Source organism: Streptomyces sp. NPDC001270 (assembly GCF_042896695.1).
Lineage (GTDB): Bacteria > Actinomycetota > Actinomycetes > Streptomycetales > Streptomycetaceae > Streptomyces.
Genome location: NZ_JBIAXM010000004.1, coordinates 1 through 104982 on the forward strand (window position 1 = coordinate 1; position 104982 = coordinate 104982).

Annotated in this window: 81 protein-coding genes, 1 tRNA gene and 2 pseudogenes; 39 read left to right on the forward strand and 45 right to left on the reverse strand. The window is 71.2% G+C overall.

Going from position 1 to position 104982, the window contains the following annotated elements; translation table 11 throughout:
* Positions 1 to 2266: 2266 nt before the first annotated feature.
* From ACFY2B_RS08315 to ACFY2B_RS08330, 4 genes are all read right to left on the reverse strand, one after another.
* Positions 2267 to 2339 (reverse strand) — tRNA-His (locus ACFY2B_RS08315).
* Between the two features lie 184 nt (positions 2340 to 2523).
* The gene (gene orn, locus ACFY2B_RS08320) at positions 2524 to 3129 is read right to left on the reverse strand and encodes an oligoribonuclease (protein ID WP_390762352.1); all 606 of its coding nucleotides are present in this window, start codon (positions 3127 to 3129) and stop codon (positions 2524 to 2526) included.
* A 139-nt stretch (positions 3130 to 3268) separates the two neighbouring features.
* A complete protein-coding gene (locus ACFY2B_RS08325; protein ID WP_390762353.1) occupies positions 3269 to 4471 on the reverse strand; it encodes a helix-turn-helix domain-containing protein in 1203 nt (400 codons plus the stop codon).
* Positions 4472 to 4850: 379 nt separating this feature from the next.
* Positions 4851 to 5036, reverse strand: a complete 186-nt coding sequence (locus ACFY2B_RS08330; RefSeq protein ID WP_390762354.1) for a hypothetical protein — start codon at positions 5034 to 5036, stop codon at positions 4851 to 4853.
* A gap of 539 nt (positions 5037 to 5575) precedes the next feature.
* Here ACFY2B_RS08330 and ACFY2B_RS08335 point away from each other — a divergent pair.
* Together ACFY2B_RS08335 and ACFY2B_RS08340 are read left to right on the forward strand one after the other, a co-directional pair.
* Positions 5576 to 6103 carry a universal stress protein gene (locus ACFY2B_RS08335; protein WP_390762355.1) on the forward strand — a complete coding sequence of 176 codons (528 nt, stop codon included), beginning with the start codon at positions 5576 to 5578 and terminating at the stop codon, positions 6101 to 6103.
* Positions 6104 to 6325: 222 nt separating this feature from the next.
* On the forward strand, positions 6326 to 6892 hold the full coding sequence (locus ACFY2B_RS08340) for a GPR1/FUN34/YaaH family transporter (RefSeq protein ID WP_390762356.1): 567 nt from the start codon (positions 6326 to 6328) through the stop codon (positions 6890 to 6892).
* A 96-nt stretch (positions 6893 to 6988) separates the two neighbouring features.
* Here ACFY2B_RS08340 and glmS read toward each other — a convergent pair whose 3' ends face one another.
* Both glmS and ACFY2B_RS08350 read right to left on the reverse strand, forming a co-directional pair.
* On the reverse strand, positions 6989 to 8806 hold the full coding sequence (gene glmS / locus ACFY2B_RS08345) for a glutamine--fructose-6-phosphate transaminase (isomerizing) (RefSeq protein ID WP_390762357.1): 1818 nt from the start codon (positions 8804 to 8806) through the stop codon (positions 6989 to 6991).
* 74 nt (positions 8807 to 8880) lie between these two features.
* Positions 8881 to 9138, reverse strand: a complete 258-nt coding sequence (locus ACFY2B_RS08350) for a hypothetical protein (protein ID WP_390762358.1) — start codon at positions 9136 to 9138, stop codon at positions 8881 to 8883.
* 176 nt (positions 9139 to 9314) lie between these two features.
* Here ACFY2B_RS08350 and ACFY2B_RS08355 point away from each other — a divergent pair, with 176 nt between their 5' ends.
* The gene (locus ACFY2B_RS08355) at positions 9315 to 10880 is read left to right on the forward strand and encodes a purple acid phosphatase family protein (RefSeq protein ID WP_390762359.1); all 1566 of its coding nucleotides are present in this window, start codon (positions 9315 to 9317) and stop codon (positions 10878 to 10880) included.
* 52 nt (positions 10881 to 10932) lie between these two features.
* Here the strand turns inward: ACFY2B_RS08355 and ACFY2B_RS08360 are convergent, their stop codons facing one another.
* The 10 genes from ACFY2B_RS08360 to ACFY2B_RS08405 form a co-directional block, all read right to left on the reverse strand.
* Positions 10933 to 11817 (reverse strand): DUF4429 domain-containing protein, encoded by an 885-nt coding sequence (locus tag ACFY2B_RS08360; protein ID WP_390762360.1) that lies wholly within the window; start codon positions 11815 to 11817, stop codon positions 10933 to 10935.
* Between the two features lie 40 nt (positions 11818 to 11857).
* A complete protein-coding gene (locus ACFY2B_RS08365) occupies positions 11858 to 13636 on the reverse strand; it encodes an IucA/IucC family protein (RefSeq protein WP_390762361.1) in 1779 nt (592 codons plus the stop codon).
* Positions 13633 to 14157 carry a GNAT family N-acetyltransferase gene (locus ACFY2B_RS08370; protein ID WP_390762362.1) on the reverse strand — a complete coding sequence of 175 codons (525 nt, stop codon included), beginning with the start codon at positions 14155 to 14157 and terminating at the stop codon, positions 13633 to 13635. The genes ACFY2B_RS08365 and ACFY2B_RS08370 overlap by 4 nt, the downstream gene beginning before the upstream one ends.
* Positions 14154 to 15431 (reverse strand): lysine N(6)-hydroxylase/L-ornithine N(5)-oxygenase family protein, encoded by a 1278-nt coding sequence (locus tag ACFY2B_RS08375; protein WP_390762363.1) that lies wholly within the window; start codon positions 15429 to 15431, stop codon positions 14154 to 14156. Before ACFY2B_RS08375 ends, ACFY2B_RS08370 begins: the two co-directional genes overlap by 4 nt.
* Positions 15415 to 16857 (reverse strand): lysine decarboxylase DesA, encoded by a 1443-nt coding sequence (gene desA, locus ACFY2B_RS08380; protein WP_390762364.1) that lies wholly within the window; start codon positions 16855 to 16857, stop codon positions 15415 to 15417. Before desA ends, ACFY2B_RS08375 begins: the two co-directional genes overlap by 17 nt.
* A 128-nt stretch (positions 16858 to 16985) precedes the next feature.
* Positions 16986 to 17879 (reverse strand): siderophore-interacting protein, encoded by an 894-nt coding sequence (locus tag ACFY2B_RS08385; protein ID WP_390762365.1) that lies wholly within the window; start codon positions 17877 to 17879, stop codon positions 16986 to 16988.
* A gap of 121 nt (positions 17880 to 18000) precedes the next feature.
* Positions 18001 to 19041 carry an ABC transporter substrate-binding protein gene (locus tag ACFY2B_RS08390; RefSeq protein ID WP_390762366.1) on the reverse strand — a complete coding sequence of 347 codons (1041 nt, stop codon included), beginning with the start codon at positions 19039 to 19041 and terminating at the stop codon, positions 18001 to 18003.
* 235 nt (positions 19042 to 19276) lie between these two features.
* The gene (locus ACFY2B_RS08395) at positions 19277 to 19540 is read right to left on the reverse strand and encodes a hypothetical protein (RefSeq protein WP_390762367.1); all 264 of its coding nucleotides are present in this window, start codon (positions 19538 to 19540) and stop codon (positions 19277 to 19279) included.
* Complete coding sequence (locus ACFY2B_RS08400; RefSeq protein WP_390762368.1) at positions 19537 to 19731, reverse strand: hypothetical protein; 195 nt, start codon at positions 19729 to 19731, stop codon at positions 19537 to 19539. The genes ACFY2B_RS08395 and ACFY2B_RS08400 overlap by 4 nt, the downstream gene beginning before the upstream one ends.
* Positions 19732 to 19919: 188 nt before the next feature.
* On the reverse strand, positions 19920 to 21170 hold the full coding sequence (locus ACFY2B_RS08405; RefSeq protein ID WP_390762369.1) for a helix-turn-helix domain-containing protein: 1251 nt from the start codon (positions 21168 to 21170) through the stop codon (positions 19920 to 19922).
* Positions 21171 to 21314: 144 nt separating this feature from the next.
* On the opposite strand from ACFY2B_RS08405, the gene ACFY2B_RS08410 reads away from it, so the two are divergent.
* A complete protein-coding gene (locus ACFY2B_RS08410; protein ID WP_390762370.1) occupies positions 21315 to 21860 on the forward strand; it encodes a flavoprotein in 546 nt (181 codons plus the stop codon).
* Between the two features lie 94 nt (positions 21861 to 21954).
* On the opposite strand, the gene ACFY2B_RS08415 is transcribed toward ACFY2B_RS08410, so the two are convergent.
* Genes ACFY2B_RS08415 through ACFY2B_RS08430 form a run of 4 tightly spaced genes read right to left on the reverse strand, consistent with a single transcriptional unit; the run spans position 21955 to position 27813 of the window.
* A complete protein-coding gene (locus ACFY2B_RS08415; RefSeq protein WP_390762371.1) occupies positions 21955 to 23115 on the reverse strand; it encodes an acyl-CoA dehydrogenase family protein in 1161 nt (386 codons plus the stop codon).
* 32 nt (positions 23116 to 23147) lie between these two features.
* Entirely contained in the window at positions 23148 to 24092 is a 945-nt protein-coding gene (locus ACFY2B_RS08420) for a hydroxymethylglutaryl-CoA lyase (protein ID WP_390762372.1), read from the reverse strand.
* On the reverse strand, positions 24089 to 26170 hold the full coding sequence (locus ACFY2B_RS08425) for a biotin carboxylase N-terminal domain-containing protein (RefSeq protein WP_390762647.1): 2082 nt from the start codon (positions 26168 to 26170) through the stop codon (positions 24089 to 24091). Before ACFY2B_RS08425 ends, ACFY2B_RS08420 begins: the two co-directional genes overlap by 4 nt.
* Before the next feature lie 26 nt (positions 26171 to 26196).
* Entirely contained in the window at positions 26197 to 27813 is a 1617-nt protein-coding gene (locus ACFY2B_RS08430; protein WP_390762373.1) for a carboxyl transferase domain-containing protein, read from the reverse strand.
* Between the two features lie 86 nt (positions 27814 to 27899).
* Between ACFY2B_RS08430 and ACFY2B_RS08435 the strand changes: the two genes are divergently transcribed.
* Complete coding sequence (locus ACFY2B_RS08435; RefSeq protein WP_390762374.1) at positions 27900 to 28496, forward strand: TetR/AcrR family transcriptional regulator; 597 nt, start codon at positions 27900 to 27902, stop codon at positions 28494 to 28496.
* A 259-nt stretch (positions 28497 to 28755) separates the two neighbouring features.
* Positions 28756 to 29913, forward strand: a complete 1158-nt coding sequence (locus ACFY2B_RS08440; protein ID WP_390762375.1) for an acyl-CoA dehydrogenase family protein — start codon at positions 28756 to 28758, stop codon at positions 29911 to 29913.
* A 209-nt stretch (positions 29914 to 30122) separates the two neighbouring features.
* On the opposite strand, the gene ACFY2B_RS08445 is transcribed toward ACFY2B_RS08440, so the two are convergent.
* Positions 30123 to 30920: a phosphatase gene (locus ACFY2B_RS08445; RefSeq protein ID WP_390762376.1), complete on the reverse strand. Its 798-nt coding sequence runs from the start codon at positions 30918 to 30920 to the stop codon at positions 30123 to 30125.
* Between the two features lie 67 nt (positions 30921 to 30987).
* On the reverse strand, positions 30988 to 32973 hold the full coding sequence (locus ACFY2B_RS08450; protein ID WP_390762377.1) for a helix-turn-helix domain-containing protein: 1986 nt from the start codon (positions 32971 to 32973) through the stop codon (positions 30988 to 30990).
* 238 nt (positions 32974 to 33211) lie between these two features.
* On the opposite strand from ACFY2B_RS08450, the gene ACFY2B_RS08455 reads away from it, so the two are divergent.
* From ACFY2B_RS08455 to ACFY2B_RS08465, 3 genes are read left to right on the forward strand one after another with little or no spacing between them, the layout of a single operon-like run.
* Complete coding sequence (locus ACFY2B_RS08455; RefSeq protein WP_390762378.1) at positions 33212 to 34807, forward strand: sodium:solute symporter; 1596 nt, start codon at positions 33212 to 33214, stop codon at positions 34805 to 34807.
* Between the two features lie 55 nt (positions 34808 to 34862).
* Entirely contained in the window at positions 34863 to 35831 is a 969-nt protein-coding gene (gene speB / locus ACFY2B_RS08460) for an agmatinase (protein ID WP_390762379.1), read from the forward strand.
* 49 nt (positions 35832 to 35880) lie between these two features.
* Entirely contained in the window at positions 35881 to 37566 is a 1686-nt protein-coding gene (locus tag ACFY2B_RS08465; protein ID WP_390762380.1) for a thiamine pyrophosphate-binding protein, read from the forward strand.
* Between the two features lie 77 nt (positions 37567 to 37643).
* On the opposite strand, the gene ACFY2B_RS08470 is transcribed toward ACFY2B_RS08465, so the two are convergent.
* Together ACFY2B_RS08470 and ACFY2B_RS08475 are read right to left on the reverse strand one after the other, a co-directional pair.
* Positions 37644 to 37997: a peptidase inhibitor family I36 protein gene (locus ACFY2B_RS08470; RefSeq protein WP_390762381.1), complete on the reverse strand. Its 354-nt coding sequence runs from the start codon at positions 37995 to 37997 to the stop codon at positions 37644 to 37646.
* Between the two features lie 174 nt (positions 37998 to 38171).
* Entirely contained in the window at positions 38172 to 40487 is a 2316-nt protein-coding gene (locus ACFY2B_RS08475) for an ArnT family glycosyltransferase (RefSeq protein WP_390762382.1), read from the reverse strand.
* A gap of 167 nt (positions 40488 to 40654) precedes the next feature.
* On the opposite strand from ACFY2B_RS08475, the gene ACFY2B_RS08480 reads away from it, so the two are divergent.
* The 5 genes from ACFY2B_RS08480 to ACFY2B_RS08500 all read left to right on the forward strand — a co-directional run bounded on the left by ACFY2B_RS08480 (position 40655) and on the right by ACFY2B_RS08500 (position 48986).
* Entirely contained in the window at positions 40655 to 41515 is an 861-nt protein-coding gene (locus ACFY2B_RS08480; protein WP_390762383.1) for a serine hydrolase, read from the forward strand.
* 52 nt (positions 41516 to 41567) lie between these two features.
* Complete coding sequence (locus tag ACFY2B_RS08485; protein ID WP_390762384.1) at positions 41568 to 42596, forward strand: esterase-like activity of phytase family protein; 1029 nt, start codon at positions 41568 to 41570, stop codon at positions 42594 to 42596.
* 411 nt (positions 42597 to 43007) lie between these two features.
* Positions 43008 to 46793 carry an ABC transporter ATP-binding protein gene (locus tag ACFY2B_RS08490; protein WP_390762385.1) on the forward strand — a complete coding sequence of 1262 codons (3786 nt, stop codon included), beginning with the start codon at positions 43008 to 43010 and terminating at the stop codon, positions 46791 to 46793.
* Positions 46794 to 46987: 194 nt separating this feature from the next.
* Positions 46988 to 47377 carry a hypothetical protein gene (locus ACFY2B_RS08495; RefSeq protein ID WP_390762386.1) on the forward strand — a complete coding sequence of 130 codons (390 nt, stop codon included), beginning with the start codon at positions 46988 to 46990 and terminating at the stop codon, positions 47375 to 47377.
* Positions 47378 to 47546: 169 nt separating this feature from the next.
* Positions 47547 to 48986 carry a S28 family serine protease gene (locus ACFY2B_RS08500; protein ID WP_390762387.1) on the forward strand — a complete coding sequence of 480 codons (1440 nt, stop codon included), beginning with the start codon at positions 47547 to 47549 and terminating at the stop codon, positions 48984 to 48986.
* A 94-nt stretch (positions 48987 to 49080) separates the two neighbouring features.
* On the opposite strand, the gene ACFY2B_RS08505 is transcribed toward ACFY2B_RS08500, so the two are convergent.
* The 3 genes from ACFY2B_RS08505 to ACFY2B_RS08515 form a co-directional block, all read right to left on the reverse strand.
* Entirely contained in the window at positions 49081 to 50907 is a 1827-nt protein-coding gene (locus ACFY2B_RS08505; RefSeq protein WP_390762388.1) for a glycoside hydrolase family 3 protein, read from the reverse strand.
* Positions 50908 to 51147: 240 nt separating this feature from the next.
* Positions 51148 to 51945, reverse strand: a complete 798-nt coding sequence (locus tag ACFY2B_RS08510; protein ID WP_390762389.1) for a sugar phosphate isomerase/epimerase family protein — start codon at positions 51943 to 51945, stop codon at positions 51148 to 51150.
* A gap of 18 nt (positions 51946 to 51963) precedes the next feature.
* Positions 51964 to 52950: a GNAT family N-acetyltransferase gene (locus tag ACFY2B_RS08515; RefSeq protein ID WP_390762390.1), complete on the reverse strand. Its 987-nt coding sequence runs from the start codon at positions 52948 to 52950 to the stop codon at positions 51964 to 51966.
* 305 nt (positions 52951 to 53255) lie between these two features.
* On the opposite strand from ACFY2B_RS08515, the gene ACFY2B_RS08520 reads away from it, so the two are divergent.
* Positions 53256 to 54683 carry an alkaline phosphatase family protein gene (locus ACFY2B_RS08520; RefSeq protein ID WP_390762391.1) on the forward strand — a complete coding sequence of 476 codons (1428 nt, stop codon included), beginning with the start codon at positions 53256 to 53258 and terminating at the stop codon, positions 54681 to 54683.
* A gap of 156 nt (positions 54684 to 54839) precedes the next feature.
* On the opposite strand, the gene ACFY2B_RS08525 is transcribed toward ACFY2B_RS08520, so the two are convergent.
* Together ACFY2B_RS08525 and ACFY2B_RS08530 are read right to left on the reverse strand one after the other, a co-directional pair.
* Positions 54840 to 55748 carry a helix-turn-helix transcriptional regulator gene (locus ACFY2B_RS08525; RefSeq protein ID WP_390762392.1) on the reverse strand — a complete coding sequence of 303 codons (909 nt, stop codon included), beginning with the start codon at positions 55746 to 55748 and terminating at the stop codon, positions 54840 to 54842.
* 102 nt (positions 55749 to 55850) lie between these two features.
* On the reverse strand, positions 55851 to 56897 hold the full coding sequence (locus ACFY2B_RS08530; protein ID WP_390762393.1) for a LacI family DNA-binding transcriptional regulator: 1047 nt from the start codon (positions 56895 to 56897) through the stop codon (positions 55851 to 55853).
* A gap of 378 nt (positions 56898 to 57275) precedes the next feature.
* Here ACFY2B_RS08530 and ACFY2B_RS08535 point away from each other — a divergent pair, with 378 nt between their 5' ends.
* Genes ACFY2B_RS08535 through ACFY2B_RS08545 form a run of 3 tightly spaced genes read left to right on the forward strand, consistent with a single transcriptional unit; the run spans position 57276 to position 60435 of the window.
* The gene (locus tag ACFY2B_RS08535) at positions 57276 to 58436 is read left to right on the forward strand and encodes a Gfo/Idh/MocA family protein (RefSeq protein ID WP_390762394.1); all 1161 of its coding nucleotides are present in this window, start codon (positions 57276 to 57278) and stop codon (positions 58434 to 58436) included.
* Positions 58433 to 59602, forward strand: a complete 1170-nt coding sequence (locus ACFY2B_RS08540; protein ID WP_390762395.1) for a dihydrodipicolinate synthase family protein — start codon at positions 58433 to 58435, stop codon at positions 59600 to 59602. Before ACFY2B_RS08535 ends, ACFY2B_RS08540 begins: the two co-directional genes overlap by 4 nt.
* A gap of 32 nt (positions 59603 to 59634) precedes the next feature.
* Positions 59635 to 60435 carry a sugar phosphate isomerase/epimerase family protein gene (locus ACFY2B_RS08545; protein WP_390762648.1) on the forward strand — a complete coding sequence of 267 codons (801 nt, stop codon included), beginning with the start codon at positions 59635 to 59637 and terminating at the stop codon, positions 60433 to 60435.
* Between the two features lie 175 nt (positions 60436 to 60610).
* On the opposite strand, the gene rbsD is transcribed toward ACFY2B_RS08545, so the two are convergent.
* The 5 genes from rbsD to ACFY2B_RS08570 form a co-directional block, all read right to left on the reverse strand.
* A complete protein-coding gene (gene rbsD / locus ACFY2B_RS08550; RefSeq protein ID WP_390762396.1) occupies positions 60611 to 61000 on the reverse strand; it encodes a D-ribose pyranase in 390 nt (129 codons plus the stop codon).
* Entirely contained in the window at positions 60997 to 61908 is a 912-nt protein-coding gene (locus tag ACFY2B_RS08555; RefSeq protein WP_390762397.1) for a ribokinase, read from the reverse strand. The genes rbsD and ACFY2B_RS08555 overlap by 4 nt, the downstream gene beginning before the upstream one ends.
* Before the next feature lie 72 nt (positions 61909 to 61980).
* Positions 61981 to 63939 (reverse strand): substrate-binding domain-containing protein, encoded by a 1959-nt coding sequence (locus tag ACFY2B_RS08560; RefSeq protein WP_390762398.1) that lies wholly within the window; start codon positions 63937 to 63939, stop codon positions 61981 to 61983.
* Positions 63929 to 65482, reverse strand: coding sequence for a sugar ABC transporter ATP-binding protein (locus tag ACFY2B_RS08565; protein ID WP_390762399.1), 1554 nt, complete (start codon positions 65480 to 65482; stop codon positions 63929 to 63931). The genes ACFY2B_RS08560 and ACFY2B_RS08565 overlap by 11 nt, the downstream gene beginning before the upstream one ends.
* On the reverse strand, positions 65479 to 66666 hold the full coding sequence (locus ACFY2B_RS08570; protein WP_390762400.1) for a substrate-binding domain-containing protein: 1188 nt from the start codon (positions 66664 to 66666) through the stop codon (positions 65479 to 65481). Before ACFY2B_RS08570 ends, ACFY2B_RS08565 begins: the two co-directional genes overlap by 4 nt.
* A 518-nt stretch (positions 66667 to 67184) precedes the next feature.
* On the opposite strand from ACFY2B_RS08570, the gene ACFY2B_RS08575 reads away from it, so the two are divergent.
* Complete coding sequence (locus ACFY2B_RS08575; protein ID WP_390762401.1) at positions 67185 to 68252, forward strand: hypothetical protein; 1068 nt, start codon at positions 67185 to 67187, stop codon at positions 68250 to 68252.
* A 217-nt stretch (positions 68253 to 68469) separates the two neighbouring features.
* Here the strand turns inward: ACFY2B_RS08575 and ACFY2B_RS08580 are convergent.
* Positions 68470 to 69138, reverse strand: a pseudogene (locus tag ACFY2B_RS08580) (hypothetical protein); the annotation flags it as partial.
* A gap of 204 nt (positions 69139 to 69342) precedes the next feature.
* Here ACFY2B_RS08580 and ACFY2B_RS08585 point away from each other — a divergent pair.
* Positions 69343 to 70317, forward strand: coding sequence for a hypothetical protein (locus ACFY2B_RS08585; RefSeq protein ID WP_390762402.1), 975 nt, complete (start codon positions 69343 to 69345; stop codon positions 70315 to 70317).
* Positions 70318 to 70415: 98 nt separating this feature from the next.
* Here ACFY2B_RS08585 and ACFY2B_RS08590 read toward each other — a convergent pair whose 3' ends face one another.
* Positions 70416 to 71312, reverse strand: coding sequence for a hypothetical protein (locus ACFY2B_RS08590; RefSeq protein WP_390762403.1), 897 nt, complete (start codon positions 71310 to 71312; stop codon positions 70416 to 70418).
* Positions 71313 to 71454: 142 nt separating this feature from the next.
* On the reverse strand, positions 71455 to 71868 hold the full coding sequence (locus tag ACFY2B_RS08595) for an ATP-binding protein (RefSeq protein ID WP_390762404.1): 414 nt from the start codon (positions 71866 to 71868) through the stop codon (positions 71455 to 71457).
* A 237-nt stretch (positions 71869 to 72105) separates the two neighbouring features.
* Between ACFY2B_RS08595 and ACFY2B_RS08600 the strand changes: the two genes are divergently transcribed.
* The 3 genes and pseudogenes from ACFY2B_RS08600 to ACFY2B_RS08610 all read left to right on the forward strand — a co-directional run bounded on the left by ACFY2B_RS08600 (position 72106) and on the right by ACFY2B_RS08610 (position 73304).
* Positions 72106 to 72942 carry a helix-turn-helix domain-containing protein gene (locus tag ACFY2B_RS08600; RefSeq protein ID WP_390762405.1) on the forward strand — a complete coding sequence of 279 codons (837 nt, stop codon included), beginning with the start codon at positions 72106 to 72108 and terminating at the stop codon, positions 72940 to 72942.
* Between the two features lie 8 nt (positions 72943 to 72950).
* Positions 72951 to 73106: pseudogene (locus ACFY2B_RS08605) on the forward strand (DUF397 domain-containing protein); the annotation flags it as partial.
* A gap of 12 nt (positions 73107 to 73118) precedes the next feature.
* Positions 73119 to 73304 carry a DUF397 domain-containing protein gene (locus tag ACFY2B_RS08610; RefSeq protein ID WP_390762649.1) on the forward strand — a complete coding sequence of 62 codons (186 nt, stop codon included), beginning with the start codon at positions 73119 to 73121 and terminating at the stop codon, positions 73302 to 73304.
* Positions 73305 to 73343: 39 nt separating this feature from the next.
* On the opposite strand, the gene ACFY2B_RS08615 is transcribed toward ACFY2B_RS08610, so the two are convergent.
* Positions 73344 to 73721, reverse strand: a complete 378-nt coding sequence (locus ACFY2B_RS08615) for a VOC family protein (protein WP_390762406.1) — start codon at positions 73719 to 73721, stop codon at positions 73344 to 73346.
* Positions 73722 to 73816: 95 nt separating this feature from the next.
* Between ACFY2B_RS08615 and ACFY2B_RS08620 the strand changes: the two genes are divergently transcribed.
* From ACFY2B_RS08620 to ACFY2B_RS08630, 3 genes are all read left to right on the forward strand, one after another.
* Positions 73817 to 74203 (forward strand): winged helix-turn-helix transcriptional regulator, encoded by a 387-nt coding sequence (locus tag ACFY2B_RS08620; protein WP_390762407.1) that lies wholly within the window; start codon positions 73817 to 73819, stop codon positions 74201 to 74203.
* Positions 74204 to 74500: 297 nt separating this feature from the next.
* The gene (locus ACFY2B_RS08625; RefSeq protein ID WP_390762408.1) at positions 74501 to 76756 is read left to right on the forward strand and encodes an ATP-dependent RecD-like DNA helicase; all 2256 of its coding nucleotides are present in this window, start codon (positions 74501 to 74503) and stop codon (positions 76754 to 76756) included.
* 206 nt (positions 76757 to 76962) lie between these two features.
* On the forward strand, positions 76963 to 78252 hold the full coding sequence (locus ACFY2B_RS08630; RefSeq protein ID WP_376524072.1) for a citrate synthase: 1290 nt from the start codon (positions 76963 to 76965) through the stop codon (positions 78250 to 78252).
* A 976-nt stretch (positions 78253 to 79228) separates the two neighbouring features.
* Here the strand turns inward: ACFY2B_RS08630 and ACFY2B_RS08635 are convergent.
* Entirely contained in the window at positions 79229 to 79468 is a 240-nt protein-coding gene (locus ACFY2B_RS08635; protein ID WP_390762409.1) for a heavy-metal-associated domain-containing protein, read from the reverse strand.
* A 116-nt stretch (positions 79469 to 79584) separates the two neighbouring features.
* The gene (locus ACFY2B_RS08640; RefSeq protein ID WP_390762410.1) at positions 79585 to 79848 is read right to left on the reverse strand and encodes a hypothetical protein; all 264 of its coding nucleotides are present in this window, start codon (positions 79846 to 79848) and stop codon (positions 79585 to 79587) included.
* Between the two features lie 224 nt (positions 79849 to 80072).
* Between ACFY2B_RS08640 and ACFY2B_RS08645 the strand changes: the two genes are divergently transcribed.
* Complete coding sequence (locus ACFY2B_RS08645) at positions 80073 to 81179, forward strand: zinc-dependent alcohol dehydrogenase family protein (RefSeq protein ID WP_390762411.1); 1107 nt, start codon at positions 80073 to 80075, stop codon at positions 81177 to 81179.
* Positions 81180 to 81209: 30 nt separating this feature from the next.
* On the opposite strand, the gene ACFY2B_RS08650 is transcribed toward ACFY2B_RS08645, so the two are convergent.
* Together ACFY2B_RS08650 and ACFY2B_RS08655 are read right to left on the reverse strand one after the other, a co-directional pair.
* Complete coding sequence (locus tag ACFY2B_RS08650) at positions 81210 to 81410, reverse strand: helix-turn-helix transcriptional regulator (RefSeq protein WP_390762412.1); 201 nt, start codon at positions 81408 to 81410, stop codon at positions 81210 to 81212.
* Positions 81411 to 81640: 230 nt separating this feature from the next.
* Positions 81641 to 82567, reverse strand: a complete 927-nt coding sequence (locus ACFY2B_RS08655; protein ID WP_390762413.1) for a sugar phosphate isomerase/epimerase family protein — start codon at positions 82565 to 82567, stop codon at positions 81641 to 81643.
* 130 nt (positions 82568 to 82697) lie between these two features.
* Between ACFY2B_RS08655 and iolC the strand changes: the two genes are divergently transcribed.
* The 8 genes from iolC to ACFY2B_RS08695 all read left to right on the forward strand — a co-directional run bounded on the left by iolC (position 82698) and on the right by ACFY2B_RS08695 (position 94423).
* Positions 82698 to 83648 (forward strand): 5-dehydro-2-deoxygluconokinase, encoded by a 951-nt coding sequence (gene iolC, locus ACFY2B_RS08660; protein ID WP_390762414.1) that lies wholly within the window; start codon positions 82698 to 82700, stop codon positions 83646 to 83648.
* An 83-nt stretch (positions 83649 to 83731) separates the two neighbouring features.
* Entirely contained in the window at positions 83732 to 84616 is an 885-nt protein-coding gene (locus ACFY2B_RS08665) for a deoxyribose-phosphate aldolase (protein WP_390762650.1), read from the forward strand.
* 7 nt (positions 84617 to 84623) lie between these two features.
* Entirely contained in the window at positions 84624 to 85448 is an 825-nt protein-coding gene (gene iolB / locus ACFY2B_RS08670) for a 5-deoxy-glucuronate isomerase (RefSeq protein WP_390762415.1), read from the forward strand.
* Positions 85445 to 87355, forward strand: coding sequence for a 3D-(3,5/4)-trihydroxycyclohexane-1,2-dione acylhydrolase (decyclizing) (gene iolD / locus ACFY2B_RS08675; RefSeq protein ID WP_390762416.1), 1911 nt, complete (start codon positions 85445 to 85447; stop codon positions 87353 to 87355). The genes iolB and iolD overlap by 4 nt, the downstream gene beginning before the upstream one ends.
* A gap of 15 nt (positions 87356 to 87370) precedes the next feature.
* The gene (mmsA, locus tag ACFY2B_RS08680) at positions 87371 to 88873 is read left to right on the forward strand and encodes a CoA-acylating methylmalonate-semialdehyde dehydrogenase (RefSeq protein ID WP_390762417.1); all 1503 of its coding nucleotides are present in this window, start codon (positions 87371 to 87373) and stop codon (positions 88871 to 88873) included.
* Between the two features lie 160 nt (positions 88874 to 89033).
* Positions 89034 to 91880 (forward strand): CocE/NonD family hydrolase, encoded by a 2847-nt coding sequence (locus tag ACFY2B_RS08685; RefSeq protein WP_390762418.1) that lies wholly within the window; start codon positions 89034 to 89036, stop codon positions 91878 to 91880.
* Positions 91877 to 92740: an ABC transporter permease gene (locus ACFY2B_RS08690; RefSeq protein WP_390762419.1), complete on the forward strand. Its 864-nt coding sequence runs from the start codon at positions 91877 to 91879 to the stop codon at positions 92738 to 92740. The genes ACFY2B_RS08685 and ACFY2B_RS08690 overlap by 4 nt, the downstream gene beginning before the upstream one ends.
* A gap of 147 nt (positions 92741 to 92887) precedes the next feature.
* Positions 92888 to 94423 carry a VWA domain-containing protein gene (locus ACFY2B_RS08695; protein WP_390762420.1) on the forward strand — a complete coding sequence of 512 codons (1536 nt, stop codon included), beginning with the start codon at positions 92888 to 92890 and terminating at the stop codon, positions 94421 to 94423.
* 1883 nt (positions 94424 to 96306) lie between these two features.
* Here the strand turns inward: ACFY2B_RS08695 and ACFY2B_RS08700 are convergent.
* Entirely contained in the window at positions 96307 to 99483 is a 3177-nt protein-coding gene (locus ACFY2B_RS08700) for a glycoside hydrolase family 2 TIM barrel-domain containing protein (RefSeq protein ID WP_390762421.1), read from the reverse strand.
* Positions 99484 to 99731: 248 nt separating this feature from the next.
* On the opposite strand from ACFY2B_RS08700, the gene ACFY2B_RS08705 reads away from it, so the two are divergent.
* The gene (locus ACFY2B_RS08705) at positions 99732 to 101651 is read left to right on the forward strand and encodes an AMP-dependent synthetase/ligase (protein WP_390762422.1); all 1920 of its coding nucleotides are present in this window, start codon (positions 99732 to 99734) and stop codon (positions 101649 to 101651) included.
* A gap of 56 nt (positions 101652 to 101707) precedes the next feature.
* On the opposite strand, the gene ACFY2B_RS08710 is transcribed toward ACFY2B_RS08705, so the two are convergent.
* Both ACFY2B_RS08710 and ACFY2B_RS08715 read right to left on the reverse strand, forming a co-directional pair.
* The gene (locus ACFY2B_RS08710; protein ID WP_390762423.1) at positions 101708 to 102118 is read right to left on the reverse strand and encodes a rodlin; all 411 of its coding nucleotides are present in this window, start codon (positions 102116 to 102118) and stop codon (positions 101708 to 101710) included.
* Between the two features lie 411 nt (positions 102119 to 102529).
* The gene (locus ACFY2B_RS08715; protein ID WP_390762424.1) at positions 102530 to 102940 is read right to left on the reverse strand and encodes a rodlin; all 411 of its coding nucleotides are present in this window, start codon (positions 102938 to 102940) and stop codon (positions 102530 to 102532) included.
* Between the two features lie 261 nt (positions 102941 to 103201).
* Here ACFY2B_RS08715 and ACFY2B_RS08720 point away from each other — a divergent pair, with 261 nt between their 5' ends.
* The 3 genes from ACFY2B_RS08720 to ACFY2B_RS08730 all read left to right on the forward strand — a co-directional run.
* Positions 103202 to 103612, forward strand: a complete 411-nt coding sequence (locus tag ACFY2B_RS08720; protein ID WP_390762425.1) for a rodlin — start codon at positions 103202 to 103204, stop codon at positions 103610 to 103612.
* Between the two features lie 266 nt (positions 103613 to 103878).
* Entirely contained in the window at positions 103879 to 104130 is a 252-nt protein-coding gene (locus ACFY2B_RS08725; RefSeq protein WP_390762426.1) for a chaplin, read from the forward strand.
* A 150-nt stretch (positions 104131 to 104280) separates the two neighbouring features.
* Positions 104281 to 104982 (forward strand): chaplin (locus tag ACFY2B_RS08730; protein ID WP_390762427.1); only part of this gene is annotated, 702 nt, incomplete at its 3' end.

The window sequence follows — 104982 nt, forward strand, 5'->3', positions numbered from 1 at the left end:
GCCTAACCCGGGAGGGGGTGTGGTGCCCCCCCGGCGGGGGCCCCGGCCCCGCCCCCCCCCCCCCCCCCCCCCCCCACCCCCCCCCCCCCCCCCCCCCCCCCCCCCCCCCCGCGCGCGCCCCCCCCCCCCCCCCCCCCCCCCCCCCCCCCCCCCCCCCCCCGCGATTCGTGCTCTCGTCTGTCGCGGGCGGCATAGTGGCAGCGTTGCGCGCCGGCCTCTGGTGGGTGCGGCGCGCAACGCGACTGGACGGTCACGATCGCCGGTGGCGGGCGCCTTCGTGATCCCGCTGGTTGATCTTGCTGGGCCTTGCCTCGGCAGCCTTCGCCGACTCACGAATCGAGCGGAATCCGCGCGTTCGTGAAAACGTCTCTGGCGATCTTGCACAGGAGATTCACCGATCCGGCTCGGGCGCGTACGGCGGCAGCCGGACGATCCCCGGCCGGCGCTCCTGTCTCATGGCCCACTCGCGTACTTCTGTGCTGGTATGCCCGGCGTAGTTGTCCCAGGCGAGCGTGCCGGGGCCGCCGAGGCGGGCGTGAAGATCAACTATCAGCTGCTTGTGCCCCCATGCTCCAACCCGGCCCGTCGCGGCGGTGCATGGAGACCAAATTGTTAACGACAGGGCACTGGTGTGTGAAATCTCTGTAACGTATGTTCGCTCCGGGAGCGTCCAGAGCCTTTCTGTGGACTCTCGTCCCAGACGACGAAGTCTGAGCACCGTCCCGTCGACGTCGGGGATGTAGGGGATCACCGCAAGGCTTCGTGGACCCCGGGCGGTTGCCCTGGGTGTGCGAACTACCCGCAGTGCGGCAAGTGGAACCCTCATATATCCGAGGTCGGAGCGAAAGGCGCTCACATGGCTGAGTCGGTGGTTGGTCCAGATGCTCACCCCGCAGCGGGGGTGAGCATTCCTTTGAGGAGATCGGAGGAGGGAGGGCCTCCGCCACCAGCCTCCGGCGGCGAGACGCAGCGCCATGCGAGCGGACGCAAAGACCTCTGGTGGGACATGGCGAAAGGTTTCGTCTCGGGGGCCGGCTGGAGTGCGTTGGCCGTTGGTAATGGAATGAGTGACCCCATTAAGCAGGCGGTCGGCCAGGCGGTCGGCTTGGGTTTTCTCGCCGGCCAAAATGCGGTAAAAGTCGCGCAGAATTATTCCACGGACAGTCAGACGGCCGCGATAAACGCAGCCGCTTTCGCCGGTCACATTCTGTGGGGGGCCGGGGTAGGGGCAGGCAATACTGTCGGGAAAGTCATGGGGCCCGCCACGAATGCCGTCGCCAGCCTGACCTCTGCGGGACTCCGATATTACCAGGGAAAAGAGGGCTGGGTCAGAGATCTGGTTGGTGCGTCCGAGGGTGTGGCGTTCATGACCTCAAGTCTCCCGGGAGTAGATCCCACGGGAGTTCGGGTGGCCCGCACAGTGGCTTTTGTGAATTTGGCATCGGGATTGTTCTTGGACGCCAAGCATGACAAGGCGTTCGTGAAGCACAGCAAGGCGTTGGTAGCGGGCGGAATCGGTGCAGCTGGTGCCATCACGTGGGGCCTGGGGGCCGCGTTGGAAAAGGGCACGCCGGCAAGCAACGCGTTGCAATCCGCTGGGGCGGGAATAATCACGGTGGCACAGGCGGTGCGGCTCGGGCTGTTGCTCCGTGAACACCTCACACAGAGATCTTCACCCGCAGTGGATCTGGAACAACCCGATTACCAGCCGGCTCCTGCGTCCGAATCGACCTCTCCTGTTCCCCTCAACCCGATTGTGGCAGCCCAGATAGCCGCACCGGCAACATCTGGCGTGCCTTTGTCGGAGCTGCCCAGGCCGCTTCTGGAGGTGCCCAGTCCGCTTCTGCCGGCGGTGACCAGTCAGACTCCGCCTGCAACGCCCGGCCCACTTCTGCCGGAGCCGTCCAGTCCGTTCCTGTCGGCCGTGACCGGCCAGACTCCGCCAGTAACGCCCGACCCGTTTTCGTCGACGCCCCAGCCGGTCCCGCCAGTAGCAGCCCACCTGTATGCGCCGCCCCTGCCCGCTCCCACGCCGGATTCGGAGGCTGATGGCGACAGGAGCGCCCGCTCCCGGCCCGGTTCCGCTCCGGTCCAGACGCCTGCTTCTCCCAGGGCTGCTTCTCCCCGTGCTCCTGAGAGAGCTGCCCGTCGTGCCAGCAGATGATCTTCGGGCCCTGTCGGACAACTGTGCTCCCACCTGGCCCCCGTGAGCCGGGCAAACATCGAGGCCCCTGACCTTTCCCAGGTCAGGGGCCTCGATCAGCAGGGTGAGTGACGGGACTCGAACCCGCGACATCCTGGACCACAACCAGGTGCTCTACCAGCTGAGCTACACCCACCATGACCAGCGGCTACTGAGTGATTCTCCGACCGGCCGAGAAAAAGTGTACAGGGTCCGAAGGGGTGCTCGCGCACGGCTTTCCCGGTGTCCACCGCCGTGCCTCTGAACGTCCCTGCCGGCGGTCCCGTCCGCCCTCGCCGGCCGCGGCTTCCGGCCGTACCGCCGCGGCCGGCGCGGAGTGCTCAGTGCGCCGCGGGCAGGACGTGCTTGGCCGCGATCGTCCTGGCGGTGTCCGAGTCGGGGCCCGGCTGGGGGACGAAGATGGCCTCGCGGTAGTAGCGCAGCTCGGCGATGGACTCGCGGATGTCGGCGAGGGCCCGGTGGTTGCCGTTCTTCTCCGGGCTGTTGAAGTAGGCGCGCGGGTACCAGCGGCGGGCGAGTTCCTTGACGCTGGAGACGTCCACGATCCGGTAGTGGAGGTAGTCCTCCAGCGTGGGCATGTCGCGCAGCAGGAAGCCGCGGTCGGTGCCGACGGAGTTGCCGCACAGCGGGGCCTTGCCCGGCTCCTTCACGTGCTCCCGTACATAGGCCAGGACCCGCTCCTCCGCGTCGGCCAGCGTGGTCCCGCCGGGCAGCTCGTCGAGCAGCCCGGACGCGGTGTGCATCTCGCGCACCACCTCGGGCATCGTCTTCAGCGCCGCGTCCGGCGGACGGATGACGATGTCCACACCCTCGCCGAGCACGTTCAGCTCGGAGTCGGTGACGAGGGCGGCAACCTCGATGAGCGCGTCGTCGGACAGCGAGAGGCCGGTCATCTCGCAGTCGATCCACACCATGCGATCGTTCATATGTCTAACCTTACGGCCCGTAGCCGTTTACGGAGCCGGCCGTGCGCGGGGTCACGGCGCGGCGTACGGCGCCGCCGCCGGTCCGGAAACGGAACAGGGGCCCGGTGTACCGCACCCGGACCCCTGCCCCCTCATCGCGTCATGCGCCGGTCCGCGGCCCCGGCAGGCTCATCGCGGCCGCGCGCCGCGCCTGCATCGGCACCCCGCTCTCCGGGTGCAGCAGGGCGGGCACCGCTCCGACCGGGCCGGTCAGCCCCGCGGCCCCCGGCCCACCGGGCCCGGCCTGGGACAGCGCGGTCTCGCCGTCCAGCGACCGCTCGCCCTGCGGCCTGCGGGCCCGGTAGGCGGCGCGGTAGGCGGCGGGGGAGGAGCCCAGCTGGCGGCGGAAGTGTCCGCGCAGCGCCACCGGGGAGCGGAAGCCGCAGCGGCCGGCGACCTCGTCCACCGAGTAGTCCGACGTCTCCAGCAGCCGCTGGGCCTGGAGCACGCGCTGGGTGATCAGCCACTGCAACGGCGCGCTCCCGGTGAGCGAGCGGAAGCGGCGGTCGAACGTACGGCGGCTCATGTACGCGCGCGCGGCCAGCGTCTCCACGTCGAACTGCTCGTGGAGGTGCTCCAGCGCCCAGGCGACGACCTCGGCCAGCGGGTCGGCGCCGATCTCCTCCGGTAAAGACCGGTCGAGGTAGCGCTCCTGACCGCCGCTGCGGCGCGGCGGGACCACCAGGCGCCGGGCGAGCGCGCCGGCCGCCTCGTTGCCGTGGTCCGTGCGCACGATGTGCAGGCACAGGTCGATCCCGGCGGCCGTGCCCGCCGACGTCAGGACGTCGCCGTCGTCGACGAACAGCTCTCTGGGATCGACGTGCACCGACGGGTAGCGCTTGGCCAGCGTCGGTGCGTACATCCAGTGGGTGGTGGCCGGGCGGCCGTCCAGCAGGCCCGCGGCCGCCAGGACGAACGCGCCGGTGCACAGCCCCACGATGCGGGCGCCCTCCTCGTGTGCGCGGCGCAGCGCGTCGAGTGCGTCCTCGGGCGGCGGCGCGGTGATCGACCGCCAGGCCGGCACGACGACCGTACCCGCGCGGGAGATCGCTTCCAGGCCGTGTGGCGCGGTGAGTTCCAGGCCCCCTGTGGTCCGCAGCGGGCTTTCCTCACCGGCGGCCACCAACAGGCGGTAGCGCGGTACTCCGGCGTCCTGGCGGTCGATGCCGAACACCGACAGCGGTATGGAACTTTCGAAGATGGGGCCGCCGCTGAACAGCAGCACCGCGACGATCTCCTTGCGGCGGCGCCCGGAAAGTTTCCGGGCCGCGGCTTCCGGCGCGGCAGTGGAGTCGTGGCTCATCCCTGCTAAGCCCCCCTCGGTGGTCGCGGCTCCTCGGTTGTGTCGCTCCTGCACGTTTCCCCTCGGTCCTGCACGAGTCCCCCGCCATACGACAATCAAGATCGAATCTACTGTGTCCCGATGTGCCACGGTGACCAGTTCGACAAGTGGCACATTGTCGACATGACAACTTGGCGTGAAGCATTCGATCACGAAGCGTTGCACTCGTGTGCCGCGTAGGGAAGTGCGCCTCGTCGTAGTGGCCAAACCGCGTAGGGTGCGGATGCCCTCCGGGACCCTTTCCGTGCAGGTGGAACGGGGGTTTGGGGGTGCTCGACCCACGGCCGGGAGGGGGTTCAGAAGTTGGCTGAAAACCAGCGGACGCGTGCATAAAAACCGGTCAGCCGACCGGTGTACCGCCCCGGGTGTGACGTCCGCCTCTTTGCTGTGCGCAACGTTCGGAGCGACGCAGCAGGACGCGGCAGGCGGCGGTGACGGCGGCGAGGCCGAAGGCGGTGCCGGCGGTACCGGCGAGCGAGGCGCCGTACCAGAGGAGGACCACGGGGACCAGGAAGCAGCTGAACACGCCCCAGCGGACGACGTCGGTCGCCGCGTCCGGGGCGGACCCGGCCGGAGCGGAGGGGGCTGAGGGGGCGGACGGGGGTGATGAGGGCGCTGGGGACGGTGATGCGGAAGGTGGGGGCGGGGGTGACGGCTCGGGCCGGGCGGACCGGCCGGACCCGGTGTCGTCCGGGGCGGACCCGGCGGGCCGGGTGGCGTGGCGTCCCCCGGAACGGGTGGCGGGTCCGGACATCTGTGCTCCCTGTGGCGTGGCTCACGCTGATCAACGCGTGGTCGGGCGGTCGGTCACTCACGGCCGCGACCGCCGGGTGCCGCTCACGTAAGGGAACCCTGTGCAAACCGCCTGTACAGCGCACCAAGCATTGCGTTCCGCGCGTCCCCTCGTGCATGCTCCCTGGAACCCCGCGGTGCCCGCGCGGGATCTGGGCTTAAGGAGGCGTGCCGCCGTACCCTTGGGGGTATGGGGTTGGGAACATGCTTCCCGGACACAGCTCCGCCGCACCCTGTCGTCCCACCCACGAGGATCACAACGCCGAGACATCCATGGCCGGTCACGAATTCTTCGAACCCGCGGACCGCAAGCGGCCGGTCGCCGACCCCACGGCGGCCGATCCCCTGGCGGCTGAAGAGTCACGTTCTACCTGCGATCCAGCCTTCAAGCACGGAGTCGTCGTCGGTTTTGACGGCTCCACGTCCAGTGAGCGCGCCCTCGCCTACGCGATCGGCATGGCCCACCGCTCCCAGTCGGGTCTGATCATCGTCCACGTCGCCAACCGGCTGCCCACCACGGTGTGGGCGGGCTGCGAGCCACCGGTCTTCGTCGACGTGCCCGACCACCGCACCGAGGTCCTGGGCCTGGAACTCGCCTGTGCGGACTATCTGGCCGAGGTGCCCTGGATCCTCGTCGAGCGCGGCGGCGACATCTGCCACGAACTCGAAGAGGTGGGGCGGGAGTACGAGGCGGACGCGATCGTCGTCGGCTCCACGCACGGCATCGTGGGCCGGATCTTCGGCTCGGTGGCCGGCCGCCTCGCCAAACGGGCTCAGCGGCCCGTGGTGGTCATCCCCTAGCCGTCCTCGACCGACCCTGGCCGTCCCAAGTCGTTCCCAGCCGTCCCGCACACCCTCAACTCCTCTCCCTCACCTGCCGTTTCGCACGTTGCCACCTCGATGTGCGCGGTCGTGCGCAGGGTCCGCGATGCCCGAACCCACCGACACGTAGAGGTATTTGTGCCCTTGTGAAGGGCATATACGGGTCACCGCACTCCTGCACCTGCATGAAGGGAGCCCGCCATGGACAAAGACGTCTCAGCGGGAAGCACCACCACGGTCGTCGGCCGACTCGCCCTCGGCATCACCCTGTTGGCCTTCGGGCTCGGCCACACCGCCGTGATCGACGGTGTGGCGGCCTCCGACGCCGTGTCACTGGCCCGCTACGTGGGTGGTGTCACGCTGTTCGTCGCCGGCCTGTTGGCGTTCCGCGACCGCGACTCCGTCACCGGCACGGCCTACTCGGTACTCGGCGCACTCTGGTTCACCTGGGCCGTCTCGGCGGGCACCCAGGTGTCGCACGACGCCGCCGGACTCTTCCTGCTCCTGTTCGCCCTCGTGACGCTCACGCTGACCCTCGCCGGCCGCGATCCGCTCACGCAGGGCACCTACGGTCTGTTCCTCGTCTCCCTGGTGCTGCTCGCCATCGCGCAGTTCGCGACCAGCGGCTCGCTCGCGAAGGCCGGCGGCTGGTTCGCCGTCGCCGCGGGCGCGGTGGCCTGGTACGCGGCTACGGCGGCCCTCGCCCACTGGCCGACGGTCCTGCCGCGCCGCGCTGCCCCCGGCCGGGGGGTGACGGCCGCCGGCTGACGGGCAGCCTGTGCCGGGGCAGGGTGTCCCCCCGGTGAAAGCGAGCGGACCCCCGTGGCCGGCAGCACCCACGGGGGTCCGTTCCGTTCGCGGCGGCTACTCGACCGTGACCGACTTCGCGAGGTTGCGCGGCTTGTCGATGTCGCGGCCCAGGGCCTTCGCCGTGTGGTAGGCGAGCAACTGGAGCGGGATGCCCATGAGGATCGGGTCCAGCTCGTCCTCGTTCTTCGGTACGACGATCGTCTGGTCCGCCTTGTGCTGCTCCTGGTGGGCCACCGCGAGGATCTTGCCGCTGCGGGCCTTGATCTCCTCCAGGGCGGCGCGGTTCTTCTCCAGCAGGTCGTCGTCCGGCACGATCGCGACCGTCGGCAGGGCGGGCTCGATCAGCGCGAGCGGGCCGTGCTTGAGCTCCGAGGCCGGGTACGCCTCCGCGTGGATGTAGGAGACCTCCTTGAGCTTCAGGGAGGCTTCGCGGGCCACCGGGTAGCCGCGGACGCGGCCGATGAAGAGCATCGAGCGGGCCGCGGCGTACTGCTCGGACAGCTCCTTGATCTGCTCCTCCTGCTTCAGGATCTCGGTGATCTGCTCGGGCAGCCGGCGCAGGCCCTCGATGATCCGCTTGCCGTCGCGGACGGAGAGGTCGCGGGTGCGGCCCAGGTGCAGGGCGAGGAGGGCGAAGGCGACGGTGGTGTTGGTGAAGCACTTGGTGGACACCACGCACACCTCAGGGCCGGCGTGGACGTACATGCCGCCGTCCGCCTCGCGGGCGATCGCCGAGCCCACGACGTTGACGATGCCCAGCACCCGGGCGCCCTTGCGCTTCAGCTCCTGCACGGCCGCCAGCACGTCGTACGTCTCACCGGACTGGGAGACCGCGACGTACAGCGTGTCGGGGTCGACGACGGCGTTGCGGTAGCGGAACTCCGAGGCGGGCTCGGCGTCGGCGGGGATGCGGGCCAGCTCCTCGATCATCTGGGCGCCGATCATGCCCGCGTGGTAGGAGGTGCCGCAGCCGAGGATCTTCACCCGGCGGATCCGCCGGGCCTCGCGGGCGTCCAGGTTGAGCCCGCCGAGGTGCACGGTGGAGAAGCGGTCGTCGATACGGCCGCGCAGCACCCGGTCGACCGCTTCGGCCTGCTCGTGGATCTCCTTGTGCATGTAGGTGTCGTGGCCGCCCATGTCGTACGACTCGGCCTCCCACTCCACCGTGGTCGGCTCGGCGGTGGTGCGGGTGCCCTCCGTGGTGTAGGTACGGAAGTCGTCGGCCTTGAGGGTGGCCATCTCGCCGTCGTCGAGGGTCACTATCTGGCGGGTGTGGGCGACCAGGGCGGCCACGTCGGAGGCGACGAACATCTCCTTCTCGCCGATGCCGAGGACGACCGGGGAGCCGTTGCGGGCCACCACGATGCGGTCGGGGTGGTCGGCGTGCAGCACCGCGATGCCGTAGGTGCCCTCGACCACCCGCAGCGTCTCGCGGACCTTGTCCTCCAGCTTCTCGGCCGGGGAGCGGGCGATCAGATGGGTGAGGACCTCGGTGTCGGTCTCGGAGAGGAACTCCACGCCGTCCGCCGTCAGCTTGCGGCGCAGGTCGGCGGCGTTGTCGATGATGCCGTTGTGCACGACGGCGACCTTGCCGTCGGCCGACAGGTGCGGATGGGCGTTCAGGTCGGAGGGGGCGCCGTGGGTGGCCCAGCGGGTGTGGGCGATGCCGGTGGTGCCCTTGAAGCGCGCGGGGACGCGGGCCTCCAGGTCGCGCACCCGGCCCTTGGCCTTGACCGTCTTCAGGGCCGACGCCTTCGGGGCGGTGATGGCGATGCCCGCGGAGTCGTAGCCGCGGTACTCCAGACGCTGCAAGCCCTCCAGGAGCAGCGGCGCGACATCACGCTTCCCGATGTATCCGACAATTCCGCACATATACAGGTATTCCTCTGTCCGTGGTCGACCGGTCATCGGTCGACCGGTCGTCGGTCGTCAGCCCTGGACTGTTTTCAGCCGTACACGATGCGCCGCAGCTGTCTGAGCGTCAGCTCGGGCGGCGCCACCGCCCGGTACTTCAGGTCCGTCTCGATCCGTTCGAAGATCGCCGCGTTCACCAGGCCCTGGGCCTGGAGTTCGCGGTGGCGGCGGCGGACGTAGTCCTCGGTCGTCTCGTCGAAGAAGGCGAGCACGTCCTGGATCACCCGCAGCGCCTCGCCCGGGCCGAGCGCCGTGGATCGTGTCAGGTGATCGACCAGTTCATCGTGCACCCGTAGATCCTGGGGTACCGGCAGCGGTTTCGCAAGGATCCTGCCCGATATCGGGCAGGCGTGTGGGCTTGAAACTGTTGGAATTTTCATGGGGTGCTGTTTGCAAACTGTCCATTCGGCGTCTTGTGCCCGGTCGTTTGTGAAGACAAGTTTCAGACACCATGGACATCCCACGCATGGGCGTACCCGAGAAGTTGGCCGAGCGCATGAGCATGGCCGAGCAGCATGAATACCTCCGCGCCAGGTTCTCGCGGCGCTCGATGATCAGGGGCGGCGCGGTCACGCTCGGCGCGGTCGCCGGTGGCGCGTTCGTACCGGGGGCCGTCGCCCAGGCGGCCGTCCCGACCCAGCAGACCGCTCCCGCCACCGAGACCGTCGACGGTGCCTACGTCGCCCCCTTCGGCCGGCACCTCGCCTACGGCAACGACCCGCGCACCGAGATCACGGTGTCCTGGCAGGTCCCGGTCGCCGTCAAGAAGCCCTTCATCCGGATCGGCGCCCACCCCTGGGACCTCTCCCGCAAGATCGACGCCGAGGTCCGCACCCTGTACACGCCGGCCGGCGTCGGCGCGAGCGGCGACCACACGCAGTACTACGTCCACGCCAAGCTGACCCACCTGCGGCCGGGCAGCACCTACTACTACGGCGTCGGCCACCAGGGCTTCGACCCGGCCCAGCCGCACCTCGCGGGCACCGTGGGCACCTTCACCACCGCCCCCGCCGGCAAGAAGGCGTTCACCTTCACCGCCTTCGGCGACGAGGGCGTCGGCTACCACGGCCTCGCCAACAACGCCCTGATCCTGGGCCAGAACCCGGCCTTCCACCTGCACGCCGGTGACATCGCCTACGGCGACCCGGCCGGCCAGGGCAAGACCGCCGACACCGGCTTCGACTCCCGCGTCTGGGACCAGTTCCTCGCCCAGACCGAGTCGGTCGCCAAGTCCGTGCCGTGGATGCCCGCCTACGGCAACCACGACATGGAAGCCTGGTACTCGCCCAACGGCTACGGCGGCGAGGACGCCCGCTGGACCCTGCCGGACAACGGCCCCGACAAGGAGCACCTGCCGGGCGTCTACTCCTTCGTCTACGGCAACACCGCGGTCATCTCCCTCGACGCCAACGACGTCTCCTTCGAGATCCCCGCCAACCTCGGCATCTCCGGCGGCACCCAGACCAAGTGGCTGGAGACCCAGCTGAAGAAGTACCGGGCCGCCAAGGACATCGACTTCGTCGTCGTCTTCTTCCACCACTGCGCCTACTGCACCTCCACCGCGCACGCCTCCGAGGGCGGGGTGCGCAACGAGTGGGTGCCGCTGTTCGAGAAGTACACCGTGGACCTGGTCATCAACGGCCACAACCACCAGTACGAGCGCACCGACGTCCTCAAGGCGGGCGCCGTCACCAAGAAGCTCCCGATCGGCGGCACCGCCTACCCCGAGACCGAGGGCGTCGTCTACGTGACGGCGGGCGCGGCCGGCCGCAGCCTGTACGCGTTCAGCGCCCCGCTGTCCTACGAGGGCCACGAGAACGAGGTCGACTCCGTGGCCTCCTTCATCAACACCAAGGACGGCAAGCAGAACGAGACGGTCACCTGGTCGCGCGTGCGCTACCTCGACTACTCGTTCCTGCGGGTGGACGTCACCCCGGCGGCCAAGGGCCGCTACGCCACCCTGACGGTGCGCGGCATTGCCGAGACCGGTGACCAGGTCGACCACTTCACCGTGGCGCGCAAGGCCAAGTGACGGCGGGTGCGTCCGGAAGGCGGGACGCACCCGACCCGAGTGCGGGCGGTCCTCACATGCGTTTGAGGACCGCCCGCTTCGCCATGCCGAACTCCTCGTCCGTGAGCACCCCGTCCCGGTGCAGCTCGCCGAGTTCGCGCAGCCGCCGCAGCAGCGCGTCATGGTCGTCGGCGGGTCCGGGCCCCGGTGCCCCGGACGACCGCGGCCCGGCGTCCGGCTCCCAGGCGTCCTGGGGCGCCGACGGGTGCGGCAGCCGGACCTGCACGGCGGCGGCGACCAGCGCCATCAGCGGGTCCCGCTTGAAACCCCACAGCTCGACGGCGTTGGGGTCGTACTTGGCGGGCGCCTGGCCGGCCGTGCCCCGCACGGTGAAGCGCAGCTGCCCGTTCTCCAGCCCGGCGGCCGGCTGCCACTCCACGCCGGTGATGTCACCGACGGCGAGGGTCCGGGTCCCGGCGGCGGACTTGGCCTCCTCGGTCTTCCAGTTCCACTCCAGGCGGACCTGCTCACCGTCGAAGACCGCCGTGCCGTCCCCGGCGGAGGCCGACAGCGGGACGGGCGGGCCCGGCAGCAGGTAGGCGGTCACCGGGTCGGCCGGCACCCGGTTCAGCAGCAGCGCGGCCCGGACCGCGTCCGTGAAGTACTCGGCGACGCCGTAGCGGTCCGGCTCGACGACGAGCCGGTACGGGTCGTGCGGCTCGGCGAGCCGGCCGCCGGTGGCGTGCAGCAGCGGGTCCGCGCCGTCGCGCAGCCGCAGCCGCAGCCGGCCCGACCTGCGGCCCTGCTCGAACGAGATCCCCGCCAGCGCTTCCAGCGGGACGAGCAGTTCCCCGAGGGTCCCGCGGAGCAGGCCGACGCTCTTGTCCCGCCCCGGGGTGAGCCGGAGGGTGTCGCCGTCGAACACCCAGGAGCCGTCCTTCTGGAGGATTTCCGCCATACGGCGATTGTTCCACCAGGCGCCGTGCCCCGCGGGCGCGTCACAGGTCCGCGAGGGGGTTCCGCAGGCTGCCGACGAGCTGGAGCGCGCCCGAGGGGTCCGCCAGGTCCAGCATCTGCCGGTTGTCGCGCAACTGGAGCCGGTTGAGGCAGGACAGGGCGAACTCGGGCGCGAACAGGTCGTACTGCCGGAACCTGTCGGCGAGCGAGGGCACCGAGTCCTGGTACTCCCGGGCCACCTCGGCGACCGTCCGCCAGAAGTCCTCCTCCGTAAGGACGCCCTCGGCGGCGAGGCCGGCCGCGACGAAGCGGAAGAAGCAGTCGAAGACGTCCGTGAAGATCGACAGGAGTTTCGTGTCCTCGGGGACGTCGACGCGGATGCGCGCGACCTCCGGGGGGAGCACCGCGTCCGGGTCCATGACCACGATCTCCTCGGCGATGTCCTTGAAGACGGCGCGCTGGACGATGCCGTCCTTCAGCACCAGGATCACGTTCTCGCCGTGCGGCATGTAGGCCAGGTCGTAGGCGTAGAAGCTGTGCAGCAGCGGCACGAGGTAGGCCCGCAGATAGCGGCGCAGCCACTGGGTGGGCACCAGCCCCGACCGCTCGATCAGCGCCCCGGCGAAGGACGCGCCCTCGTGGTCGACATGGGCGAGGGAGGCCATCGTGGCGAGCGTCTCGCCCTCCTGAAGGGCGGGGACCGGGCTCTCCCGCCACAGGGCGGCGAGCATCTTGCGGTACGGCGAGTGGCGGTCCGTGGCCTGTTCGTACTCCAGGTGCCGGTAGCCGACCGCCGCCCGCTCGCGGATGACGGTGAGGCCGGTGGCCTTGAGCACCGGGTCGTCGTCGATCAGCCGGACCAGCCAGTCGTTGATGGCCGGGGTGGCCGCCATGTAGGCGGCGGACAGGCCGCGCATGAAGCCCATGTTGAGGACGGACAGCGCCGTCTTCACATAGTGCTTGTGCGGGTGGCTGGTGTTGAAGAAGGTCCGGATGGACTGCTGGGCGAGGTAGGCGTCGTCGCCCTCGCCCAGGCAGACCAGGTGCTCGCGGGCGACCTCGGCGGCGAAGGTGACGGTGAGCTTGTTCCACCACTGCCACGGGTGGACGGGGATGAAGACGTAGTCGGCGGGGTCCAGGCCCCGGTCGGTCAGCCGCCGCTCGAACCGCTCGACGGTCCGCTCGCCCAGCTCCTGCCGCAGGAAGGACGCGTACTCGATGCCGGCGCCGGCCGTGAAGACCGCCCGGGAGCGGTGCGCGGCGACCCAGACGAGGCGGACCGGGCTCGCGGTCTCGGGGGCGTACGACAGGTACTCGTGGAGGCCGAAGCCGAGCCGCCCGTTGTTGGCGACGAAGCAGGGGTGGCCCTCGGTCATGCCGGTCTCGATCTCCTGGAAACCGGCTCGGGCCAGTTGCGCGGAGGTCAGCGGGGGCTTGGCGAGTTTGTAGCAGGTGCCGGCGAGGGTGGCGGAGATCTCCTCCAGGTACACCGGCAGGACCTCGTCGCTCAGGCCGAGCGCGTGCCGCAGTTCGATGCAGAAGTCCAGTGCGGCGAGCGGGAGTTCGGCCTCGTCGCGGTGCCGGGTGATCGAGTGGGCGTCGATCTCCCAGTGGTCGAGGGCGCGGCGGGTCGCGGTGAAGCGGTAGCGGGTCAGTCCGTCGTCGCTGCGCACGACGTATCCGTCGGCTCCGGCACCGTCCCGTTCGGGGGTGATCAGGCGTTCGTGCGCGAACTCGGCGAGTGCCTTGCGGACCAGCAGCCGGTTGGCCTGCTCCCAGCGCTGGGGGGAGAGGTGGGCCACGGCGTCGGCGAGGGTCATGCCGCCACCGCCCGCTCGAACCGCGCACGGGTGCAGAAGCTCAGCAGCGCCGCCTTCTCCGGCTTGCGGATCTCCCGTTCGGGCCGGAACCCGACTGCCTCGTTCAACGCGTGCACCGCCTTGTTGCGTATGTCCGGTTCGACCACGATCCGGTGGGTCGCCGGGTCGTCGAAGAGGTGCGCGAGAACGGCGGTGATGACGGCCCGGGTGAAGCCGTGCACCGGGGTGTCCGTGGCCGGGACCAGGAAGTGCATGCCGACGTCACCCGCCTCCGGCTCGTACAGGCCGACCAGTTCCCGGTGGGCCGGGTCGTAGCGCTCCATCAGGAAGGCGGGCTCGCCGTCCAGCAGGCCCAGCAGGGCGTGGTGGTGCTCGTCGGCCGCGATCTCCATGTAGGCGCGCTCGACGTCCTCCAGTCTGGCGTCCTGCATCATCCAGAACGCGGCCTTGGGGTGGGTGACCCAGGAGTGCAGCAACTCGGCGTCCGTGAGCGGGTCGAGGGGACGGAAGGTGAAGTTCATACCGAAAACTCCTGGAACGCGATCGTCTTCTCGACCGGGTAGTACTCGGTGCCGAGCAGCTCCCGGATGATGTAGCTGTTGCGGTACGCGCCCATGCCCAGGTCGGGGCTGGTGATGCTGTGTGCGTGCACGCCCGCGTTCTGCAGGAAGACGCCCCGGCCGGTCACGTCGATGGTGTAGTTGCGGGCCACGTCGAAGTTGCCCTGCGTGTCGTAGCGCAGCCGGTCGCGGACGGGCTTCAGGAAGGCGGGCTCGGTGTACCGGTAGCCGGTGGCGAGGACGAGGCCCTCCGAGCGCAGCTCGAAGTCCTTGCCCTGCTCCTGCTGGCGGAAGGTCAGGGTGTAGTGGCCGTCCTGGTAACTCGCCTGCTCCAGTGAGGAGTTGGTGATCAGGCGGGTGGGGACGGGCCCGCCGAGGTTCTTCTGGTAGAGCAGGTCGAAGATGTCGTCGACCAGATCCCCGTCGATGCCCTTGAACAGGCCCTTCTGCTGGGCGGTGAGGCGGTAGCGGGTGGCCTCCGGCAGCGCGTGGTAGTAGTCGACGTACTCCGGGGAGGTCATCTCCAGGGTGAGTTTCGTGTACTCCAGCGGGAAGAAGCGCGGGGAGCGGGTGACCCAGTTCAGCCGGTAGCCGTGCACGTCGATCCCGCCGAGCAGGTCGTGGTAGATCTCGGCGGCCGACTGGCCGCTGCCGACCAGCGTGATCGACTCCTTGGCCAGCAGCCGCTCCTTGTGCTCCAGGTAGCGGGAGTTGTGCAGGAGGTCGCCGCCGAGGCCCCGGCACGCCTCGGGGAGGTAGGGCGGGGTGCCGGTGCCGAGGACCAGGTGGCGGGCGCGGAACGTCTCGCCGGCCCGGGTGTGCGCCGTGTACAGCCCGTCGTCGTACGTCACCTCGGTGACCGTCGTGCCGAACCGGACGCCGCTCAGCTTCGAGGCCGCCCAGCGGCAGTAGTCGTCGTACTCGACCCGCAGCGGGTAGAAGTTCTCGCGGATGTAGAAGGAGTAGAGGCGGCCCTTCTCCTTCAGGTAGTTGAGGAAGGAGAACTCCGAGGTCGGGTCGGCCAGGGTGACCAGGTCCGACATGAACGGGGTCTGGAGGTGGGCGCCGTCGAGGAACATCCCGGCGTGCCAGGAGAAGTCCGGCTTGGCCTCCAGGAAGACGCCGTCGAGTTCGGCGATCGGCTCGGTCAGGCAGGCGAGGCCGAGGTTGAAGGGGCCCAGGCCGATCCCCACGAAATCGTAGGTCTTGCTTCGGGTGTCAGGACGCGCGGTCAAGGGATGCTCCCAGGTACTGCTCGGCGTGGCCGGCGATCAGGTCAAGGACGGCGGCGATGTCGGCGGTCGTGGTCTCGGGATTGAGCAGGGTGAACTTCAGGTAGTGGCGGCCGTCGACCCGGGTGGCGGCGACCACCGCGTCACCGGAGGCGAACAGCGCCTTGCGGGCGTGCAGGTTGGCGCGGTCGATCTCGGCCGGGTCGGTGACGCCCGCCGGGACGCAGCGGAAGACCAGGGTGGAGAGCGCGGGCTCGACGACCACGTCGAAGCGCGGGTCGGCGGCCAGCAGCCGCCAGCCGTCCCGGGCCAGGTCGCAGACCTCGTCGAAGAGTTCGCCTATGCCGTCGGCGCCCATGGTGCGCAGGGTCAGCCACAGCTTGAGGGCGTCGAAGCGGCGGGTGGTCTGGAGGGACTTGTCGACCTGGTTGGGGACGCGCTCCGGTGCGGTGCGGCGGGGGTTGAGGTAGTCCGCGTGGTAGGTGGCGTGCCGCAGGGTGGCGCCGTCCCGGACCAGCACGGCGGACGAACTCACCGGCTGGAAGAAGGACTTGTGGTAGTCGACGGTGACCGAGTCGGCGCGCTCGATGCCCGCGAGGCGGTCCCGGTACTTGACGGAGGCGAGCAGTCCGCAGCCGTAGGCGGCGTCCACGTGCAGCCACACCCCGTACCGGGCGCACAGTGCGGCGATCTCGGGCAGCGGGTCGATGGATCCGAAGTCGGTGGTCCCGGCGGTGGCGACGACGGCCATCGCGACGAGGCCGTCCCGCGTGCAGCGCTCCAGTTCGCGGGCGAGGGCGACGGTCCGCATCCGCCTGTCCCGGTCGACGGGGACCGGGATGACGGCGTCCTGACCGAGGCCCAGCAGTTTCGCCGCCTTCTGCACGCTGAAGTGGCTCGCCTCGGAGGCGAGGATGCGCAGTCTGCCGAGCGAGCCGGTCTTGGCCTCCTCGCGGGCGAGCAGCAGCGCCTGGAGGTTGGACTGGGTGCCGCCGGAGGTGAAGACTCCGTCGGCGGCCGGGCCGAGGCCGATGCGGGCGGCCGTCCAGTCGATGAGCCGGCGTTCGATGAGGGTGCCGCCGGCCGACTGGTCCCAGGTGTCCAGGGAGGAGTTCACGGCGGACAGGACGGCCTCGCCGACGACGGCCGGGATGACCACCGGGCAGTTGAGGTGGGCGAGGTAGCGGGGGTGGTGGAAGTAGACCGCGTCGCGGAGGTAGATCTCCTCCAGCTCGTCGAGCACCGCGGCCGTGTCGTGCAGGGGGCGGTCGAGGTCGATCCGCTCGACGCGCGGGGCGAGGGTGTCGACCGTGACGCCGGTGAACGGTCGCTCCGTGGTGGCGAGTTTGGCCGCCACCCGCTCTACTCCTTCGGTCACGGAGCGGCGGTAGTGCTCCGCGGTGAGGTCATTGAGCAGGTGCGAGCGCATGCGGGGTCCTCCGAGGGGACGGTCCGGGCGGGACGGGGAGAGGGGCGGTTTCCCACTTAGGTAAGGCTAACCTAAGTTGTAATTCCGGAAACCCGCCCCTCCCGTGACTGCCGTCACTTCAGCGGGAGTTACTCCGCCTCGCGGAACTGCTCCTCGCTCAGCCCCCGGCGCCAGTAGCCGACGAAGGTGACGCGCCGGCGGTCGATCCCGCGCTCGCCGACGAAGTGCCGGCGCAACTCCTTCACCTGGCCCGACTCGCCCGCGATCCAGACGTAGGGGTGCTCCGCCGACGGCAGCCGGGCGGCCCGCAGCGCATCGACGGCGGCGGGCGAGCCCTCGTCGCGGACGAGCCAGGTGATCTCCGCGTCCGCCTCGGTCGGCACGTCCTGCACGTCACCGGCGTGCGGCACCTCGAACCAGGCGCGGACGCGCAGACCGGCCGGCAGGGACTCCAGCACGGACGTGGCGGCCGGTACGGCGGTCTCGTCGCCCCACAGCACGACCAGATCCGTGTCCTCGGGCGGGCGGAAGCGGATCGCCCGGTTGTCGGCGACCACCGGGCCGAGCACCAGCACCCGGTCTCCGGGCCGCGCGGCGGCGGCCCAGCGGGAGGCGGGGCCCGCGGGGGACGACGGCCGTTCACCCGCCTGAGCGCCGCCGGGAGCGGCGGAGCCGTCGGACGTGACGCCGTGCAGGGCGAAGTCGATGTCGATCTCGGTGGTACGGCCCAGCGCGTCGCGGCGCAGCGCGCGCAGCGTGTAGGAGCGCATCACCGCCCGGACGTCGTCCGGCAGCGCGCGCCAGGCCGGCCACCAGTCGTCGCCGAGGTCCAGCGGGACGACCGGGTCGCGCCGGCCCGGCCGCGGCAGGAACAGCGACAGGGACTGGTCCCGTCCGTCGGACCTGAAGTCCGCCAGGCCGGGTCCGGCGAAGCCGACCCGGACGAGCGACGGCCCGAGCCGCCTCGTCCGTACGACCTGGAGGGGGAAGAAGCGGTACGGGGCGGCTACGGCCGTTGTCATCAGGGCTCCTGGGGCGTCGCGCGGGAGGGCGGCCGGCCTGCGGGGCGCCCGGAACCGTGCGGTCCGCCGCGCGCTTCCGAGGACGCTTCCGCGGACTCCGTGGCCCTCCCGACGGCGGGCATCAGCTGACCTTCTTCGCCTTCTCGATGGCCTCCGCGAGGTCGTCGAGCAGCGGGACGCACTTGTCGTAGGACAGGATCGGCTCAGGGTTGCGGGCGATGACCTGGCCCGCCTTGACCGCCGGGAGCTGCTTCCAGGTGGCCTCGGTGATGTCGGCGGGCTGGATGGCGGAGGAGCGGTTGTCCATCATGATGACGTCCGCGGCGTACTTGTCGACGTTCTCCCAGCTGAGCGACTCGAACCAGCCGCCGGGCTTCGCCTTCTCCGGGGGCTCGACGAAGTTCACGCCGAGGGCCTTGAAGTACTCCAGGTCGATCGAGAGGTTGGTGCCGGAGACGTAGAACAGGTCCTGGCTCGCGGAGGCGGCCATCACCTTGATGCCGGGCTTGGCCTTGGCGGCGGCGCGCAGCCGGGCGGCCGCGTCCTCGAAACGCTTCTTGGCCTCGGTGACCTTGCTCGACGAGGTGTCCGCGCCCAGCGACCCGGCCAGCGCGAGCATGCGCTGCAACGGCTCGGTGAGCTGGCGGTCGTAGACGGAGATGCCCACGGTGGGGGCGCCGACGGCCTCGATCTTGTCCTTCGACTCCTCCGGGACGTACCAGAGCGTGCCCTTGTCGTCGAACAGGGTGGAGATGAGCACGTCGGGGCCGAGCGAGGCGTACTTCTCGATGTTGAACTGGCCCCACGCGTTGCCGAGGACGGTCACCTTCCCGACGTCCAGGTCGCCGGCCTGGACGTCGGCCTTGCCGTCCTTGGCCGTGGTCGGGCCGAAGACGCCCTTGCACTGGACGCCGTAGTCGTAGAGCGCGGCGGCGACCCCGACGAACGCGACGATGTTCGACGGGACCTTGTCGGCCCTGACGGTCTCTCCGCGGTCGTCCTTGAAGGTCCAGGGACCGGCCGCGGCCGCCGCCCCGCCGCCCGACCCGCCGCTCTTTTTGTCGCCGTCGCCGCAGGCCGCGAGCGCGGCACCGAGTCCGAGGGCGCCGCCGGTGGCGAGCAGTCCACGGCGGGAGAGGCGGGCGGGTCTGGCGTTGGACATGGGTGTGCTCTGCTTTCGGGCTGGGGGTCACGGGACCGAGGTCGAGATTAGGTTAGCCTAACCTCAGACTCTGCCCAAGGGGGCAGGCATGGGAACGGCCCCCTCCGTGGTGCCCGCGAAAGGGGCCGCTTGTCCTGCACAGCCCTGACCCGATTCGGCTGCCATGGGTTCGCACGTCAGGCGGTGCGGGCGCCTCGCCGGGGCGCTGGTCGGGGTGCCGACCGGGGGCAGTCCCTCACTCGCCTGTTCCGCCGGTAAGCCGCTCGTACAGCTCGGCTTGACCGGCCACCTGCGCGTGCAACTCGGACCACGTTGCCGCAGCGACCGTGCGGCACAGCGGCAGAGCGGTCCTGCCGTACTCCGCCTTGAGGGCATCCACGGGATACGGAGAAGTCGCATACCAATGCGCCGCGTCGGTGCCGTCCGGCTGTGAGGAGAACGAAGTCCATCCCTCCGGCAAGAGCGGGCGCCCGTTCTTGAGCTGCCGCGTCCGGGTCACCGCGCCGCCTCCTTCGGGACACAGCCCGAGTGCCAGTAAGCCGCGATGGGAGAGGTGTCCCGGCGGGCGAGCATTCCCCGGCGGCAGACCTCAAGGCTCCTGATCGGCTTCAGGCACGAGGGGCATGTCTCGCCCTTGGGTGCGTACGTCATGTACTCCCACTGCCCGGCGTCGGTGTCCGCTCTGGTCATCGGCTGAACCCCGATCGCCTGCGGCGACGGAGGATTCTGGTTGTATGGGTCACGTCATCAACCCCTTACTGGTTGGTGGCCATGCCCCCGGGCCGGTCGCACGGTCGCGGGGGACTGCTGACGGTCAGTCGATGAGTGACCGTATGGCCCCTGGGAAGGGGGTAGGGGCACACTTTGTGCCCCCTGCATCAGGACGCCAACACGCCGATCTTCACCGCCAGTTCACTCGCCCGCCGACGCTGAGCTGGATTCTTCGAACCGGTCTCCTCCAAAACGATGCGCCGGGCATAGCCGTTGTAACGGATGGTTTCCGGCGCGGCTTCATACGCCTTATCGAGGGTGGCAAGGGCAGCTTCGGTTTGTCCGTCGAGCTGATATCCGCGTGCCTCTTCGATGCGATGCCGGGCACGCCGGGGACGGGAGGGGATTGCGGTGGTGTCCGCAGCAGCGGCCTGCCGAACGCTTTCGGCCCCCGCATGTAGTTCGACTGCGATCGTGACTGCGTGCGCGCCTATGACAGCTTTCGAGAACGAGGTCATGGGGTGGTAATAATCGGCAGGCAAGCGATCGGCCATGGCCCGTGCGGTGTCCCAGTATCGCCAGGCAGTCCCCGCGTCGCCCCGACGAGCGGCCGTGTAACCAGCTTCGAACTGGAGAGCTCCGGCAATAGCGAGTACGTCATCATCCGCGTCGGCCAAGAGGGGTTCCAGGTACCGGAGCGTTTCGAGATTTACCGCGTCAGCCGCTTCGAAATGACCTGGCCCGCTGTCTCGGTGAGCTTGTGCAGCCAGCCATGCCGCAACACCGAGAGCATGCGGGTCTTCAGATTCCTGCGCGGAGATCATCCCCCGCTCTACGACACGCCACAACAGCGATGCGTCCGGCTGGTAGGCGATAAAGAACTGGCTCAGGCTGTAGACCTGGGACAGGATCGTCTGCGCCGTTCGCCTCTCGGCGGCTGAATCGGATTGCAGTACTGCGAGTTGTGCATCGCGAATAAGGTCAGGCAAGAGAGCCCCGATGACATCCCGGTGATTCGGTGCGGAATGGCGGGCGCTCCAAGCGCGGGCAAGACGTTGCCGCAGATGTGTCTGAGGTGGCACCTCTCGCTGCGTTGTCAGAGGAAAGCTGTTGATTGCTGCGCGCACCTGGGGAAGACGGGCATGACCGGGACCGGTGAACAACTGGACGGCCATTGACTGATCACCGGTGAGGTCGGAAAGGTCTCGGACCCTCAAAGCTTCTGCGATGCGCAAAACCACCGGAAGCTTTGGCATGTGGAGGCGCCCGCCCTCGACCTGCTTGACCCAACTCGGCGACTTCCCGAGCAGGCCGGCAAGGACACCACGGCTCATGCCGCGACGAGTTCGCAGGATCTGCATGCGCTGGCCAAAGGCAACCGGCTCAGTGAACGGGTCCGAGGTAGCATCTGGCGACACGGCGTTGCCCCTCTCTGTACAGCTCGTCACTGTCAGGGTACGCGGGCACTACTGGATTCTGTCGTGCTCGGCATCGAACGGCATGCGGCCTCGTTGTCGGGGAGTCACGATCAGTCCCAAGTTCCTGGACGGGGGGATGCTCTCGTGAGTGATCAGCAGGACAAGCCGTTCCTCCAGATCGTGGTCTGCGCGGCCGGGGTCGCAGCCGACGTCGGTCGGCTGATCACCGCGGCACAGGAGCGGCACTGGGACGTCGGCGTCGTCGCCACTCCGCAAGGGCTCGGTTTCCTTGACACGGAGGTGGTCGAGGCCCAGATCGGCCGTCCCATCCGTTCGGCCTGGCGGTCGCCGGGTGAACCGCGCCCGACTCGGCCTGCGGATGCGATCGCGGTCGCCCCTGCGAGCTTCAACACGGTCAACAAATGGGCCGCCGGGATCTCCGACAATCTCGCGCTGGGTGTCCTGTGCGAAGCGCCCGCCATGGGGATTCCGGTTGCTGTGCTGCCGTATCTGAACTCCGCCCAGGCCGCCCATCCCGCCTACCGCCAGAGTCTGGAGCGGCTGCGCGAGATGGGCGTCCTGATCGGCTCGTACGAGCCGCACCGGCCGAAGGCCGGCGGCAGGGCCGACCGCTACCGCTGGGAGGAAGTGCTGGAGTTGCTGGCCCCCAAGCTGTCCGCGCGGTCGTGATCAGCGCCGCCCTGGTCGTCGGGTCGGCCGCCGTGGTCGCGCGGTCCGGGGTACCGGAACGGCGTCTTCCGTCGCCCGATCCCTGGCGGTGGAGTCAGCCCGCCAGCCCCAGCTCCCGCGCGATCAGCATCCGCTGCACCTCGCTGGTGCCCTCGCCGATCTCCAGGATCTTGGAGTCGCGCCACATCCGGGCCACCGGGTACTCGTTCATGAAGCCGTAGCCGCCGTGGATCTGGGTGGCGTCCCGGGCGTTGTCCACGGCGATCGTCGACGAGTACAGCTTGGCCAGCGCCGCCTCCTTCTTGAACGGCTCGCCCGCCACCAGCCGGGAAGCCGCGTCCCGCCAGGCGAGCCGGGCGGTGTGGGCCTTCATCTCCATGTCGGCGATCTTGAACTGGACGGCCTGGTTGGCGCCGATCGGCCGCCCGAACGCGTGCCGCTCCTTGGCGTACTTCACCGACTCGTCCACACAGCCCTGGGCGAGGCCGGTGGCCAGCGCCGCGATGGCGATCCGGCCCTCGTCGAGGATCCGCAGGAACTGCGCGTAGCCGCGGCCCTGCTCGCCGAGCAGGTTGGCCGCCGGGACCCGGACGTCCGCGAAGGACAGCTCACGGGTGTCCGAGGCGTTCCAGCCGACCTTCGAGTACGGCGGCGCGACCGTGAAGCCCGGGGTGCCGGACGGCACGACGATCGCGGAGATCAGCGGCTTGCCGTCCGGCTTGCGGCCGGTCACCGCGGTCACCGTCACCAGACCCGTGATGTCCGTACCGGAGTTGGTGATGAAGCACTTCGTGCCGTTGATCACCCATTCCCCGGTGTCCGCGTCCAGCCGGGCCGTCGTCCGGGTCGCGCCCGCGTCCGAGCCGCCGTCCGGCTCGGTGAGCCCGAACGCGCCCAGGATCTCGCCCGAACACAGCCGCGGCAGCCACGCGCGCTTCTGCTCCTCGGTCCCGAACAGGTGGACCGGCATCGCGCCCAGCGAGACCCCGGCCTCCAGCGTGATGGCCACGGACGAGTCCACCCGGGCCAGTTCCTCCAGGGCCAGGCCGAGCGCCAGGTAGTCGCCGCCCATGCCGCCGTACTCCTCGGGGAACGGCAGCCCGAACAGGCCCATGCGGCCCATCTCGCGGACGATCTCGTACGGGAACTCGTGCCGCTCGTAGTAGTCGCCGATCTTCGGTGCCACGACGTCGTGCGCGAACTCCTCCACCGTGCGGCGGAGTTCCTCCAGCTCGGGGGTGAGACGGTGGTCCATGCTGATCACTGCTCCTTGTGGGAGAGGGCTGCTCACTGCTCCTTGTGGGAGAGGGCGCGGACGGTGCGGGACGGGCTCGGCCGCCCCAGGTGTTCGGCCATCCACACGCTGGTGGCGGTGAGCCGGCCGAGGTCGACCCCGGTCTCGATGCCGAGGCCCTGGAGCATCCACACCAGGTCCTCGGTGGCGAGGTTGCCGGTGGCGGACCTGGCGTACGGGCAGCCGCCGAGGCCGCCGGCGGAGGCGTCGACGGTCGTCACGCCGTGTTCCAGCGCCGCATAGGTGTTGGCGAGCGCCTGGCCGTAGGTGTCGTGGAAGTGCACGCCGATGGCGTTCGTCGGCACGCCCTCCTCGTTGAGCGCGGCGAGGAGTTCCAGGACGTGGCCCGGGGTCGCGACGCCGATCGTGTCGCCCAGGCTCAGCTCGTCGCAGCCCATGTCCCGCAGCGCCCGGCACACCCGGACGACCTGGTGGAGGGGGACCGCGCCCTCCCACGGGTCGCCGAAGCACATCGAGACGTAGCCGCGCACGTGCACGCCCTCGTCCTTCGCGTGCCGCACCACCGGGTCGAACACCGCGAGGGAGTCGTCCAGCGTGCGGTTGAGGTTGGCCTTCGCGAAGGACTCGGTGGCGCTGGCGAACACCGCGATCCGGCGGGCGCCGAGCGCCAGCGCGCGGTCCAGGCCGCGCCGGTTGGGCACCAGCACCGGGAGCGCGACCTCGGTCAGGTCGCGGAGCAGCGGGAACAGCTGCTCCGCGTCGGCCAGTTGGGGCACCCACTCGGGGCGCACGAAGCTCGTCGCCTCGACAGTGGTCAGGCCGGCGTCGGCGAGCCGGTGGACGAACTCGGCCTTGACCGCGGTCGGCACGGCCGACTTCTCGTTCTGCAGCCCGTCGCGCGGGCCGACCTCGTGGATCCGCACCCGCTGGGGCAGATCCTGCGCGGGTACCACCATCGGGAGTCCCGGTGCGGTCATTGCTCCGCCTCCTCGTGCGGTGCGACGACGGCCAGCACCTGGTCCATGGCGACCGTGCTGCCGGGCCGTACGTCCAGTTCGGTGACGGTGCCCGGGTGCGGGGCGGAGATGACGTGCTCCATCTTCATCGCCTCCACCACCAGCAGGCTCTGGCCCGCGGTCACCTCGTCGCCGACGGCGACCTTCACCACGGTGACCGTGCCCGGCATGGGCGCGGTGAGCGAGTCGGCGCCGGTGTGCGCGCCCCGGGTCAGCGACGCGGCCACCGGATCGTGGTCGCGCACCTCCCAGGCGTCGCCGTCCCGGCCCAGCCGGCTGCCGTCCGGCAGCGCGGCGAAGGTGTGCACCACACCGTCGAGCCGCACGGTGAACCGGTCCTCGCCCCGCTCCGCCCGCGGCGGCGGGCCCGCCTCCGCCCGCAGCGGCGTCGCGGCCCCCTCCGGCAGCACCTCCGTCCCGCCGTCCGGGGTGCGGCGCACGCGCACGGCGACCGGTTCGTGCCCCGGCACCCGCAGATGGTGCACCGCCCAGGCCCGTTCGCCGCCCAGCCGCCAGCCGTCCGCGGCGGCGAACGGGTCCGCCCAGCCGCCCGGCCCGGTCCCGGGGGCGCCGGAACCACCCGGGGCCGGCGCGGCCTGGCGCAGCAGCGCCGCCGCCGCGTAGACCTCCGCCGGCACCTCGTCCGGCGCCAGGTCGCCCACCACCCGCTCGACCAGCCCCGTGTCCAGCTCGCCCGCCACGACCGCCGGATGGGCCAGCAGCCGGCGCAGGAACCCGGCGTTGACCGGCACGCCCAGCACGACCGTCTCCGCCAGGGCCGCCCGCAGCCTGCGCAGCGCGGTGGCCCGGTCCGGGCCGTACGCGATCACCTTGGACAGCATCGGGTCGTAGCGGCTGCCGACCTCGGTGCCCTCGCTGAGCCCCGAGTCGGTGCGCACACCGGACAGTCCGCCGGCCCGCGGCGCCAGCGGGGACTCCCACGCGCCCCCCGGTTCCCGCAGCCGCAGCACGGTGCCGCCCGACGGCAGGAACCCGCGTGCCGGGTCCTCCGCGCAGATCCGGGCCTCGATCGCGTGCCCGGTCAGCCGGACCTCCTCCTGCGCGAGCGGCAGCCGCTCGCCCGCCGCGACCCGCAGCTGCCACTCCACCAGGTCGAGCCCGGTGACCAGCTCGGTGACCGGGTGCTCCACCTGGAGCCGGGTGTTCATCTCCATGAAGTAGTACGACGCGGGGTCGCCGCCCGGCACGATGAACTCCACCGTGCCCGCGCCCCGGTAGCCGCAGGAGCGGGCCGCCTGCACGGCCGCCGCGCCCATCGCGGCCCGGGTCCCCTCGTCGAGGAGCACGCTCGGCGCCTCCTCGACGACCTTCTGGTGCCGGCGTTGCAGCGAGCACTCGCGCTCGCCGAGATGGATCACGTTGCCGTGCTCGTCGGCCAGGACCTGGATCTCGATGTGCCGGGGCCGCTCGATCCAGCGTTCCACCAGCAGCGTGTCGTCGCCGAAGGAGGCGCGGGCCGCACGCCGGGCGGCGGCGATCTCCTCCGCGAGCGCGTCCGCCTCGCGCACCAGGCGCATGCCCTTGCCGCCGCCGCCCGCCGAGGGCTTCAGCAGCACCGGCAGCCCGATCCGGCGGGCGGCCTCGGCCAGTTCGGCGTCGCCGAGCCCGCTTCCGGTGGAGCCGGGGACGACCGGCACCCCGGCCGCCCGCACCGTCTCCTTGGCGCGGATCTTGTCCCCCATGAGGGCGATGGCGTCCGCGGGCGGCCCGATGAACACCAGTCCCGCCTCCGCGCAGGCGCGCGCGAAGCCCGCGTTCTCCGCGAGGAAGCCGTACCCGGGGTGGACGGCCTGCGCGCCGGTGCGGGCGGCGGCGTCGAGGAGCCGCTGAACCGACAGGTAGCTGTCCGCCGCGGGCGCCGGACCGAGCCGCACCGCCGTGTCGGCCTCCCGCACGTGCCGCGCGTCGGCGTCCGCGTCGGAGAACACCGCCACCGAGCGCACGCCCAGCGCGCGCAGCGTGCGGATGACCCGTACGGCGATCTCGCCGCGGTTGGCCACCAGGACCGTGTCGAACATCGTCTGAGGCATCTTCTTGTTCCCCCTCACATCCGGAAGACGCCGAACCGCGGTTCGCCCAGCGGGGCGTTCGCGCAGGCGGTCAGGGCCAGACCCAGCACCTGCCGGGTCTCCAGCGGGTCGATCACACCGTCGTCCCAGAGCCGGGCGGTGGCGTAGTAGGCGTTGCCCTGCCGCTCGTACTGCTGCCGGATCGGGGCCTTGAAGGCTTCCTCCTCCTCGGCGGGCCAGGACTCGCCCCGGGCCTCCAGCTGGTCCCGCTTGACGGTGGCGAGGACGGAGGCGGCCTGCTCCCCGCCCATGACGGAGATCTTGGCGCCCGGCCACATCCACAGGAAGCGGGGGGAGTAGGCCCGGCCGCACATGGAGTAGTTCCCGGCGCCGTACGAACCGCCCACCACCACGGTCAGCTTGGGCACGCGCGTGCAGGCGACGGCGGTGACCATCTTGGCGCCGTGCTTGGCGATGCCACCCGCCTCGTAGTCCCTGCCGACCATGAAGCCGGAGATGTTCTGGAGGAACACCAGCGGGATCCCGCGCTGGTCGCACAGCTCGATGAAGTGGGCGCCCTTCTGGGCCGACTCGGAGAACAGGATGCCGTTGTTGGCGACGATCCCCACCGGGTGGCCGTGGATCCGGGCGAAGCCGGTGACCAGGGTCTGCCCGAACTCCGCCTTGAACTCGGCGAACCGCGAACCGTCGACCACGCGCGCGATGATCTCGCGGACGTCGTAGGGGGTGCGGGGGTCGACCGGCACCGCGCCGTACAGCCCGTACGGGTCCACCTTCGGCTCCACGGCCGGCCGCACGTCCCAGGGCAGCGGACCGCGCGCGGGGAGCGTGGCGGCGATGGTGCGGACGATCCGCAGGGCGTGCGCGTCGTCCTCGGCGAGGTGGTCGGTGACGCCGGAGATCCTGGAGTGCACCTCTCCGCCGCCCAGCTCCTCCGCCGTGACCACCTCCCCGGTGGCGGCCTTCACCAGCGGGGGACCGCCGAGGAAGATCGTCCCCTGGCCCCGGACGATCACGGCCTCGTCGCTCATCGCCGGGACGTAGGCGCCGCCCGCGGTGCACGACCCGAGGACGGCGGCGATCTGCGGGATTCCCGCCGCCGACATCCGCGCCTGGTTGTAGAAGATCCGGCCGAAGTGCTCGCGGTCGGGGAACACCTCGTCCTGCATCGGCAGGAAGGCGCCGCCGGAGTCGACGAGGTAGACGCAGGGCAGCCGGTTCTCCAGCGCGACCTCCTGCGCCCGCAGGTGCTTCTTCACCGTCATCGGGTAGTACGTGCCGCCCTTGACGGTGGCGTCGTTCGCGACGATCACGCACTCCCGCCCGCTGACCCGGCCGATCCCGGCGATGACACCGGCGGCCGGTGCCTGCCCGTCGTACATCCCGTCGGCGGCGAGGGGGGCCAGTTCCAGGAAGGGCGAGCCGGGGTCGAGAAGCGTGTCGACCCGGTCCCGCGGCAGCAGCTTGCCGCGCGCGGTGTGCCGGGCGCGGGCCCGCTCGCCGCCGCCGAGCCGGGCCGCGGCCAGCTTGCCGCGCAACTCCTCGACGAGCGCGCGGTGCGCCTCCTCGTTGGCCTGCCAGGCCGCCGACGCGGGGTCCTCCGCGCTCGTCAGCTCCGGTGCCTGATCCATCCTGCGATCCCCTCATCCTGTTAATGAGCGTTAACGCACTCCCTTCAGGTTAACGACCGCTAACCGCCCTGTCTACAATTGCCGGCATGGTCACCAGAACCGGCGCCGCCACCCGCCGCGAGCAGATCCTCAAGGAGGCCGCCCGGCTGTTCGCCGAGCGCGGCTTCCACGGCGTCGGGGTGGACGAGATAGGTGCCGCGGTCGGCATCAGCGGACCGGGGCTGTACCGGCACTTCAGCGGCAAGGACGCGATGCTCGCGGAGCTGCTGGTCGGGATCAGCGGGCAGCTGCTGACCGGCGGGCGGCGGCGGGTGTCCGAGGCGTCCGGGAACGCGGACGCGCTGCTGGACTCCCTGATCGAGGGCCACATCGACTTCGCCCTGGACGACCGCCCCCTGATCACCCTCCACGACCGCGAACTCGACCGTCTGCGCGAGTCCGACCGCAAGCTCGTCCGCCAGTTCCAGCGGCAGTACGTCGAGCTGTGGGTGGAGGTCGTGCGCGAGGTCTACCCGGGGCTGTCCGAGCCGTCGGCCCGCTCGGCCGTCCACTCGGTCTTCGGCCTCCTGAACTCCACACCGCATCTCGGCCGCGCGGGCACCCTCCCAGGCCGCGGCGCCACGGCGCAGCTGCTGCACCGGATGGCCCGGGGGGCGTTCGCCGCGGCGGGGACGGCGGACTGACGGACTGGGCGGGCGGGGGAAGGGCTCGCTATGCGGGGCCGGCATGCGGCGCGCGACGCCCGGCGGTCCCCGCTGTCGCGCGTGACGAGGGTTACGGGTGTTCGCCTCTGGACGGCCTCCCTACCGGCCGGTACGGTGGTGAGCAAGCGCTTAGCCGTGTGGGGTGCGCGCGGGCCGTACCCGTCGGTCGGAGAACCCCGGCGGCGAGCAGTCACATCCGCGAGTGCGGCGCCGGTTTTGGCGCGGAGAGGGGCCGACGGTGCGCCGTACGGTGTTCAACGAGGATCACGAGGCGTTCCGGGAGACCCTTCGCGCCTTCATCGAGGCCGAGGTCGTGCCGGTGTACGACGAGTGGTTCGCCGCCGGCCAGGCCCCGCGCGAGTTCTACCTCAAGCTCGCCGAACTGGGCCTGTTCGGCATCAACGTCCCGGAGGAGTTCGGCGGCGCGGGCTTCGAGACCCACAAGTTCGAGGCGATCCAGTACGAGGAGACCGCCCGCGCCGGCGTGGCCTTCGGCGGCTCCGGCGTGCACACGCTGCTCGGCCTGCCGTACATCAAGATGCTCGCGGGCGACGAGCAGAAGAAGCGCTACCTGCCGAAGTTCGTCACCGGCGAGGAGATGTGGGCCATCGCGATGACCGAGCCGGGCACCGGCTCCGATCTCGCGGGCATGAAGACCACCGCCAAGCTCTCCGCGGACGGCACGCACTACGTCCTCAACGGCGCCAAGACCTTCATCACCGGCGGCGTCCACGCCGACCGCGTCATCGTCTGCGCCCGCACCGCCGCGCCCACCGCCGACGACCGCCGCTTCGGCATCTCCCTGTTCGCCGTGGACACCAAGGCCAAGGGCTACTCCGTCGGGCGCAAGCTGGACAAGCTCGGCCTGCGCACCTCCGACACCGCCGAGCTGGCCTTCGTCGACGTCCAGGTCCCCGCCGAGGACCTGCTCGGCGAGGAGAACAAGGGCTTCTCCTACCTGGGCGCCAACCTGCCCTCCGAGCGCTGGGGCATCGCCTTCGGTGCGTACGCGCAGGCCAAGGCCGCCGTCCGGTTCGCCAAGCAGTACGTCCAGGAGCGGACCGTCTTCGGCAAGCCGGTCGCCCACTTCCAGAACACCAAGTTCGAGCTGGCCGCCTGCCAGGCCGAGGTGGACGCCGCCGAGGCGGTCGCCGACCGCGCCCTGGAGGCGCTGGACGCGGGCGAGCTGACCCCGGCCGAGGCCGCGAGCGCCAAGCTGTTCTGCACCGAGGTCGCGCACCGCGTCATCGACCGCTGCCTCCAGCTGCACGGCGGCTACGGCTACATGAACGAGTACCCGATCGCCCGCCTGTACGCGGACAACAGGGTCAACCGCATCTACGGTGGCACCAGCGAGATCATGAAGTCGATCATCGCTAAGGACATGGGTCTCTGAGGGCCGGAGCCAGCGCCGTACGGCGGGTGCGGCGGGTGCGGTGCGCAGGCCGGCAGGGCCGACCCCCGGCCGTGACCCCGGTACCGGCGCCCGCCGACGGCCGCCGCCCGAGGTGCGACGGTGGCGGACGCCGACCCGATACGGACAACGGCGCGATGTGCGGCTCCCCGGCGGGGCCGCACACCGCGGTGTGACCGGACGCCGGTCCGTCAGTCACCCTCGCCCAGGCCCGCCGCGGCCAGCAGATAGGCCGTCATCGGGTCGTAATGGCGCGGGCTGACGACGTGGTCGTCGAGCGGCACCGCCACCTGGAGCGTGCCCTCCGACTCGGCGAGGAACAGGGCCGGATCGTTGCAGTCGGCGTACCCGACGGAGTCGATGCCGTGCTGTGCCGCGTACCCGGCCCAGCCGTGGTCGGCGACGACCAGGTCGGGCAGCGGGCGCTCCGCGTGCTCAAGTCCCGTCAGGATCGCCCGCATCGGCTCACCGGAGTGGGTGTGCCAGAGCGTGGCCCCGTGCTCCAGGACGGCCACGTCCGCGAACTGCATGACGTACCCCTCGTCCGTCCGCAGCCCGTCCGGAATCACCACGATCTCGCAGCCGGCGGCGCGCAGCGCGGCGGCCGTGGCCCGGTGCACGTCGAGCAGGCCGCCCGGGTGGCCCGTCGCGAACAGCACCCGCTGCCCGCCGTCCGCCGCCTTGCGCAGCCGCAGGGCCAGCCGGTCCAGGGCGTCGACCGTCAGCTCGGGGTCGATGGTGTCCTGTCCGTACCGGTACTCGGCGTCGTCGTTGACGCCGACCCGCTCCGCCATCACCGCGAGCACGTCCTGCTCGTCCTGCCAGCGGTCGCCCAGCTCCAGTCCGAGCCAGAAGTTGCGGTCGCCGTTCGACAGCTTGCGGTAGTGGGAGAGGTTGTTCTCGCGGGGAGTGGCGACGTCACCCGCGATACGGGTGCGCACGAGGTGGTCGACTAGCTCGGCACGGCTGGGTGTCCCGGGTATCGGCATGCCCCCCATTGTGGGGCAGCGGGCGGTGCGGTTCCCCCTGCGTACCGCACGCTGGGACGCGGGTCACTCACAGGTGCTCCGGGTGCTTCAGCGCGAACCAGAGTTCCATGCGGACGTCGGGGTCGTCGAGGTCGGTGCCGAGAAGGGAGGCGCACCGGCCGATCCGCTGCCGCACCGTGTTGCGGTGCACGGCCAGCGCGACCGCGGTGCGGTCCCAACTGCCGTGCAGGGACAGCCAGGTGCGCAGGGTCTCGGCGAGCGCGGGCCGGCCGGTGAGCGGCGCCAGCAGCGCGCGGGCGAACCCCTCCGCCGCGTCCGGCGCGACCAGCCCGTCCAGTCCGGGGCGGCCGGCGTGGTCGGCGTGGCGGACCAGCGCGCCGCGGGTGGCGCGGGCCCGGGCCAGGGCGCGGGCCGCCTGGGCGTCGGCGGACGGCCACTCCGACGGGGTGGCGGGGGCGCTGACCCCGAGGGTCCAGCCGGGTTGCGGGGCGGGTTCGCGGCCGACCGGCACGAGCACCCGTACGACGTCACCGGCGAGGTCGACCAGCGTCGAGCCCAGCGCCGCGCCCAGCGCGGCCGCGGCGGCCGCGTCCGGGACCCGGGCCTGCGGACGGGCGTGTGCCCGGGCGGCGTGCACGACCGTCCACCGTCCCGCACCCAGCAGCGGTGCCACGTCGTCCGGTGCGGCGCCGAGCAGCAGCCGGACGAGCGCCGAGGAACGCGCCGCCCCGGCGCCGCCGCGGTGCTCCGCGGTGAGCAGGGACAGCAGGACGGCGGCCACGGAGGCGATGGTGTGGTCCCCGGCCTCCCGCCGCGGGGCGGCGACCGCGAGCACGAAGCCCTGCCCGTTCCCGAGGGCGTAGGCGGCGAGATGGGTGCCGCCCAGGGTGTCGGCGGCGGTGGCGGGACCGGGACGGGCGGGCCCTGGGCGGACCGGGTGTGCTCCGGTGTTCGTGTGCGCTCCGGCTTCCGCGTGGGTTTCGGTGCCCGTGGGTGCTTCGGTGCCCGCGTGTGTTCCGGTGTGCGCGGGTGCTTCGGCGGCCACGTGCGTTCCGGTGCCCGTGGGTGCTTCGGTCTCCGCGTGTGTTCCGGTGTGCGCGGGTGCTTCGGCGGCCACGTGCGTTCCGGTGCCCGTGGGCGCTTCGGTCTCCGTGGGTGCTCCGGTGTCCGCGGGTTCGGTGGCGTCGTCGCGTCCGGCGGCGGTGTCGCGGGTCCGGTCGGCGGGCTCAGGGTCCGCGGCGGCCGGGGCGGCGGGCGCGGGCGAGTGGCCCGGCCCGGGGACCCGGGCGCTCGGCCCCGGACCGGGCCGTGCGGGGTCCGAGGCCGGGCGGGCGGCGGTGGCGAGCGGCCGTACGACCTGGGTCAGCCGGTCCAGGGCCGGGCGCACGCCGTCCTCGGCGGCCCGGCCCGCGGCGGCCACCTCCGTGCCGTCGGGGCCGTACAGGACCGCACGGCCGCCCAGGTGCCGGGCCAGCCTGCGCAGCACCGCGGGGACGGGGTCGGGGCGGGCGGCGGCGGACGCGAGGCTCCGCTGGGCCTCCGTGACCCGGCGGAGTTCGGCCAGCCTGGCCTGGGCCATCAGTTGCCAGACCGCCCGCGCCACGGCCGAGAAGGTCGTCCGCGGCGGGACCTCGACGAGCGGCAGGCCGGCGGTCTCGCAGGCCGCGACCAGGGCCCGCGGGACCGTGTCGTGGACCGGGGCGACACCGAAGCCCAGGGCCGCGCCGCCCGCCGCCACGATCCGGGCGACGTAGTCGGCGAAGTAGCCGGCGAGGCGGTCCGCCGCAGCCGACTGCCCCCGGCCGGCGGCACCGCGGTCCGGGTCCGCCGCCGCGGGGACGTGCACGCCCGCGGTCAGCAGCAGCTCGCCGCCGAGCAGGTACGGGTACGGGTCGGACATCTCCGAGGTGTGCGCCCAGTGGACGACGACCCCGGGACCCGACGGGCCGGCGATCTGCCGCAGGGCCAGGTCCTCCCGGGCCAGCAGCGCCGTCAGCGGTACCGGTGGGGTGGGCGGGACGGGTGGTGCGGCTGGTGCCGGCGTGTCCGGCATGGTGTGCGTTCCTTCCATCCGGCCTCGCGCGAATGGATGAAACGTACACTTCGCAGTTGCTTTCCGGCCACCTAATGTCGGTCCGGACCGGCAGCCGCGGGTACGGGCGGATGTCCCCGCGATCCGCTGCCGGCGTCCCCGTTCCCCGGCAGCCCCACGTCCGGGAGGACCGGACCGTCTCTGCCCGACGCGTCCCTGCACGACACGCCCCCGACCGTGCGCGAAGGAGAGCCCCCACATGGCCGTCGACTACACCGTGATCGTCGTCTATCTCGTCGGCATGCTGGCCATGGGCTGGTGGGGCATGCGCCGCGCCAGGTCGAAGAGCGAGTTCCTGGTGGCCGGCCGCCGCCTCGGGCCCGCGATGTACTCCGGCACCATGGCGGCCATCGTCCTCGGCGGCGCCTCCACCATCGGCGGCGTGGGCCTCGGCTACAAGTACGGCCTGTCCGGCGCCTGGATGGTCTTCACCATCGGGCTCGGCCTGCTCGCGCTGAGCGTGTTCTTCTCCGCCCGCATCGCCCGCCTGAAGGTCTACACCGTCTCCGAGATGCTCGACCTGCGCTACGGCGGCCGGGCCGGCGTCGTCACGGGCGTGGTCATGTGGGCGTACACGCTGATGCTCGCGGTGACGTCGACCATCGCGTACGCCACCATCTTCGACGTCCTCTTCGACCTGAACCGCACCGTCGCGATCGTCATCGGCGGCACGATCGTGGTCGCCTACTCCACCCTCGGCGGCATGTGGTCCATCACGCTCACCGACATGGTGCAGTTCGTGGTGAAGACGGTCGGTGTGCTGCTGCTCCTGCTGCCCGTCGCGGTCGTGAAGGCGGGCGGCTTCGCCGAGATGAAGGCCCAGTTGCCCACCGCCTACTTCGACCCGCTGGGCATCGGCGGCGAGACGATCTTCACCTACGTCCTGATCTACACCTTCGGCATGCTCATCGGGCAGGACATCTGGCAGCGCGTCTTCACCGCCCGCAGCGACCGGACCGCCAGGTGGGGCGGCACGGTGGCGGGCACCTACTGCCTCGTCTACGCCCTCGCGGGAGCCGTCATCGGCACCGCGGCCAAGGTGCTCTACCCCAGGCTGGGCAGCCCGGACGACGCCTTCGCCACCATCGTCAAGGACGAACTCCCGATCGGCGTGCGCGGGCTGGTGCTGGCCGCCGCGCTGGCCGCCGTGATGTCCACCTCCTCCGGCGCGCTGATCGCCTGCGCCACCGTCGCCAACAACGACATCTGGTCCCGGCTGCGGGGCGTGCTGCGCCCCCAGGAGGTACGCCGCCACACGGACCCGCGGGACCCGCGGGACCCGCGGGACCCGCGGGACGCGCGGGACGCCCGGGATACGGACGTACCGGGCGGGGAGACACCGCTCGGGGACGCGCCGGGCGGGGAGGCGTCGGGCGGGGACGCGCGCGACGAGGTCACCGGCAACCGCGCGTTCATCCTGATCATGGGCGTCGGCGTGATCGCCACGGCCATCGCGCTCAACGACGTCGTCGAGGCCCTGACCGTCGCCTACAACCTGCTCGTCGGCGGGCTGCTCGTCCCCGTCCTCGGCGGACTGCTGTGGAAGCGCGGCACCGTACAGGGCGCCCTCGCCTCGGTGCTGGTCGGCGGCCTCGCGGTCATCGGCCTGATGGCCTCCTTCGGCATCCTCGCCAACGAACCCGTCTCCTACGGCCTGCTGTCCTCCCTCGCCGTCTACGTCGTCGTCTCGCTGCTGACGAAGCCGACCGACGCCGCCGTCCTGGCCGCCTGGCGCGAACGCCTCGCCGGACGGACCCCCGAACTCCCCTCCGAACCCGCACCCGCCCACCACTAGAGTCGTCCGGAAGCAGTACATGCGCGAACAAGCGCAAGAAAGAAGGCATTTCACCATGAGCGGCACCGAGACGCCCCGCGGCCCCGTCGACTCCTCCCGCATCCCGCGCTACGCCGGCCCCGCGACCTTCGCCCGGCTGCCCCGCCTGGACGAGGTCCCCGCCGCCGACGTCGCCGTCGTGGGCGTGCCGTTCGACTCCGGTGTCTCGTACCGGCCGGGCGCCCGGTTCGGCGGCAACGCCATCCGTGAGGCGTCCCGGCTGCTGCGCCCCTACAACCCGGCCCAGGACGCCTCGCCCTTCGCGCTCGCCCAGGTCGCGGACGCCGGCGACATCGCCGTGAACCCGTTCCACATCGGCGAGGCGGTGGCGACCGTCGAGGCGGCGGCCGACGAACTGCTCGGCACCGGCGCCCGGCTCGTCACCCTCGGCGGCGACCACACCATCGCGCTGCCGCTGCTGCGCTCGGTCGCCAGGCGGCACGGCCCGGTCGCGCTGCTCCACTTCGACGCCCACCTGGACACCTGGGACACCTACTTCGGCGCCGAGTACACCCACGGCACCCCGTTCCGGCGGGCCGTCGAGGAGGGCATCCTCGACACGTCGGCCCTCTCCCACGTCGGCATCCGCGGCCCGCTCTACGGCAAGCAGGACCTCAGCGACGACCAGAAGATGGGCTTCGGCATCGTCACCTCCGCGGACGTCTACCGGCGCGGCGCCGACGAGGTCGCCGACCAGCTGCGGCAGCGCATCGGCGACCGGCCGCTGTACGTCTCCATCGACATCGACTGCCTCGACCCGGCCCACGCGCCCGGCACCGGCACCCCCGAGGCGGGCGGCCTGACCTCCCGCGAACTGCTGGAGATCCTGCGCGGCCTGGCGTCCTGCAACCTGGTGTCGGCGGACGTCGTCGAGGTGGCGCCCGCCTACGACCACGCCGAGATCACCGCCGTCGCCGCCGCCCACACGGCGTACGAGCTGACCACCCTGATGACCCGCAGGATCGCGGCGGACCGCACCGCGTGACCCCGGCCCTCCCGTACCCCCCGCACCCCTCCGAGGAGACCGAGCCCCAGTGACGCACGACGACGACCTGGTACTCCGCCCGACCCCCGCGCAGACGGCGGCGGCCCTCGCCCCTCCTCCCGGCCGCAACGGCGGAGACCTGGTCGTGGAGACCCTGGCCGGGCTCGGCGCGACCACCGTGTTCGGCCTGCCCGGCCAGCACGCCCTCGGTGTCTTCGACGCGCTGCGCCGCTCCGGCCTGCGCTACATCGGCCTGCGGGTGGAGAACAACGCCGGCTTCGCGGCGGACGCGTACGGCCGGATCACCGGCGAGGCCGCGCCGCTGCTGCTGTCGACGGGGCCGGGCGCGCTGACCTCGCTGGCCGCGCTCCAGGAGGCGGCGGCGGCCTCGGCCCCCGTCCTCGCCGTCAGCAGCCAGATCCCGACGACCGGGCTGGGCGGCGGGCGCCACGGCTATCTGCACGAACTGCCGGACCAGGCGGCCTCGTTCCGCGGTGTGGTGAAGTCGGTCCACACCGTCCGCGCCCAGTCCCAGATCCCGTCCGCCCTCGCCGCCGCCTGGAAGTCGGCGCTGACCGTCCCGCACGGTCCGGTGTGGGTGGAGATCCCCGAGGACGTGCTCCTGGCGGAGACGGCCCTGCCGGTCGTGACGGCGATGGACGCGACCCCGGACGAACTGCCGCCGCGCCCCGAACTGACCGCCCTGGCCGCCGACCTGCTCTCACGCGCCGCCCGGCCGGCGATCATCGCGGGCGGGGGAGTGGTCCGGGCGGACGCGTCCGGCAAACTGCTGCGGCTGGCCGAACGGCTGGCCGCACCGGTCGTGACGACCTACGGCGGCAAGGGCGCGTTCCCGTGGGAGCATCCGCTGTCCCTCCGGTCCTGGCTGGAGGACCGGCACACCACGGAGTTCCTGGCGGACGCGGACGTCCTGCTGGTGGTCGGCTCGGGGCTCGGCGAACTGTCGTCCAACTACCACACGTTCGCGCCGCGCGGCCGGGTGATCCAGATCGAGGCCGACCTCGGCAAGCTGGAGTCCAACCACCCCGCCCTGGGCATCCACGCGGACGCCCGGCTCGCCCTCCAGGCACTGCTGGAGACGGTGGACGAGCGCACGGACGAGACGGCACCGGAACGGGCACGCACCCTGCTCGCCAAGGTCGCCGACCGCATCGCCGCCCAGGAACTCACCCTGGAACAGGAGGTGCTGGCGTCGGTCCGGCGGGCCCTGCCGCCCGGTGCGCCGTCCTTCTGGGACATGACGATCCTGGCCTACTGGGCCTGGTCGGCCTTCGACGCCCAGGCCCCGAACGCCATGCACTCGGCGCAGGGCTCCGGCGGGCTCGGCTACGGCTTCCCGGCGGCGCTCGGCGCGGCCGTCGCCGACCCGACCCGCCCGGTGCTGGCGGTGTCGGGCGACGGCGGCGCGCTGTACTCGATCGCCGAGCTGGCGACGGCCCGCCAGTACGACCTGAACGTCACCTGGCTGATCGTCGACGACGGTGGTTACGGGATTCTGCGCGAGTACATGACGGACGCGTTCGGCCGGGCCACGGCGACGGAGCTGACCCGCCCCGACTACGTGGCGCTGGCCGCGTCCTTCGGGGTCCCGGGGGTGCGGACCACTCCCGGGGACCTGGCGGACGCGCTGGCGGACGCGCTGGCGTCACCGGGCCCGTCGGTGGTCGTGCTGCCCGCGGTACTGCGGATGTTCGCGCCGACGCACCTCGGCTGACGACGTCGACGCGCCTCGGCTGACGCCGACGGGCCGGTGGCCGACGACGCCGGTGGGCCGGTGGCCGGCGTCGTGGGTCAGCAGGCGCCCGGGCCCACGCCGTCGATACGGCCGCCGAAGTCACCTAGGTACTTCGAGCGCCAGTCACCGTTGTACACGTTCCGCTTCTCGACCGGCGACCAGTTGACGAAGCAGGCGCGGGCGCTCGCGACGAAGGAGCCGACGTGGTCGTGCAGGCTGGGCGGCATGTCGCGGTAGCCACTGCGGGACGTCCACTCCCAGTAGGAACCGCCGAAGCCCTCGCTGCTCCAGAAACACACCGATCCGTCGGGACAGGACGGGGCGGCGGCCTGGGCGGAGGCGGCCTGGGCGGGCGTGACCAGGGCCGTCAGCGCGAGGGCGGCGGCGACGGACCACGAACGAAGCTTCATGTAGCTCTCCGTAAAGGCGAGTTGGGGCGCCTCGGCGAAGGGGCCTAGGCGCCTCCATGCTCCGGTCCGGGCACCGGGACACGCCCGGGTGCAAGATCGGCGTCACTGGTGTGAGCGAATTAGTCGTTCAAGCACAACAGGAGGGGAGTCGGGGGCCGTTCGTCGCGGGCGGGGTCAGGTCACGTCCGAGGGGTCCAGCCGGTAGACCGTCGACGTGCCCGACGACTTCGACGCGCCCGACGGGTCGGACGCGGCCGACGACGAGCCGGATGCCGAAGACGAGCCGGACGTGTCAGACGTGCCGGACGACTTCGACGAGCCGTACGCGCTCTCCGGTACCGCCGTGCCGTGCTGCTGCACCCACTGGGTGACCTCGGTGCTCAGGCTGCTGCCCCCGCTCAGGCCGCCGCCCATGCCACCGCCGCCGAGCTGGACGTAGTGCAGTTCGCCCTTCGTCACCAGCTCCTTGAGCCTGTCGAGCGTCATCGCCTTGTCGGTGCCGGTCCAGCCCCACATGGAGATGACCGGCCGGCCGCTGCTCACGATGAGCTGGGACGCGGTCTGTGAACTGGCCACCGCGAGCAGCCAGGTGGCGCCGTCCTGGTGTTTCTCCAGGTACGAGATCAGCCCGGGGTCGGTGCCGCCCCGGCCGCCCATGCCGCCGAAACCGCCCGCACCCCCGCCGGCCGCGCCGTTCGGCGGCTCGCCGCCCGCCTGCGCGCCGCCTCCGCCGGGGAAACCGCCGCCCGGCAGCTCGCCGCCGCCCGTGCCAGCGCCGCCGGCCGCGCCGCCCTCGCCGCGGCCCGGGAAGTCCCCGCCAGGGAAACCCCCGCCCGGGGAGCCGGTGCCCGCCTCGGCGTTCGCTCCGCCCTGCCGGGGCAGCTCCGCGTTCCCCGGATCCCCGCTGCCGCCGCCTCCGTTGCCGCCGGGTCCGCCCCGGCCGCCGCCACCGGGTCCGCCGCCCTGTCCGCCGCCGAAACGACCGCCCGTGGCGGGTCCCGCCGTCGGGTTCGTACCGCCCATGCCGCCGCCCGAGCCGGTGGGCACCGACCAGGCGTACGCGGCCGGGCCCGCCACCGCCGCGACCACCGCCGCGGCTACGGAGGCCGCCAGCAGCCGTACCCGCCTGCCGTCGCGGAAGACGAACAGGCCCACGATCCCCGCCGCCATGAGCACGCCGACCGTCGGCCACAGCCAGGTCTGCCAGCCGGTCGCCCGGCGCAGCAGCACGATCGCCCAGATCCCGGTCAGCGCGAGGGACGCGGGCAGCACCCAGGCCCAGCGCCGGTCGGCGCGGAACGCCCGCAGCAGCATCGTTCCGCCGCCCGCGCACAGTGCCGCGATGCCGGGCGCGAGGGCGGTCGTGTAGTACGGGTGCATGGTGCCCTCGGCCATGCTGAAGGTCACGAAGTGCAGCACGGTCCAGCCGCCCCACAGCACCAGCGCGGCGCGGGTCAGGTCGGTGCGCGGGGCGCGTCCGCACAGCAGCAGACCGGCGCAGAGGGCGACCGCGGAGAACGGCAACAGCCAGGAGATCTGGCCGCCGAGGATGTCGTTGAACATCCGGCCGAGCCCCGCGGCGCCGGAGAAGCCGCCCCCGCCACCGCCACCGCCGCCCATGTTGTCGTCGCCGCCGAAGACCCGGCCGAGGCCGTTGTAGCCCATGATCAGGTTCCAGGCGGTGCCGTCCGTGGAGCCGCCGATGTACGGCCGTTCGGACGCGGGGACCAGGGAGACCGCCACCGCCCACCAGAGACTGGAGACGGCCAGCACCACGGCCGCCAGCGCCAGGTTGGCCAGCCGCTTCACCAACGCGGGCCGGGCCGCGTGGAGGTAGACCGCGAAGACGGCGGGCAGGGCGATGCAACCCTGGAGCATCTTCGTGTTGAACGCGAGGCCGAAGCAGACCGCCGAGCCCAGCAGCGGCAGCAGCCTGCCGCCCGCGACCGCGCGCAGCGCCAGCGCCGCGCCGCCGACCATCAGCAGGAGCAGCAGGGTGTCGGGGTTGTTGTCGCGGTTGATGGCGACGGTGATCGGGGTCAGCGCCAGGACCAGCGCGGCCACGGTGGCCGCCGCGTGGCCCCACACCCGCCGCACGCAGGAGTGCAGGATCCAGATCGTCGCCAGCGCGGCCACGATCATCGGCGCCATCATCTGCCAGGTGCCGTAGCCGAGGACGCGGCAGGACAGGCCCATGACCATGAGCGCGAGGGGCGGTTTGTCGACGGTGAGGAAGTTGCCCGCGTCCAGCGAGCCGAAGAACCAGGACTTCCAGCTCTCCGTGCCGCTCAGCACGGCCGCGCTGTAGAAGCTGTTGAGGCCGGACGCGGAGAGGTTCCAGGAGTAGAGCACCGCCGCCAGGATCATGATCGCGATCAGTGCGGGGAGCGACCAGCGGGGCCGCGCCGCCCGGGGCACCGCGTGCCGGTGGGCCGGGGGCCGGTCAGAGGTGACGGTCGGGTGGGGGAGTGGATCGGTGGCTGAGGTCACCGGCGCATCGTGCACAGCGGGGGTGGGCGGACGCTGTGCCCCGCCTTGCCTCTTCCTGTGAAAGGTCACAGGACGCCGAAGGGGCGACGCGTGAAGGCTTTCGCTCTTTTGTCACCGGTGGGCCCACCCGTGCAACCTTTCGGGTGAATCCGTGAGTCAACAGGTACATGACTTACTGGATACCCAGCCGCGCCACGGTGCGGGCCGCCGGCGTCGGTGCCGCGCTGCTCCTCCCGGGCATCGTCGCCGCCGCGCCGGCCGCCGCCGCGGCCACGCCCACGGTCAGCTGTACGTCGGCCAAGGCGGGCCTCGCCGCCAAGTTGAAGAAGGACATCACGGCGGCCGTCGCCGGCCGCAACGGCACCATCGCCGTCGGTCTCTACGACCGCACCTCCAAGACGACCTGCACCCTGCGGTCCACCACCGCCTACGACTCGGCCAGCGTGGTCAAGGTCACCGTCCTCGCCACGCTGCTGTGGGACGCGAAGAAGCACAACCGCTACCTGACCGACCGTGAGACCACCCTCACCAAGGCCATGATCACCAAGTCGGACAACGACGCGACCAGCAAGCTGTGGAAACAGCTCGGCCTGACGAAGATCAAGGGCTTCCTGTCCGCCGCGAAGATGACGCGGACCACGCCGGGCGCGAACGGCTACTGGGGCCTGACCCAGATCAACGTGACCGACGAGCAGAAGCTGCTGTCGTTGATCACCGCCAAGAACAGCGTGCTCAGCGACAACTCCCGGGCCTACATCACCAAGCTGATGGGCCAGGTCGTCTCCTCCCAGCGCTGGGGCACCCCGTACGGCGCGCCCTCCGGTGTCGCCACGCACGTCAAGAACGGCTGGCTGCAACGGTCCACGCACGGCTGGCGGGTGCACAGCGTGGGCACGTTCACCGGCGGCCGCCACAACTACATGATCACCGTGCTGACCCATGGCAACAGCACCATGAACTACGGCATCAGCACCATCCAGGGTGTCGCCAAGGCCATCCACAAGGACCTTGCCGCGGCGGGAAGTTGAGCTTTCCGTACGTGCTCCCACGCTGTCACCGATCTGCTCTACGGTGACGCCCATGCGCATGCGAACCGGACTCGCCACGTTCACCGCCGCGCTGGGAGCGGCCACCTGCCTCACCGTCGCGGGGACCACCGAGGCGGCCGTCCCCGCGACGGGCGGTGCCTGCTCGCCCGCCGTGTCCGCCGACCGCTTCTCGGACGCGCTCGACAAGACGACGTACGACGGAACGTTCGTCGGCAACCTCTCCGCGCTCGCCGTGGACTCCGACGGCTCCCTCGCCGCCCTCTCCGACCGCTCCACGCTGTTCGGGCTGGACGCGACGACCCTCCGGCCGACGTCGGCCGTCCCGCTCACCGACGAGAAGGGTGCCGCGCTGGACTCCGAGGGCCTGGTCGTGGACGGCGACGGGACCCGGCTGGTCACCTCCGAGACCGAGCCGTCCGTACGCCGCTACTCCCGCGACGGCCGGATCCTCGGCCGGCTGCCGGTCCCGTCCGCCCTGCGGGTCGCCCCGGCGGGCCGCGCCACGCCCAACCAGACCTTCGAGGGCCTGACCCTGCTGCCCGGCGGCCGTACCCTGCTCGCCGCCATGGAGGGCGCGCTCTCCGGCGACGCCGCCGACACCGTCCGCTTCCAGACCTGGCAGCGGACGAAGGACGGCCACTTCCGCCTCTCGGCGCAGTACGCCTACCGGACCGACCCGGGTCTTGGCGTTCCCGAGGCGCAGGCGACCCCGGACGGCCGGCTGCTGGTCCTGGAGCGCGGCTTCACCGAAGGCGTCGGCAACACCGTCCGCCTCTACCTGGCCGACCCCCAGCACGCCACGGACGTCAGCGACGTCGAGAACCTGACCGTCGGGTCCGGCGTGCGGCCGATCCGCAAGACCCTGCTGGCGGACCTCGTCACCTGCCCGTCCCTGGGTGCCACCGCCAAGCAGCCCCAGCCCAACCCCCTCCTCGACAACATCGAGGGCATGACGATCACCGGCCGGGACCGCACCCGCCTGAAGATCCTGCTGGTCAGCGACGACAACCAGAACCCGGCACAGACGACACGGTTCTACTGCCTCCGCGTACGCCTCTGACCAAACCCCGACCAGCCCAGGCGCCCCATAGGGGCGCGGGGAACTGCGCGCCCAGCCATGGACGGCCTGCGGACGTCTGGCGCTGTGTTCCCCCGCGGCGGTGCGGCGTCGGCACCCCGTCGGACCGCCGCCCGCAGCGGAGCGCAGCCCAGGCGCCCCATAGGGGCGCGGGGAACTGCGCGCCCAGCCACGTACAAGCCGCAGACGGAAGACCCCCACCCCCCCGGCCGGAGCGGAAACTCCACCCCCGCAGCCCACCCCGGGAAAACCCCCACCTCCCCGGCGCCGCCAACACCCCCCACCCCCCACACCCCGCCCAACCCAGCGGAGCGCTTTGTTGCGGCGGGATGAAATCCGGTGCTCAGCGCGTTGGTGCTGTGCGGGAGACCAGGATGAAGGGGAGGCACCGGGGTGACACCTCAACGGGGATGGGCGCGGCGGCTGGCGGGATACGCCTGGCGGTATCCCAAGGACGTCGTCCTGGCCCTGGGCGCCTCACTGGCGGGCATGGCCGTGATGGCACTGGTCCCGTTGGTCACCAAGGTGATCATCGACGACGTGATCGGCGGCCACAGCCGCGCCATGGCCCCCTGGGCGGGCACCCTGATCGGTGCCGCCGTGGTGGTCTACGTGTCCGCCTACGTGCGCCGCTACTACGGCGGCCGGCTCGCCCTCGACGTCCAGCACGATCTGCGGACCGACATGTACGGGACGATCACCCGTCTCGACGGCCGCCGCCAGGACGAGCTGTCCACCGGCCAGGTGGTCGGCCGCGCCACCAGTGACCTCCAGCTGATCCAGAGCCTGCTGTTCATGCTCCCGATGACCATCGGGAACGTCCTCCTGTTCCTGGTCTCCCTGGTCGTCATGGCCTGGCTGTCGCTGCCGCTGACCCTGGTCGCGCTCGCCGTCGCCCCCGCGCTCGGCTGGATCGCCCGGCGCAGCCGCACCCGGCTGCATCCCGCCACCTGGTACGCGCAGGCCCAGGCCGCCGCCGTCGCGGGCGTCGTCGACGGTGCCGTAAGCGGCGTACGCGTGGTGAAGGGCTTCGGGCAGGAGGAGCAGGAGACCGGGAAGCTGCGCGAGGTGGGCCGCCGGCTGTTCGCGGGGCGGCTGCGGACGATCCGGCTGAACAGCAGGTACACACCCGCCCTCCAGGCCGTCCCCGCCCTCGGCCAGGTCGCCATGCTGGCCCTCGGCGGCTGGCTCGCCGTGCGCGGGCACATCACCCTCGGTACCTTCGTCGCCTTCTCCACCTACCTGGCCCAGCTGGTCGGCCCGGTCCGGATGCTCGCCGTGGTGCTCACCATCGGCCAGCAGGCCCGCGCCGGCACCGAACGCGTCCTGGAACTGATCGACACCGAGCCCGGCCTGCGCGAGGGCATAAAGACGCTGCCCGCGGACGCGCCCGCGACCGTCGAGTTCGACGACGTGTCCTTCGGATACGACCCGCAGCACCCCGTCCTGCGCGGGCTGAGCTTCGAGATACACGAGGGCGAGACCCTGGCCGTGGTCGGTTCCTCCGGCTCCGGCAAGTCCACGGTCTCCCTGCTGCTGCCGCGTTTCTACGACGTCACCCACGGCGCCGTCCTGATCGGCGGCCACGACGTGCGCGAGCTGACCCACGACTCCCTGCGGGCCGCCATCGGCCTGGTCCCCGAGGACTCCTTCCTCTTCTCCGACACCGTGCGCGCCAACATCGCCTACGGCCGCCCGGACGCCACCGCCGAGGAGGTCGAGCTGGCCGCCCGCGCCGCCCAGGCGGACCGCTTCATCGCGGAACTGCCCGGCGGCTACGACACCAAGGTCGGCGAACAGGGCCTCACCCTCTCCGGCGGCCAGCGCCAGCGCATCGCGCTCGCCCGCGCCCTGCTCACCGACCCGCGGCTGCTGGTCCTCGACGACGCCACCTCCGCCGTGGACGCCCGGGTCGAGCACGAGATCCACGAGGCGCTGAAGCAGGTCATGGCGGGCCGTACGACCCTGCTCATCGCGCACCGCCGCTCCACCCTCGGCCTCGCCGACCGGATAGCCGTCCTCGAAGACGGCCGGCTCGCCGACCTCGGCACCCACGACGAACTCCAGGAGCGGTCCGCCCTCTACCGCCGCCTCCTCACCGACCCCGACGAACTCGGCGGCGTCTCCCCGGGCCACACCCGCCCCGCGGCGCTCCCGGAGGACACCTCCGTCCGCGCGGAACTCGACGCCGAGTTCGACGCCGAGCGCGGCGTCACCCCGCGCCTGTGGACCGGCGACCGCGCACCGAAGGACACCGCCCTCGCGGGCACCCCGGCCACCCCGGACCTGCTCGCCCAGGTCGACGCGCTGCCCCCGGCCGACGACACCCCCGGCATCGACGAGGCGCGGGCCGTGCGGCCCGAGCGGTCGTACGGCCTGCGGCTGCTGCTGCGCGGCTTCGGCCCGCCCCTGCTCGTCAGCCTGCTGCTCGTCGCCGTCGACGCCGGCATGGGCCTGCTGCTGCCGGTCCTGATCCGGCACGGCATCGACCAGGGCGTCACCCGCATGGCGCTCGGCGCCGTCTGGTCGGCCTCGCTGCTCGCACTGGTCGCGGTCCTCGCGCAGTGGGTGGCGCAGATCGGCGAGACCCGGATGACCGGCCGCACCGGCGAACGCGTCCTGTACTCCCTGCGTCTGAAGATCTTCGCCCAGCTCCAGCGGCTCGGACTCGACTACTACGAGCGGGAGCTGACCGGCCGGATCATGACCCGGATGACCACGGACGTGGACGCGCTCTCCACGTTCCTGCAGACCGGCCTGGTCACGGCGTTCGTCTCGGTCGTCACCTTCTTCGGCATCATGGTCGTCCTGCTGGTGATCGACGTACAGCTCGCGCTGGTCGTCTTCGCCACCCTGCCGCCGCTGATCGTCGCCACCTTCTTCTTCCGCCGGGCCAGCGTGAAGGCGTACGAACTGGCCCGTGAGCGGGTGTCGGTGGTCAACGCCGACCTCCAGGAGTCGGTGTCCGGGCTGCGGATCGTGCAGGCGTTCCGGCGCGAGCGGGACGGGCTGCGCCGGTTCACCGAGCGCAGCGACAGCTACCGCGGTGCCCGCATCCGCGGCCAGTGGCTGATCTCCGTCTACTTCCCCTTCGTCCAGTTGCTGGCCTCGGTGGCCGCCGCGGCTGTGCTGATCGCGGGCGCGGGCCGGATCGAGGCGGCCACCCTGACCACCGGCGCCCTGGTCGCCTACCTCCTCTACATCGACCTGTTCTTCGCCCCGGTCCAGCAGCTCTCCCAGGTCTTCGACGGCTACCAGCAGGCCACCGTCTCCCTCGGCCGTATCCAGGAGCTGCTGCGCGAGCCGACGTCCACGAAGGCCGCCGGCGCACCGCTCGACGTGCCCTCCCTGCGCGGCGACCTGGCCTTCGAGAACGTCGACTTCGCCTACCGCGCCGACGGCACCGACGAGCCCGGCGAGGCCGCGCTCACCGGGATAGACCTGCGGATACCGGCCGGGCAGACCGTCGCCTTCGTCGGCGAGACCGGGGCCGGCAAGTCGACCCTGGTCAAGCTGGTGGCCCGGTTCTACGACCCGACCGGCGGCCGGGTCACGATCGACGGGAGGGACCTGCGCGACCTCGACCTCACCGCGTACCGCCACCGGCTGGGCGTCGTCCCGCAGGAGGCGTACCTCTTCCAGGGGACCGTCCGCGACGCCATCGCCTACGGCCGTCCCGACGCCACCGACGCCGAGGTGGAGGCCGCGGCCCGCGCGGTCGGCGCGCACGACATGATCGCCCGGCTCGGCGGCGGCTATCTGCACGAGGTCGCCGAGCGGGGACGCAACCTCTCGGCGGGCCAGCGCCAGCTGATCGCGCTCGCCCGCGCGGAACTGGTCGACCCGGACGTGCTGCTCCTCGACGAGGCGACGGCCGCCCTCGACCTGGCCACCGAGGCGCAGGTCAACCAGGCGACCGACCGCCTCTCCGGCCGCCGTGCCGCCCCCTCGTCCGCCGACGACCAGCCCGCACGGAGCGCGGCGCGCACCACGCTGATCGTCGCCCACCGCCTCACCACCGCCGCCCGCGCCGACCGGGTCGTGGTGATGGACCACGGACGGGTCGCCGAGGACGGCACCCACGAGGAGCTGCTGGCGCTCGGCGGGCGGTACGCCGAGCTGTGGCGGACCTTCGTCGGCCAGGCCGAGCCGGAGGAGCCGGTCGGCGCTCTCGGCTGAGGCCGCCCGGCCGCCCGGTCCGCACACGTCGCCGCCCCCCCGGCCGCCTCGGCGGTGAGGCAACCATCTGACGGGTGTCGTGCGTCCGTACATCAGTACGTGACATCAGTACGTGACATCCGTACGTGCTCTGCCGTCCGACAGCCCCTGCCCGATCCTTGTCCGGCGGCCGTGACCTGAGAGGGACGAAACAAGTGGCCAGTGGTGCGATACGCCGGCGTCTGGTGCTCGGGGCGGCCGTGCTGGCCGCCTCCGGGGCACTCGCGCTCGCGGTGCCCGGCGGCGCCCAGGCGGCGGACGAGCTGTGCGCCGGGCGTGTGGTGAAGACCCTGCCCTTCGCCACCGGCTCCGTCCACGTCTACAAGCGCGACGGCTACGTCTGCGCGGTCACCCTCCCCGGCAAACCCGGCGGCAAGCGCACCATGTCGGTCAGCGTGCAGGCCCGCGGCAACCGCCCGGTCGTGGACAAGGGCCGCTACGTGTACCGGGCGGGCCCGGTCACCGTGCACGCCGGGCACCGGTGCGTACGGGTCACGGGCTCGGTGGGCAGCGGCTCGGTGAGTTCCGGCTGGATCCTGTGCTGATGCCACTCACGGAGGACGCCACCCGCTCGGCGGCCCCCGCGCATTCCGGCGGGCCGCCTCCTGCTCGGCCCCCGTCGGCCCGCTGACCTGGTGCTGAGCCAAGGCCCCCTGGTGTGAAGCGAGTTGCTCCGATAGCTTCCGGCGCACATCTGCCTCACAGGGAGGGTGCATGCGTAAGGCGCTCAGATGGCTGCTCGCGCTCGCCGTGCTCATAGGCACGCTGAGCACGGCGGGGACGGCCACCGCCACAGCCCGGTCCGCAGCCAGCACCGGCAGCACGGACATCAAGGAACAGCTCCTCGCGATACCGGGCATGAGCCTGGTCGAGGAGAAGCCCTACACCGGCTACCGCTTCTTCGTCCTCACCTACACCCAGCCGGTCGACCACCGGAACCCGTCCAAGGGCACGTTCCAGCAGCGGATCACCGTGCTGCACAAGGACGTCTCCCGCCCGACGGTCTTCTACACCGGTGGCTACAACGTCTCCACCACCCCCAGCCGCCGCGAGCCGACCCAGATCGTGGACGGCAACCAGGTCTCCATGGAGTACCGGTTCTTCACCCCGTCCCGGCCGTCCCCCGCCGACTGGTCGAAGCTCGACATCTGGCAGGCGGCCAGTGACCAGCACCGCATCTTCCAGGCCCTGAAGAAGATCTACTCCGCCAACTGGATCGCCACGGGCGGTTCCAAGGGCGGCATGACCGCCACCTACTACGAGCGCTTCTACCCCCGCGACATGGACGGCGTCGTGGCCTACGTGGCCCCCAACGACGTCGTCAACAACGAGGACTCGGCCTACGACCGGTTCTTCGCGGGCGTCGGCACCAAGGAGTGCCGGGACCGGCTGAACGCGGTCCAGCGGGAGGCCCTGGTGCGCCGTCAGCCGCTGGAGCGGACCTACGCCGCCTACGCCGCCGGCAACGGCTCCACCTTCGCCACCATCGGCGGCCTGGACCGCGCCTACGAGGCCGTCGTCCTCGACTACGTCTGGGGCTTCTGGCAGTACAGCGGCCTGTCCGCCTGCGACACCGTCCCGGCGGACGCCAAGAACGCCTCCGACCAGGAGATCTGGGACTCCGTCGACACGATCTCCGGCTTCTCCGCCTACACCGACCAGGGCCTGGAGACGTACACGCCGTACTACTACCAGGCGGGTACGCAGCTGGGCGCGCCGACCATCCGCTTCCCGTACATCGAGAAGAAGTACATCAAGTACGGCTACCAGCCGCCCCGGAACTTCGTGCCCCGGTCGATCCCGATGACGTTCCAGCCGAACGTGATGCGCGAGGTGGACACCTGGGTCCGCCACAACGCCACGCACATGCTGTTCGTCTACGGCCAGAACGACCCCTGGGGAGCCGAACCGTTCCACCTCGGCAAGGGCGCCCGGGACTCGTACGTCCTCACCGCGCCCGGCATGAACCACGGCGCGAACGTGGCCGGTCTGGTGGCCGACGAGAAGACGCTCGCCACGGCCCGCATCCTGGACTGGGCGGGTGTCGCGTCGACCGCGGTCCGGGCGGACCCGTCGGCGGCCGAGCCGCTGGCCCGCTACGACGCCCGGCTGGACGCACGTGACGTGGAGCGCGAACCGGCGCTGCGTCCGTGACGCACGGGGCCGCGCCCGCCCCCGCGGGCGACGGGCGCGGCCCATCCCGGCGCCCGAAGGGGCACGGGGTCCTACCGCCGCCGCGGCGGAGCGCCTAGTACGTCAGCCCGTGCCCGATCGGATACAGCACCCGGGCCGGGTCGTCCGCCCGCTGTACCGGCACCGGCAGCCTGCCTCGGGGCGCGACCCGTCCGGCGATGACCCGGGCGGCGGCGCGCAGTTCGACGTCGGTCCACGAGTAGGTCGCCAGGCAGGCCGGTACGGAGGGCAGTTGGGCGACGTCGTACGGATTGCGCACGGCGACGGCCACCACCGGCCTCCCGGTGGCGAGCAACTGCGCGACGAGGGACTTCTGGGTACTCGTCGCCGAGACGTTGTACGTCGCCACGACCACCGCGTCCGCGTCCCGCGCGGCGGCCACCGTCCGGGTGACGGCGTCGGCGGAGGGGTCCGTGCCGGTGGAGAGCGCGGTGGCCGTGAAGCCCAGTTCGGTGAGGGCGGCGGCCAGGACGCCGGTGGGCGGGCCGGTCGTACCGGACGGGGAGGCCGGATCGGCGCCCACCACCAGGACCCTGCGCTGCGTCCGGTGGGACAGCGGGAGCACGCCGCCCTCGTTGACCAGCAGGGTCGTCGTCCGCTCGGCGATCCGGTCGGCGGTGGCCAGATGCGCGGCCGTGCCGACGGTGCGGCCGACCCGCTCGGCGTCGGCGTACGGGTCGTCGAACAGGCCCAGCCGGGCCTTGAGCCGCAGGATGCGCAGGATCGACTCGTCGAGCCGTGCCTCGGTCAGTTCGCCCTCGCGCACGGCGTTCAGGACGGCGTTCCAGGCCACGTCGAGCGTCGGCGGGTTGAGCAGCTGGTCGACGCCCGCCTGGAGCGCGAGCACCGGCACCCGGTCGTCGCCGTACTTGGTCCGCACGCCCTCCATGCCGAGGGAGTCGGTCACCACGACCCCGTCGTAGGCCAGTTCGCCGCGCAGGATGCCGGTGAGGATGGGCCGGGAGAGGGTGGCCGGGTCGCCCGAGTCGTCGAGGGCCGGGAACTGGATGTGCGCGGTCATGATCGAATCGATGCCGGCCCTGATCGCGGCCCGGAAGGGGACCGCGTCCAGCTCCTCCCACTGGTCCCGGCTGTGGGTGATCACGGGGAAGCCGTAGTGGCTGTCGACGGCGGTGTCCCCGTGCCCGGGGAAGTGCTTGGTGGTCGCCGCGACCCCGGCCGACTGATATCCCGTCACCTCGGCTGCCACCAGCGCGGCGACGGCGTCCGGGTCGGCCCCGAAGGACCGTACGCCGATGACCGGGTTGGCCGGGTTGACGTTCACGTCGGCGTCGGGGGAGTAGTCCTGGTTGACGCCCATCGCGCGCAGTTCTTCGCCCGAGATCCGGCCCAGGGTGCGGGCGTCGGCACGGGAGCCGCCCGCGCCGAGCGCCATCGCACCCGGGAAGAGGGTGGCGGGCTTGCCGATCCGGCAGACGGCGCCGTGCTCCTGGTCGGTGGCGATGATGACGGGCAGCCCGCGGGGCTGGTCGAGGGAGGCCCGCTGGATGCCGTTGGACAGCTCCGCGATCTGGCGCGGGTCCCTGGTGTTGTGCGCCCAGGTGAAGTAGATGATGCCGCCGACGCGGTACTTGGCGATCAGCTCGGCGGCGGTCCGTACACCGATCTCGTTCAGGTTGGCGTCGATGTCGGCCTGGTCGGGGGCGGTGGCCGAATGCCCGTACACCCGCATGACGAAGAGCTGGCCGACCTTCTCCTCCAGGGTCATCCGGGAGATGAGGGCGCGCAGCCGTCTGTCGCTGGGACCGGAGTCGGCGTGCGCTCTCCCGCCGACGGTGAGCGCGGCCGTGACACCCGCGGTCGCGGCGAGGACGGTACGTCTGGAGGGGCGGGCGGTGTTTCCCGGGCTCGTGTCGGGCACGTGCGCTCCTTCCGGAGGGGGATCCGTGGAGATGCGTGGTGATCGGCTGAAGGAAACTTCCGAGGTGTCACCAATATCCGGGAAGTTTCTGCCAGTCAAGGGAGCACACACCACCCGGCGCGCCAGCGCCCCCCACCACCGGACCATGACCGCGCCGGCCCGGCACCGGCACCGGCACCGGCACCGGCACCGACTCCGAACGGACGCAGCACTGCCCGGCAGAAGGGGCGCGCCGTGGGGCTACGCCGCCTCGCTCAGCAGTCGTACGAGGTGTTCGCGGCCCGCGCCCAGCAGGTCCGGCAGCGGGGCGGCGGCTTCGTACCACCGCTTCTCGTACTCCCAGCACAGCCAGCCGTCCCAGCCGTCCCGGCACAGTACGTCCACGCACTCGGTCAGCGGCAGCACACCGGCACCGAGCGGCAGCGGGGTGGTGTCCTCGGCCGAGGCGACGTCCTTGACCTGGACGTAGCCGAGGTAGGGGGCGAGCGCGGCGTAGGTCTCCGAGGGCTGTTCACCGCCCAGCCAGGTGTGCATCACGTCCCACAGCGACCCGACCTGACGGTCGTCCACCGCACCGAGCACCCGGGCCGCGTCGGCTCCGGTGCGGTGCGAGTCATGGGTCTCCAGGAGGATGCGGACGCCCAGCGAGGACGCCCGCTCGGCGGCGCGGGCGAGCCGCCGGACGGCCGCCGCGTCGGCGTCCGCCGCGGGCTGGTCGCCCCCGCCGGGGAAGACCCGGACGTACGGCGCGCCGACGTCATGGGCGAGTTCGAGGAGGTGCTGGAGTTCGGCGAGCACCGGCTCGTCGGCGCCGGGCGCGGCGACCCGCGGGTACCCGGCCAGGCCCAGCACCTCGATCCCGGCCGCCTTGAACGCGGCGGCCACGTCCGCACGTTCGGCGGGCCCGAGGCCCGGATGGACCGGCTCCTCCGGATGGGCGCGCAGTTCGACGCCGTGGTAGCCGTGCGCCGTCGCGAGGGCCAGTACCTCAGATACCGGCAGTCCGGGGACGCCGAGGGTGGAGAACGCGAGCTTCATGACGATGGACCCTACTCGTCACTCGCCCGTCGCGCGCAGATCGAGCCGCCAGTCCTGCCCGACCAGGTCCTGGCCGAAGGAGCGGTGCGGCTTCTCGGCGACCAGGACGAAACCGTGCCGCTGGTAGATGCGCCGGGCGGCGCCGAGCACGTCGTTGGTCCACAGCACCAGGTCCCGGTAGCCGACCCCGCGCGCGAAGTCGACGACGGCGCCGACCAGCCGGTCTCCGACGCCGAGCCCGCGCGCTCCCGGCTCCACGAGGAGGAGCCGCAGCCGGGCGGTCGCCGGGGCCTCGTCCCGTACGCACATCACGCACCCCACGGGCCGCCCCCGCCCGCCGTCCGCCTCGTCCTGGCCGAAGGCCCCGGGCAGTTCGGCGATCCACACCCGTTCCAGGTGCGGGTCGTGGTCCTGCGCGAAGTCGGCGACGATGCGGGCGACCAGACCTTCGTAGTCCGCGTTCCACCCGTACTCGGCGGCGTACAGGGCGGCGTTGCGCTGCACGATCCAGCCGAGGTCGCCGGGGCCGGGCTCCCGCAGGACCACGTCGTCGGCGTCCTCGCGGTCCCCGGGGCTCGCGGCCCGGCCGTCCCCGAGGATGCTGCGGATGGTGTGCATGGCCTCCGCGAGACGGGACCGGTCCCCGGGGCGCACGGCGCCGAGCAGCGAGCCGACGGCCTCCCGCGCCCGCTCGTCCAGCAGCGCGGCCGTCTCGCGCCCGCGCGGGGTGAGGCCGACGCGCCGCCGCCGGGGATCCTTCTCGGAGGGGGCGCGCTCGATCAGCCCACCCTGCTCGAACTTGTTCAGGATCCGGCTCAGGTAGCCCGCGTCGAGGGACAGCTCGGCACGGAGGTCGGCCGCGTCCGTACGGCGGGAGTTGGCCAGCTCGTACAGGATGCGGGACTCGGTGAGGGTGTACGGGGCGTACAGGTGGCGGCCGTAGTCGAGGGCGCCGATGACGTTCGTGTAGAAGCGGTTGAAGGCGCGGAAGTCCTGGACGGTCATGAGGCGGCCTCGGTGTCCGATGGATGATCCGGTCGAAAAATCTCTGACTCAGTCAGAGATGGTGTGGTTCGAGCGTACGTCCGCGCCGGACCGCCGTCCAGCGGACGGGCCGACGTCCCCCGCGCTTTCCGACGGCGGGGCGACGTCCCGGCGACAACCCGGCGACCCGGGTCATGACTTGGCCAACATCTTCCCGCGCGTTGTCGCCCTGTTCACCGCAGGCCTCTGATGTCCTCGCCATGACGCGCGAAGAGTGGGCGACGGACCTGTGGCCGGCCCACAGGATCTCTCATGAAGGGGACACCATGGCCGAGTTGACTCGCCGTAGGCTCCTGGGTTCGGCAGCCGGAGCGCTGGGCGGTGCCGCGGCACTCTCGCTGCTTCCGCCGAGCGTCCAGAAGGCCGTCGCGGCCGGGCCGCCGGAGGGCGGTTCGCTGAGCGACATCGAACATGTCGTCATGCTCATGCAGGAGAACCGGTCGTTCGACCACTACTTCGGCACCCTCTCCGGCGTCCGCGGCTTCGCCGACCCGCAGGCGCTCCAGCTCGGCACCGGACGTTCCGTCTTCTACCAGCCCGACACCGTGAACCCGAAGGGGTACCTGCTCCCCTTCCACCTCGACACCCACGCGTCGAGTGCCCAGGCCATCCCGTCCACCAGCCATGCCTGGTCGGTGCAGCACCAGGCGTGGAACAACGGCAAGATGGACCAGTGGCTGCCGGCCCACCGCAAGGCCGACGGCGTCAACGGCCCCTACGTCATGGGCTACTACACCCGCGACGACATCCCGTTCCAGTTCGCGCTCGCCGAGACCTTCACCCTCTGCGACGCCTACTTCTGCTCGGTGTTCGGCCCGACCTGGCCGAACCGGCTGATGTGGATGACCGGTTCGATCGACCCGGCCGGCACCCACGGCGGCCCCATCACCAGCAACAGCGCGCCGTCGCCGTACCGCTGGACGACGTACGCCGAGCGCCTCCAGGCCGCGGGCGTCAGCTGGAAGGTCTACCAGCAGAGCGACGACTACGGCTGCAACCTGCTGGAGCAGTTCGCCGCCTTTAAGAACGCCAAGCCCGGCTCCGACCTCTACGAGCGGGGCGTGCGGCCACAGCCGGAGGGCACGTTCGAGGACGACGCCCGAGGCGACCGTCTGCCGGCCGTGAGCTGGATCATTCCGACCAGCGCCCAGTCCGAGCACCCCGATTACCTGCCCGCGGCCGGCGCCGACTTCGTGGCGTCGAAGATCGAGGCCATCGCCGCGAACCCGGACGTGTGGCGCAAGACCGCCTTCATCCTCAACTACGACGAGAACGACGGCCTGTTCGACCACGTGCCGCCGCCCACACCGCCCGCCGGCACGAAGGAGGAGTTCATCGGCGGCCTGCCCATCGGCGGCGGCTTCCGGGTCCCCGCGATCATCATCTCCCCCTGGACGATGGGCGGCTGGGTGGCCTCGGAGCCCTTCGACCACACCTCGTCGCTGCGGTTCCTGGAGCGTTTCACGGGGGTCGCGGAGCCGAACATCAGCGCCTGGCGCCGGTCCACCTTCGGCGACCTCACCAGCGCGTTCCGCTTCCAGGACGCAGGCCCGCAGGCACCCGGGCTGCCGGACGACACGGCGGCGCAGCTGGAGAAGGCGAAGGAAGAGGTGGCGACGCTGCCGAAGCCGACGCTGCCGGGCGCGAACCAGAGCTTCCCGCAGCAGGAGCAGGGCAGCAGGCCGCACGTGTAGCCCCGGGCCGCGGCCCGCCTGCTTCCCCCCGCACGCAGTGCGGCGGGCGGGCCGCGCACGGCCGCTGGGCCGCACGGCCGCCGGGCCCCGGCCGAGGCGCACGCCGCCGCCGTGGGCCGGGGCGGCGGCGTGCGCCGCGCGCAGACGGACCGGCCGTCAGGGCTGCGGGGGCGGGGGCGTGCTCGTGGAGTGGGGGTGGCGCGCGTCCTGTTCCTGCCCGTCGGTGGCGGACCAGCTGGCGAGCAGCTTCAGGCCGTCCGCGGAGGCGGTCCCGGGCGGTGCGCTGTAGACGACGACGCTCAGGCCGCTCTCGTCGGGCAGGTTCATGGTCTCCTGGTCCAGTTCCAGCTCGCCGACGAGCGGATGGCGGAGGCGTTTCGTGGTCATGCGGAAGACGTGCACGTCCTGGGAGCCCCACATGACACGGAAGGCGTCGCTGCGGGTGGACAGCTCACCGATCAGGTTCGACAGCTCCCGGTCATGCGGATTCCTGCCCGCGCCGACGCGCAGCGCGCCCACGGCGAAGCGGGCCATCCGCTCCCAGTCGGCGTAGAACCGCTCGGCGGCGGGGTGGAGGAACGCGAACCGGGCGACGTTCCCCCCGCAGGCCGGGTCGGCGTACATCTGGGAGTACAGGGCCCGGCCCAGCGGGTTGGCGGCCAGCACGTCGAGCCGGTCGTTCATCACGAACGCCGGCAGCTCCGGCATGCCCTCGACGATCCGCGCCACGCTCGGCCGCACCGATGGCCGGGCCGCCCGCTGCCGGGGCCGCGCCCCGGGCGCGGGGCCGGCGGCGCGGGCGAGGTCGTAGAGGTACATGCGTTCGGTTTCGTCGAGCCGCAGGGCCTGGGCGAGGGCGTCCAGCACACTGTCGGAGACACCCCTGAGGCTGCCGCGCTCCAGGCGCGTGTAGTACTCGACGCTCACCCCGGCGAGCGCCGCGACCTCACCCCTGCGCAGCCCCGGCACCCGCCGCTTGCCGTACGTCGGCAGCCCCGCCTGCTCGGGGGTGATCCGGTCGCGGCGGGAGCGGAGGAATGCGCTGACTGCGTCCCGGTTGTCCATGCGGACAGGGTAGGCGGGCCGCGCCGCGGATGGGGGCCCCTGTCAGTACCCCCCTCGCCGCGCGAGGCCGGGGCCGCGCTCGGCGCCCTCACCGCGCTTCCTTCAGGCGCGGGGCAGCCCGGACGACTCCCGGACCATCAACTCGCCCCGCACCGTCGCGATCCTCCCGGGCGGCGGTTCCTCGCGGCCCATCGCGATACGGCCCGCGCGCGCCCCGGCCTCGGCGAGCGGGAGCCGGACCGTCGTGAGGGAGGGCACCGCGTCGGCGCTGAACGGCAGGTCGTCGAAGCCCACCACCGAGACGTCCTTCGGGATGCGCAGGCCGGACTCCCGCAGCGCGGCGCACGCGCCGAGCGCGACGGTGTCGTTCGCGGCCACCACCGCCGTCAACGAGGGATCCCGGCGCAGCAGTTCCTTCGTCGCCTCGTAGCCGGAGCGGCGGTCGTAGCGGCCGTGGACCGTCCACTGCGGATCCGCGTCGATGCCGGCCGCGGACAGCGCCGCGCGGTGGCCCTCCAGCCGGTGCCGGGTGGTCGTGCGCTCCTGCGGCCCGGCGATGTAGCCGAGGCGCCGGTGTCCCAGACCGATGAGGTGGTCGGTCAGCTCGCGGGCCCCGTCCCGGTTGCCGAAGGTCAGCGCGACGGCCTCGGCGTCCGGTGCGGGCGGACGCCCGCACAGCACCACCCGGGTGCCCGCCTCGGCGAGCCTGCGCAGCTTGGCCGCGACCGCCGCCGCGTGCGGGGCGTCCTCCACGGCGCCGCCGGTGAGCACCACCGCCGCGGCCCGCTGCCGCTGCAACAACGTCAGGTAGGTCAGCTCGCGCTCCGGCGAGCCACCGGTGTTGCAGACGACCGCCAGCCGTTCGCCGCCCGCGCGTCCGCCAGGACCGCCGATCTCGGCCTGGATCGCACCGGCCATGATGCCGAAGAAGGGGTCGGCGATGTCGTTGACGAGGATGCCGACCAGGTCGGAAGTGGCGGCGGCCAGGGCGCTCGCCGGTCCGTTGAGGACGTAGTCCAGCTCGTCCACGGCCCGCAGCACCCGTTCCCGGGTCGCGGCGGCCACCGGGTAGTTGCCGTTCAGTACGCGCGACACCGTCGCGGGGGAGACCTGCGCGCGGGCCGCCACGTCCGCCAGGGTCACCGTCATCTCGTCGTCCTCCGGTCGCGCATCTCGTGGTGCGAGTCGTTCGAGTCGCAAGTCGTCATGGATCGGTATGGATCGGTATGGGTCGGTAGGTACGGGTGATCCCGAGCGGGCGGCCCCGAGCAGACCATACGGCCAACCTCTCGCACCCTCGCCCCCTCGATTCATCCGGAATGGACACACCCCTTGAAAGGACCACTGGTCAGAGGCTAGCTTCCCCAGTGATAGAAAGCGCTTGCTGTTAAGGTGGCCGTGCCTGCCTGCCGTGCGTTCCCGCCCGGCGTGCCGCGCGGCGCATGCCTGCGGGGCGGCCGTGACATACAGGAGAAGAAGGGCCTCGGATGCCCACGAAGGGCTTCGGATGCCCACGAAGGGACTGACGTGACACGCAAGACGGTGCGTATCGCCATGAACGGCGTGACCGGGCGCATGGGCTACCGCCAGCACCTCGTCCGGTCGATCCTCGCCCTGCGCGAACAGGGCGGACTCGACCTCGGCGACGGCACCGTGCTGTGGCCCGAGCCGATCCTGGTCGGCCGCCGCGAGCACGCCCTGCGGGCCATCGCCGAGCGGCACGGCCTGGACCCCGCCGCCAGTGTCTTCACCGACCTGGACGCGGTCCTCGCCGACCCGTCGGTCGACATCTACTTCGACTCCCAGGTCACCTCGGCCCGCGAGGAGGCGATCAAGAAGGCGGTCGCGGCCGGCAAACACATCTACACCGAGAAGCCCACCGCCACCGGCCTCGACGGCGCCCTGGAACTCGCCCGCCTCGCCCACGCCAAGGGGATCAAGCACGGCGTCGTCCAGGACAAGATCTTCCTGCCCGGCCTGCTCAAGCTGAAGCGGCTCATCGACGGCGGTTTCTTCGGCCGCATCCTCTCCGTGCGCGGCGAGTTCGGCTACTGGGTCTTCGAGGGCGACTGGCAGTCCGCGCAGCGCCCCTCCTGGAACTACCGCGCCGAGGACGGCGGCGGCATCGTCGTGGACATGTTCCCGCACTGGGAGTACGTCCTGCACGAGCTGTTCGGCCGGGTCACCTCCGTACAGGCCCTCGCCGCCACCCACATCCCGCAGCGCTGGGACGAGACCGGCAAGCCGTACGATGCCACGGCGGACGACGCCGCGTACGGCATCTTCGAGCTGGACGGCGGAGCCATCGCCCAGATCAACTCCTCCTGGGCGGTCCGCGTCAACCGCGACGAACTGGTCGAGTTCCAGGTGGACGGCACCGAGGGATCGGCCGTCGCCGGGCTGCGGCGCTGCCGCGCGCAGCACCGCTCCGCCACCCCCAAGCCGGTGTGGAACCCGGACATCCCGGCCACCGAGGTCTTCCGCGACCAGTGGCAGGAAGTACCCGACAACGGCGAGTTCGACAACGGCTTCAAGGCCCAGTGGGAGCTGTTCCTGAAGCACGTCTACGCCGACGCCCCCTACCACTGGGACCTGCTGGCCGGCGCCCGCGGCGTCCAGCTCGCCGAGCTGGGCCTGAAGTCCTCGGCGGAAGGCCGCCGCCTCGACGTACCGGAGATCTCGCTGTGACCATCCGACTCCCGGACGCGCACGGCGTGCTGCGGACCCACGAACCGCGCACCGAGCCGCTCGCGCCCACCCCCGGCACCCCCTTCACCTCCCGTACGGTCCTCTCGGCGGCCCACGTCGTCGCCGACCCGTACGCCGACGTCCACCCGGGCTCGCCCGCCGCCGTCGACTGGGACGCCACCCTCGCCTTCCGCCGCCATCTGTGGTCCCACGGGCTGGGCGTCGCCGAGGCGATGGACACCGCGCAGCGCGGGATGGGCCTCGACTGGGCGGGCGCCGCCGAGCTGATCCGCCGGTCCGCGGCCGAGGCGCGCGCGACCGGCGGCCGGATCGCCTGCGGGGTGGGGACGGACCAGCTGACCGCCACCGAGTTCGGCCACCCCTACGGCCTGGACGAGATCCGCGCCGCCTACGAGGAGCAGCTCGCCCTCGTCGAGGAGTCCGGCGCGCAGGCCATCCTGATGGCCTCGCGGGCGCTGGCCGCCGTGGCCAAGGGCCCGGAGGACTATCTGGAGGTCTACGGCCACCTGCTCCGGCAGGCCGCCGAACCGGTGATCCTGCACTGGCTGGGTCCGATGTTCGACCCGGCCCTGGAGGGCTACTGGGGGAGCGCCGACCTGGACGCGGCCACCCACACCTTCCTGGAGGTCATCGCCGCCCACCCCGACAAGGTCGACGGCATCAAGGTCTCCCTGCTGGACGCCCAGCGGGAGATCGCCCTGCGCCGCCGCCTGCCCGACGGTGTCCGCTGCTACACCGGCGACGACTTCAACTACCCCGAGCTGATCGCCGGCGACGAACGGGGCTTCAGCCACGCCCTGCTCGGCATCTTCGACCCGCTGGGCCCGCTGGCGGCCGAGGCGGTACGCGTCCTCGACACCGGCGACACGGACGGCTTCCGCCGGCTGCTGGACCCGACCGTCGCCCTCTCCCGGCACCTCTTCCAGGCGCCCACCCGCTACTACAAGACGGGCGTGGTCCTCCTGGCCTGGCTCGCGGGCCACCAGTCCCACTTCACGATGGTCGGCGGCCTCCAGTCGGCCCGCTCCCTGCCCCACCTCGCCCGCGCCTACGAACTCGCCGACGGCCTCGGCCTGTTCCCGGACCCGAAACAGGCCGAGGCGCGCATGAAGAACCTGCTGTCGCTGTACGGGGTGAACCAGTGAGCACCGCACTCGCCCGCTTCTCCATCAACCAGATGACCGTCAAACAGCTCTCCCTGCCCGAACTGGTCGCCGCGTGCGGGCAGTTGGGCGTGCCCGGGGTGGGCCTGTGGCGCGAGCCGGTCCAGTCGTACGGCGTCGAGGCCACGGCCAAGCTGGTGCGTGACGCGGGCCTGACGGTGACGACCCTGTGCCGCGGCGGTTTCCTCACGGCCGTCGATCCCGAGGAGCGGACGGCGGCCCTGGCCGACAACCGCCGCGCGGTCGACGAGGCCGCCGCGCTCGGCACGGACACCCTGGTCCTGGTCTCCGGCGGCCTGCCGCCCGGCACGAAGGACCTGCGGGCGGCCCGCGAACGCATCGCGGACGCGCTGACGGAACTCGCCCCGTACGCCGAGGACCACGGCGTACGCCTGGCCATCGAACCCCTGCACCCCATGTTCGCGTCCGACCGCTGCGTGGTCTCCACCCTCGCCCAGGCCCTGGACCTGGCCGAGCGGTTCCCCGCGCACCAGGTGGGGGTGACCGTGGACACGTACCACATCTGGTGGGACGACCGGGCCCCCGCCCAGATCGCCCGCGCGGGCGCGGCCGGCCGCATCCACACCTTCCAGCTGGCCGACTGGACCACCCCGCTCCCCGCCGGCGTCCTCAACGGCCGCGGCCAGATCGGCGACGGCTCGATCGACATGCGGGAGTGGCGGGGATACGTGGAGGCCGCGGGCTACACCGGACCCATCGAGGTCGAGCTGTTCAACGAGGAGCTGTGGGCGAGGGACGGACGGGAGGTGCTGGCGGAGACCGCGGAGCGGTTCGTGGAGCATGTGATCGGCTGACGCCCTGACCGCCACCTCACCCACCCGCGCCCCGTCAGGGGCGCGGGTGGCCGCTGCTGCGACTCGACCTGTCGAGGGCTTCGCAGAGCCGGCGGTCCGCTCCCGGGCGGCCGGGCGCGGTGTCGGGTCCGCGGGGCGGGTCGGAGACTCCGCACCGCCCCGGCGGAGCGCTCCCTCAGAAGAACACCCCGCACCGCAGCAACACGTTCGCATACGGGCGGGCCTCGCCGGTGCGCACGATCAGGCGGGCGTCCCCGGAGAGCTGCTTCAGCCGCTCGTGCGGGACCAGGGACAGCCCGGGGAAGTGCCCGTCGAGCAGGGCGAAGGCAGCCGGATTGGCCGCCCGTGTCTCGTCGGCCGCCGTCGCGCCCTCCACCACGAGTTCGGTGAGCAGCCCCTCAAGCACCTCGGCGAACGACGGCACGCCCGCCCGGAAGGCCAGGTCGACCAGGCGCGGGCCGCGCGGGACGGGCAGGCCGACGTCGCACACCAGAACCCCGTCACCGTGCCCCAACTCGGCCAGCGCCCCGGCCAGTTGGCGGTTGAGGATGCCCGCCTTCTTCACAGCGCCTCGACCTCCGGCGCCGTCGGGTACGACTCCTGGGCGCCCTGTTTCGTCACCGCCGCCGCGCCGACCCGGGCCGCGTAGGCCGCCGCCTCGGGCAGGGCGGAGCCCGCGCCCAGCTTCCAGGCCAGCGCGGCGGTGAACGCGTCGCCCGCGCCCGTGGTGTCCACGGCGGCCACCTTCACCGACGGCACCCGGGTGACGCCGTCGGCGTCGGCGGTCAGCGCGCCCTGGGCGCCCAGGGTCACCACCACCGACCGCGGGCCCTTCGCGAGCAGGGCCCGCGCCCAGTCCTCGGGCCGCCCGCCCGCCCCGTCCGCCAGGTCCCCGCCGAGGATCACCTGTGCCTCGTGCTCGTTGACGATCAACGGGTCGCAGGCGGCCAGCACCTCCTCGGGCAGGGGCCGGGGCGGCGAGGGGTTGAGCACGAAGCGACTGTCCGGACCCAGGTTCCGCACCACCTCGACGACCGTCTCCAACGGGATCTCCAGCTGTGCCGAGACCACCCGGGAGGCACGCAGCAGACCGCCCGCGGCCCGTACGTCCGCCGGGGTCAGCCGGCCGTTGGCACCCGGCGACACCACGATGCTGTTGTCGCCGGACGGATCGACGGTGATCAGCGCGACGCCGGTGGGCGCGCCGCCCACCAGGACGCCCGCCGTGTCGACCCCGGCCGTCCGCTGCGAGTCGAGCAGCAGCCGGCCGTTGGCGTCGTCGCCGACCCGGGCCAGCAGGGCCGTACGGGCCCCCAGGCGGGCGGCCGCGACCGCCTGGTTGGCGCCCTTGCCGCCGGGATGGACGGCCAGGTCGGAGCCGAGCACGGTCTCCCCGGCGCCCGGCCGGCGCTCGACGGAGATCACCAGGTCGGCGTTGGCCGATCCCACGACCAGGAGGTCGTAGTCGTACATCGGATTGGCTCCCTGTGGGGTGCGGAGGGATACAGAGGGATGAGGAGGGGGCGAAGGGACGGGGTTGGGGTGTCAGCCGGTGAACCCGTTCACGTTGTCCTTGGTGACCACCTTCACCGGTACCTTCACCGTCTCGTCGATCTTCTTGCCCTTGAGCGCGTCGAGCGCGTTGTCCACCGCGATCTTCCCCAACTGGGTGGGCTGCTGCGCCACCGACGCGTACAGCGTGCCGTTCTTCACGGCGGTCAGGCCGTCCGGGGTGCCGTCGAAGCCGACGACCGGGACCGAGCGGCCGGCCTTCGACCCCAGGGCCTTGATCGCGCCGAGGGCCATCTCGTCGTTGGCGGCGATGACGCCCTGCACGTCGGGGTGGGCCTGGAGCAGGTTCGACATCACGTCGAGCCCCTTGGTGCGGTCGAAGTCGGCGGGCTGCTGGGCCACGACCTGGATGCCCGGGTACGCCTTGAGACCCGCGGTGAAACCGGCGGCGCGCTCGCGGGCGGCGGAGGTGCCGGCCTGCCCCTGGAGGATCACGATCTTCCCGGAGCCGCCCAGCTTCTCGGCGATCGTCCTGGCGGCGAGTTCGCCGCCGGTGACGTTGTCGGAGGCGACGAGGGCGTCCGTACGGGCGTTGTTGACGCCGCGGTCGACGGCGATCACGGGGATCTTCGCCTGGTCGGCGGCCTTCACGGAGTTGCCCGCGGCGTCCGAGTCCACCGGGTTGACGATGATCGCGCCGAGCCGCGAACTGGTGAAGTTCTGCAACTGGTTGGCCTGCTGCGAGGCGTCGTTCTGGGCGTCCGTGACGGTCAGGCCGACGCCGAGCTTCTTCGCCTCGGCCTGCGCGCCCGCCCGGATCTGCACGAAGAACGGGTTGTTGAGGGTGGACAGCGACAGGCCCACCTTCGGGTTGTCGCTGCCGGAGGACCCGTTGTGCAGGAAGGAGGTCGCGCCGACGATCGCCACGGTGACCACGGCCGCAAGACCGTACGACGCCGCCTGCCGGCCCCGGTTGCCACCGCCGCCGCTGCCCGCGCCCTGCGGGACCGTGCCCGCCTTGCGGCGCACGGTGTCGAGCAGCACGGCCAGCGCGATGACGACGCCGATCACGACCTGCTGCCAGAAGGCGGACACGGACAGCAGGTTGAGGCCGTTGCGCAGCACCGCCAGGATCAGCGCGCCGATCAGCGTGCCGAACGCCTTGCCGGTGCCGCCCGCGAGCGAGGCGCCGCCGATGACGACCGCGGCGATGGCGTCCAGCTCGTAGCCGTCGGCCGCCTGCGGCTGCGCGGAGGACAGCCGGGAGGCGAGCACGATGCCCGCGGCGGCGGCGAAGACGCCGGAGAGGGCGTAGATCGCGAGCTTCTGCTTCTTGACACGCAGGCCCGACAGGCGCGCGGCCTCCTCGTTGCCGCCGATCGCGTACATGGACCGGCCGATGTACGTCCGGCCGAGCACGAAGGCCGCGATCAGCCCCATGACGACCATGACCAGCACCGGCACGGGCAGCCAGCCGCCCAGGGTGTCGCCGAGGTGCGAGACCGAGGCGGGGAAGGGGATGGGGGAGCCCTGCGAGATGACCAGGGCCAGGCCGCGGCCCACCGACAGCATGGCGAGCGTCGCGATGAACGGCGGCAGCTTCCCGTACGCGATCAGGAAGCCGTTGACCAGGCCGCAAACGATGCCGGTGACGATCGCGAGGATCACGGCGAGTGCGACCGGCACGCCGTGCTGGGTGGCGCCCCAGGCGAGGACCGTGGCCGACAGCGCGGCGACCGAACCGACCGACAGGTCGATGCCCGCCGAGACGATCACGAAGGTCACACCGAAGGCGAGGATCGCCGTCACGGCCGCCTGAACGCCGATGTTCAGCAAGTTGTCGGTCGTCAGGAAGTCGCCGGACAGGGCCGACAGGACGATGACGAGGACGATGAGCGCGGTGAGCGCGCCGTTTTCGAGCAGCAGGCGGCGCAGGCCACTGCCCGTGGCGCCGCTCGCGTCCGTACGGCTCTTGAGCGTGTCAGTGGCCACGAGCGGCCTCCGTTTCGGTCACAGGAGTGGTCGGGGATTCGGTCGGGGAAGCGGTGGGGGTGCTGACGGCGAGCGCCATCACGGCGTCCTGGGTGGCCTCGCCGGCCGCGAGTTCGCCCGCGATCCGGCCCTGGGCCATCACCAGCACCCGGTCGCTCATGCCCAGGACCTCCGGCAGATCGCTGGAGATCATGAGGACGGCGGCGCCCTGCGCGGTGAGTTCGTTGATGAGCTGGTAGATCTCGACCTTGGCGCCGACGTCGATGCCGCGCGTCGGTTCGTCGAGGATGAGCACCTTGGTGTCGGCGAGCAGCCACTTGCCGATGACGACCTTCTGCTGGTTGCCGCCCGACAGCGTGCCCACCTGCTGGCCGAGGCCCGCCATCCGCACGCCCAGCTGCCCGGCGATCCGTTCCGACGCCCGGTGCTGCCCCTTCCGGTCGACGAGCCCGGCGCGGGTCGCGGTCCGCAGGGTCACCAGGCCGAGGTTCTCCTCGACGGACGCGTCAAGGACCAGGCCCTGGCCCTTGCGGTCCTCGGGTACGAGGCCGATTCCGGCGCTCAGCGCGGCGCTCACGTCGTGCCGCCGCAGCGGCGCCCCGGCGACCCGCACGGCGCCCTTGTCATAGGGGTCGGCGCCGAACACGGCCCGGACCACCTCGGTCCGGCCGGCCCCGACGAGCCCCGCGACGCCCACGACCTCACCGGCGTGCACCTGGAAGCTGATGTCGTGGAAGACGCCGTTGCGGGTGAGGCCGTCCACGGTGAGCAACGCGTCGCCGGTCGCGGGGCGTTCCCGCGGGTACTGCTGCTCGATGGAGCGGCCCACCATGAGCCGTACCAGCTCGTTCTCGGGCGTGTCGGCCGGGACCTGGCCGACGCTCCGACCGTCCCGGATGACGGTCACCCGGTCGCCGAGCGCGGCGATCTCCTCCAGGTGGTGGGTGATGAACACGACCCCGACGCCGTCCTCGCGCAGCCCGCGCACGATGGCGAACAGCTTCTCGACCTCCTCCGAGGTGAGCACGGCGGTCGGCTCGTCCATGATCAGCACGCGCGCGTCCAGGCTGAGCGCCTTGGCGATCTCGACCATCTGGAGGCGTGCGATACCGAGTTCACGGACACGCGCGCGGGGCGACACGTTCAGGCCCACGCGAGCGAGCAGGACCTCCGCGTCCGCCTCCATCTTCTTCCGGTCGATCATCCCGAAGCGGCGCGGCTGGCGGCCCAGGAAGATGTTCTCGGCGACCGTCAGGTCGGGTACCAGGTTGAACTCCTGGTAGATGGTGGCGATACCGAGGCGCTCGGAGTCCTGCGCACTGTGGATGCGCACCTCCTCGCCGCCGGCCAGGATCCGCCCGGCATCGGGGCGGTAGGCACCGGAGAGCATCTTGATCAGGGTGCTCTTGCCGGCGCCGTTCTCACCGAGGAGCACGTGCACCTCGCCGCGGCGCAGGTCGAAGTCGACGCTGTCGAGCGCGACCACGCCCGGGAAGGTCTTGCGAATGCCCTCGATGCGCAGCAACTCGTCCGGGTTGCTCACGACTGGCTCCTGTTCATTACGGGGGACGGCTCTTGCTCTCGCGGAGCCGACGGCTCTCGGGGAGCTGACGGCTCTCGGGAGGCTGACGGCTCTTGGGAAGCCGCAGGCTCCCGGTGGGCCGACTGCTCCCGGCGGCCGGACGACTCTCGGGGTGCGGACGGCTCTCGGGGCGCGGGGACCGGTTCCGCGGGATCCGGCTCGCCGCACGAGCGGCGCACGACGAGCCGGGCGGCGAGGGTGACGGACTCGGCCGCCCGCCCCTCGATACGGTCCACCAGCGCCCGTACGGCGGCCCGGCCCAGGTCGCCCGTGGGCTGGGCGACCGTGGTGACCGGCGGATCGGTGTGCACGAACCACGGGATGTCGTCGAACGCGGCCAGCGCGAGGTCGTCCGGCACCCGCAGCCCGCGCGCGCGGACGGCGTCCAGCGCGCCCAGCGCCATCAGGTTGTCGGCGGCGAAGACGGCCTCGGGCGGCTCGGGCAGGTCCAGGAAGCCCTCGGTGACCCGCCGTCCGCTCTCGGCCTTGAAGTCGCCCTGGCCGATGTAGGCGGCGGGCAGCGGAATCCCGTACTCGGCCATGGCCGCCCGGAACGCCTCGACGCGCTCGCTGCCGGTCGTGATGGCGGCGGGCCCCGCGATGATCGCGAGCCGCCGGTGCCCGAGCCGGTGCAGATGGGCGACGAGATCCCGGATCGCGCCCTGCCCGTCCGCGCGGACCACCGGGACGTCCACGCCCGGGATCCACCGGTCGACGAAGACCATCGGCGTGCCCGACCGCACGGCGTCCAGCATCAGCGACGAGCCGCCGTCGGTCGGCGAGACGAGCAGTCCGTCGATCCGGCGGTCCAGCAGGTTCCGTACGTGATGGTCCTGGAGGTCGGGCCGTTCGTCGGCGTTGCCGATGATGACGCTGTACCCGAGCGCGCGGGCCTCTTCCTCGACGGAGCGGGCCAGTTCGGTGAAGTACGGGTTGAGCACGTCGCTGATGACCAGGCCGAGGGTGTGGGTCTGGTCGGTGCGCAGGGAGCGGGCGACGGCGTTGGGCCGGTAGCCCAGGACGTCGACGGCGGCCAGCACGCGCGCACGGGCGTCCGCGCTGACCGACGGATGGTCGTTCAGGACCCGCGACACCGTGGCGACGGAGACCCCCGCCTCGGCGGCGACGTCCTTGATGCTCGCCATCGCCGTACCACCTCCTTGTGGACACGCTTGAGGACACGTGTGAACACGCCTGTGCACGCCTGTGCACACCTGAACACGCCGTGGAATCGATTACATCGACACGTACGGAGGATTGGAATCGATTACACGGGTCGGAGGCAAGAGGCGGAGGACGGCCGAAACCCAATCGTGACCCGGGGCTGTGCTGAGGTGGGGTCGTGCTGAGGCGGGGCCGCCGTGGGCGTTGCGCCGGGACTGACGCAGCGGAACCTCGACGGCATGGTCATCCGCGCGGACCGTGTCGCCGGCCCCGGCCCCGTCCTTGGCCCCGTCCCCGATGGTGCGGGCCCGTGGTGGTCCGGAAAACACCGGCATCACGGTGAAAACGGAACCCCACTGACGAATCGACGCCCTCGTCCCTACCGCACACGCGACCAGCAAGAATGCATCCCGTCGCCGGACCGTGACGCGGAGTGAACCATCGGGAGGTGGGAGCCGTTACCAAGGGAGAAGTCTGCCGAGCGCTGAAGGAGACCCCCATGGCGAGAATTTCCGATGAAGCTCTTACGAAGCTGCTGAATGAGACAGAAAAAGGTAAATTGCCTCGCGAGAGAGACCTGCGGGTCAGTATAGAGGTAGACGATAATAAAGCGGAGGGGGGTAAAAGAGTTGAATCTTTTTTGCCCCATGACTGGTTTTACAATCAGTCGCAAACAGGGAGGATGCGTCCTTACCCTGCGGGCTTGATTGAAGCACTTGCAAAGCACGACTATAAAATCGAAGAACATCTCGGTGGGTGGCGCATTCGGGAGGTCACATCGAAAGAAGGCAGGGACCGCGACCAAACCAGTAGCTCCCGCAGTCGTGAGGAAAAAAATTCTCCCACTCCGAAGGCTGAGAAGATACCGACCGGCTCTCAAGGCCAGTCGGGCTCGGCCGATGCCAGCCTGAACCGCGAGTACGGATATCGGGTGGGAGTCGGCGCACAGGGTTACGCCATGACCCACGCCCAAGAAAGTGTTCCCTGGGAAGTCCCCGACTTCGAAGAGGAAACCCGCGTCGGAGCCCAGGAGCTCGTGGCAGAAATGTCCGCCGCGTACCCAAATTGGCAGGAATCCCTCTACGGTGCCATCGCCCAGGGCTACCCATCGCAGCAGGGCTTCAATGAAGTGCCGGTCGGTTTCGGGGACCAGGCGGTGCCGGCTGTTCTTTCCAGCCCGTACGGTGCCACTGTCCAGGGCTATCTGCCGCAGGAAGGCTTCAATGAAGTGCCGGTCGGTTTCGGGGACCAGGCGGTGCCGGCTTTTCTTCCCGGCCCGGGCTACGATTTCGGCTACTTGGTGGGACTCGACACACAAGGCGGCCCGGCCCAACCTTACGGCAACTTCTACCAAGCCCCGACCGATATGGGCTACGGCCAAAGCAGTCAGCCACACAACCCCGTCGACGGGCACGCCGTCCTAACTCAGCCTCCGCTCGACCCGGCCGGCCAGTTCGGGACGCACGGAACGGACCAGCACACGACGGACCGAGGCTGGACGGGCCGGCAGTGGCAGATGCCGTCGCAGGGGCAGGTGCCATCGCAGGGGAAGGCACCGACGCGTTGACGGGCCGCCCTGGGTCCGGTGGGGATCCGGTTCCGGCCGTCGTCTGACGGCGGCCCTCTGCCCCGACGCAGACCGCGATGCGGTGGTCGCGCGGCAGCCGGTCCAGGTGTTCGGCGGCGGACTGCTGCACCTCGCGACTTCTTCAAGCGCTGGGGCGAGGAGGTTCCGCGCCCCAGCCTTTCGTCATCGTGAGTCGGCGACCCGACGGCTCACCCGCTCACCTCTCGGTGAACAACTCCACCGCGTCGGTGGCGTGGACGGCGCGTTGGGCCCAGGCTTCGAGCTGGTCGAGGTCGGTGCAGGCGCTCACGCGTTCGCGGACGGCGTCGGGGACGGGGATGCCGCGCCATTCGAGGATGCGGAGAACCATCTCGGCCTTACCTTCGGCGCGGCCCTGTTCCAGTCCTTGTTCCAGTCCTTGTTCGCGGCCTTCTTCGCGGACTTGTTCGGCCAGGGGGTGTCGCCAGAAGTACTGGATCGCCGTCATCAGGTCCCTCCACATCTGTTTCGCCTGGGGATCGACCAGGCATGAGTCGACGAACTGCACGAAGACCGCGGCGCTGTCGGTGTCGACGGTCCGCAGGGCGGCTGCCAGGGATTCCACTACGGCCGCGCCTTGTGGACCCTGTCCGTGTGGCATGGCCGACAGCACCGCAAGGGGTACGTCCTGCTCGGCCTGCCGCTCGTCGGCGATGACCGGCACGTTGTCCGGGCCCAGCACGAGTGGCCGTACGGTCAGCACGTCCCAGCCGGGGAAGCCGAGCCTGATGGGCTGTGAGGCCCACTTGGCGGTGGCGCTGTTCTGGGTGATGGCGATGAGCACGGGCTCGCAGCGGTACTTCTCGAACAAGTACGAGAGGTAGTAGGGCCAGCTGCCCCGTCCCCGATGGTGCGGGCCCGTGGTGGTCCGGAAAACACCGGCATCACGGTGCAAACGGAACCCCGCTGACGAATCGACGCCCTCGCCCCTACCGCACACGCGACCAGCAGCAATGCATCCCGACCGCCTGACGGTGATCCGGAGTGAACCGTTGGAAGGCGGGAACCGTTATCACGGAAGAAGATTGCCGGGCTCTGAAGGAGATCCTCCATGGCGAAAGTTATTTCCGATGAAGCTCTCGCGAAGCTACTGAACGAGAGGGGAAAAGGTAAATTGCCCACGGCGGAGGACCCGCGGGTCAATGTAGAGTTGGACGATTATAAGGTGAGGGGAGGCGGAATAGTAAGGAGAGGTAAAAAAGTCGAATCTTTTTACTTCTACCCCTGGCTTAGGGCCCAGTTGAGAATAGGCAGGAAGCGCCCTTACTCTAAGGACTTGATCGAAGCGCTTGCAAAGCACGGCTATGAACCCGAAGAATTTTTCCATGGATGGCGTCTTCGGGTCGCCGGGTCGGAAAGAGGCCGGGACCACGACCAAACCGGTAACTCCCACAGTCGAGAGGAAGAAAGTTCTCGCACTCCGATGGCTGAGAAGATGCCGACCGGTTCCCCCGGCCAGTTGGGTTTGGCCGATGCCCGCCTGAACCCCGAGTACGGCTATTGGGTGGGAGCCGATGCACAGGGTCACGCCATGACTCACGACCAAGAAAGTGTTCCCTGGGACGTCCCGGACTTCGAAGAGGGAGCCCAGAAGTTCGCGGAAGATTTCCCAAATTGGCAGGAATTCCTCTACGGTGCCACTGCCCAGGACTACCTACCGCAGGTACCGCCGCAAGGATTCAACGAAATGCCGGTCAGTTTCGGGAACCAGGCAGTCCCGGCTGTTCTCCCCGGCCCGGCCTACGATGTCAGCTACCCGGTGGGACCCGGCATACAAGGCGGTCCGGCCCAGCCTTACGGCAACTTCGACCAAGCCGCGACCGATATGGGCTATGGCCAAAGCAGTCAGCCGCACAACCCCGTCGACGGGCACGCCGTCCTAACTCAGCCTCCGCTCGGCCCGGCCGGCCAGTTCGGGACGCACGGAACGGACCGGCACACGACAAACCGAGGCTGGACGGGCCAGCAGTGGCAGGTGCCGTCGCAGGGGCAGATGCCATCGCAGGGGAAGGCCCCGACGCGTTGACGGACTGCCCGGGTCCGGTGGAGATCAAGCGCTGGGGCGCGGAGGTTCCGCGCCCCGCCTCTCGTCATCGTGAGTCGGCGACCCGACGGCTCACCCGCTCACCCCTCGGTGAACAACTCCGCCGCGTCGGTGGCATGCATGGCGTGCTGGGCCCAGATTTCGAGCTGGTCGAGGTCGGTGCAGGCACTCACGCGTTCGCGGACGGCGTCGGGGACGGGGATGCCGCGCCATTCGAGGATGCGGAGAACCATCTCGGCCTTGCCTTCGGCGCGGCCCTGTTCCAGTCCTTGTTCGCGGCCTTCTTCGCGGACTTGTTCGGCCAGGGGGTGTCGCCAGAAGTACTGGATCGCCGTCATCAGGTCCCTCCACATCTGTTTCGCCTGGGGATCGACCAGGCATGAGTCGACGAACTGCACGAAGACCGCGGCGCTGTCGGTGTCGACGGTCCGCAGGGCGGCTGCCAGGGATTCCAGTATGGCGGCGGCCTGCGGTCCGCGCCCGTGTGTCATCGCCGACAGCACCGCAAGGGGTACGTCGCGCTCGGCCTGCCGCTCGTCGGCGATGACCGGCACGTTGTCCGGGCCCAGCACGAGTGGCCGTACGGTCAGCACGTCCCAGCCAGGGAAGCCGAGCCTGATGGGCTGTGAGGCCCACTTGGCGGTGGCGCTGTTCTGGGTGATGACGATGAGCACGGGCTCGCAGCGGTACTTCTCGAACAAGTACGAGAGGTAGTAGGGCCAGCTGCCCCGCTTCCGGTCGTCCACCTTGCCCTGGGATTCGACCACGAGGAGGTAGGTCCCCTCGTCGGTCTCGGCCCGCAGCAGGGTGTCCACGCGGCGTTCGACGGGTTCGATCTCGGTGAGGTCCACGTTCAGCGCGGCGATCTCCCGGGGTTCGGGAAACGGCACGTCCAGTACTTGCTGTAACGCCCTCGTCAGCAGTGCCGGGTCCTTCTGGAAGATCCGGTGCAGCGCTTCATGCGATGAGCCGACCATCTGCTCTCCTTTCGTACGATGTGATCAACGAGTCGGGCGCCGGGGCGGCACGGCCGCAGTGGGGCCGTCTACCGTCTGCGGCGGCGTCGTGGCCGGCCGCTCTCCATTTCCCCGCGCCCCTTCGGTGCGCGAGCCGCCCGCTTCAGGCGGCGGCCAGTTCGCACCACACGTATTTGCCCCAGCTGCCCTGTCTGGTCAGCGGCTGCCAGCCCCAGAGGTCCGAGCAGGCCCGGACCAGCGCCAGCCCGCGGCCGTCCTCCAGATCGGAGAGCTGGTCCAACGGGAGCGGCGGCTCCGGAGGTTCGGGGTCGGCGTCCCACGCGCCGATCCGCAGCACCCCCGCCGACCAGCGCACGCGCAGGGCGGCGGGCCCCTTCGTGTGCCGTACGGCGTTGGAGACCAGCTCCGTCGCCAGCAACTCGGCGACATCGACCAGTCCGATCAGGCCGTGGATCGTCAGGATCAGGCGGAGGGTACGGCGACTGACGGTGACGGCGCGTACGTCGTTCGGGATGTAGAGGGAGTACTCCCAGGGTTCCGCGGTGTTTTCGGGCATGGGTGCTCAACTCCGGTTCGACGATGGGTGGTTCGGAACGCCGCGACGAGCGGTGGTGGCCTTGCCGCAGCCGTCATGGCAGGACGGAGCGGTGCGCTTCCGGTGCCCCGGTGATTTCGCAGCGTGTGCGTCGCGTCACCGACGGTAGGGCTTACGTGTAATCCCGGGCAAGTCGATCGCGTAATCTGACCCCCGAACGAGTCGACCAAGTCGGCATGTTGAAGCAGGGAGCGGCGGATGGTCCTCAGGCGCGAACCCACGGCACGTCAATTGCGCCTGGGGGTCGAACTGCGCAGGCTCCGCGAAGCTGCAGGGCTCACCGCTGTCGAGGCGGCGGCGTTACTTGGTGTGAATCGGGTCCAGATCAGCCAGATCGAATCCGGACTTGTGGGCGTGAGTGAGCAGCGCCTGCGGCGCGTTGCGACCCAATATGGGTGCACCGACCTGAAGTTCATCAACGCACTGGTCGCGATGGCTACCGACCGAACGCGTGGCTGGTGGGAGGAGTACAGGGGTCTGCTTCCCACGTCGTTCCTTGATCTTGCTGAATTGGAGCACCACGCCAACTGTCTGCGTGAGGTAGCGATCCTGTACGTGCCGGGACTTCTGCAAACAGAGGAATACGCTCGCGCGGTCTTCTCCGCCAGAGTGCCGGAACTTGGCCATGATGAGCTTGAGTTGCGCGTCCAACATCGAATGGGGCGTCAGCGCGTCGACATCCCGTACCAGGCGGTGGTCCACGAGTCGGCCTTGCGCATCAGGGTCAGTGGCCGTGAGGCCGCCAAGGATCAGCTTCTCCAACTCCTGGAGCTTTCCGAAGCGGACAACGTCACCGTGCGTGTCGTCCCATTTGACCTCGACGGCTTCGCTGGAGCGGCGAGCGCAATGACATATGCGGACGGCTCTGTTCCCAGGATGGACACAGTGGTGCGTGACGTACCTCACGGCTCAGCCTTCATTGACACTGAAGCACAGCTCAGCGCCTTTCGAACGCGCTTCCGTAAAGTGGAGGTCGTATCGCTGGACGCTGAGCGATCGCGTGACTTCATCAACCGGTTAATGAAGGAGCTGTGAGGTACTCCGTGGACAACTGGCGGAAGTCGTCCTACTCGGGCCCTGACGACGGCAACAACTGCGTGGAGATCGCCCACTTGCCCGCTCATATCGCGGTCCGCGACTCCAAGGCTCCGGCCAAGGCGATCCTTGCCTTCCCGACCGTGGCCTTCATAGCCTTCGTCGATGGCCTCAAGGTGGACAACTGGCGGAAGTCGTCCTACTCGGGCCCCGGCGACGGCAACGAGTGCGTGGAGATCGCAAGCTCCTCCACTGATGTCGCCGTCCGCGACTCAAAGGCGCCGGCCAGAGCCACCCTCACCTTCCCCCCCGACGCCTTCACCACCTTCCTCGAAGCACTCAAGAAGAACCCCCGCCGCTGACCTCGGTCCGCGGCGGGGGCCGGCGCGCCGGACGGCGGCTCATGCACGGATGATCTTGCTGACCAGTTCGTCGTTCCACTGCACGTACTCGACACCCGCTCCGTCGGCGTGGCGGGCGTACAGGAAACGTCCGGTCGGGCCCGCGGTCGCGGGGGTCGTGATCGTGGCGTCCGCGGACTTCAGGGTCGCCTGGAGGGCGTCGAGGTCCTCGACGACGACCGTGGCGGTGGCGTGGTCGTACTTCGCGCGTTCCTCGGCCGGCCCCGCGATCACCAGAAAGTCGCCGATGGCGGCGAGGCCGACCGACTCGAAGGCCAGTCGCAGGTGGGGCTGCTCGCCGGTGAGCTGCTGCAAGAGGGGCAGCGCCTGGTCGAGGTCGTCGGTCCACAGGCGTGCGTATGTCTTCAAAATGGCCATGTCTGTCTCCCATAGATCACTTCTGGTTACTCGGGAACCGTAGGTGAGTATGCTCTGACGTGGAAGAATGCACTTTTTGGTGAGAGAGGCACCTCATGGAAACCGAGCAGAGCCGACGTCCGCCGGAGGACGCGGACGAGACCCGCGTCCACTCCCTGGCGCAGGAGATCTTTTCGGGGACCGCCAGCAAGTGGGCTCTGCTGGTCATCAATACCCTCCGCACCCGGACGCTGCGGTTCACCGATCTGATGACCGAGGTGGAGGGCGTCAGCCACAAGATGCTCACCCAGACCCTGCGCGGGCTGGAGAGGGACGGAGTCATGCACCGGACCGTCCACGCGACGGTGCCGCCTCGCGTGGACTACCGCCTCACCGAGGCGGGCCTGGAGCTGCGCGACAGGATCAACGGCATGTGTACCTGGACCCGCCGCTACCTGGACGAGATCGAATCCGCGCGCCGCCGCTTCGACGACGGCCAGTGAGCGCCAACGCGGCGAGCGCGTAAGGGACGTGAGTTCGCGTATCCCGAAAGCACCGTCGTCATCACCGTCGTCCGATGGACCGTTGCTCCGCACCGGCGGCGAGCCGACCCGCTCGGTCGGGAAGGCTGTCCGCAAGCCGGTCCGCCAGCCGCTCCACACGGACCTGGTCAACCCCATGACGCCGTCGAGCGGACCTCGCGGCGCATGTGCGCCCTCGTCACCGGCGACCGGAACGGCGGGTCGGCGGCAGGTCGCCTGCCGGACGGCGCTGTCACCGCCCGGCGGTACCGTCGGGGCATGGTGCAGCAGGTGGGGAACGCGACGGGCGAACGGAAGCTCGCCGTGGTCGAAGGTGTGCTGGAGCGGATCACGTACGCCAACGAGGAGAACGGCTACACCGTCGCCCGCGTGGACACCGGCAGAGGCGCCGCGGACCTGCTCACGGTGGTCGGCGCGCTGCTCGGCGCGCAAGTCGGCGAGTCGCTGCGGATGGAGGGCCGCTGGGGCTCCCACCCGCAGTACGGCAAGCAGTTCACCGTCGAGAACTACACCACCGTGCTGCCGGCGACCGTGCAGGGCATCCGGCGTTACCTCGGTTCGGGTCTGGTCAAGGGCATCGGGCCGGTCTTCGCGGACCGCATCACCCAGCACTTCGGCCTGGACACGCTGCGGATCATCGAGGAGGAGCCGAAGCGGCTGATCGAGGTGCCCGGCCTCGGCCCGAAGCGCACCGGGAGGATCGCCGACGCCTGGGAGGAGCAGAAGGCGATCAAAGAGGTCATGCTCTTCCTCCAGACCGTCGAGGTGTCCACGTCCATCGCCGTGCGGATCTACAAGAAGTACGGTGACGCGTCCATCTCCGTGGTGAAGAACCAGCCGTACCGGCTGGCCGCCGACGTCTGGGGCATCGGGTTTCTCACGGCTGACAAGATCGCCCAGTCCGTCGGCATTCCGCACGACAGCCCGGAGCGCGTCAAGGCGGGCCTCCAGTACGCGCTGTCGCAATCCACCGACCAGGGCCACTGCTTCCTGCCCGAGGAACGGCTCATCGCCGACGCCGTGAAGCTGCTCCAGGTCGACACCGGCCTGGTCATCGAGTGCCTGGCGGAGCTGGCCGAGCCGGCGGAGGAAGGCTCCGATCCGGGCGTCGTACGGGAGAAGGTGCCAGGACCCGACGGCGGTGAGCCCGTCACCGCGGTCTATCTCGTCCCCTTCCACCGGGCCGAACTCTCCCTCGCGGCCCAGCTGTCGCGCCTGCTGCGCACCGACGAGGACCGGATGCCGGTCTTCCGGGACGTCGACTGGGACAAGGCCCTCGGCTGGCTCAAGGGGCGCACCGGCGCCGACCTCGCGCCCGAGCAGGAGGCCGCCGTGCGGCTGGCGCTGACCGAGAAGGTCGCCGTCCTCACCGGCGGCCCCGGGTGCGGCAAGTCCTTCACGGTCCGTTCCATCGTGGAGCTGGCCCGCGCCAAACAGGCCCGGGTCGTGCTCGCCGCGCCCACCGGCCGGGCCGCCAAACGGCTGGCCGAGCTGACCGGCGCCGAGGCGTCCACCGTGCACCGGCTGCTGGAGCTGAAGCCGGGCGGCGACGCGGCGTACGACAAGGACCGCCCGCTGGCGGCCGACCTGGTCGTCGTCGACGAGGCGTCCATGCTGGACCTGCTGCTCGCCAACAAACTGGCCAAGGCGGTGCCTCCGGGCGCCCACCTGCTGTTCGTCGGGGACGTCGACCAACTGCCCAGCGTCGGCGCGGGCGAGGTGCTGCGGGACCTGCTGGCCGACGGCAGCCCGATGCCGTCCGTCCGGCTCACCCGGGTCTTCCGGCAGGCCCAGCAGTCCGGCGTGGTGACCAACGCCCACCGCATCAACTCAGGGCAGCATCCGCTCACCGACGGCATGAAGGACTTCTTCCTCTTCGTCGAGGACGACACGGAGGAGGCCGGCCGCCTCACCGTGGACGTGGCCGCGCGCCGTATCCCGGCCCGGTTCGGGCTCGACCCGCGCCGGGACGTGCAGGTGCTCGCGCCGATGCACCGCGGCCCGGCCGGCGCGGGCACCCTCAACGGGCTGCTCCAGCAGGCCGTCACACCCGCCCGCCCGGACCTGCCGGAGAAGCGGTTCGGCGGCCGGGTCTTCCGCGTCGGCGACAAGGTCACCCAGATCCGGAACAACTACGAGAAAGGGGAGAACGGCGTCTTCAACGGCACCGTGGGCGTGGTCACCTCGCTCGACCCGGTCGAGCAGCGGCTGACGGTGCTGACCGACGAGGACGAGGAGGTGGCGTACGACTTCGACGAACTGGACGAGCTGGCCCACGCGTACGCGGTGACCATCCACCGCTCGCAGGGCAGCGAGTACCCGGCGGTGGTGATCCCCGTCACCACGGGGGCCTGGATGATGCTTCAGCGGAATCTGCTCTACACGGCGGTCACCCGCGCGAAACGGCTGGTCGTGCTCGTCGGTTCGCGCAAGGCGATCGGCCAGGCGGTGCGCACCGTGTCGGCCGGACGGCGGTGCACGGCCCTCGCCTTCAGGCTGGAGCACCGAAAATGATCGATCAAATCGGTCGGGAAGGTCACAGAGGCCACAGGGGACTTCCAGATGGGCGGACAACGGGGCAGGATGAGCAAGTTGGCGGCACTGAGTGCCGCCGATAAGCCCAATGGTCGACCCCGAGTGCACTCTCCTGAGCCAAATGGGGGATGGTAGAGACAGTCAGGGCACCTCGAAGATGAGGCACTACGCCGGTGAGGGAAGACGTGAGCGACAACTCTGTAGTACTGCGGTACGGCGACGGCGAGTACACCTACCCGGTGATCGACAGCACCGTCGGTGACAAGGGCTTCGACATCGGGAAGCTCCGCGCCCAGACCGGTCTGGTGACTCTGGACAGCGGTTACGGCAACACGGCCGCCTATAAATCCGCTGTCACCTACCTCGACGGCGAGGCGGGCATCCTGCGGTACCGGGGTTACCCGATCGAGCAGCTGGCGGAGCGCTCCACCTTCCTGGAGGTGGCGTACCTGCTGATCAACGGCGAGCTGCCGACCGTGGACGAGCTGACCACGTTCAAGAACGACGTGACGCAGCACACGCTGCTGCACGAGGACGTCAAGAACTTCTACACGGGCTTCCCGCGCGACGCCCACCCGATGGCCATGCTGTCGTCGGTCGTCTCGGCGCTGTCCACCTTCTACCAGGACAGCCACAACCCGTTCGACGAGAAGCAGCGCAACCTCTCCACCATCCGCCTGCTCGCCAAGCTTCCCACCATCGCTGCGTACGCCTACAAGAAGTCGATCGGCCACCCGTTCGTCTACCCGCGCAACGACCTCGGTTACGTCGAGAACTTCCTCCGCATGACCTTCTCGGTCCCGGCCGACGAGTACGAGCCGGACCCGGTCGTCGTCGCCGCCCTCGACAAGCTGCTCATCCTGCACGCCGACCACGAGCAGAACTGTTCGACCTCCACGGTCCGCCTGGTCGGCTCCTCCCAGGCCAACATGTTCGCGTCGATCTCGGCCGGCATCTCCGCCCTGTGGGGTCCGCTGCACGGCGGCGCCAACCAGTCCGTCCTGGAGATGCTGGAGGGCATCCAGGAGAGCGGCGGTGACGTCGACACCTTCATCCGCAAGGTGAAGAACAAGGAGGACGGCGTCCGCCTGATGGGCTTCGGCCACCGGGTCTACAAGAACTTCGACCCGCGCGCCAAGATCATCAAGGCTGCCGCGCACGACGTTCTCTCGGCCCTCGGCAAGTCCGACGAACTGCTCGACATCGCCCTCAAGCTGGAGGAGCACGCCCTCTCCGACAGCTACTTCGTCGAGCGCAAGCTCTACCCGAACGTGGACTTCTACACCGGCCTGATCTACCGCGCCATGGGCTTCCCGACGGAGATGTTCACCGTCCTGTTCGCCCTCGGCCGGCTGCCGGGCTGGATCGCCCAGTGGCAGGAAATGATCAAGGAGCCGGGTTCCCGTATCGGCCGCCCGCGCCAGATCTACACGGGCGTCGTGGAGCGGGACTTCGTGCCGGTCGAGGGGCGCTGACACCCCGCCGGTGAAGGGCGGCCCGGTCCCCACGGGGGCGGGGCGGCCCCGGACGTGCCCCTTCGGCTCCGCGGCCCCTCCGGCCCGCGAGCCGGAGGGGCGCGTCTGCGTTGTCTGTGTCGTCGTCTGTGGCGCCTGTGCGGCCTGCGCTGTCCGCGCCGCCTCAGGAGCGGGAGGAATCCCGTAGTCCCCGATGTCCCGCGGTCCCGATGTCGTGCAGATCCGATGTCCCTCAGGCCCGTTGTCGTACAGACCCGATGTCGTACAGACCCGATGTCCCGCAGAATCCCCGCGGAATCCCACGGACGCAGAAGGCGCCCTGGAACGCCGGTCCCCCCACGGGCCGACGACCAGGGCGCCTTCCCGTGTCCCGGTACGGATTCCCCCCACGGGATCCGGCCGGGCGCTTGCGAAAGCAGCGCCTGAATCGCTGCGTGAGCACAACGAGCAAAACCCGCCGTGCTCCAGTGATGCGTGCATCTGCCGGGACCCGTACAGACCGGGAGGGCCGCTCAAAGCTTCCCGGTGTACGTGCCCCGGCAACGCATCTCTGAGGAAGTCCCCCAAGACATCCTCAGATGCCAGCCGACGCCCCCCAAGACGTCGCCTGGCACCGTCAACTTAGACCGTCGAACCCCTTCGATGGTTACGTTCACATCACTGTGATCTGCGTCTCCTGCATATGTCCGTTAGATGCGCAAGGGCCCCGATATGGCAATCGGCGCTCAAGCGTGAGGATGATGCATGAGCCTTGTGGAGAGCTTATGTGAGGTGCGCTGCGGACTCCAGGGGGCCCCTGCCTCGACTTCGACGTACTGTCGGTAACTTTTGCCGTACTCACCGAAACCTCCGTGATCATCCGGTTCGGTGGGGCGGCTGTGCGTCGGGTCGCGTGCCACCGCCCGGCCCGACGTCGGTAGCCGGTGGCCGGGCGGGGTGTGGCGGGCGGGGTGTGGCGGGCGCTGGGGCGGTCGGCTCAGACCGTGCCGACCAGTTCGAAGCCGGCCTCGTCGACGGCGTCGCGGACGGCCTTCTCGTCGAGCGGTGCGGCGGAGGCGACGGTGACCTCGCCGGTCGAGGCGACGGCCTGCACCGAGCTGACGCCGGGGATCTCGGAGATCTCGGCGGAGACGGCGCCCTCGCAGTGTCCGCAGCTCATCCCGCTGACCTTGTAGACGGTGGTGACGGTGGCCGCGTCGTCGATCTGGGTGGTCATGTCTTGCTCCTCGTCGAGGCAGGTGGGGCCGATGGGCTCCACAGTGGGGCCTGCATTCTGCAGATTATACCCCCAGGGGGTACATACCCAGGAGGCAGGCCGCACGCGCCTCGCTCTCACGTCGAGTCGCGGTCGTGTCCCTTGGGCGTGCGCAGCGCCAGGACCGCGCAGAGCAGGGAACCGGCGAACAGCAGCAGAGCCGCCAGTGACCTGGCGTTCTCCGCCGCGTAGGCGAAGAGGGCCGCCAGCACCGGCACGGCCGGCACGTACCACAGCCGGCGGCGCCACCGGCTCGCGCGGCCCCGGCGTCGCGCGGGCGGGGACCGCCGCGGGCCGGGGATGCGGGCCCGGGGTGCGCCGGGCGGCGGCGAGTGGGTCACGGCGGCGGGTCCCCTCGGAGGCGGTTATCCGCACCCTACGCAGACGTGCCCCGCGCCGCAGTCCGGGAGCCGCCGCCGGAGTTCCCGGCCCGGCCGTCCCGCGGCCGGACGGCGTCCAGGGGTGCCCCGAGGAGCCCGTCGAGGAGTCCGCCAAGACAATGGCCCTCCAGTGGAGTGCCGGCGAGCGCTCGGCACGGACGGACCGGACAGAGGAGCAGAGGCGGATGCGGGCTGTGGTGTTCGAGCGGTACGGGGAGCCCGCCGAGGTCCGGGAGGTGGCGGATCCGGAGCCGGCGGAGCACGGGGTCGTGGTGCGGGTCGAGGCGACCGGCCTGTGCCGCAGCGACTGGCACGGCTGGATGGGTCACGACCCGGACGTCACCCTGCCGCACGTGCCCGGTCATGAACTGGCCGGAGTCGTCGAGGCGGTGGGCGCCCGGGTGACCGGCTGGCACCCAGGCGACCGGGTCACCGTGCCCTTCGTCTGCGCCTGCGGCAGCTGCCCGGCCTGCGCGGCGGGCGACCAGCAGGTGTGCGAGCGGCAGACCCAGCCCGGCTTCGACCGCTGGGGCTCGTTCGCCGAGTACGTGGCGCTCGACCACGCCGACGTGAACCTGGTCGGCGTTCCCGACGGGATGTCCTACGCCACCGCCGCCGCCCTCGGCTGCCGTTTCGCGACCGCCTTCCGCGCGGTGGTGCAGCAGGGCCGGGTGGCGGCGGGGGAGTGGGTCGCGGTGCACGGGTGCGGCGGCGTGGGCCTGTCGGCGGTGATGATCGCGGCGGCGGCCGGGGCACGGGTGGTCGCCGTGGACGTGTCGGCCGGGGCCCTGGACCTGGCGCGCTCGTTCGGCGCGGCGGAGTGCGTCGACGCCACGGGCACCGCGGACCCGGCGGCGGCGGTGCGCGAGCTGACCGGCGGCGGCGCCCAGCTGTCCCTGGACGCGCTCGGCTCCCCGGCCACCTGCGCGGCCTCGGTGGGCGGGCTGCGCCGCCGCGGCCGGCACGTCCAGGTGGGCCTGCTGCCCTCCGCGGACGGCAGCACGCCGGTCCCCATGGCCCGCGCCATCGCCCTGGAGCTGGAACTCCTCGGCAGCCACGGCATGGCCGCACACGCCTATCCGGCGATGCTGGAACTGGTCCGGGCGGGGGTGCTGCGCCCCGACCGGCTGGTGACCGCGACGATCCCGCTGGGCGCGGCACCGGCCGCGCTGGCGGCGATGGGCGCGGCACCGGGCGCGGCAGGGGCCGGAGCGGCGGGGGCGGCAGCGGCGGAAGCCGGGGGAGCGGGGGCCGGGCGGGCGGGGGTCACGGTCATCGAGCCGTGGGCCTGAGAGCCGTCCGCTCCCGCACGCCCGGCGGCGTCAGTCCTGGCGTCGGCTGCGGTTGCGGGGGCGGGAGGCGACCCAGGCGCGGACGGTGTCCGCGTACCAGTAGGGCTTGCCGCCCTCCACGTGGTCGGGCGGGGGCAGCAGCCCGTGTTTGCGGTAGGACCGTACGGTGTCCGGCTGCACCCGGATGTGTGCCGCGATCTCCTTGTAGGACCAGAGCCTTCGGTCGGTCATTGAGTCGCACCTCCCTGCGCGCGCCGCGGCGGCGACCGGGGCGGCCGTCGGAGGAGCCGGGCGCTGCGCTGGCGATCACCAGCCTGTGCTCGGTGAACGACGCGGCGTGCGTACGGGAAAGTGGCTGTAGGCCAGGTGTGACCAAGGATCCGCTTAGGTGTGACGTGTGTGACAGAAAGCGGGTATCTGTGACAAAGGCGATACCGGAGCGTGCGGCGGAGCGGGTGCCGTCAGGCGCCGCAGGACCGCAGGAACGCCCGGGTCCGCTGGGCGATCGGCAGCGGCCGGTCCGGCTCGCAGGGGTACATGTCCTGCTCGACGATCGCGAACAGGTCGACGTCCAGCTTCCCGGCCGCCTCCAGGACCGGGCCGAGCGCGGGCACGCCGGACGGGGGCTCGACCATCACGCCCTTGGCGACCGCGGGCCCGAAGGGGATCTCGTTCGCCCGTACCTCGGCCAGGATCTCCGGGTCCACCTGCTTGAGGTGCAGGTAGCCGATCCGCTCGCCGTAGGTCTCGATCAGCTTGACGCTGTCCCCGCCGCAGTACGCGTAGTGCCCGGTGTCCAGGCAGAGCGACACCAGCGAGGAGTCGGTGCCGTCGAGGAAGCGGACGACGTTCTCCTCGCTGTCGATGTGGGTGTCGGCGTGCGGGTGGACGACGATCTCCAGGCCGTAGCGCTCGCGCACCTCCCGGCCGAGCCGCTCGGTCTGTGAGGTGAGATTGCGCCACTGCTCGGGCGTGAGCGTGTCCGGCTCCAGCACCTCGCCGGTCTTGTCGTCGCGCCAGAAGGACGGGATGACGACCAGGTGCCGGGCGCCCATGGCCTGGGTGAGGGCCGCGATGTCGGAGACGTGCGCCCAGGTCTTGTCCCACACCGCCGGGCCGTGGTGCAGGCCGGTGAAGACGGTGCCCGCCGACACCTTCAGGCCGCGCCGGGCGGTCTCCTCGGCGAGGACGGCCGGATCGGACGGCAGGTACCCGTACGGGCCCAGCTCGATCCACTCGTACCCGGACTGGGCGACCTCGTCGAGGAAGCGCTGCCAGGGCACCTGCTGGGGATCGTCGGGGAACCACACGCCCCAGGAGTCGGGCGCCGATCCGACACGGATGCGGGACAGGCCGGGCACGGGAGACTGAGGTGGCAATGACGTCATGGCCGCCAGCGTGCGGCGCGGAGAGGAGAGGTGTCAAGGTCTGGTCCGAATGTCTGGACAAAGTATTGACAGGGCTCCCCGAACGGGACTACAAACCGGGGGTGAGCCACGTGCCGAGGAAGGGAAGCCGATGGCGTACGACCTGATCACCATGGGGCGGATCGGGGTGGACCTGTATCCGTTGCAGACCGGAGTGCCGCTCGCCCAGGTGACGTCCTTCGGCAAGTTCCTCGGCGGATCGGCGACGAACGTCGCGGTCGCCGCGGCCCGCCTCGGCCGGAGCACCGCTGTGATCACCCGCACCGGCGACGACGCCTTCGGCGCCTACCTGCACGAGGCCCTGCGCGGCTTCGGTGTCGACGACCGCTGGGTGACCCCGGTCCCCGGCCTGCCGACCCCGGTCACCTTCTGCGAGGTCTTCCCGCCGGACGACTTCCCGCTCTACTTCTACCGGCAGCCCAAGGCGCCCGACCTGGAGATCGACGTCCACGGACTGGACCTCCAGGCCGTACGCGACGCCCGTATCTTCTGGGTCACCGGCACCGGCCTGAGCGAGGAGCCCAGCCGCACGGCGACCCTGGCCGCCCTCGCCCACCGCGACAGGGCCGCCACCACGGTCTTCGACCTCGACTGGCGCCCCATGTTCTGGTCCGACCCGGACGCGGCCCGCCCCTTCTACGCCGAGGCGCTGCGGCACACCACCGTCGCCGTCGGCAACCTCGACGAGGTGGAGGTCGCCACCGGCGTCCGCGAGCCGCACGCCGCCGCCCAGGCGCTCCTGGCCGCCGGTGTCGAGATCGCCGTGGTCAAGCAGGGCCCCAAGGGTGTCCTCGCGGTCAGCCGGAGCGGCGAGTCCGCCGAGGTGCCGCCGCTGCCGGTCACCGTCCTCAACGGACTCGGCGCGGGGGACGCCTTCGGCGGCTCCCTCTGCCACGGCCTGCTGGCCGGCTGGGACCTGGAGACGATCATGCGGCACGCCAACGCGGCCGGCGCCATCGTCGCCTCCCGCCTGGAGTGCTCCTCCGCGATGCCCACCTCCGACGAGGTGGACGCCGCCCTCGCGGCGGGAGCGGTGCTGTGACCGCCACCGCCGGGACCACCGGCACCCGCCAGGCCACCACCGCCACGACCACCGGCACCCTCCGGGACGGCGGGCGCCCGAGCGTGGACGTCTCCGCGCTGGTGCGCACCCGCACCCAGCGCCCCGAGGAAGTCGCCGAGGCCGCGGCCCGCCGCCCGCGCCGCCCGCTGCTGGGCGACAGCGGCCGGCTGATGATCGTCGCCGCCGACCACCCGGCCCGCGGCGCCCTCGGCATCGGCGGCCGCAAGCTCGCCATGGCCAACCGCGCCGACCTGCTGGAGCGGCTGTGCCTCGCGCTGTCCCGCCCCGGTGTGGACGGCGTCCTCGCCACCGCCGACATCCTCGACGACCTGCTGCTGCTCGGCGCCCTCGACAACAAGATCGTCATGGGTTCCATGAACCGCGGCGGCCTCCAGGGCGCCGCCTTCGAACTCGACGACCGCTTCACCGGCCACCGCCCCGAGGACATCGAGCGCCTCGGTTTCGACGCGGGCAAGCTGCTGCTGCGCATCGACTACTCCGACCCCGGCTCGCTGACCACCCTGGAGTCCACCGCCCGCGCCATCGACGCGATGGCCGAGCGCCGGCTGCCGGTGTTCGTCGAGCCCTTCATCAGCCGCCGCACCCCCGAGGGACGGGTGAAGAACGACCTGTCCGCCGAGGCCGTCACCCGCTCCATAGCCATCGCCTCGGGCCTCGGCGGCACCTCCGCCTACACCTGGCTGAAGGTCCCGGTCACCGAACACCCCGACGACATGGCCGAGGTCATGGCCACCTCCACGCTGCCCGCCGTGCTGCTCGGCGGCGAGATCGGCGACACCCCCGAGGACCAGGAGGCGGCGTACGAGAAGTGGCGCGGCGCGCTCCGGCTCCCCACCGTGCGGGGTCTGGTGGTCGGCCGCTCGCTGCTGTATCCGGCGGACGGGGACGTGGCCGCCGCCGTGGACACCGCCGTCGGACTGCTGTGAGGGCCGCATGACCAGCAACGACCTGTACGTCCCCCAGGGGTCGACCGCGGGCGACCAGTACGCGCTCGACATCGGCCCCGAACGGGCCGCCCTGACGCACAGCAGCCTGCGCGTCGTCGAACTGTCCCCCGGTGCCACCCATATGTTCACCTCCGGGGACAGCGAATGGATCGTGCTTCCGCTCAGCGGCGCCTGTACCGTGCGGGTGGAGGACGAGGAATTCCAAATCCGCGGCAGGGAGAGCGTGTTCGCCTCCGCCTCGGACTTCGTGTACGCGCCCCGGGACGCCCGGGTCCAGATCGCCTCCGGCGCGGGAGGCCGCTTCGCCCTGGCAGGAGCGAAGTGCGAGCGACGACTCCCCGCCCGCTACGGCCCCGCGCCGGAGGTCCCCGTCGAACATCGCGGCAGCGGCACCAGCGCCCGTCTGGTGCGCAACTTCGCCTCCGCCGACGCGTTCGACTGCGACAAGCTGATCGCCGTGGAGGTCATCACCCCCGGCGGCAACTGGTCCTCGTACCCGCCGCACAAGCACGACGAGCACCGGCCGGGCGAGGAGTCCGAGCTGGAGGAGATCTACTACTTCGAGATCGACGGTCCGCACGGTCTCGGCTACCAGCGGGTGTTCCCCTCCCGCGCGGGCGGGGCCGACGTCCTCGCCGAGGTCCGTTCCGGTGACGTCGTCCTCGTACCCGACGGCTGGCACGGCCCCGCCATCGCCCAGCCCGGCCACGACATGTACTACCTCAACGTCATGGCGGGACCGGGCGCGACACGGGAGTGGCGGATCTGCTTCCACCCAGACCACGTAGAGAGCACAGGGGGGTACCGATGACCGCGACGACCTCAACGACCGCAACGACCGCAACGACACGGCTCACCGTCGCGCAGGCGCTCGTCCGCTTCCTGTCCGCCCAGTACACGGAGCGGGACGGCGAACGGCAGCGGCTGATCGGCGCGACCTGGGGCATCTTCGGGCACGGCAACGTCGCCGGGATCGGGCAGGCGCTCGTCGAGTACGCCGACGTCATGCCCTACCACCAGGGCCGCAACGAGCAGTCCATGGTGCACGCGGCGGTCGGCTACGCGCGCCAGTCGGGCCGGCTGTCCACGCACGCGGTGACGACGTCCATCGGCCCCGGCGCCACCAACCTGGTCACCGGTGCCGCACTGGCCACCATCAACCACCTCCCGGTCCTGCTGCTGCCCGGCGACGTGTTCGCCACCCGCCCCGCCGACCCGGTGCTCCAGCAGCTCGAAGTCCCCTACGCGGGCGACCTGTCGGTCAACGACAGCCTGCGCCCGGTCTCCCGGTACTTCGACCGGATCAACCGGCCGGAGGCCCTGATCCCGGCCGCGTTGCAGGCCATGCGGGTCCTCACCGACCCCGTGGAGACCGGCGCCGTCACCCTCGCCCTGCCGCAGGACGTGCAGGCCGAGGCGTACGACTGGCCCGAGGAGTTCTTCGCCGACCGGGTGTGGACCGTGCGCCGGCCGCAGGCCGACCCGGTCGAACTCGCCGCCGCCGTGCAGGCGGTCCGCGCGGCCCGGCGCCCCCTCGTCGTCGCGGGCGGCGGCGTCCACCACAGCCGTGCCGAGGAAGCGCTGGCCGAGTTCGCCGCGGCCACCCGCATCCCGGTCGCGTCCACCCAGGCCGGCAAGGGCTCGCTCCGCCACGACCACCCGCAGGACGTCGGCGGCATCGGCCACACCGGCACGGCGACCGCCGACGAACTGGGCCGCACCGCCGACCTGGTGATCGGCGTCGGCACCCGCTACACCGACTTCACCACCGCCTCCGGCACCCTGTTCGACAACCCGGACGTCCGCTTCCTCAACCTGAACATCGCGGCCATCGACGGCCACAAGCTCGCCGGGCTGCCGCTCGTCGCCGACGCCCGGGACGCGCTGCGCGCGCTGACCGCGGCGCTGGCCGAGGACGGCCGGCGGGTCGCCGACTCGTACGTCGCCGAGTACACCGACGACAAGGAACGCTGGGAACAGCGCGTCGACGCCTGCTACGAGGCCGACGAGCCGGACGTCCGGCCCACCCAGTCGCAGGTCCTCGGCGCGCTCGACGCGATCGTCGACGAGAGCGACATCCTCATCAACGCGGCCGGATCGCTCCCCGGCGACCTGCACAAACTGTGGCGGGCCCGGTCCCGGGACCAGTACCACCTGGAGTACGGCTACTCCTGCATGGGCTACGAGATCCCCGCCGCCATCGGGGTGAAGCTGGCCGCACCCGACCGCCCGGTGTGGGCACTGGTCGGCGACGGGACGTATCTGATGATGCCGACCGAGATCGTCACCGCGGTCCAGGAGGGCGTCGCCATCAAGCTGCTGCTGGTGCAGAACCACGGCTACGCGTCCATCGGCGGGCTCTCGGAGTCGGTGGGCGGCGAACGGTTCGGCACCGCCTACCGGTACCCGGCCGCGGACGGCACCCACACGGGCGCCCCGCTCCCCGTCGACCTGGCCGCCAACGCCGCCAGCCTCGGCATGCGGGTGCTGCGCGCCAAGACCGTGGCGGACCTGCGCACCGCGCTCGCCGAGGCGCGGGCCGCCGACACTCCCACATGTGTCTACGTGGAGACCGAAACGGCCGACACTGTGTCGGGCCCGCCTCCGGCACAAGCCTGGTGGGATGTACCTGTGGCCGAGACCGCCACCCGCCCGTCCGCGGTCAAGGCACGTGAGCAGTACGAACGGAACGTGGCGACCCGACGCCGCCATCTCTGAAGGAGTAACCCGGCCATGACGAAGATCGTCAACCACTGGATCGGCGGCAAGACCGTCGACGGCGCCTCGGGAACGTACGGGCCGGTCACCGACCCGGCGACCGGGGCGGTCACCACCAAGGTCGCGTTCGCGACGGTCGACGAGGTGGACACCGCCGTCGCGACGGCCAAGGACGCGTTCGCGACCTGGGGCCAGTCCTCGCTGGCCAAGCGCACGGAGATCCTCTTCCGCTTCCGCGCGCTGCTGGACGCCCACCGCGACGAGATCGCCGCGCTGATCACCGCCGAGCACGGCAAGGTGCACTCCGACGCGCTCGGCGAGGTCGCCCGCGGCCTGGAGATCGTCGACCTCGCGTGCGGCATCAACGTGCAGCTCAAGGGCGAGCTGTCCACCCAGGTCGCCACCCGGGTGGACGTGGCGGGCATCCGTCAGCCGCTGGGCGTCGTCGTGGGCATCACGCCGTTCAACTTCCCGGCGATGGTCCCGATGTGGATGTTCCCGATCGCCATCGCGTGCGGCAACACGTTCGTGCTGAAGCCGTCCGAGAAGGACCCGTCGGCGTCCGTCCGGATCGCCGAACTGCTGACCGAGGCCGGCCTGCCGGACGGCGTCTTCAACGTCCTGCACGGCGACAAGGTGGCCGTCGACCGCCTCCTGGAGCACCCGGACGTCAAGGCCGTCTCGTTCGTCGGCTCCACCCCGATCGCCCGCCACATCCACACCACGGCCTCCGCGAACGGCAAGCGCGTGCAGGCCCTGGGCGGCGCCAAGAACCACATGCTGGTCCTGCCGGACGCCGACCTGGACGCGGCGGCCGACGCGGCCGTCAGCGCCGCCTACGGCTCCGCGGGCGAGCGCTGCATGGCCATCTCCGCGGTCGTGGCCGTCGGCGCGATCGGCGACACGCTGGTCGAGAAGATCCGCGAGCGCGCCGAGAAGATCAAGATCGGTCCGGGCAACGACCCGACCAGCGAGATGGGCCCGCTGATCACCGCCGTGCACCGCGACAAGGTCGCCTCGTACGTGCGGGGTGCCGCCGCCGAGGGCGCGGAGGTCGTGCTCGACGGCACCGGGTACACCGTCGAGGGCTTCGAGGACGGCCACTGGATCGGCATCTCGCTGCTCGACAAGGTGCCGACCAGCGCGAAGGCGTACCAGGACGAGATCTTCGGCCCGGTGCTGTGCGTGCTGCGCGCCGACACCTACGAGGAGGGCCTGGCCCTCATCAACGCCTCGCCGTTCGGCAACGGCACCGCGATCTTCACCCGGGACGGCGGCGCGGCCCGCCGCTTCCAGCTGGAGGTGGAGGCGGGCATGGTCGGCGTGAACGTGCCGATCCCGGTGCCGGTGGGCTACCACTCCTTCGGCGGCTGGAAGGACTCGCTCTTCGGCGACCACCACATCTACGGCAACGACGGCACGCACTTCTACACCCGCGGCAAGGTCGTCACCACCCGCTGGCCCGACCCGGCCGACGCCCCGGCGGGCGTGGACCTGGGCTTCCCGCGCAACCACTGACGGGATCCCGCCGATCCCGGTGACGGATCCCCGCCGCCGTTCCCGCCCGCCCGTACCGCGTTCGCGGTACGGGCGGGCGGTCGCGTACTCCCGGAGGAGGGGCGGTGCCTCAGACCGGTGGCTGCATCGGTTGTCGGTGGCTGCCCGTACGGTTGAGGGCATGGATCTTCGACTGCCGGGCCGGCGTGTGCTCCGGGGGGCGCGGCGGCTGTGGGCCGCCGCGGCCGTTCTCGTGGTGCTCGTCGGAGCCGGTACCTGGACGGCCGTCGCCGCCGCGGCCGACCCGCCCCGGGTGAGCCGGACCGACCGGGTCATGACCATGGCCGACGGCACCCGCATCGACACCTCCTACTTCACCTCGGCCACCGCGGGCCGCCGCCCCGCCGTCCTGCTGGCGCACGGCTTCGGCGGCAGCAAGAACGACATGCGTACCGAGGCGCAGGACCTGGCCCGGGACGGGTACGCGGTCCTGACCTGGTCCGCGCGCGGCTTCGGCAGGTCGACCGGCCAGATCGGGCTGAACGACCCGAAGCACGAGGTCTTCGACGTCTCCCGGCTCGTCGACTGGCTGGCCGCACAGCCGCAGGTCCAGCTCGACAAGCCGGGCGACCCCCGCGTGGGCATGGCCGGCGGCTCCTACGGCGGCGCGATCTCCCTGCTCGCCGCCGGATACGACCACCGGGTGGACGCCATCGCCCCGGAGATCACGTACTGGAACCTGGCGGACGCCCTGTTCCCGAACGGCGTCTTCAAGAAGCTGTGGGCGGGCATCTTCTTCAACACCGGCGGCGGCTGCGCCAAGTTCGAGCCCACCCTGTGCGCCATGTACGACCGGGTCGCCGAGTCGGGCCGACCGGACGACGCGGCCCGCGCCCTGCTGGAGCAGCGTTCCCCGTCCGCCGTCGCCGACCGGATCAAGGTGCCCACGCTCCTGGTCCAGGGCCAGCAGGACTCCCTCTTCACCCTCGCCCAGTCGGACGCCGCCGAAAAGGCGATCCGGGCGAACGGCGCCCCGGTCGACGTCGACTGGATCGCGGGCGGCCACGACGGCGGCGACATGGAGAGCGGCCGGGTGCAGGCCCGCGTCACGGCCTGGTTCGACCGCTACCTCAAGGGGGAGAAGGGCACCGACACCGGCCCGGCGTTCCGGATCACCCGCGCCGGAGGCGTCGACTCCACCAACGGCACGACCCAACTGCGCGGCGCGAGCGCCGGCCGCTACCCGGGCCTGGAGGCGGGCCGCCGGGAGATCGCGCTCAGCGGCGCCCCGCAGCGGGTGCAGAACCCGGCCGGGGCCAGCCCGCCGGGCGTCTCCGCCCTGCCCGGCCTCGGCGGGGGCGGCCTCGGCCAGCTGTCGGCCCTCGGCGTGGGCGTCTCCCTCGACTTCCCCGGCCAGTACGCCGCGTTCGATTCGGCGCCGGTCGCCGCCGACCTGCGGATCACCGGATCCCCGACGGCCACCGTCCACGTCACCTCGACCACCGACGACGCCGTCCTGTTCGGCAAGGTGTACGACGTCGGCCCCGACGGCACCCAGAAGGTGCTGCCCGAGCAACTGGTCACCCCGCTGCGCGTCACCGGCGCGCGGTCCGGCAAGGACGTCACGGTCACCCTCCCGGCGATCGACCACGACGTGCAGAAGGGCCACCGGCTCCGCCTGGTCCTCGCCTCCACGGACCTCGGGTACGCCTCACCTGCCGCCCCGGCGACGTACACCGTCTCCCTCAAGGGCGGCCTGAGCGTGCCCACGGCCCCGGGCGTGCAGACAGCGGCGGCGCCGCTGCCGTCCTGGGTGTGGTGGCTGCCGCCCGCCGCCGCCGTGCTGGCGCTGGCCCTGCTGCTGACCGCCCGCCGGCGCACGGCGGTCCCCGCGCCCGACCCCGCGCTGGCGGACGTCCCGCTCCAGATCACCGGCCTGAGCAAGCAGTACGCGAGGTCGACCGAACGGTACGCGGTACGGGAGCTGTCCTTCCGTGTGGAGAGGGGCCAGGTGCTCGGTCTGCTCGGGCCGAACGGCGCGGGCAAGACGACGACCCTGCGCATGCTGATGGGTCTGATCACCCCCGACGGCGGCGAGATCCGCGTCTTCGGCCACGCGATCCGGCCGGGCGCGCCGGTGCTGTCGCGGGTCGGTGCGTTCGTGGAGGGCGCGGGATTCCTGCCGCACCTGACCGGCCGCGAGAACCTGGAGCTGTACTGGCGGGCGACCGGCCGCCCCGCCGAGGACGCGCACCTGGACGAGGCCCTGGAGATCGCGGGCCTCGGTGAGGCCCTGGCCCGCGCGGTGCGCACCTACTCGCAGGGCATGCGCCAGCGGCTCGCCATCGCCCAGGCCATGCTCGGCCTGCCCGACCTGCTGATCCTCGACGAGCCGACCAATGGCCTCGACCCGCCGCAGATCCGCGAGATGCGCGAGGTGATGATCCGTTACGCGGCGGCCGGCCGCACGGTGATCGTCTCCAGCCATCTCCTCGCGGAGGTCGAACAGTCCTGCACCCACCTGGTGGTGATGGACCGCGGCCGGCTGGTCCAGGCCGGCCCGGTGGGCGAGATCGTCGGCTCGGGCGACACCCTGCTTGTCGGCCTGGCCGCGGACATCGCGGACCCGCTGGTCGACAAGGTGGCGGCCCTGCCGGAGGTGGAGTCCGCGGTACGCATGGAGGGCGGCCTGCTGATCCACCTGACCCCGGCCCCCACCGCCCCGCCCACGACCGTGGACCTGCTCGCGGACCCGGCCGCGGACCCGGCCATGGTCCCGGCCGCAGCTTCGGCAGCGGGTCCGGGAGCGGACCCGCCCGGGTATCCGGCCGCCGGCCCGCTCACCGACCCGCCCGCCTCCGCCCAGGCCCCCGCCCAGGCCCCCGCCCCGGCCCCCGGCCGGGACTCCGCGGCGGTCGCCGCCAGGCTGCTGGTGGAGCTGGTCCGGCTCGAAGTGCCCGTCGCCTCGGTCGGGCCCCACCGCCGCCTGGAGGACGCCTTCCTCACCCTGATCGGAGGTTCCGCATGAGCACGCTCACCGAGCCCGTCGAGGTGGCCTCCGGCTACCGGCCGGGGCGCACGCTGCCGCTACGGGTGGAGCTGGTCCGGCAGTTGGGCCGCCGCCGCACGCTGATCATGGGCGGGATCCTCGCCGTCCTGCCCTTCGTCCTGGTCATCGCCTTCGCCATCGGCGGCAACCCGGGCGGTCGCACCGGCCAGGTCACCCTCATGGACACGGCCACCGCCTCCGGCGCCAACTTCGCCGCGGTGAACCTGTTCGTGTCCGCGGGCTTCCTCCTGGTGATCCCGGTCGCCCTGTTCTGCGGGGACACGGTCGCCTCGGAGGCGAGCTGGTCCTCGCTGCGCTATCTGCTCGCCGCGCCCGTGCCGCGGGCCCGCCTGCTGTGGTCCAAGCTCGCCGTGGGCCTCGGCCTGAGCCTGGCCGCGATGGTGCTGCTGCCGCTCGTGGCCCTCGCCGTCGGTACGGCCGTCTACGGCTGGGGCCCGCTGGAGATCCCCACCGGCGGCGCGCTGGACCCGGGCACGGCGGCGCAGCGCCTGGTGGTGGTCGTGGCGTACCTCTTCGTGTCCCAACTGGTCACCGCAGGGCTGGCGTTCTGGCTGTCCACGAAGACGGACGCGCCGCTGGGCGCGGTCGGCGGCGCGGTCGGCCTGACCATCGTCGGCAACGTCCTGGACGCCGTCACCGCGCTCGGCCACTGGCGCGACTTCCTGCCCGCGCACTGGCAGTTCGCCTGGGCGGATGCCGTACAGCCGCACCCCGAGTGGTCCGGCATGATCCAGGGCACCGCGATTTCCATAACGTACGCGCTCGTGCTGTTCGCCCTGGCCTTCCGGGGTTTTTCCCGCAAGGACATCGTCTCCTAGGTCAACGGAGGGTCACCCACCGGTCTCGGCGGGCCGCTGCCGTGGCCGGTTCGAGATCCATCCGCAACGCCCCGTGCCGCACGTTCCGGCCGCCTGTGCCGTCACAGTCACAGACGTCGACGTCAACCAGCGCAGGGGGCAGACGAGATGAAGCGGTACCGGACACGGCGGACGCGGGGCGCGCTGCTCGCCCTCGCGGCGGCGGGCGGCCTGCTGCTGACGGGGTGCAGCGGGTACGACGGCACCGGCGCGGCGGACCAGGCCAAGGTGCCGGCCCCGGCGTACGGCGGCAGCTCGGCGCAACAGCAGGAGCGCGGGGGCCAGGACGCCAGGGGTTTCGCGCCCTCCCCGTCCGCCGAGCCCACCGGCGACCTGTCCACCTTCGCCCTGGACGTGGACACGGCCTCGTACGACTACGCCCGCCGCACGCTCGCCGACGGGCGCAGGCCCGACCCGTCGACGGTCCGGCCGGAGGAGTTCGTCAACAGCTTCCGGCAGGACTACCGGCGGCCCGACGGCAATGGCTTCAGCGTCACGGTCGACGGCGCCCGTACCGGGGAGGGCGACTGGTCCCTGGTACGGGTCGGCCTCGCCACCAGGGAGGCCGGAGCGGACGACGCGCGTCCGCCCGCCGCCCTGACGTTCGTCGTGGACGTCTCCGGCTCCATGGGCGAGCCCGGCCGCCTGGACCTCGCCAAGAACTCCCTCGGCGCGATGACGGACCGGCTGCGCGACGACGACTCGGTCGCGCTGGTCACCTTCAGCGAAGAGGCCGAGACGGTGCTGCCGATGACCCGTCTCGGCGACCACCGCGGCCGGGTCCACGAGGCGATCGACGCGCTGGAGACCGAGTCGTCGACCGACCTCGGCGCGGGCGTCGGAACCGGTTACGCCACCGCCGTCGAGGGGCTGCGCCGGGGCGCGACCAACCGGGTCGTGCTGGTCTCCGACGCGCTCGCCAACGACGGGACCACCGACCCGGACGCCATCCTCGAACGCATCGACTCGGCCCGCCGCGAGTACGGCATCACCCTCTTCGGCGTCGGCGTCGGCAGTGACTACGGCGACACGCTGATGGAGCGCCTCGCCGACAAGGGCGACGGCCACACCGTGTACGTCTCCGGCACCGAGGACGCCCGCCGGGTCTTCTGCGAGCAGCTTCCGCGGAACATCGAGCTGACGGCCCGTGACGCCAAGGCCCAGGTCGCCTTCGACCCGCAGACGGTCGCCGAGTTCCGGCTCGTCGGCTACGACGACCGGCGGGTCGCCGACGAGGACTTCCGCGACGACCGGGTCGACGGCGGCGAGGTCGGTCCCGGCCACACCGTGACCGCCCTCTACGCCGTGCGCACCAGGTCCGGCGCCGCCGGCCATCTGGCGACGGCCACCGTCCGCTGGCTCGACCCCGCCACCCGCGACCCGCACGAGGCGTCCGGAGCCCTGGAGGCGGGCGCGCTCCAGGGCTCGGTCTGGTCCGCGGCTCCTCGCTTCCAGGTCGCCGCGGTCGCCGCGTACTTCGCCGACGCGCTGCGCACCGGCGAGGACCGTTCCGGCCGGCTGCCCGGCGCCCCCGGAGCAGACGCTCTGCGCGTGCACGCCGACGAACTGGCGGGCAGCACCGAGGACGGCGCGGTCCGCGACCTCGCCACGGCCATCGGACAGGCGAACCACTCCCTCGACTGAGCCCCCGCGACGGCCGCCGCATCGGCCACTGGCGCGACCTCCTGCCCGCGCACCGGCAGTTCGCCCGGGCGGACGCCGTACAGCCGCGCCCCGAGTGGTCCGGCACGTTTTAGGGATGCATCCGGACCAACGCAAAGAAAGTCGTCAACAATACTGTGAAGTAGCAAATTCAGGGTCTTGATAGAGATATCGGCCAGCCGGCCGTGCCCCAAGCGCACTACCCCAGCGCCCTGGTGCGGGTTGCCAAGAGATCAAATTGTTAACTTCAGGATAATGGCGTGTGAAGAAGTTATGACGTACATTCCTTGCGGGAGTGCCGAGAGCCCTCCTGTCGACTTTCGTCCCGGCTGGATGACGAAGTCTTCGAATTGTGCCGGCGCGTGGAGGGAATCACGGCAGAGCCTTGCGCATTCTGGGCAGTTGTCCTGGGTGCACGGACCACTCGCGGCACGGCAAGTGGAATTCTTACATTTCCGAGGTCGGGGCGAAAGGTGCTCACATGGCTGACTCGGTTGATCGATCGCAAGGTGGTGCTCCAGGGGCAACGGCGAGTGTCGCTTTGGAGCTGTTGGAGGGCGAAGGATCTTCGACGCCGGCCACCGGCAGGGCGACGCGGCGCAGTGCGGACGCGGGGGGCAGCATCTCGGAGGCAGTCCAAAGCTACACCATGGCGTGTGGCATGGGTTTGCTGTCCGGCGGTTTCGTGATCAATAGTGGCTTTCTCAAGGCGGCTGGTCTCGGTCATTTCGCTGCCCGCAACGGAATAAAAGCCCTTGCTGCCCATAACGGGATAAAGACAGGTGAAATCTGGCCTGAAGATGGTAAATTGACCGTAACGAAATTGGCTACCGCCGTCGGTGGTGCTGTGTGGGCAGGCGGGGTAGCGGCCAATAATCACGTCATGCAGACCTGGGGGCCGGCCGTAAATGCCGCCGCAAGTCTCACCTCTGCGGTACTGCAATACTCCCAGGGCGAGGCGGGCTGGGTCAAAGACTTGGTCGGTGTGGCCGAGAACGCCGCGTTCGCGGCCGCAGGCCCTGCTGGAAACCCCGTGGCTCGCACTCTGGCCTTCGGAAGCGCAGCGGCTGGCTTCTTCTTGGAAGCACAGACGGACAAGGGCTTCCTGGGCCATGTACTCGGCGAATGCATGTGGGCTATGGGAGCCGCGACGGAAACCAACTCGCTGGAAGCAGCCGGGGCGGGATTGGTGGCGGCTTCAGAGGTCGCGCGGTTCGTCTACCGAATGTATGAGAACTATGCACGGCCTGTTCCGGAACGGCCTGGCTATGAGCCGATTCGGCAGCCCACCTCCGCCGCCACGACTGGGCCCGCGTCCGGAACGAGCGCTCCTCATTCCGTTAACCCGGTCGCGACAGCCTCCGTTTCGGTCGCGTCGGCAATGTACGGCCGGTTCGCTGACCTGCCTCTGTCACCAGTGTCCAGGGCGGTGTCCCTCCCGGTCTCCCCGATCTTGCCAGGAGCACAGTTGCTTATGCCGGGTATACCCGCTCCTACCTTGTCGCGTCGGGCCTCCGACGGCGGTGAGGTCGCTCCCGCCCGGCCCGGTACTGTCCTGGCCCAGATGCCCGTTCCAGAAAGAACTCTTCCCGCCCCTCTCCGCAGGCACAGCAGGTGACCTTCGTGGCGAGGTGACCTGCCGTGCAGGACACGGCAGGCAGCCGAGTCGTTGTGCTCCAGGTAAGGTCATCTCCTTCTCCGCACGGAGAACGATGGCGCAACGGCCGGAACTCTCCGGTCGGCAGAAGGCGGCACCACCGGCCAGACCGGTAGTGCCGCCTTCTGGTGCGTCCCGGTACCTGCCGGCGTGTGCGGATGACCGCTGCCCCGCCCCAGGTCTCGCAGACGGACCCCGCCCCCGGCGGCTACCCGCCCGCCGGCCGCAGCCGGTACCCGTAGGCGTACGTCCGCCCGGCGTGCAGCAGGTACTTCTCCAACGGGGCCGCACCCCACGAGTTGATGCCGCCGACGCCCATCTGCCGGTGGTTGACCAGCAGCACCGTCTCGGCGCGCGGGGTCAGTTCGTGCGGGTGGCGCGGTCCGTCCAGGTCGGCCGGTGTGTGGTGCAGGGCGCTGGTCTCCAGCAGCGCCGCGCCGTCCGCGGGGTCGGCGGCCACCAGCAGCCCAGTGCCGGAGCGGTCGGTCAGCGACAGCCACCGCACATCGGTCTGGTTGCCCGTCTGCTGCGGCCGTACGTACGGGGCGACCTGCGCGTCCACCGTGGAACGCCAGCGCCCGACGAACGCGGACGTCTTGCGGTCCTGGTAGTTCTCGTGCGGGCCGCGCCCGAACCATTCGAGGCGGTCCGCGCCCGCCGGCACCCGCACCAGCGCGCCCACCATGGGAAGGTCGGGCAGTCCGGCGGGCGCGTCCAGCGTGTGCCGCACCCGCACCTCCCCGTCCCCGCGCACCCGGAACTCCGTGTGCCAGGCGGCGGTCTGCGGCGCGGTCGGCAGGGTGCAGTCGACCGTGACGACGACCTCGCCGGGCGCGGGCTGCTCGGCCCGCACGGCGCTCACCGTCCGCCGCGCGCCCGCGTCCCGCCAGGTCTGCGCGGTCTTCTGGAACCCGCGGCCGATGTCGTTGTCCGTCGGACCGCGCCAGAAGTTGGGCACCGGCCCCTCGGCGAGCAGCGCCCGTCCCCGCCAGGTGTAGTCGGACAGGGTGCCGGAGGTCTTGGACAGCACCACCTCGACGTCCCGCCCGTGCACCCGCACCTCGGCGTCGGTCTCGGTGAGGGTCAGGGCGCCGTCGGCGGGGGAGTCGTCCGGCGCGGGCCGGTGCCAGTCCAACGCGAGCTGTTCGGCGGCCACTTCGTGTCCGGCGGCGGCCCAGCGGGTGTCCTGGCGCAGCACGAAGGAGAGACCGAGGAAGTATTCGGCGCCGGGTTCCGGTGTGCCGGGCCGGCGGTACGGGACGCGGACGACGGCCTCGGCGCCGGGTGCCGCCTCGGGCGCCGCGAGCGTGCCGTGCTGCACGGTCGTACCGTCCCGGGTCACCGACCAGCGCAGCTGGTAGTCGCCCAGACCGCTGAACAGGTGCTTGTTGCGCACCCGGACGGTCCCGGCGGACAGGTCGTCCGCCGTCACCCCCACCGGCTGGTAGCACTTCTTGATCTCGATCAGCCCGGGGTGGACCGCGCGGTCGGCGTTCACCAGACCGTTGCAGCAGAAGTTGCCGTCGGTCGGATAGCCGGGGTGCCAGTCGCCGCCGAACGAGAGGTAGCTGCGGCGGGAGTCACCGGGCACCGGCAGCCGGATGGCCTGGTCGACCCAGTCCCAGACGAACGCGCCGTGCAGGTTCGGATAGCGCTCGAAGACGTCCCAGTACTCCTGGAGGTTGCCGCCGCTGTTGCCCATCGAGTGGTTGTACTCGCACAGCATGAACGGCGTGGCGTTCTGGGACTTCCCGTACGCCTCCACCCCGGCCGGGCTGGTGTACATCTCGCTGTGCAGGTCGGCGACGGCGTTCATGCCCTCGTAGTGCACGGGCCGGGAGGCGTCCCGGGCGTGCGCCCAGTCGGCCATGACCTGGAAGGTGTCGCCGTGTCCGGCCTCGTTGCCGAGCGACCAGACGACCACGCTGGGATGGTTCTTGTCCCGTTCGACCATCGAGCGCAGCCGGTCCACACAGGCGTCGGTCCACTCGGGCAGCGACGCCGGGACCTTGTTGTTGACCCCGTGCGTCTCCAGGTTGGTCTCGTCGATGACGTACAGCCCGTACTCGTCGCACAGTTCGAGCCAGCGCGGGTGGTTGGGGTAGTGGGAGGTGCGGACGGCGTTGATGTTGTGCTGCTTCATCAGGCGGATGTCCTGGAGCATCCGCGTCTCGTCGACGGCCTGGCCGCGCTCGGGGTCGCTCTCGTGGCGGTTGGTGCCGCGGAACATGACGGGCCTGCCGTTGAGGGTGAAGGTCCCCGGCCCGTACTCGACCTGGCGGAACCCGACGCGGGTGCTGTGGACGTCGACGGCCCGGCCGCTCGCGTCGGCGAGCGTCACCACCAGCGTGTAGAGGTTCGGCTGCTCGGCGGACCACAGCGCGGGTCCCCGTACCGCGCCCTTCAAGGACACCGCCGTGTCACCGGCCGCGTCCGCGAGGCCCAGCACCCGCCGTCCGCGTCCGTCGAACAGTTCCGCGGTCACCCGGTGCCCGGCGGCCCCGCCGGCGCCGTTCCGGTCGCGCACGGTGACATCCACGGTGAGGACGGCGTCGCGGTACGCGGAGTCCAGCGCGGTGTGCACGAACAGGTCCTGCACGTGCACCGGCGGGATCGAGTACAGGTACACGTCCCGGAAGATCCCGGACAGGTCGATCATGTCCTGGTCCTCCAGCCAGCTGCCGTCGGACCAGCGGTGGACCTCCACGGCCAGCGTGTTGGTGCCGGGCCGCAGATACGGGGTGACGTCGAACTCGGCGGGGGTGTAGCTGTCCTCGCTGTAGCCGGCCCGCTCCCCGTTGACCCAGACGAAGAACGCCGACTTCACGCCCTGGAAGGACAGCAGCGTGCGCCGTCCGGACCAGCCGTCCGGCACGGTGAAGGTGCGGCGGTAGGAGCCGACCGGGTTGAAGTCGTGCGGCACCGCGGGCGGGTCCGGTGTCTCGTAACCGATCCACGGATACCTGATGTTGAGGTAGATCGGCTCGGGGTACCCCTCGATCTCCCAGTTCGAGGGGACGGGGATGCGGTCCCAGTCGCCGTCGTCGTAGCCGGGTTCGTGGAACCCGACGGGCCGTTGGCCGGGGTTGCGCGACCAGTGGAAGCGCCAGTCGCCGTTGAGGGAGCGGTGGTACGGCGACTCCTGGAACCGGCCGCGCAGCGCGTCGGCGGCGTTCGCGTACGGCACCAGCCGGGCCCGGGCCGCCTCGCGGTTGATCTGGAAGGCCCGCGGGTCGGTGTCCCACGGGTCTCCGTCGGCGTCCGTCCCGCCGTCGGTGGCGAACGCCCGTTTCTGCGCGGCGAAGGCGGCCCAGCCGGCCAGTGCGCCCGCGGCGAGGACGGTACGACGGCGTGGTCGATGGACAGGGGCTCTCTCTGCACTCATACGGCGACTCCGAACGTAGGGCATCAAGAAACGTCAGCATCGAACGGAACCGCTCACCACACAAGAGCATGCGCGGCCCACACACCTCGTATGGCGCAAAGGAATTGATGGAGCATCAGGTTCCCGGCGGTCTCGACCGGTGGGTGTGCGGGGGAGGGGTGCCGCACCTGTTGACCTTCTGCTACGCGTGAGTAAGTTGACCCACCGGTAAGTATGTTCGGCAGGGCGAGCCGCGACCGGGAGCCGTCATGGGCGTACGCAAGGACCTGAACCGGGCCAGGAAACGCACCGACCTGGCGGCCCGCGGCCAGGTGGAGATCGTCAGGGACGACCACGGCGTCGTCCGCGAGGCCCGCAGCGCCGCCCTCGTACCGCCCCCGACCACCGGTTCCCTCGCCGACCTGCCCTTCACCAACGCCGCCGAGGCCCCCGACGACGTGGTGCTGCGCCGCCGGGACGACGGCGGCTGGCGCCCGGTCACGGCGGCCGGATTCGCCCGGGAGGTCACGGCCGCCGCCAAGGGACTGATCGCGGCCGGCCTCGAACCGGGCGGCCGGGTCGCGGTGATGTCCCGCACCCGCTACGAGTGGACCGTCCTGGACTTCGCCGTCTGGGCGGCCGGCGGCCTGACCGTCCCGGTCTATCCCACCTCCTCCGCCGACCAGGTGGAGTGGATCGTCCGCGACTCCGGCGCCCGGTACGTCGTCACCGAGACCGCGGAGAACACCGCCACCGTCCGCACCGGCACCGCGGACCACCCCGAACCGGTGCGCACCTGGACCCTCGACGAGGGCGCCCTCGACCGGCTCACCGACCTCGGCCGGGACGTCCCCGACGAGGACGTCGCGAAGCGCCGCGCCACCCTGGCCCCCGGCACGGTCGCGACGATCTGCTACACCTCCGGCACCACCGGCCGGCCGAAGGGCTGCGTCCTCACCCACGCCAACCTGCACGCCGAAGCGGCCAACACCGTCCACCTGCTGCACCCTGTCTTCACGGAGGTCACCGGCCGGCGGGCGGCCACCCTCCTCTTCCTGCCGCTCGCCCACATTCTGGGCCGCGCGTTGCAGATCGCCTGCCTGATGGCCCGCATCGAGACCGGCCACTTCCCCAGCGTCAGACCGGCCGAACTCCGCCCCGCCCTCAAGGAGTTCCGGCTGGCCTTCCTCGTCGGGGTGCCGTACCTCTTCGAGAAGATCCACGACACCGGCCGGGCCACCGCCGAGCGGATCGGCCGCGGCGCCTCCTTCGACCGCGCCGACCGCGTCGCCGTCCGCTTCGCCGCCGCCTCCCTGAACCGTTTCCTCGGCACCGGCAAGGGCCCCGGCCCCGGCCTGTACGCCGCCCGGGCCCTGTACGACCTGCTGGTCTACCGCCGGGTGCGGGCGGAACTCGGCGGGCGCGTGCGCTACGCCATCAGCGGCGGCTCCCCGCTCGACCGCAACCTCAACCTGTTCTTCTACGCGGCCGGGATCGTCGTCTACGAGGGCTACGGCCTCACCGAGACCACGGCCGCCGCCACCGTCGTACCGCCGCTCGGCCCCCGCCCCGGCACCGTCGGCCGGCCGGTCCCCGGCGCGGCCGTCCGCATCGCCGACGACGGCGAGGTGCTGATCAAGGGCGGCCTGGTCTTCACGTCGTACTGGAACGACCCGGCGGCCACGGCCGCGGTCCGCACCGGCGACTGGTTCGCCACCGGAGACCTCGGCTCCCTCGACGACGACGGCTACCTCACCATCACCGGCCGCAAGAAGGACATCCTCGTCACCTCCGGCGGCAAGAACGTCTCCCCGGCCGTCCTGGAGGACCGCCTGCGCAGCCGTCCGCCGGTCGGCCAGTGCCTCGTCGTCGGCGACAACCGGCCCTTCGTCGCCGCCCTGGTCACCCTCGACGCGGAGGCGGTCGCCCACTGGCTGTCGGTGCGCGGGCTGCCCGCCGACACCCCGGTCGCGGACCTGGTGCGCGACGATCGGCTGCGGGCCGAGGTGCAGCGGGCCGTCGACTACGCCAACGAGGCCGTCTCGCGCGCCGAGTCGATCCGTGCCTTCGCCCTGGTCGAGGGCGAGTTCACCGAGGACAACGGCCTGCTGACGCCGTCCCTGAAGGTCAAGCGGCGGGCGGCGGTGGAGGTCTACGCGGCCGAGATCGAGGCGCTGTACCGGGGCTGACGCGCACAAGGCGGGCCACCGGGGAAACCGGTGACCCGCCGCGGCGGAGCGAACGCTCAGTTGTTGCCCGCGCCGTTGCCCGACAGGGCCGAGATGTCGTCCAGGGCGTGCGACAGCGGTTCGTCGCCCTTGGCCTGGGTGGAGTTCTCGCTGCACTGCTGGTTCTGCGGCGAGGACAGGACGTCGATGTCCTGCACGGCGACCGGGACGAGGAGGCCGACGGCGGAGCCGACGTTCGCCTTGGCCGGCAGGCCGACGCACGGCTTGTTCAGCGAGCCCTCCACCAGCGAGAGCTGCGGGCTCATGGCACCGAAGGTGGCCGAGTTGCCGAACTGCGACTGGGCGCCGTTGCCACTGGCGGACGTGGAGCCGGTGTCGTTGCCGATGGCCAGGGCCTGGGGGACGGCCGTGGCGGCGATGCCGGCGACGGAGGCGGCCACAGCCGCGGTTGCCCACAGCTTCTTCATGTTCGTTCCCTTCGAAAGGCGGACTCCGGGGAGGGAGTTGCATGATCGAGAACGGCCCCGCACCCGCCTGGGTTGCGGGCCGTGCCTCGAATGGACCAGCGCAGTCGGATCAAGGGACAAGCGCCCCCTTGCGCCCCCGGCCGCCCGGCCGTTCGGCTCACGACAGCCCGCCCCCGCCGCGCCGCTCGCGTCCTGCCGCCCGCGTCGCACCGCCCGTGCCGCGCCGTGTTGCCTGCGTCCTGCCGTCTGCGCCGTGCCCCGCCGTGTCGCCTGTGTCCTGCGGCTCGTGCCGTGCCGCTGCTGCTCGCCGATGGCCGGGTCCGCAGAACGGCCCGGGACAGGACGACGGGCCGCCGGAAGTCCGGCGGCCCGTCGGTGGAGAGCCCGGAAGAGGCCCGGGAGGTGGTCCGGTCAGTTGTTGCCGGTGCCGTTGCCGGACAGGGCCGAGATGTCGTCCAGGAGGTGCGACAGCGGTTCGTCGCCCTTGGCCTGGGTGGAGTTCTCGCTGCACTGCTGGCTCTGCGGCGACGACAGGACGGGGATGTCCTGCACGGCGACTGGGACGAGACCGGCCACGGAGCCGACGTTCGCCTTGGCCGGCAGGCCGATGCAGGGCTTGTTGAGCGAGCCCTGGACGAGTGCCAGCTGGGGGCTCATGTTGCCGTAGGTGGCCGAGTTGCCGAACGCCTGCTGGGCGCCGTTGCCGCTCGCCGAGGTGGTACCGCTGTCGTTGCCGATGGCCAGAGCCTGCGGGGCGGCGGTGGCCGTGATGCCGACGACGGAGGCGGCGACCGCGGCGGAGGCCAGAACCTTCTTGATCACTTGCGATTCCCTTCTGGAGAAACCCCGTCCACCGGAGTGTCCTGGTTCAACTGGCGCGGGCCCGATTGGTTCCTGGCGTTCACCCCGATGGTCGACATGCCGACGCACCAGGATTACCCCGCCGGGCCTGGAGAATCCGTCGCTGTGGCGGCGCCGGGCGATCCGATCAGGTGACCTGCCGCAACCATTTGGTCCGAGGCGGGTTGACCGGGAGCAGGAAACGTGCGTCTTGGTCACATGGGGCCAGGGAAGGAAAGTGAAATGCTGAAGAAGGCAATGGCCGTGGCAGCGGTCGCCGCGTCCGTCATCGGTGCGTCGGCGGCGGTCGCCCCGCAGGCGCTTGCCATCGGCAACGACGCCGGGACCACCTCGGCGAGCGGCAACGGCGCCACGGAGACGTTCGGCAACCAGGCGACCTACGGCAACCTGAGCCCGCAGGCCACGCTGGCGCAGAACTCGCTGAACAAGCTGTGTGTGGGTCTGCCGCTCAAGGCGAACGCCGGCTCCGTCGCCGGCGCGGTCCCGGTCGCCGTGCAGGACATCCCGGTCCTGTCGTCGCCGCAGCACGAGCAGTGCGCGGCGAACTCGACCCAGGCCAAGGGCGACGAACCGCTGTCGCACGTCCTGGACGACATCTCGGCCGTGTCCGGCAACGGCGTCGGCAACAACTGAGCCGACGGAATTCCGCCCGGGCCGCGCGGTGTTCGACGCACCGCAGCCCGGGCGGTTCCTTTTGATGAATCCCCCGTCAAATCGACTTCCGCTGCTCAGACGAATCGTTTCCCCTCTTGTGTGAATGCCGTGAAGGCATTCGAGTGAATTTCCGAGCCCCCCGCGTTCCGTAGTTTCTTCGTTTGTCTATCCCTCGTTCTACAGCCTGCCGGTCATGGTGCGAGCCGTTCCTGCTGTGCTCGCGCGGTTTCGGCCGTCAAAGAGGCATGACCGCAGAGAAGGGAAAGTTCATGAAGAAAAGCGCTGCCGTCGTCGCGGGCGCCATCCTGGCTCTGGGCGTTGCCGCCCCTGCCTTCGCGGACGCCGATGCCGAGGGCGCCGCCGTCGGTTCCCCGGGTGTCGTGGCCGGCAACGTCATCGAGGTCCCCGCGCAGGTTCCGGTCAACGTCTGCGGCACCTCGGTCGACCTCGTCGCCCTGCTGAACCCGGCGTTCGGCGACACCTGCGCCACCGACTGACGTCACCGACACCACGCACCAGCCTCCGGGCTGTGCCGCGGCCGGCCCCGGACCGTTGATCCTTGGGTTCTTCGTTCCGGGGCCGGCCTTCCCACTTCTTCAAGCAGGAAGACCACGAGATTGCGACAGACCCTGAGCAGGGGAATGGTCGTGGCCGCGGCCGCGACGAGCATCCTGTCCCTGTACGGCAGCCCCGCGCTCGCCGACGCGGGTGCGGGCGGCGTCGCCAAGGGCTCGCCCGGTGCGGCCTCCGGCAACAACGTCCAGGTGCCGGTGCACGTGCCGGTGAACGCCTGCGGCAACACCGTCGACCTGATCGCCGCGCTCGACTCGGCGTTCGGCAACTCCTGTGCCAACGGCCCGGGTTCGCACGAGGGCGCCGCGAGTGACACGAGCGCCACGCGCGACAAGGGCGAGGCCGGCGAGACGAGCGGGACACGCGAGACGAGTGAGCCGCCCGACCAGAGTGAGAAACGAACCGAGGGCACCACGAAGGACAAGGCCGACGAGGAGTACGGCGGCTCGTCCTACGGTTCGGGCGAGAAGCCCGGCTACGGTTCGACGGACGAGTCCGGCTATGGCTCGTCCGAGAAGCCTGGTGACGGTTCGACCGACAAGCCCGACTATGGCTCGTCCGAGAAGCCCGGCTACGGTTCGTCCGACGAGTCTGGTGACAGTGAGTCCGACAAGTCTGGTGACGGTTCGACGGACGAGTCCGGCTATGGCTCGTCCGAGAAGCCCGGCTACGGCTCGTCCGACGAGTCTGATGACGGTGAGTCCGACAAGTCTGGTTACGGTTCGGATTACGGGACCGACCATGACTCGGCTTACGGTTCGAGTGAGAAGCCTGGC

Bases quoted from the DNA above. Each gene is read 5' to 3' on its own strand.
- orn (WP_390762352.1), bottom strand. From the start codon at position 3,129: ATGAACGATCGCATGGTGTGGATCGACTGCGAGATGACCGGCCTCTCG.
- ACFY2B_RS08325 (WP_390762353.1), bottom strand. From the start codon at position 4,471: ATGAGCCACGACTCCACTGCCGCGCCGGAAGCCGCGGCCCGGAAACTT.
- ACFY2B_RS08335 (WP_390762355.1), top strand. From the start codon at position 5,576: ATGGCCGGTCACGAATTCTTCGAACCCGCGGACCGCAAGCGGCCGGTC.
- ACFY2B_RS08340 (WP_390762356.1), top strand. From the start codon at position 6,326: ATGGACAAAGACGTCTCAGCGGGAAGCACCACCACGGTCGTCGGCCGA.
- glmS (WP_390762357.1), bottom strand. From the start codon at position 8,806: ATGTGCGGAATTGTCGGATACATCGGGAAGCGTGATGTCGCGCCGCTG.
- ACFY2B_RS08355 (WP_390762359.1), top strand. From the start codon at position 9,315: ATGGGCGTACCCGAGAAGTTGGCCGAGCGCATGAGCATGGCCGAGCAG.
- ACFY2B_RS08360 (WP_390762360.1), bottom strand. From the start codon at position 11,817: ATGGCGGAAATCCTCCAGAAGGACGGCTCCTGGGTGTTCGACGGCGAC.
- ACFY2B_RS08365 (WP_390762361.1), bottom strand. From the start codon at position 13,636: ATGACCCTCGCCGACGCCGTGGCCCACCTCTCCCCCCAGCGCTGGGAG.
- ACFY2B_RS08370 (WP_390762362.1), bottom strand. From the start codon at position 14,157: ATGAACTTCACCTTCCGTCCCCTCGACCCGCTCACGGACGCCGAGTTG.
- desA (WP_390762364.1), bottom strand. From the start codon at position 16,857: ATGCGCTCGCACCTGCTCAATGACCTCACCGCGGAGCACTACCGCCGC.
- ACFY2B_RS08385 (WP_390762365.1), bottom strand. From the start codon at position 17,879: ATGACAACGGCCGTAGCCGCCCCGTACCGCTTCTTCCCCCTCCAGGTC.
- ACFY2B_RS08390 (WP_390762366.1), bottom strand. From the start codon at position 19,041: ATGTCCAACGCCAGACCCGCCCGCCTCTCCCGCCGTGGACTGCTCGCC.
- ACFY2B_RS08400 (WP_390762368.1), bottom strand. From the start codon at position 19,731: ATGACCAGAGCGGACACCGACGCCGGGCAGTGGGAGTACATGACGTAC.
- ACFY2B_RS08415 (WP_390762371.1), bottom strand. From the start codon at position 23,115: ATGGACCACCGTCTCACCCCCGAGCTGGAGGAACTCCGCCGCACGGTG.
- ACFY2B_RS08420 (WP_390762372.1), bottom strand. From the start codon at position 24,092: ATGACCGCACCGGGACTCCCGATGGTGGTACCCGCGCAGGATCTGCCC.
- ACFY2B_RS08425 (WP_390762647.1), bottom strand. From the start codon at position 26,170: ATGTTCGACACGGTCCTGGTGGCCAACCGCGGCGAGATCGCCGTACGG.
- ACFY2B_RS08430 (WP_390762373.1), bottom strand. From the start codon at position 27,813: ATGGATCAGGCACCGGAGCTGACGAGCGCGGAGGACCCCGCGTCGGCG.
- ACFY2B_RS08435 (WP_390762374.1), top strand. From the start codon at position 27,900: ATGGTCACCAGAACCGGCGCCGCCACCCGCCGCGAGCAGATCCTCAAG.
- ACFY2B_RS08445 (WP_390762376.1), bottom strand. From the start codon at position 30,920: ATGCCGATACCCGGGACACCCAGCCGTGCCGAGCTAGTCGACCACCTC.
- ACFY2B_RS08450 (WP_390762377.1), bottom strand. From the start codon at position 32,973: ATGCCGGACACGCCGGCACCAGCCGCACCACCCGTCCCGCCCACCCCA.
- ACFY2B_RS08455 (WP_390762378.1), top strand. From the start codon at position 33,212: ATGGCCGTCGACTACACCGTGATCGTCGTCTATCTCGTCGGCATGCTG.
- speB (WP_390762379.1), top strand. From the start codon at position 34,863: ATGAGCGGCACCGAGACGCCCCGCGGCCCCGTCGACTCCTCCCGCATC.
- ACFY2B_RS08470 (WP_390762381.1), bottom strand. From the start codon at position 37,997: ATGAAGCTTCGTTCGTGGTCCGTCGCCGCCGCCCTCGCGCTGACGGCC.
- ACFY2B_RS08480 (WP_390762383.1), top strand. From the start codon at position 40,655: ATGACTTACTGGATACCCAGCCGCGCCACGGTGCGGGCCGCCGGCGTC.
- ACFY2B_RS08485 (WP_390762384.1), top strand. From the start codon at position 41,568: ATGCGCATGCGAACCGGACTCGCCACGTTCACCGCCGCGCTGGGAGCG.
- ACFY2B_RS08500 (WP_390762387.1), top strand. From the start codon at position 47,547: ATGCGTAAGGCGCTCAGATGGCTGCTCGCGCTCGCCGTGCTCATAGGC.
- ACFY2B_RS08510 (WP_390762389.1), bottom strand. From the start codon at position 51,945: ATGAAGCTCGCGTTCTCCACCCTCGGCGTCCCCGGACTGCCGGTATCT.
- ACFY2B_RS08515 (WP_390762390.1), bottom strand. From the start codon at position 52,950: ATGACCGTCCAGGACTTCCGCGCCTTCAACCGCTTCTACACGAACGTC.
- ACFY2B_RS08520 (WP_390762391.1), top strand. From the start codon at position 53,256: ATGGCCGAGTTGACTCGCCGTAGGCTCCTGGGTTCGGCAGCCGGAGCG.
- ACFY2B_RS08525 (WP_390762392.1), bottom strand. From the start codon at position 55,748: ATGGACAACCGGGACGCAGTCAGCGCATTCCTCCGCTCCCGCCGCGAC.
- ACFY2B_RS08530 (WP_390762393.1), bottom strand. From the start codon at position 56,897: ATGACGGTGACCCTGGCGGACGTGGCGGCCCGCGCGCAGGTCTCCCCC.
- ACFY2B_RS08545 (WP_390762648.1), top strand. From the start codon at position 59,635: ATGACCGTCAAACAGCTCTCCCTGCCCGAACTGGTCGCCGCGTGCGGG.
- ACFY2B_RS08555 (WP_390762397.1), bottom strand. From the start codon at position 61,908: ATGTACGACTACGACCTCCTGGTCGTGGGATCGGCCAACGCCGACCTG.
- ACFY2B_RS08570 (WP_390762400.1), bottom strand. From the start codon at position 66,666: ATGGCGAGCATCAAGGACGTCGCCGCCGAGGCGGGGGTCTCCGTCGCC.
- ACFY2B_RS08575 (WP_390762401.1), top strand. From the start codon at position 67,185: ATGGCGAGAATTTCCGATGAAGCTCTTACGAAGCTGCTGAATGAGACA.
- ACFY2B_RS08585 (WP_390762402.1), top strand. From the start codon at position 69,343: ATGGCGAAAGTTATTTCCGATGAAGCTCTCGCGAAGCTACTGAACGAG.
- ACFY2B_RS08590 (WP_390762403.1), bottom strand. From the start codon at position 71,312: ATGGTCGGCTCATCGCATGAAGCGCTGCACCGGATCTTCCAGAAGGAC.
- ACFY2B_RS08595 (WP_390762404.1), bottom strand. From the start codon at position 71,868: ATGCCCGAAAACACCGCGGAACCCTGGGAGTACTCCCTCTACATCCCG.
- ACFY2B_RS08600 (WP_390762405.1), top strand. From the start codon at position 72,106: ATGGTCCTCAGGCGCGAACCCACGGCACGTCAATTGCGCCTGGGGGTC.
- ACFY2B_RS08615 (WP_390762406.1), bottom strand. From the start codon at position 73,721: ATGGCCATTTTGAAGACATACGCACGCCTGTGGACCGACGACCTCGAC.
- ACFY2B_RS08620 (WP_390762407.1), top strand. From the start codon at position 73,817: ATGGAAACCGAGCAGAGCCGACGTCCGCCGGAGGACGCGGACGAGACC.
- ACFY2B_RS08625 (WP_390762408.1), top strand. From the start codon at position 74,501: ATGGTGCAGCAGGTGGGGAACGCGACGGGCGAACGGAAGCTCGCCGTG.
- ACFY2B_RS08635 (WP_390762409.1), bottom strand. From the start codon at position 79,468: ATGACCACCCAGATCGACGACGCGGCCACCGTCACCACCGTCTACAAG.
- ACFY2B_RS08645 (WP_390762411.1), top strand. From the start codon at position 80,073: ATGCGGGCTGTGGTGTTCGAGCGGTACGGGGAGCCCGCCGAGGTCCGG.
- ACFY2B_RS08650 (WP_390762412.1), bottom strand. From the start codon at position 81,410: ATGACCGACCGAAGGCTCTGGTCCTACAAGGAGATCGCGGCACACATC.
- ACFY2B_RS08655 (WP_390762413.1), bottom strand. From the start codon at position 82,567: ATGACGTCATTGCCACCTCAGTCTCCCGTGCCCGGCCTGTCCCGCATC.
- iolC (WP_390762414.1), top strand. From the start codon at position 82,698: ATGGCGTACGACCTGATCACCATGGGGCGGATCGGGGTGGACCTGTAT.
- iolB (WP_390762415.1), top strand. From the start codon at position 84,624: ATGACCAGCAACGACCTGTACGTCCCCCAGGGGTCGACCGCGGGCGAC.
- iolD (WP_390762416.1), top strand. From the start codon at position 85,445: ATGACCGCGACGACCTCAACGACCGCAACGACCGCAACGACACGGCTC.
- mmsA (WP_390762417.1), top strand. From the start codon at position 87,371: ATGACGAAGATCGTCAACCACTGGATCGGCGGCAAGACCGTCGACGGC.
- ACFY2B_RS08685 (WP_390762418.1), top strand. From the start codon at position 89,034: ATGGATCTTCGACTGCCGGGCCGGCGTGTGCTCCGGGGGGCGCGGCGG.
- ACFY2B_RS08690 (WP_390762419.1), top strand. From the start codon at position 91,877: ATGAGCACGCTCACCGAGCCCGTCGAGGTGGCCTCCGGCTACCGGCCG.
- ACFY2B_RS08695 (WP_390762420.1), top strand. From the start codon at position 92,888: ATGAAGCGGTACCGGACACGGCGGACGCGGGGCGCGCTGCTCGCCCTC.
- ACFY2B_RS08700 (WP_390762421.1), bottom strand. From the start codon at position 99,483: ATGAGTGCAGAGAGAGCCCCTGTCCATCGACCACGCCGTCGTACCGTC.
- ACFY2B_RS08705 (WP_390762422.1), top strand. From the start codon at position 99,732: ATGGGCGTACGCAAGGACCTGAACCGGGCCAGGAAACGCACCGACCTG.
- ACFY2B_RS08710 (WP_390762423.1), bottom strand. From the start codon at position 102,118: ATGAAGAAGCTGTGGGCAACCGCGGCTGTGGCCGCCTCCGTCGCCGGC.
- ACFY2B_RS08720 (WP_390762425.1), top strand. From the start codon at position 103,202: ATGCTGAAGAAGGCAATGGCCGTGGCAGCGGTCGCCGCGTCCGTCATC.
- ACFY2B_RS08725 (WP_390762426.1), top strand. From the start codon at position 103,879: ATGACCGCAGAGAAGGGAAAGTTCATGAAGAAAAGCGCTGCCGTCGTC.